The sequence below is a fragment of the Pseudomonas sp. FW305-28 genome, from assembly GCF_017351395.1.
GTDB classification, from domain to species: domain Bacteria; phylum Pseudomonadota; class Gammaproteobacteria; order Pseudomonadales; family Pseudomonadaceae; genus Aquipseudomonas; species Aquipseudomonas fluorescens_AA.
Window position 1 is genome coordinate 1 of record NZ_JACNDD010000008.1, and the last position, 90,072, is coordinate 90,072.

Below are 90,072 nucleotides of genomic sequence, written 5' to 3' on the forward strand. Positions count from 1 at the left end.
GCAGCTCGGCCTTTTTGGAAGAACTGGCGGACCTGACCTCGTTGGTCGTCGACAAGACTGGCACCTTGACCTATGGCGTGTTGCGCCTGCAATCCATCGAACCTGCCCAGGATGCTCAGGCATCGTTGCTGCTGCCGCTGGCTGCCAGCCTCGGGTCGGCCAGCAGTCATCCGGTCAGTCGTGCCTTGGCGGGGCTGGTGGAACAGGACAACTGCCTGGCCCTGACGGACATTCGTGAGCGCCAGGGGTTGGGTGTGGTCGCGATGACGGCTCAGGGCGAAGCGGCCCTCGGTCGGCCGGAGTTGTTTGCACAGTTGGGCATTCAAACCCCAGCGGTTCCTGAGCACGACGGCCCGATTGCCGGTCTGGCGCTGGATGGGCAGTTCCTCGCCTGGTTGCTGTTGGCCGACAGCGTCAAGCCGGAGGCACAGGTGGCCATGGCCGAGTTGCGCGAGTTGGGTCTGGGCCGTCAGTTGCTGTTGACCGGCGACCGCCAGAGCGTGGCCACGACCCTGGCCCGGGATGTCGGCATCGGCGATGTGCAAGCCCAGGCCTTGCCGGAAGACAAACTCAAGCGGGTCATGGCAGAAATCGACCATGGGTTCCGCCCGATGGTGGTGGGCGATGGCATCAACGATTCCCTGGCGCTCAAGGCCGGGGTGGTGGGCGTCGCCATGGGAGCCGGTGGTGCAGACATCGCCCTGGCGTCAGCAGACATCGTGCTGATCGGCAGCGACCTGCGGCGCCTCGGCACCTGCGTACGATTGAGTCGCCAGTGTCGGCGCACGTTGCAGGTCAACGTGATCATTGGCCTGGGCTGGACGCTGGCCATCGTTGCCTTTGCCGCCTTCGGCTGGCTTGGCGCGGCGGGGGCGATGATCGCTGCGCTGCTGCACAATCTCAGTACCCTGCTAGTGTTAGGTAATGCCGGGCGCTTGCTGCGGTTCCAGGAGCCACTGCTCAAGATCCAAGCGAAGGGCACCGTTGGGTAGGGTCAGCGAACTGCGCGTTGTACTTGCAGTCTGCTATTGGAGAGGGCGTGCCAGCGCAGGAGTTACCCGCCACAGGAGTGATTTGGGACAGCGATAGAAAAAGGCTATAAATTCGATAGCCTGCTATTTTTCTAGCATGGTCTACCCTCATTTCAGACGTCTGAAACAAGGGGGATTTTCCATGCTCGCGCAACTTCCACCGGCCTTACAGAATCTGCATTTACCGCTTCGGCTGCGGCTCTGGGATGGCCACGAATTTTCACTGGGGGCCGACCCCAGCGTCACGATTGTGGTCAAGGACCCACAAATGGTCGCGCAATTCACTCACCCCAGCCTGGACGCATTGGGGGCGGCGTTTGTCGAAGGCAAACTGGAACTCGAAGGCCCGATCCACGAAGTCATTCGGGTCTGCGATGAATTGAGCCAGGCCTTGGTCGAGGACGATCCCGACAACCAGCCGGTGCGCTCGGTCCACGACAAGGAAACCGACGCCAAGGCGATCTCCTACCACTACGATCTTTCCAACGCGTTTTATCAGCTATGGCTCGACAGCGACATGGCCTATTCCTGTGCCTATTTCGAGACAGGCAGCGAAACCCTCGAGCAGGCCCAGCAAGCCAAGTTTCGCCACCTGTGTCGCAAGCTGCGATTGCAACCGGGGGACTACCTGCTGGATGTCGGTTGTGGATGGGGTGGCCTGGCGCGTTATGCCGCGCGGGAGTTTGGTGCCAAAGTCTTCGGCATTACCCTGAGCAAGGCGCAGCTGGCGTTGGCCCGGGAACGGGTCAAGGCCGAAGGCCTGGAGGATCAGGTCGAGTTGCAACTGCTGGACTACCGCGACCTGCCCCAGGACGGCCGCTTCGACAAAGTGGTCAGCGTGGGTATGTTCGAGCATGTCGGCCACGCCAACCTCGAGCAGTACTGCAAGACGTTGTTCGGCGCCGTGCGCGAAGGTGGGCTGGTGATGAACCATGGCATCACCGCCAAGCACACCGACGGGCGTCCGGTCGGTCGCGGCGCGGGCGAGTTCATTGAGAAGTACGTATTCCCCAACGGCGAGTTGCCGCACCTGTCGATGATTTCCGCGCAGATCAGTGAAGCGGGGCTGGAGATCGTCGATGTGGAAAGCTTGCGCATGCACTATGCACGCACGCTCGATCACTGGAGTGAACGCCTGGAGGACAATCTCGAGGCAGCGTCGAAGGAAGTGCCGGAGCAGGCATTGCGGATCTGGCGTCTGTACCTGGCCGGGTGCGCCTACGCGTTCGCCAAGGGTTGGATCAACCTGCACCAGATCCTGGCGGTGAAGGCCCATGCCGACGGTAGCCATGAGCTGCCATGGACCCGCGACGACATCTACACCCCTTAGAGAATCGGGGAAATAAGCCGGGCGATCCGCATGCCGACCTTCTGCAGGCGGTGGGTCTCCCGGCTTTCCTGTTTGTCGATTTCCTGGGCTTGGGCGAAGTCCTCTTCAAGCATTTGCTCGACCTCACTGGCGAACGGGATATCCACGGTGAGCAGCATGACTTCGAAGTTCAAGCGGAACGAACGGTTGTCCAGGTTCGCACTGCCAATGGCGCTGATTTCCCGGTCGATCAACACCACTTTCTGATGCAGGAAGCCCGGTCCATAACGGAACATCCGCACACCGGCCCGTACCGCTTCAAACGCGTACAGGCTGGACGCTGCGTAGACGATCTTGTGGTCGGGCCGCGAGGGCAGCAGGATGCGCACATCCACGCCGCGCAGTACCGCCAGGCGCAAAGCTGCGAACACCGCTTCGTCGGGGATGAAGTAGGGTGTGGTGATCCAGACGCGTTCGCTGGCGGCGTGAATGGCCTCGACGAAAAACAGCGAGCAGGTTTCATAGGCGTCGGCCGGGCCGCTGGCCAGCAACTGGCAAAGCACGCCGTCGTCCGGGTAGCTGTCCGGCAGGATCAGCGGGGGCAGGGAACGGGCCGCCCAGAACCAGTCTTCGGCGAACGACTCTTGCATGCTCGCCACCACCGGCCCGCACACTTGCACATGGGTGTCGCGCCAGGGCGCCAAGGGTGGTTTATCGCCCATGTATTCGTCACCGACGTTGTGCCCGCCGACGAACCCTTGCACGCCGTCCACCACCACGATCTTTCGATGGTTGCGAAAGTTGACCTGGAATCGGTTGAGCCAGCCGCTGCGGGTGGCGAACGCTTTTACGTGGACGCCACCGTCGCGCAAGGCTTGCACGTAGCGGTGGGGCAGGGAGTGGCTGCCAATGCGGTCATAGAGCAGGTACACGGCCACGCCTTCGGCGGCTTTCTTCAAGAGCAGCGAGTGCAAGCGTTGACCGAGGCGGTCGTCATGGATGATGAAGAACTGGATCAGCACGGCCTGTCGTGCCTGTTCGATGGCCTGGAAAATCGCCTCGAACGTGGCGTGGCCGTTGACCAGCAAACGCACCTGATTATTGGCCAGGCACGGTGTGCGTCCCAGTTTCGGCATGGCCCGTAACGAGGCATAGGCTTGGGAGGCGCGAGCAGTCAGGGCTTCTTCGACCCAGGGGCGCCAGTTCAACTCGGAGATTGCCTTGCGCATTTCTTCGTTGGCTTGCCGACGCGCCTTGATATAACCATCGAACGTGCTGCGGCCGAACACCAGGTAAGGAATCAACGTCAGGTAGGGAATGAAGGTCAGCGACAGGGCCCAGGCAATCGAGCCTTGGGCGGTGCGCACCGTCAGCACGGCGTGGACGGCGGCAATGGAACCCAGGGTGTGGAGCAGCGCGATCAGGTAACCGAAAACATGCGGGCCGAAATAATCCATGGGGCAGCCTTGCTCCTGAAGTTTCAATGCTTAACAGACCATGTTCCGTGACGAATGTCGCTATTTAATTCACCGGTTCAGGCCCTGAACCGAACCCCGTGGACGGCGTCTAACGGCCACTTGTCCTCTGGAGTTCGTGTAATGAATGTTCGTCTGCTGGGTGTGGCCTTGGCGATGGGTTTGTCGGTTCCGATGGCGGCTCAGGCGCAGATGCTCCAGCCGGGTTTGTGGGAATTGACCACCAGCAATATGAAGGTCGATAACCAGAACCTGCCGGACCTGCAACTGATCCTTGGCCAGTTGCAAACCCAGATGACCCCGGAGCAACGGGCGATGCTGGAAAAGCAGGGGATTACCATGGGGGGTAAAGGCATTCGCGTGTGCCTGACCCCGGCGCAGGTGCAAACCAATGACATTCCGCTGCAAGACCCGCAATCGGGTTGCAAGCAGCAGATCACCGAGCGCACCGGCAATCAGTGGAAGTTCCGCTTCAGTTGCCCGAAAGCCCAGGGTACTGGGGTCGCGACATTCCAGAGTGATCGTGAATTCACCACCAAGGTCAACGGCACGTTCAATGCCACCGGCATCCAGCAGAACGGTAGCCTCGACACTCGCGCGGTCTGGCTGGGGCAGGATTGCGGGACGGTCAAACCGAGGGCTTGAAGCTCATTTGAAGTAATCGCTTGGTGAGCCTGTGGGAGCCAGGCTTGCTCGCGATGCAAACAATTCGGTGAGTCGCCAAGGGCGTCACCGTTCATCGCGGGCAAGCCTTGCTCCCACAAATGCTCTAAGGCCGACTCAGCGCCTCGTACAACGTATTGAGGTTGTATTCGAACAGGCCGGTGAACGTGCTCGCCGGTCCGCTGGCGGCGAGTGCGTCGGAGTACAGCGTGCCGCCGATGTGAGCGCCGCTCTCGTCGGCGATCTGCTTGAGCAGGCGCGCGTCCTTGATGTTTTCCATGAACACCGCTTTGACTTTCGCCTGACGGATCTGGGTAATCAGCGCCGCGACTTCTGCCGCCGACGGTTCACGTTCGGTGGATAACCCCTGGGGCGCCATGAACTCGATGCCATAGGCCTGGCCCAGGTAACCGAATGCATCGTGGGACGTCACGATCTTGCGATTACCGGCAGGCAATGCGCCGAGCTTGGCCTTGGCTTCGGCGAGTAGGGCGTAAATCTTTTTCAGGTATGCCTGGCTGTTACGTTCGTAGTCGGCCTTGTTGGCCGGGTCGGCAGCTTCCAGTGCCTTGGTGATGTTGCTGACATACAGCTCGGCGTTCGCCAGGTTGTGCCACGCGTGCGGGTCGGGGATGGTCTCACCGTCCTCATCCAGTGACCGCGGGATGACGCCACGGCTGGCGCTGATCACCGGGGCACTGGTTTCGGTACTGGTCACCAGTCGGTCCAGCCACGGCTCGAAACCCAAGCCATTCTTGATGATCAGTGTTGCCCTGAGCAACGCCTTGGCGTCGTCTGGGGTGGGTTCGTAGGTGTGTGCATCGGCGTCCGGCCCGACCATGTTGGTGATTTGAATATGCTCACCACCGACCTGTCGGGTCATGTCGGCGAGGATGCTGAAGCTGGTCACCACCTGGAGTTTTTCGGCGGCGGACAGGGACATGGACAGCATCAGACTGATTAGCACGAGCAGTACGCGCATCGGGAAACACCTCATTGGGATGTGAGCAAGGGCGGGCGGCGCAGCAAACCGTGCACCGGCCCGAATACCACCGACAGCAGATACGACACGCCCGCCACCAGAACGATGGACGGTCCGCTGGGCAGTGAGTAATAGAACGACAACAGCAGGCCAAGCCAAACCGAGAGGCAACCGAGCAGCGCGGCGATCAGGATCAGTAGCGGCAGGCGACGGCTCCAGAATCGCGACGCGGCGGCCGGCAGCATCATCAGGCCGACCACCATCAACGCGCCGATGGCCTGGAAACCGATCACCAGGTTCAGCACCACCAAGGTCAGGAACACGCCGTGGGCCAAAGGGCCGAGACGACTGACGGTTTGCAGGAACAGCGGGTCGAGGGTATCGAGCAGCAGCGGTCGATAAATCAACGCCATCGCCACCAGGCTGGCGCCGGAAACCCACAACATGCCGGTGAGTGTGGGGCCGTCCACCGCCAAGGCCGAGCCAAACAGCAGATGCAACAAGTCCAGGCGTTTGCCGGCCATGCCGAGGATCAACACGCCGGCCGCCAGGGAAATGGGATAAATCGCCGCGAGGCTGGCGTCCTCTCGTAGGCCGGTGCGCCGGGTAATCCAGGCGGCAAGCCCGGCCATGCTCAGGCCCGCGCCCAGGCCGCCCAGGGTCAAGGCCGGCAGGCTCAGCCCGGCAAACCAGAAGCCCAGGGCGGCACCTGGCAGGATGCCGTGAGCCACGGCGTCACCGATCAAGCTCATGCGCCGAAGGATCAGGAACACCCCCAACGGTGCCGTGCTGCACGCCAACACCAGGCCACCCAGCAGGGCCCGACGCATGAAGACGAACTCTTGAAAGGGTTGCCAGAAATGCGTGGCCGCGAGCATCAGGCCACCCACGCATGGGGTTGTTGGGCGATCAAATCGACACTGCGGCCCAGCACGCAGCCGGTGTTTTTGATCAGCAGCGTATGGGGGACATGTTGGCGTACCGCTGCCAGGTCATGACACACCACTACGAGGGTTCTGCCTGCTGCGTGCCAGCGATGGATGTGTTTCCACAGTAGCGCCTGGCCTTGTTCGTCGAGGGCGGCGTGGGGTTCGTCGAGCAACAGCAAAGGCGCTTCGGCCAGGCTCAGGCGAGCGAGCAGGGCGCGTTGCAGCTCGCCTCCCGACAGCGCCATTAGCGGACGCTGCTCAAGGCCGTTCAATGCCCAATCGTCCAGTACGGTCTGCAGTAACTGTCTACGCATGGCTGGCGTGTGGCGATTGCCCCAAGAACCGGCCGCCACCAGGTCTTGCAAGTTGATGGGGAATTGCCGATCCAGATGTTGCTGCTGGGGCATGAATGAGACGCCACCACGTCGTGGAACATTCAAGGCGACTTTGCCGGCCAGCGGCTTTTGCAGCCCCGCGAGCACTTTCAACAGGCTGCTTTTGCCCGAGCCGTTGGCGCCGATGATGGCGGTGAGGCTGCCTGCCGGTCGCTCCATGGCGAGGGGCGGTGTGAGGGGTTGTCCGGGTGCACCCCAGCGCAGTGCTTGGCAGTCGATCATGATGGCTCCCGGGTCCAGCGGCTTTGTGCCACGGCGTCATGGGCATGAAGGCTTTCGGCGTGAACGACGCGTACATCCAGGGCGGTGATCTCCGATGAGCGGGCCAGGGCCGTGCTCAATCGCCGCGCGGCGTCTTCGCAGAACATCAGGTTTTGCCCGTTGGCCAAGGCGAAGGCTTGCTCATCGGCGCGTTTCACGGCGGTCTGCACGGCGGTGCCGAGGGCTGCTTCGGCTTGGTTGATGAACCACTGCAGCGGCAATTCGTCGACAGCGGTGTCCAGACGCAGGGTCAAGGTCGCCGTGCTGCGCTGGCTATGAGGGGTGGCGACAATGCCGTTCGATGAGCCCAGCCAGGCGAGAATTTCGGCATGCTCAAGTTTCTTGTTAGCGAAGTCGTCGACAAATTGCTGTTGGATCAACTGCCGGGCAAGGGCTGCCGAACAAGGGCAAGTCGAGGAATAGGGGATCTGAATTTTCAGTTCCACGTGGAACATTGTGTTTTTCAACTGAGCTTCGATACTCACCGGATAACCTTTCCAGCCTGCCAACGGGCTGATTAGCGCCGGACGTTTGAGCAGTAGATTGGTATGCACGCTGAGCGAAGCCGCATGGGATAAGCCTTCATGGCTATCAAGAAATTGCTCCAGGATTCGGCGCAATAGCGCTGGAGAAAGTGGCGTCTCTTCCAGTAACCCCAGCGCCAGATATAAGCGCGACATATGAATGCCGCGTGCCTCGCTGTCATCGAGGCTCACACCGGCGTCGACCGTTGCGCTGAGGCGCTGGCCATCAATCAACACCGGCGTTGCGATACCACACATGCCTACCCAATCAAGGGGCAGGGTTTGATGTGAAACCTGCGCAGCCACATCGGGCAGCGTTAACGCATTCATGGTCAAGGCCCATCGAAGGTTAAAATTAGATGTTATAGTATAACAGTTAATTTCAAGAAACCTTTTCCATGAAAGGAGTTTCATCTCCCCGCATGTTCACGTTCCACGTGAAACATTAACGCGATGAATCCTGGCACCCGTTCATGCGGCCGCATGTAAATGCACCGGTGCTACCGCCCGAGCTGGAAAAACGATTGAGGGTGGTCCAGCCCACACGCCGGCTGTATCCAACCCAACTTTCTCCATCCGACGCCAGTCCGGTAAAGAACGTGAGCTGACCATAACGGCTGTTCGTTTGCGCCCAATAGCGGCGACTGGCGGCTTCAAAGCCGCGTAAGTAAATAGTGTTTCCAGCCGTCGCAACGCTATAGGCATTGCCTTGCATATCCACACACGCCAGCAAATTCGCGCTACGGGTGCAGTTTGCCAAGAGCGGACTCTGGGCCGCAGCGCCTGACGCCCACAGCAACAATGAGCCCGCAAAAACAAATTTCAGAGGATTGCGCATGGATGGATCTCAGACGAATGAGGAGCGGCGGGGCTGGTTGAACTGTGTTGTTATACTATAACATAAAAACAACCAAGCCCTGAAAACGAGCCGTCATCGAAGCGGCCGCCCGATGAGGATATACCTGATGCCCAATCGTCTTCCCGTCACCTTACTGTCCGGATTCCTCGGTGCCGGTAAAAGCACACTGCTCAATCACGTCCTGCGGAATCGCGACAACCTGCGGGTTGCTGTGATCGTCAACGATATGAGCGAGATCAACATCGATGGCAGCGAAGTCCAGCGAGATGTCACCCTGAGTCGTTCCGAAGAGAAACTGGTGGAAATGAGCAACGGCTGCATCTGCTGCACGTTGCGCGAGGACTTGCTCGAAGAAGTCGGGCAACTCGCCAGGGAAGGGCGTTTCGACTACTTGCTGATCGAGTCCACCGGTATTTCCGAACCGCTGCCAGTGGCGGAAACCTTCACGTTTCGCGATGAAGAGGGCCGAAGCCTGGCCGATGTGGCGCGACTCGATACCCTGGTCACGGTGGTCGATGGGGTGAATTTCCTGCTGGATTACCAGGCCGCCGAAAGCCTGGCGTCGCGAGGCGAAACCCTGGGTGAGGAGGATGAGCGCTCGATCACCGATCTGCTGGTCGAACAAATCGAGTTTGCCGACGTGATTCTGATCAGCAAGATCGACCTGATCAGCCAGCATGAGCGGGAAGAGTTGACCGCGATTCTGCAGCGTCTCAACGCCCAGGCGCAGATCATTCCGATGGTCATGGGGCAGGTGCCACTGGGCAGAATCCTCGACACAGGCCTTTTCGACTTCGAACGCGCCGCCCAGGCACCTGGCTGGCTACAGGAACTGCGCGGTGAGCACGTGCCAGAAACCGAGGAATACGGCATCGCCTCGACTGCTTATCGGGCTCGCCGGCCGTTTCATCCCCAGCGGTTCTTCAACTTCATCGACCGGCCGTGGCCCAATGGCAAACTCCTGCGCTCCAAGGGGTTCTTCTGGCTGGCCAGCAAGCCTGAGGAGGCGGGCAGCTGGTCCCAGGCTGGCGGCTTGATGCGACATGGCTTCGCCGGGCGCTGGTGGCGGTTCGTGCCGAAAAACCAATGGCCGCAGGATGAAGAGAGCACCGCGGCGATCATGAAGAACTGGCTGGCTGCCACAGGCGATTGCCGCCAGGAGCTGGTCTTCATTGGCCAGGACATTGATTTTGGCCAACTCGCCGCTGAACTGGATGCTTGCCTGCTCACCGATGTGGAAATGGCCCTCGGGGTCGAAAATTGGCGCTTGTTGCCGGATCCGTTCGGGCCGTGGCATGAAGAGGTTGCAGCGTGATGCTGGCGCCCAGTCTGAAACGAGCGACGCAGGTACGACAGGTCCAAGGTGATACGCCAGGGGTATTCACGCAGATCCTGGACGACGGCACCAACCTGGCGGTCTGGCAGCGTCAGCTTCCCGCCCACATCAGCGATTTTGCGGCCATGGTGCTGGCGATGGACCAGCCGCTGGCTGAATCACGGGTGCTCGATTTGCCAGAGGAAGACACCCAGCCAGCGCTGCACGGTCTGGCCGCGGGTTTCGGTGACCTGCAGGGCTATGAGGGCTTTATCGCCGATGTTTCCTGGCTGGTCTGTGCGTTTGCCTGCCTGTTGGGCGCGCAACGTGTCGGTCTGCGCCTGCGCACGCTGGACAAGGCCATGTGCCCGCGCTTCCACGTTGACCACGTACCGGTGCGGCTGCTGACCACTTATGCGGGCGTCGGCAGCCAGTGGCTCAAGGAAGAGGCGATGGACCGTCGGCACCTGGCACAGCCAGAGGCAGAGCCGGTTGATCCGCGCGTGATCCAGCAGTTTGGTTGCGGTGATGTCGGCTTGCTTAAAGGCGAGAAATGGCGCGGTAATGAGGGGTTCGGCCTGATCCATCGCTCGCCGGCGCCTGCGCCGGGAGAGCGTCGCCTGATTCTCACGCTGGATTGGCTGGCTTAGGGCTTGAGCCAGGTGCCTTGGCTTTGCCCTTCGCAAAATGGCTGCAGGTACGCGGCATCGGTCGCCACGCCGTAATAGTGAATATCCTGGCGGTAAGGCATATTGGCGACCTGGGCGTTGCTGCAAACGCCGAACGCGCCGCCAGGGCATTGATCGACGTATTGCACCTCGACCTTCTGGCCGGCGAGGTTTGGCTGGCAGAAGCCATCGGCAAACAGCTTCTGCGGAATGCTGCGGTTCTGTTGGCAGACTTTCACATCGAGTCGCTCCGCCTGGCTGTGAACCACGCAGGCCTGGGCCAGCGCCTGGTCCGACGTCAGTGCCAGTAACAACCAGCCGATCAATCGCATGTTCACCTCCTTCGAAAGCCGTCGATTATGTTGCAGCACATTCCCACCCATGTCATCGCCGGCCCCTTGGGCGCCGGCAAGACCAGCCTGATCAAGCATCTGCTGGCCCAGCGACCGGCCAATGAACGCTGGGCGGTGCTGATCAACGAGTTCGGCCAGATCGGCCTGGATGCCGCGCTGCTGACCCAGGCTGGCGATGGTATCGCACTGGGCGAAGTGGCCGGCGGCTGTTTGTGCTGCGTCAATGGCGCGCCGTTTCAGATCGGTCTTGGGCGTTTGCTGCGCAAGGCCCGGCCGGATCGGCTGTTTATCGAACCCTCGGGCCTGGGTCATCCGGCACAGTTGATGCGGCAACTGAGTGAAGCGCCCTGGCTCGGCGTGCTCGCGGTACAACCCTGTGTGCTGGTGCTGGATGCCCGGGCGATGGCGGACGGCAAACCCTTGCCCGATGCGCAGCGACAAACCCTGGCGGATGCCGGACTGCTGGTGCTGAACAAATCCGAGAGCCTCACGCAAGCCGATCGCGAACGGGTGACGGCGCAACTGTCAGGGTCTGCGTTGTACTGGACGCAACACGCGGCATTACCGATCAATCGATTGCCAGGCCTCGGGGCTAAGGGCCGCGGGTCTGTGGATAACGTGAACCTGCCCAAGAGTCTGGGGCAGATCCCGGCCATCTGGACCGACCCGACGCAACCCATCTGCCTGTATCAGCAGCAGGACGGAGGCTGGAGTATCGGCTGGCGCTGGCACCCAAGCCAACGATTCGACGCGGCGGCGCTGACGCGATGGCTACAAGACCAGGGCTGGAAACGGGCGAAGATGGTTATCCACAGCCGCGACGGTTGGGTTTCAGCCAATGCGTTGGAGGGGGCGGCGCTGGACTGGCAAGCCAGCGAGTGGCGCCAGGATTCTCGGGTCGAGCTGATTTTCCATCAGCCGCAAGACGTCGATCGCCTGAAAGCCGGTCTGGTGAGTTGTCGATGTTCCTGAATCAGCCTTGTTTCAAGGCTTCCACTTGTTGTGTTCCTGGCGCCACTGGCTCAATTCGATGACTTCAGCCCTGGGCCTGGTCTGGACCGGTTCGATGGGCGCTGGCGGTGTTTCTTCGAAGGGCATCGGGTAGGGCGCCAGCTCTATGTGTGCGCTGTGGGCACCAAATTGGGTGATGGTGCCCGAATGGCGGCTTTCGCCGGTGACGGTGAACTCGAAGTTGTAGATGCGAGCCAGGCGTCGTCGTCCATTGGCGTCCTTCACGAAGCCGATTTTTTTCAGCGCCACATTGCCGTCCAGCAGCTCGATCTTGAGGTTGGCGCAATGCTGCATGACCCTCGCCAACGCCCGTTCGCGCAAGCCATGGTTGTGCCACAGCCAGGCGCCGCCGGTAGCCAGCAGCATCAGCACGAAGATGTTTCCAAGGGTCAGCATGAACGAAGTGCTCCAACAAGTTGCTGTCAGCTTAACTGTCTCGCCGGTCTGTCGTACAGGCTGTGTTTAGTCGCATACTGCGCGGCTTGAATTTCAATCGTTTTACGGAAACTTCCCGCATGAAACGTACGCCTCATCTGCTTGCCATTCAGTCCCACGTGGTGTTCGGTCACGCTGGCAATAGCGCCGCGGTGTTTCCGATGCAGCGGGTCGGCGTGAACGTCTGGCCGCTCAATACCGTGCAGTTTTCCAATCACACCCAGTACGGCCAATGGGCCGGTGAGGTGTTGGCGCCAGAGCAGATACCGGCATTGGTAGATGGCATTGCCGCTATCGGTGAGCTGGGGCATTGCGATGCGGTGTTGTCCGGTTACCTGGGCAGCGCGGCTCAGGGGCGGGCGATTCTGACGGGCGTGGCGCGGATCAAGGCCGCCAACCCCAAGGCGCTGTACCTGTGCGACCCGGTCATGGGGCACCCTGAGAAGGGCTGCATCGTGGCGCCCGAGGTGAGCGAATTTCTCCTGGAAGAAGCCGCTGCCGTGGCGGACCTCATGTGCCCGAACCAACTGGAGCTGGACAGTTTTTCGGGGCGCAAGGCGCAGTCGTTGCTGGACTGCCTGGCCATGGCCCGCGCGTTGCTGGCCCGTGGCCCGAAGGCGGTGCTGATCAAGCACCTGGCCTACCCCGGCAAACCCGATGACAGTTTCGAAATGCTGCTGGTGACCGCCAATGACAGTTGGCACCTGCGTCGTCCACTGCTGGCTTTCCCGCGCCAGCCGGTGGGGGTGGGCGATCTGACGTCGGGCCTGTTCCTGGCGCGGATTCTGCTGGGGGACAGTTTGGTCGCGGCATTCGAATTCACCGCCGCGGCGGTGCACGAAGTGTTGCTGGAGACCCAGGCCTGTACCAGCTACGAGCTGGAACTGGTCCGCGCCCAGGACCGGATCGCCCATCCACGGGTGCGCTTCGAGGCTGTGCCAATCAGCCTCTGATCGCCCGTGGAGATGCTGCAAATCCCTGTGGGAGCAAGCTTGCTCGCGATGAGGCCATCACACTCAACATCGATGCTGGCTGTGACACCGCCATCGCGAGCGAGCGCGCTCCCGGCGGCCGATTAAGGCCCGTCCGCCTTGATCTCCTGGTAGCGCCTCTCCAGTTCCTGGCGGATCTGTCGGCGTTGCTGGGCTTGTTCGTAGCGGCGTTTTTCTTCGCTGTTTTGCGGCTGCAAGGGCGGCACGGTCGCGGGTTTGCGTTGGTCATCCACCGCAACCATGGTGAAGAAGCAACTGTTGGTGTGGCGCACCGAACGCTCGCGAATATTTTCGGTCACGACTTTGATGCCCACTTCCATCGACGTGTTGCCGGTGTAGTTCACCGAGGCCAGGAAGGTCACCAGTTCGCCGACATGAATCGGCTCACGAAAGATGACCTGGTCAACCGACAGGGTCACCACGTAGCGTCCGGCGTAGCGGCTGGCGCAGGCGTAGGCGACTTCGTCGAGGTATTTGAGCAAGGTGCCGCCATGGACATTGCCAGAGAAGTTGGCCATATCGGGGGTCATCAACACCGTCATCGACAGCTGGGCGTTTCCGGGTTCCATAACGTACTCACGGTTCAAGGCAGTCATTCGGGAGGCACCTCTGCGGGTGCTAGGGGTGGCCTGCGAACAGGTCACCAGGTTTTAAAAACCACACGATATCGGGACGCTGCGCCTGTGGTTGCCGTCACGCGCCGATGGATCTGTTTCCATATATTGCACCGTCTTTTTGTCGGAAGTCGCGGTGTTACCCTTCAAAAGCCCGTTGCGAGGGCAATTCCTACAGAGGAAACGGATTTCTCCAGCTCTGCAGTGAGTCATTTTTGAACAGGGAGCCCCGACATGCATGCCATCAGTTTCATCCAGGATTTGGCGATCATCATGATGGCGGCGGGGTTGGTGACCGTACTCTTTCATCGTTTCAAACAACCGGTGGTATTGGGCTACATCGTGGCCGGCTTCATCATTGGTCCGCACACGCCACCGTTCGGCTTTATCCATGACGAAGACACGATCAAGACCCTGGCCGAGCTCGGGGTGATCTTCCTGATGTTTTGCCTGGGCCTTGAATTCAGCCTGCGCAAACTGTTCAAGGTCGGCGCCACGGCCTTCATTGCGGCGTTCCTCGAAATTGTGCTGATGATCTGGATCGGCTACGAAATCGGCCGCTGGTTCGACTGGAGCACCATGGACTCGCTGTTCCTCGGCGCCATCCTGGCCATTTCCTCCACCACGATCATCGTCAAGGCGCTCAATGACCTGAAGATGAAAAACGAGCGCTTCGCCCAGCTGATTTTCGGGGTGTTGATCGTCGAGGACATCCTGGGCATTGGCATCATCGCCTTGCTGTCGAGCATTGCCGTCAGCGGCACCGTGAGCTCCGGCGAAGTGTTTTCCACCGTCGGCAAGTTGTCGCTGTTCATGATCGTCGCGTTGGTCATCGGCATTCTGCTGGTGCCGAGGGTGCTGGCCTACGTGGCGAAGTTCGACAGCAACGAAATGCTGCTGATTACCGTACTGGGCTTGTGTTTCGGCTTCTGCCTGCTGGTGGTGAAACTGGAATACAGCATGGTGCTCGGGGCGTTCCTGATCGGTGCGATCATGGCTGAGTCCCGGCAACTGCTGAAGATCGAGCGCCTGGTGGAGCCGGTGCGTGATCTGTTCAGCGCGATCTTCTTCGTCGCCATCGGGTTGATGCTCGATCCGGCGATACTGCTGCAGTACGCCTGGCCGATTGCGGTGATCACGGGCGCGGTGGTGCTTGGCAAGATGTTGTCCTGCGGCCTTGGTGCCTTTATCGCCGGCAATGACGGACGCACCTCGCTGCGCGTTGGGATGGGGCTTTCCCAAATCGGCGAATTTTCCTTCATCATCGCTTCGCTGGGGATGACCCTGCAGGTCACCAGCAATTTCCTCTATCCGGTCGCGGTCGCCGTCTCGGTGTTGACCACACTGATGACGCCGTACCTGATCCGAGCTGCCGACCCGCTGTCCGTCAAGCTGGCAACGGTCATGCCGCGGCGCCTGACGCGGGTGCTGGGGATGTACGGGGAATGGCTGCGTAGCATCCAACCCCAGGGTGAAGGGGCGATGGTGGCGTCGATGATCCGGCGGATTTTGCTGCAGGTTGGCGTCAATCTGGCGCTGGTGATTGCGATTTTTGTCTCGGGTGGTTTTTTTGCCGAACGGATGTCGGCTTACCTGCAAGCCTGGATCAGCGACCCGAGCTGGCAGAAAGCACTGATCTGGGGTGGGGCGTTGCTGCTGTCGCTACCGTTCCTGATCGCCGCGTACCGCAAACTCAAGGCGCTGTCGATGCTGCTGGCGGAAATGGGCGTGAAGCCGGAGATGGCTGGCCGCCACACCCAGCGTGTGCGTCGGGTGATCGCCGAAGTGATCCCGATTCTCTCGCTACTGGTGATTTTCCTGCTCTTGGCGGCCTTGTCGGCCAGCATTCTGCCGACCAACAAGTTGCTCGTACTGATCGCCGTGGTGGCGACTGCCGTGGCGGCACTGCTCTGGCGCTGGTTCATCCGCCTGCATACGCGAATGCAGGTGGCCCTGCTTGAAACCCTGGACAACCACAAGGAGTCGTCCGGGCATTGACCGGCGACGGGGCTCAGCTTTCCAGCCAGACGTCCCGGGCCCAGTGCCAGACCGATTCCCAGGTTTCCTCGGCGATCAGTTCTTCTTCGGCCTGCCACAGCACCACCGTGCCGTCCTCTTCGACGCAGTAATAATCGTCGCCGTCCTGGCAGATCGGGATCAGGCTGCGGTCGACACCGGCATCCCAGGCGTTGGCGGCCACGTCCGGCAGGTAGGTGTGGGATTGTGGATCGGTGACGGTCACCGGCTCCAGGCTGCCGTAGACGACATCGCTGACGGTCAGCAAAAACTCCCTGAAGACGAATGGGATATCGATGAACAGCTGTTCTTCGATCTCTACCAGCAAATCTTCGTCGGGCAACTCCAGCGGGACCGGTACGGGTTCGTTGGCTTCACGCAATTGTTCGATGATTTCTTCCACGTCCGGGGATCCTCTTTCTCGATGGCGCGGTTTTATATGAAGCGGTTTATACAGTAGCTCGCTATAGATGCAACCGCGAAATAGAAAACCCCGGCCTGGGCCGGGGTTCTTTTATTTCAACATGCAAAACGGGCAAAGGTTCAACCGTTCTGGCGGATACCTGCCACCAGCCAAGGCTGGTCATCGCCCTGGGCGCGTTCCATGTTCCAGCTTTCGCTGAACGCTTCGCCCTTGTCGAAGCGAGAATCCTTCGACACACCGATGAAGGTTAGGGTGGCGATGGTCTTGTCGGCGCGATCGTCGACACCGTCCAGTTGCACCTGCAGGTTATCGATGTAGGTGGACTGGAAGCCATCACCCAGCTCGGCTCGCTCGCGCTTGAGGAACTCCAGCAGTTGCGGGGTCACGAACTCGGCGATCTTGTCCATTTCGTTCGCGTCCCAATGCTGCTGCAGGGCCATGAAGTGGTTGCGCGCGGCTTCGATGAAGCGCTGCTCGTTGAACCAGGCCGGCGCATTGATGACCGGACGAGCGGCCACAGGCGCTGCCGAACCACCGAAGATCGAACCACTGGCAGGCTGCTGGTTGAACACTTCACGCTGCATCGGCGCGTGGCCGGCTGGAGCGAGTTGCTCCTGCTGCTTGCGACGACGAGCGGCAATGAAGCGGAAGACCAGGAAGGCGATGACCGCCATGATCAGGATGTCGAAGATCTGCATGCCCTGGAAGCCGTCGCCCATGAACATGGAGGCGAGCAAGCCACCGGCTGCGATGCCGGCCAGGGGGCCGAGCCAGCGGGAAGCGCCGCTGGCCTTGGTGGCAGCGCCAGCGGCACCGGCCGCGCCTGCGGTGGCAGCGGTGGAGCCGGCGGCAGAAGACGGCGCCATCTGGCTGGTCTGGTGAGTCGGGGCTGCCCCCGAGCTTTTACCACCGCCAAAGCGCTTGGCGGCATTGGCATCGATGGCCATCGTCAGGCCGATGCACAACGCCATGGCGACGCTAAGAAAACGTTTCATATAAAGGCATTCCCATTTGTGGATAGCACGCGGGCCATGTTGCACAGCTGAACTGTTGCTGGCTAGCGGCAGAGTGTTTCTGGCTTTTGCATGACAGGTGAGGTTCAGCTTCAGCTGTGCAAGAGGGCCTGTTCGCTTTGGGCTGTAGGAAAGAGGAACAAGTTCTATCGGAAATGTTTCCCAAAACAACTGTGGGAGCGAACTTGCTCGCGATAGCGGTGTGTCAGTCAGCATCAATAATGACTGATCGACCGCTATCGCGAGCAAGCTCGCTCCCACGGGGGCCTACACAAATCTCTAGATCGCCTCGAGCTTGGCATACCCCAGCATCAGCCACTTGCTGCCTTCGCTGAAGTTCACCTGCACCCGGGCCTGGGCGCCGGCGCCTTCGAAGTTGAGGATGACGCCGTCGCCGAACACCGAGTGCCGCACGGTCTGGCCGAGGCTGAAGCCGGTTTCCGGGATGTCGCTGCCGCCGAACAGGCTGCTGGTGCTTTGTTGCTGGCCGCCGCCGAACGGTCGGCTGACACTGTTGGACAGCCGAACTTCCTGGATCAGGCCCTTCGGCACTTCACGTACGAAGCGCGACACCTTGTTGTAGGTCTCGCTACCATAAAGGCGTCGGGTTTCGGCGTAGGTCAGCACCAGATTCTGCATGGCACGGGTGATACCAACGTAGGCCAGGCGCCGTTCTTCCTCCAGGCGTCCCGGTTCTTCCAGGCTCATCTTGTGGGGGAACAGGCCTTCTTCCATGCCCACGAGGAACACGTAGGGGAATTCCAGGCCCTTGGCGCTGTGCAGGGTCATCAGCTGGATGCTGTCTTCATGTTCGTCGGCCTGGGTGTCGCCGGCCTCCAGGGAGGCGTGACCCAGGAAGGCCGACAGCGGCGACAGGTCTTCGTCTTCTTCGGTGTTCTCGAAGTTGCGCGCGGCGCTGACCAGCTCCTCGAGGTTTTCCACCCGGGCCTGGCCTTTCTCGCCTTTTTCCGCTTCGTGGTAGGCGATCAGGCCGGACTGCTCGATGACGGTCTGGGTCATCAAGTGCAGAGGCATCTCCCCGCACTTGGCGGCCAGGTCTTCGATCAGGTCCATGAAGGCCTTCAGGGCGCCGGCGGCGCGACCGGTCACGCCTTTGTTGGCCACCAGTTGGCGCATGGCTTCCCACATGGACACGTGGCTGTGGCGCGCGTGATCGCGAATCGCTTCGACGGTTTTCTCGCCGATGCCTCGCGTCGGCACGTTGATCACCCGCTCCAGGGCCGCGTCGTTGCCACGACCTTCGAGCAGGCGCAGGTAGGCCATGGCGTTCTTGATTTCAGCACGTTCGAAAAAGCGCTGGCCGCCATAGATGCGGTAGGGGATCCGTTCGCGCAGCAACGCTTCTTCCAGCACCCGCGATTGGGCGTTGGAACGGTACAGGATGGCAATGTCGCTGCGGGCCAGGCCGGTTTTCAGCGCGCTCTCGATGGTTTCCACCACGTAGCGGGCTTCATCGTGTTCGTTGAAGGCGGCGTAGAGGTTGATCGCCTCGCCTTCGCCGCCGTCGGTCCACAGTTCCTTGCCCAGGCGCCCGGTATTGTTGGCGATCAGGGCGTTGGCGGCCTTGAGGATGCCGGCGGTCGAGCGGTAGTTCTGTTCCAGGCGGATGACTTCGGCGTCAGGGAAGTCCGCCGAGTACTGGTGAATGTTCTCGATCTTGGCGCCGCGCCAGCCGTAGATCGACTGATCGTCGTCACCCACCACCATCAGGCTGTCGCCGCCCTTGGCGAGCAGGCGCAACCAGGCGTATTGCACGGCGTTGGTGTCCTGGAATTCGTCCACCAGTACATGCCGGAAGCGCTTCTGATAGTGGGCCAGCAGGCCTGGGTGGTCGCGCCACAGGTCCAGGGCCCGTAGCAGCAGCTCGGAAAAGTCGATCACCCCGGCACGCTGGCACGCCGCCTCGTAGGCTTCGTAGATGCTGCGCATGGTCGCCAGGAACAAGTCGCCGCTGGCCTGGATGTGCTGCGGGCGCAGACCTTCGTCTTTCTGGCCGTTGATGAACCATTGGGCCTGGCGCGCGGGCCAGCGTTGCTCGTCCAGGCCCAGCTCGCGGATCACCCGCTTGACCAGGCGCTGCTGGTCGTCGCTGTCCAGGATCTGGAAGGTCTGGCTCAGCCCGGCTTCCTGCCAATGCGCCCGCAACAAGCGGTGCGCCAGGCCGTGGAAGGTGCCGACCCACATGCCGGCGGGATTGATGCCCATCAGTTGTTCGATGCGATGGCGCATCTCGGCCGCGGCCTTGTTGGTGAACGTCACCGACAGGATCGAATGGGGCGAGGCGTTCTCGACCTGGATCAACCAGGCGATACGGTGCACCAGCACTCGGGTTTTACCGGAGCCGGCACCGGCCAGGACCAACTGACGACCCACGGAGGCAGCTACGGCCTGACGTTGGGCATCGTTGAGGGAGTTCAGCAGAAGGGAGAGATCATCGCGCATCGGGGCATTCTAGGGTGCGGCGTCACCCCGGGCAAACCGAGCTTTGCATCAGCCGATAGAAAGACCGCTTGGTGATGACCGGCGGGTCACAGGCTACAGGCGTTGGCGGGACTCGCTCGGGAGTGGCGCCACCCAATGAAATAGCGACTTTTTTCCTGGTTTTTATGAGCTGGGGCAGTGTGGGATGGCCCATGGCTTGTGTATGCTCGGTGCTCGTTTCGGGTTCTCCACGCTTGACTGAATAAGAACAAGAACAGTGCCAATGACCCTCAATTCCGATCCGGCGGGCCCCTGTGTGGAACCGCGGGTCATCTGCAAGCAGTACGCCACGGAGATGGCGGTCGAGCGAACACGTCTGTTGTATCAAGGCTCACTGCTGCCTACGCTGTTCATGCTGCTCAATGGCCTGGTCTGCGCCGCGCTGTTATGGGAGCCGCGGCGCTATTTCCTGGTCAGCGTCTGGCTCGTCTGGTTGTTGTCGCTGGTGGCGCTGCGGGTGATCCAAGTGGCAGCTTTCGATTCGGCGATGCCAAGCCGCCAGGCGCATCCGATCTGGTTGCGCATGTTTTTGCTGGGCTCGGCGATGACCGGCCTGACGCTGGCCGGGGCGGGCATCGCGCTGGTCCCGGCCGACAGCTTCCAGCAGCAGGCCTGGGTGTTCGGCCTGATTGGCGCGGCGGTGCTGTCGGCCAGTGTGGCCTATGCCGTGAGCCTTCCAGCGTTCCTGTCCTTCACCTTGCCCTGCCTGTTACCGGCCATCGGTTATCTCTTCTGGGGCGGCGATGAGCAGCAACATGGGTGGGGCTGGCTGGGGCTGATCGTGCTGGTTTCCCTGAGCGTAGTGGCCTGGCAAGTCAATCGCTTGATCCAGAGTGGCATGCTGCGCCGCTTCCAGAACCAGGCCCTGATCGAGCATCTGCAGCAAACCCAAACCCGCAGTGCGTTGCTCAACGAGGCACTGGCCCGGGAGGTCGAGCAACGTCGCTCGGCCGAGGAGAAACTGCGGGCGGCCCAGGTTGGCCTGGAGGCGCGGGTCGCGCAACGCAGCCTTGAACTGGAGGTCGCCAGCCAGGCCCTGAGCAAGAGCGAGGCGCGCCTGGCCCTGGCCCTCAAGGCCAGTGAGCTGGGGTTGTGGGACTGGAACCTGCAGACTGACGAAGTCCATCACACCCAGCTCAAGGAGTTGTTCGGCCTGGAGCCCGAATACGTCACGGCGATGCTCAGCCACCTCACCCCGCGCCTGCACCCCCAGGACGTGCCGGCGCTCAAGCGGGCCCTGGTCGAACACCTCAAGGGTCGCAGCGAGGATTACCAGATCGAATACCGTGTGCGTCATGGCGATGGTCACTGGGTCTGGATCGAAGACCGCGGCCGGGCCGTGGAGCGGAGCGCGAGCGGACGGGTGCTGCGCATGGTCGGCACCCGGCGCGACATCAGCGCCAGCAAGGAACTCGAGCAGCAACGCCAGCTGGCGGCCACGGTGTTCGAGGCCGCCAGCGAAGGCATTGTGATTTTCGACCCCAACTACCTGCTGCTCGCCGCCAATCAGGCGTTCACGCGGGTCACCGGTTTCAATATCGAGGACATGCTTGGGCGCAACGTGGTCGACCTGCCGTGCAGCCGCGATGCGCGCCGGCACTACCCCGTCATTCGCCAATCGCTCAAGCAGCACGGCACCTGGCAGGGTGAGTTGGTGGAGGCGCGGGCCAACGGCGAGCTGTATCCGCAGTGGCTGCAACTGAACGTCGTGCGCGATGCTCGGGGAAATGTCAGCCATATCGTGGGCTTCTTCGCCGATCTTTCGGCACGGCGCGAATCCGAAGAGCGGATGCGCTACCTGACCCATTACGACGAATTGACTGGGTTGGCGAATCGTTCGCTGTTTCGCGAACGCCTGAACGAAGCGCATCAGCGGGTGCGCCAGGGTGGACGGCGCAGCCTGGCGTTGCTGCATATCAACCTGGACCGTTTCAAATTGCTCAACGACAGCCTCGGCCATGACATCGCCGACCAGTTGTTGCAGAAAATGGCGCGGCGCCTGATCAATGCACTGCCCGAGGCGGATACCATCGCCCGGTTATCCGGCGATGAGTTTGCGGTGTTGTTCGATGCCTACGGCAACCTTTCAAGCCTGGCGCGGGTGGCGACCCGATTGGCTTCCAAGCTGCGCGTGCCGCTGACCATCGAGGGCCATGAGCTGGTGCTCAGTGCTTCCATCGGCATCAGCTTGTTGCCTGACAACACGCGGGAAATTGCCACGCTGGTCAGCCAGGCGAACATGGCCATGCAGCACGCCAAGCATTTGGGGGGCAACAACTTCCAGTTCTACACCGAGAGCCTCCAGGCCAGCACGCTGGAGCGCCTGCAACTGGAAAACCAACTGCGCAAGGCCTTGGAAGAGCAACAACTGACGGTCTTTTATCAGCCGAAACTGTGCCTGGCGACCGGTCGCCTGAACGCCGCCGAGGCGCTGGTGCGCTGGGATCATCCGGCCATGGGGCGGGTTCCGCCGGGGGATTTCATCGGCCTGGCCGAAGAGACCGGGTTGATCGGGCCGATTGGCGAGTTCGTGTTGCGCCAGGCCTGTTGGCAGGCGTGCGAATGGCAGCGCCAGGGGCTCGAGCCGATCAGGGTGTCGGTCAATCTGTCGGTGCATCAATTGCGCCAGGGCAAGCTGGTCAGCCTGGTGCGACAAGTGCTGGAAGAAACCGGTCTGGCGCCCCAGTACCTGGAGCTGGAGTTGACCGAGAGCCAGTTGCTCGACAGCGTCGAACACATCATCGCCACATTCCAGCAATTGCGTGATCTTGGGGTCAAACTGGCGATCGACGATTTTGGCACCGGCTACTCATCCCTGAGCTACCTCAAACGTATCCCGGTGGACTACGTGAAGATCGACCAGGCATTCATTCGCGGGCTGGGCGAGGGCAGCGTGGATACCGCCATTACCCGGGCAATCATCGCAATGGCCCATGGGCTGTCGCTCAAGGTAGTGGCCGAAGGCGTCGAGCGGCAGGAGCAGCTCGATTTCCTCAGGAACGAGCGTTGCGATGAGGTGCAGGGGTATCTGATCAGTCGGCCAGTGGAAGCTGATGGGCTGGCCGGGTTGTTGCGGATGCAACACTTGACTGAATGAGTCAGATCCTCGATTGGAACTTCCCGCCAGACGCTTTTAGTGTCTGGCGGGAAGTTATTAACATGCGCTTAGTTGGTCACGAGTACGTCATCAATGTGATGCAGCAACTGCCCTTCGAAAAAAATGCTCACGCCGGTGACATGAGACTCGCCGGGTACTTTGTATTCGACGACTTTGTCGGTTATGACCGGCAGCGAAACTTCAGTGGAAGATTCAAGTTTCAATTCCAGTCGCAGATCAAAGGACTTGTCCTGCATTGGGCTTCGTACCAGCGTTGGCGTAATGCCGGTGTGGGGTACGGTTACAGTGCCAAAGGTACGGAACGACGCGGCACCTGGCATGCGATCGATTTGTGCGGTCCAATCTTTAGTTGTGATTTTCATGATAGTAACTCCTGTAGTTAGTTGATTGCGTCCTGCGGGAGCCAATATATCGACTTTGACTTGATAGTGTCTGGGAAATTGCGATTGGGATTGTAAGAAGAAGTTAGTTGTTGAGTGAGTTGTCAGATTTTTCGTGGGTCATATTATCGATGACGGCCGGAGTATGTTGTTGGGGAAGTAGTCAGTGATTGAATAGATGGTTTTCCCCCAGCCAGAGGCTCAGGTCGCGTCTGGGGATCAACCGATCGGCAGCGCAGAGGGTTGGCGCTACGGTCCAGGCTGCTACATCTGGCGATCCTCGGCCAAAACAAAGGGGCGGCGCGGCAATCCAGTTACGTTTTGGACGGGCAAAGCGCCAATTCTTGTAGTATAACTACAAGCTTGCTACATCCCGGCATTTGCCCATAACAAGAGTCCAGCCCCTTGAACCTGTTGCAACACATCGCCCAGTCACGCCACTTGCTGCGCAAGTCGGAGCTGAAAGTCGCCGATCACGTACTGCTTGATCCCGCGGCCGTGATGCATAGCTCCATGGCCGATCTTGCCCACAGCGTCGGCATCAGCGAACCGACCATCGTGCGCTTCTGCCGGGCCATCGGTTGCTCGGGTTTCCAGGACCTGAAACTCAAGCTGGCGCAAAGCCTGGCCGCCGGGGCGAGCTTCGGTCAGTTTGCGATCCATGAAGATGACTCGGTGGCGGACTACAGCCTGAAAATCTTCGACACCACCCTGCATACGCTGATGGAGGTTCGCGAGAAGCTTGACCCGGTGGCGTTGCAAAAAGCCGTCACGGCCATGTCCCAGGCCCAGCGTGTCGAATTCTATGGTTTCGGCGCTTCGGGCGCGGTGGCGGCCGATGCCCAGCACAAGTTCTTCCGGTTGCTGCTCACGGCGGCAGCCTATTCCGACCCGCACATGCAAGCCATGTCGGCGGTGACGTTGAAACCCACCGATGTGGCGATCTGTATTTCCCAGTCGGGGCGTTCCAAGGATCTGCTGATCACCGCGAACCTGGTGCGTGAAAGCGGTGCCTCGCTGATCACCTTGTGCCCGAGCCAGACGCCACTGGCGGAGCTGTCCACGGTGAACCTGGCCATCGACGTGCATGAAGACACCGAGATCTATACGCCGCTGACCTCGCGCATCGCCCACCTGGTGGTGATCGACGTCTTGGCAATGGGCGTCGCCATGGCCCGTGGCCCGAGCCTGGTCAACCACCTCAAGAGCGTGAAGCGCAGCCTTCGCAGCCTGCGGCTGTCGCCCAAGTCGGTGAAGGCGCTGGACGACTGAGCCCCGGTCTTGAAACTTGGGGCTTCTGTGGCGAGGGAGCTTGCTCCCGCTGGGTTGCGAAGCGACCCCCAAACGATTATCCAGACACGCCGCATTGGCAGGTGCGACTGCTGCGCAGCCGAGCGGGAGCAAGCTCCCTCGCCACAGGGTGTCATCCGCCCGAATTCATCGTTCTGTAACCCCCGCGCCGCCAAACGGTCATCGCGCGCCTTCATCGTGAAACTCCCGTATACGTCTTGGGAGTCTCGACATGACCCAGTCCTACGAAGAACGCAGCGCCGTCAAAACCCGTCGTCAGCAGGAAGATCAGCGCCGCATGGCGTTCCGTCGCGCCATCGAAGACCGCTATGAGCAGCGCCAGCTCCTGGCCGAGATCAGCGAATTTCCTGACGCGGCAGAGTTCAATTACTGGCAGGCATCGTCGGCGGTTTCCCGTCGAAACGCTCAACCAGGCCAATGATCTGAGCGCGCTCGCCGCGCACGAACGCCAGGAAGGCGTGGGCCACCGGTGACAGGCGCTTGGCCCTGGCCTGCACCAGGCACCAACTGCGGTACAGCGGCAATTCCTCCACCGGCAGCTCGATGAGTGCGCCGGACGACAGCTCCCGGCTCACGGCGTGGCGCGTCAACAGCGCCACGCCCAGCCCGGCCACCACGCATTCGCGCTGGGCCTCCGCCGACGCCACTTCCAGCGTCTGGGTGAAGTGCACCCGTTTCTCCTTGAAGTATTCCTCGCAGGCCAGTCGTGTGCCGGACCCCGGTTCGCGCAACAGCAGCGTGTAGGGCTCCAGGTCCTGCAAGCGCAGCGGACCCAGGTGGCTCAGCGGATGATCGGGTGGCGCCACGGCGACGATCGGATTGTTGAGGAAGGGCAGGAACTCCAGGCCCATGTCCTGGGGCACCATGGACATGATCACCAGGTCGTCACGGTTGTCCGAGAGGCGGCGGATGACCTGGCCCCGGTTGACCACCGTGAGGTTCAGATTGACCTCCGGATGCTGGCGCTTGAACGCGGCGAACAGATGCGGGACGAAGTACTTGGCGCTGGACTCCACCGCCAGCTTCAATTGGCCTTGCAGCGACCCCTGCATGTCCGAGAGCTGCATATCGAGGTTTTCCAGGCGCCCGAAGATGTCTCGGCTGGCACGTTGCAGGGCTTCGGCGGCTTCGGTCATGTAGAGTTTCTTGCCGACATACTCGAACAGCGGCTGGCCAATCAGCTCTTCCAGGGAGCGAATCTGTAGGCTAACGGCCGGTTGTGTGAGAGACATTTCGTCGGCTGCACGGCTGTAAGACCTCAGGTCGCACACCTCGTTGAAAATCTGCAATTGACGCAATGTCATACGCATCAATGACTTACGCATTTTCTAAGCACTCTGGGGTGGGGCGGGTAACGCAACTATAAGTCTTTGCTTATGCATGACCCAATAATTATTCATTTTTGTTAATCCACAGCCAGGACTAGTGTGGAGCTGCGACCAATTGTTACATCTGGTCACGCGTCGGCCTGGACCTCAGGCCGTGGTATCACCGGCTCAAGGGAACCTCCAATTGATAACAAAGATCCTGATCGCCAACCGTGGTGAGATTGCCGTCCGCATCGTGCGCGCTTGCGCCGAGATGGGCATTCGCTCGGTCGCGGTCTACTCCGACGCGGACCGTCATGCGTTGCATGTCAAGCGTGCGGACGAGGCCCACAGCATCGGCGCCGATCCGCTGGCCGGCTACCTCAACCCGCGCAAACTGGTGAACCTGGCGGTGGAAACCGGCTGCGATGCCTTGCACCCCGGTTACGGTTTCCTTTCGGAAAACGCCGAACTGGCGGACATCTGCGCTGAACGCGGCATCAAATTCATTGGCCCGTCGGCGGAAGTCATTCGCCGCATGGGCGACAAGACCGAAGCGCGCCGCAGCATGATCAAGGCCGGTGTGCCGGTCACGCCAGGCACCGAAGGCAACGTATCGGGCATTGAAGAAGCGCTGACCGAAGGTGATCGGATCGGTTACCCGGTGATGCTCAAGGCCACGTCTGGCGGCGGCGGTCGCGGCATCCGTCGCTGCAACAGTCGGGAAGAACTGGAACAGGCCTTCCCCCGGGTCATCTCCGAAGCCACCAAGGCATTCGGTTCGGCGGAAGTGTTCCTGGAAAAATGCATCGTCAACCCCAAGCACATCGAAGCGCAGATCCTGGGGGACAGTTTCGGCAACGTGGTGCACCTGTTCGAGCGTGATTGCTCGATCCAACGCCGCAACCAGAAGCTGATCGAAATCGCCCCGAGCCCGCAGCTGACCCCCGAGCAGCGCGCCTACATCGGCGACCTGTCGGTGCGCGCGGCCAAGGCCGTGGGCTACGAGAATGCCGGAACCGTGGAGTTCCTGCTCGCCGAAGGCGAGGTGTACTTCATGGAGATGAACACTCGGGTGCAGGTGGAACACACCATCACCGAAGAAATCACCGGTATCGACATCGTTCGCGAACAGATCCGCATCGCTTCCGGGCTGCCACTGTCGGTCAAGCAGGAAGACATCCTGCACCGGGGTTTCGCGTTGCAGTTCCGGATCAACGCCGAGGACCCGAAAAACAATTTCCTGCCCAGCTTCGGCAAGATCACCCGCTACTACGCCCCTGGCGGCCCGGGTGTGCGCACCGACACGGCGATCTACACCGGCTACACCATTCCGCCGTTCTACGATTCGATGTGCCTGAAACTGGTGGTCTGGGCGTTGACCTGGGAAGAAGCGATGGACCGTGGCCTGCGAGCCCTGGATGACATGCGCCTGCAGGGGGTCAAGACCACCGCCGCGTATTACCAGGAGATCCTGCGCAATCCGGAATTCCGCAGCGGCCAGTTCAATACCAGCTTCGTTGAAAGCCACCCTGAACTGACCAACTACTCGATCAAGCGCAAACCCGAAGAGCTGGCCCTGGCCATCGCCGCCGCCATTGCCGCCCACGCAGGCCTGTAAGGAAAGTATGACCATGTCCAAGAAGATCTTTGTTACCGACACAATCCTGCGCGACGCCCACCAATCGCTGCTCGCTACCCGCATGCGCACCGAAGACATGCTGCCGATCTGCGACAAGCTCGACAAAGTCGGCTATTGGTCGCTGGAAGTCTGGGGCGGCGCGACATTCGACGCCTGCGTGCGCTTCCTCAAGGAAGACCCGTGGGAGCGCCTGCGCCAACTGCGCGCGGCGCTGCCCAACACTCGCTTGCAGATGCTCCTGCGCGGCCAGAACCTGCTGGGCTACCGCCATTACAGCGATGATGTGGTCAAGGCGTTCGTGGCCAAGGCCGCTGTCAACGGCATCGACGTGTTCCGTATTTTCGATGCGATGAACGACGTGCGTAACCTGCGGGTCGCCATCGAAGCGGTGAAGGCCGCCGGCAAGCACGCCCAGGGCACCATCGCCTACACCACCAGCCCGGTGCACACCATCGAGGCGTTCGTGGCCCAGGCCAAGCAGATGGAAGCCATGGGTTGCGACTCGGTGGCGATCAAGGACATGGCCGGCCTGCTGACCCCGTATGCCACTGGCGAACTGGTGAAAGCGCTGAAGGCCGAGCAATCGTTGCCGGTGTTCATCCACTCCCACGACACCGCCGGCCTGGCCGCGATGTGCCAGCTCAAGGCCATCGAAAACGGTGCCGATCACATTGACACTGCGATCTCCAGCTTCGCCTGGGGCACCAGCCATCCGGGCACCGAATCGATGGTCGCGGCCCTTAAAGGCAGTGAATTCGACACGGGTCTGGACCTGGAGCTGTTGCAGGAAATCGGCCTGTACTTCTACGCCGTGCGCAAGAAGTACCACCAGTTCGAAAGCGAGTTCACCGCCGTGGACACCCGCGTCCAGGTCAACCAGGTACCAGGCGGGATGATCTCCAACCTCGCCAACCAGTTGAAAGAGCAGGGCGCACTGAACCGGATGAACGAAGTGCTGGCGGAGATCCCGCGGGTGCGCGAAGACCTCGGCTTCCCGCCGCTGGTGACCCCGACCTCGCAGATCGTCGGCACCCAGGCGTTCTTCAACGTGTTGGCCGGTGAGCGCTACAAGACCATCACCAACGAAGTGAAGCTCTATCTGCAGGGCGGCTACGGCAAGGCGCCGGGTTCGGTGAGTGAAAAGCTGCGTCGCCAGGCCATCGGCAGCGAAGAGGTGATCGACGTGCGTCCGGCCGATTTGCTCAAGCCGGAAATGACCAAGCTGCGTGGCGAAATCGGTGCGCTGGCCAAGTCCGAAGAGGACGTGCTGACCTATGCCATGTTCCCGGACATCGGTCGCAAGTTCCTCGAAGAACGCGACGCCGGCACCCTGACCCCGGAAGTGCTGCTGCCGATCCCCGAGGCGGGCAGCGTCAGCTCCGCGGGCGGCGAAGGTGTGCCGACCGAGTTCGTCATCGACGTTCACGGGGAAACCTACCGCGTCGACATCACCGGTGTGGGCGTCAAGGCCGAAGGCAAGCGTCACTTCTACCTGTCCATCGATGGCATGCCGGAAGAGGTCGTGTTCGAACCGCTCAATGAGTTTGTCAGCGGCGGCAGCAGCAAGCGCAAGCAAGCCACTGCGCCGGGCCATGTCAGCACCACCATGCCGGGCAACATCGTCGATGTCCTGGTCAAGGAGGGCGACGTGGTGAAGGCCGGCCAAGCGGTGCTGATCACCGAAGCCATGAAGATGGAAACCGAAGTGCAGGCGGCCATCGCCGGCAAGGTCACCGCCATTCATGTGGCCAAGGGCGACCGGGTCAACCCGGGCGAGATCCTGATCGAGATCGAAGGCTGACTGAACAGCCTCGATACAACGTTTTAACCTCGGGGGGGCATGTGCTCCCCTTTTTTTTTGCCCATTTTCCGCAGTCCTTTGTGGGAGCGAGCCTGTGGGAGCAAGCTTTGCTCCCACAGGGGAGGGTGGTGTCTGCCGAAAATGAGTCAGAACATCATCCGCCATTGCCCCATCAGCGCGCCGTTGCGATTGTCCTGGCCGGTTTCGCCCTGGTAGCTCACCCCCAATGTGTGTCGTGGCGAAACGGCCAGGTCCAGGCCGGCTTCCAGGAGCAAGCTGTCCCGGTCCAGCTCGATGCCCTCGACGGTATAGGCCTTGCCGCCGTCGACCAGGCGTTGCCGAGAACTGCCTCGGACGTCGCCATAGAGGTGTTTCCAGCCGACATTCAGGCGCGGCGTCAACCGCGCTCCCTGGTCAAGAACGAAGGGGCGGGCGAGGTGCAGGCCCAGCTCGCTGGTGTAGTGGTCTTGGGTCTGGCTCTCGAACCGCAGCGCCGCGTCGCCACCTTTCTCCGTGAAGCGATCGCGTTGGTAGCGCTGGTAACCCAACTGGACATAGGGCTCGATATCGAAATGCCCGACGTCCAGGTTGTAGCCGACTTGCCCGAAGACCTGCTGCGTGTTGGCGTCGTAACGACCTTTGAGTCGATCGCTGAAACCGTTGAAAGCCACGTGGCGCTTGGTGCTGCCGTCGTGATCGCCATACACCGCGCCCAGGCGTAGCGCCAGCGGCCCATCCTGGCGCAAGGCATAGGCGCCGACATGCCAACTGTCGAGCCGGCCATCGAATCGATGACCGTCCAGCCGGGTCTCGCTCTTGGCGCCGATGACCCCCAAGCGCCAAGTCGGGTTGATCGCCCAGTCGGTTCCCAGCAGCAAACCGGTTGTCGAATGCTTTAGCGCGTAGTCGTCCAGATGCTTACCAATGCGGCCACTGTTGCCGATGGCCTGGACCCAGACCTGCCCATTGCCATGGGCGCTCTGCGAAGTGTTCTGGCCCATGGCCGCGAGTATCCCGGTGCTGATGGGCGCGACACTGCTCAGGGTAGCGTTGCCCAGGTCAGCTGTGTCGTATCCGCTCAACTGGTCGAGGGCATCGGCGGCGGTGACCCGGTTGCTGCCGAGCAGGGCGTTGATGGCGGCGTTGGGTTTGGGGCCCGGTTGGGTGGTTTGCGCTTGGCTGGCGGGAGTGGGCGTGGCGCGGGCGATTTTTGCGGGCTCCGCGGGCTTGGGTGTGACGTGATGGGGTGGCGGCTCGGTGGCAGGCGGTTGTGGGGCTGTTGCCGTGGCGACGGTTTCTGGGGCTGGCGCCAGGATGCTGGCTGCAAGTGCCTGGCCGCTATCAGTGGTCGCGGTCTGTTCGAGCGGGACATTGTTACGTGTGTAGGTCAGGCCGACCTGTTTTCCTGTGGTGTAGTCCACTGTAGCCGTCATGTACGCAAGGTCATTGACGATCTTCCCGAATTCCCCCTCGACCGTATCCGCGTCGATCACGATGTGTCTGCTCGTGTCGATGTATTCGCCCGGTACGGCTGCGATTTTCAAGATGGCATTGTCCAGGGTGGCGGTGCCGCCGACCTTGATCGTGGCGCTGCCTTTCTTTGCGTCGATGCCATAGACCAGCGTCGCGCCCTTGGAAAACCTGAGGTCGTTGACCACTGAAGGGGCACCCATGTCAGGGCCGACTTCCAGCGAGCCCGCTACGTCCAGCGCGTCGACCGTTCCGCTGCCGCTGAACCTGGCCTTTTTCCCCACGAAGACCGGCCCGGCGACGAAGCCCTGGTTCGCGAACTCACCCAGAACGTGAACCGCACCACCGATACGGCCGGTGTTGATCAATTTGGCGTTCGAATCAATCAGGCTGCGGCTGTCGAAATCCTTGCCGTTCGACCATTCGCCTCGCTTCAAATACACATCCTGGATATTGCGTATCTCGCCTAACTCGCCGCCCTTGGCGATCTCCAGTTGCAAGACATTGGCACCGCCGCCACCGTCGGTGAGCCCGATGAGTTCGCCTTGCCTGCTGACAACCACCAGATCATTGCTGTCGTCCTTGGACAGGGGCGTTTCCCGGGCTTTGATGACTCTATCGATATTTGTATCCGGCTTATCCGCGAACGCCTTGAGACGAGCCTGCATCTCGGCGGTTGTTTCGAAGGGGCGGGTTTCCCCGGTAACTGGCTGAGCTGTCGAAACCTCGGCACAGCCAAGTACCAAGGCTATGGCCAGCGCGAGGTGTTGGGGCAGGAACAGGTGTTGGGTAGGCATCGAATGCGACCTCTCATGAAGGAGGTCGCACTTTAAAAATTTCACCCTGGGCGGCGATGCCAGCCACTTTCTCGCCGTGGGAAAGATTCGGCGGATGAAATCTGTAGGCTGCTTGTGCTGCGATCAGCGTGGCGGTTCGTTGGCTTTCATGGTTCGAAGCTTTGCCTTACAGCCCGTACGGACCTTTCTATTTGACCGGCATTTGACGGAGCAATGCCTCACCACTCGGCACCTCGCCTAGGCTCGGTGTGCATGGTTAGAAATGAACGCGTATCTCCTGTGGGAGCGAGCTTGCTCGCGATGGCGGTGAGGCAGCTTGCGATGATGTTGGCTGTGCCTACGTCATCGCGAGCAAGCTCTCTCCCACAGGTTTTTGTACCGTGCCATGTGAGTGAGTCATACCGGCAACGCTGGCAACGGCTCAGCGGTTATTCAGATACGCCTTCCCATAATGCCGCTCCATCCGCGCCTGGATCAGCTCCAGCGCAATGGACATCAACCAGTAAATGATCGCCGCCGTGGTGAGCATTTCGATGTAGCGATAGCTGGAACGACCATAGGACTGCGCCAGGAACATCACCTCCCAGACCCCCATCACCGAGATCAGCGAAGAATCCTTGAGCATCGAGATGAATTGGTTGGTGGTCGGCGGGATGATGGTGCGCATGGCCTGGGGCAGGGTGACGCGCCAGAAGATCACGGTTTCGCTCAGGCCCAGGGCGAGGGAGGCTTCGCGTTGGCCGTTGGGGACGCCGAGGATGCCGGCGCGGAAGATTTCGCTCAGGTAGGCGCCGTAGTTCAGCGACAGGGCGATGATCCCGGCGGCGATGGCGCCCGGGACTACGCCCAGTTGGGGCAGGCCCAGGTAGATCAGCAGGATCTGGATCAGCAGGGGCGTGCCGCGAAAGAACGACGCGTAGAAACTGGCGATGCCGAACGCCACCGCACTGCTGGACAGCCGCGCCAGGGCGGTGATGAAGCCCAGCAATGACGAGGCGACGATCGAGCACAGGCACAGGAACAACGTCAGCACCGCACCCTGCAAAAAGCCATTGGGCGCCAGGTGCACACCCAACAGGTTCGGCAGTTTGTCGAGGATGATGGAGAACTTCAGGTCGAAGCTCAGGAAGAAGCTCGCGAACAGCACCAGCATGGCCGCCCAGGTCAGGTACAGCCGGGTGCGAAAACCGAAGATTTTTTGCAGGCGTGACTCAGCCACCGATGGCGGTGGCTGAGGGGGTGGAAAAGAAGTCATTGGGTGATGTCGGCGCCGATCCATTTTTGCGAGAGTTTGCTCAAGGTGCCGTCCTGTTTCAACTGGGCGAAGACTTCACGCACCTTGCTGTCCCATTGGGCGTCGCCTTTTTCGATGGCCACCGAGTTCGGTTCTGAATAGAGCGGCTCGCCGGCCAGCTTGAAGCGCTTGTCTTCGGTCAGGCGCGGCTGTGCCGTCACCAGGTTGGTCAGCACTGCGTCCAGGCGCACCCCGGCGCCCAGGCCCAGGTCCTGGAACGCCACGTTGTCGGTGTCGTACGGGGCGATCTGCACGTCCTCGAACGGATAGCTCAGTTGGGTATCCTCGGCGCCTTCGATCACCAGGTTCTTGTTCAGGTAGCTTTCGTAGCTGGAGGCGCTGGTGAGGCCGACTTTCTTGCCACTCAAGTCCTTGGCGCCGTGGATACGGTCGTCCTTGGCGTTGACCACGATCACCGCGGGCGAAGCGTAGTACTGCACCGGGAAGTCGAACACTTCGGCGCGGGCCTTGCTCGGCGTCATGGAGCAGATGCAGATGTCATAGCGCCCGCTCCAGTGACCGGCCGCGATCACGTCCCAGGACGGCGTCTCCAGGCGCAGCTTCACCCCCAGTTTCTGCGCCACGGCCTTGGCCACGTCGACGTCGAACCCGTCGAGCTGGTTCTGATCGTTGAGGAACGAGAAGGGCGGATAGCTTTCCATCAATACGCCGACCAGTTCTTTTTTCTGTTCGATGCGATCCAGCGTGGCACCGGCAAACGCTTGCGAAGAGGCGGCCAGCAGCGTCAGGCCCAGGGCCAGCAATGGTTGTCGTTTCATGTGAAGGCCCTGTTAGAAAAATAAGTTGTAGTTCTCTGAATGGTGCGTATTAAATAGTTATAAGAACAACTCCGGTAGTGAGTATTTTTCATAAGCTTATGAGTGAATCGCATATGGGCGCAGCAACGACAGTCATTCTCGATGGCGGCATGGGCCGCGAACTGCAACGCCGGGGCGCGCCGTTCCGCCAGCCCGAGTGGTCGGCCCTGGCCTTGAGCGAAGCGCCCCAGGCGGTTGAAGCCGTGCACGCGGCCTACATCGCCAGCGGCGCCAACGTGATCACCAGCAACAGCTATGCGGTGGTGCCGTTCCATATTGGCGAAGCGCGTTTCGCCGCCGAAGGCCAGGCCCTGGCCGCATTGGCTGGCGAGTTGGCGCAACGGGCGGTGCAGGCCTCAGGCAAAGCGGTGCGCGTGGCCGGGTCGTTGCCGCCGCTGTTCGGTTCCTATCGGCCGGATCTGTTCGATGCTTCCCGCGCCAGTGAACTGTTGGCGCCCCTGGTAAACGGCTTGGCCCCCCACATCGATTTGTGGCTGGCCGAGACTCAAAGCTCGACCGTTGAAGCGCGGGCGATTCACGCCGGGTTGCCGAAGGACGGCAAGCCGTTCTGGCTGTCGTTCACCCTGAAAGACGAAGACACCGATGAAGTGCCGCGCCTGCGCTCCGGCGAACCGGTGGCAGACGCCGCGGCAGTGGCGGCCGAACTGGGCGTCGAAGTGCTGTTGTTCAACTGCAGCCAACCGGAAGTGATCGGCGCGGCGATTGACGCTGCCCGTGAAACCTTCGAGCGCCTGGGCGTGGCGATCCACATCGGCGCCTACGCCAACGCCTTTCCGCCGCAACCCAAAGAAGCGACCGCCAACGACGGGTTGGACCCGCTGCGCGAAGACCTCGATCCACCGGGTTATCTGCAATGGGCGGCGGACTGGCGCAAGCGCGGGGCCAGCCATTTGGGCGGTTGCTGCGGGATCGGGCCGGAGCATATTGCGGTATTGGCACAGCAACTGGGTTGAGCCGTCTGGCGATGTCGGCAGATGAATGAATCAATCGTCAAAACGATGCAAAGCTTGTGGGAGCAAAGCTTGCTCGCGAGTGGATAAGTCAGTCGACACCGGTACTGGCTCGTGCCCAGCAATCGCGAGCAAGCTTTGCTCCCACGGGGCTGTGGCTTAGCTGAGCGACATCCGCGATTACGTTTTTCGTTGAATGACGTAGCCAAGCCATACATATGTATGCCGTTTCGGGTCGAACGGCGCGATAGGGTCCGGACTCTTCAATCAGAACCGGACCATTCAGATGGCTACTTTCTCCAAAGGCGACCCGGCCAACGCCGTCGTCCCCCAGGGCGAACCGCTCAGCGCCCAGGCAAAGGTGCAACTCAGGCAACTGGAGTTGCTGGACACCAACCAGATTCAACTCACCCGGTTGTTTGCAGGCCTTCCCACGTTCGACGGAGTGCTTGGGAACCTGCTGGTCAGCCTGCTCAAGGCGAAGATTCCCGCCGACAGATTCCGCCCATCGCTGCTCGCGGATATCGATCCGGATAACTGCTACGTGAACCGCTTCACCAAGGACCAGGCCGGTGGCCGCACCCTGACGTCCTCGGAGCGTTTCACCGATGTCCTGCACAACGGTTTGCTCAGCGACACCGCGCCTGACTTCACGAACGGTGGCGTCGGCTTCTTCACCCGTCCGGACTCGCTGGAGGAGGCCGACAGCGTATTCGCCCGGCAACCGGACGCGCAGATGCGACGGGCCTTGGAGTCGGTGTTCCATTTTCCCCGGCCCACCGCGAACGAGCGGGTAATACGTCAGTTCCGTGACGAGCTGGCGCGCTTTCGCCTGGGCAAGAACCGGGGCGACACCAGCGAGACGACCGCACCGTCCACGGCTGAAGCGGTCCTCGCCCAATTGCTTTCCCAACGATTCCAGCACCTGTTCAACTTGTATAAAGCGGATCGGGATCCTGCCGCTCCACTCAGCCAAGCCGCGCGAATCCAGCAGGCCGATGACGATCGCCTGCTGGACCTCATCACCACCCATCCTTCCCAGGCTGACAGGAACCGGCTGCTACGGGCGCCCATTCCCCATGTCTATGCCGTCCTGCTCGACCAGGGCATGGCCTCACCGCAGAAATGGCCCGCGGCAATGGTGATCAAGTTCACCGACAGGCAGTCGCTGTTCCTGTACTCCCTGGAGCACGGGCTGCAGCGATTTCGTTCATTCCAGGATCTGGTCGCTCACGTGCGGCCCAGCGTCCAGGGCCAGGAACGCACGATCCTGGATATCTCCGTGGGGCTGTCCGGGCATGTCTTTGAAGTGGCGTCGGCGGACCTGTTGCAGAGCCAAAGCGCTGCGCTGGACAGGGCCCTGAATGCGCCAGGCAACGAAACCCTCGCCGTGAGCGTGTTCGCTCAACGAGCCGAAGACGCCTTGGGTTTGCCCATGTTGTCCTTGGCCGGGCCACTGGCGACTCGTCAGGAAACCCTGGCGGAGAACCGTCGCCCCGGCTTCTACAAAATGGCGACATTTGCCGAGCAGGCCCGCTATCGCCGTCTGGAAGGGCAGGTATTCCAGGCGGTCTATGCACTGGGCAGCGATGTTCCGACGCTGGTGCAATTCACTCGCCAGAAGATCAGGCAATACCTGCAGCGAACCATCCATCCGCGCCTGGACCTGGATCCTGATCGAACCATGATCCGGTTGTCCTTCGGTGATGCAGCCAACCCGAGACAGTCGCGGGTCAGCAGCCTGACCCAGTTGATGCTCGATAACCTGCGCCCGCCGCAGTACCCCAACGCCATGCGCGAAGTGCTGGCGGTCCAGCTGGTCGATAAACATGGACAACGGGTGCGTCACCCGGCGAGCGGTTTTCTGATCACCTTGACGGGCGGTGAGCTGGCGAGGATGGCGTCGAGCATCGATGCCGGTGGCAACTACGAAATTCTGCTTCGCGAGCAAATGAACCAGCCTCGATACAAGGCTGCTTGGCAGACCGCCTACCGCGCCAGTCTGGAGTTCAAAGGCTACGAGGCGGTGCTCAAGGGCGACGAAGTGTTCAAGGCCACTGTGATCGATGAAGTGTGCGACCCACCCAAATCGAAAAAGCTGGTCGCGCAATGGCTGGAAGCGGTCTTGCAAGCGCCCAGCGCTGCGAAACGTGCGCTGGTAGGTGGGCGCAGGGTGCACGTCCATGGCCTGCTGCTGGGCGGAACCGTCGGTTTGCAACGTGGCACCATCGGCAACGCGGTCACCATTGACGGCGCGCTGATCCTTTCAGACCAGAGCGGGCCGGACATCAAGGGGACCGTGGGCGTTTACTTCCCGGACAGTCCTCATGGCAATGACCTTCACGAATTCGCCGACCTGAGCGATGGCGTCACAGGGTTGCTGCAAGAGCAAGAGTGGCGAGCGTATTTCCGCTCGCGCATTTCGACCCTCGACCAGGAGGAGATCAAGCGTGCGCTGGGCCAGCACCGCGGTCGGCCACTGATCCGTGGCTATCTGTTCAACGGCGATGTATTTGAAGAGCTTCACCGGGCCCACGTCAATTTCCACAGTGCCTACGCGGACCACCGCTCCAACAGCAACCGCGATATCGGCCTGCAAACCGCGGCGCGGATCGTGATGATGGTGGTGGAGATCGTCATGGACCTGGCCGGCCTGCTGCTGATTCCCGGGTTCCAGCTGCTCACGCGTGCCATCCGCACGGGCCTGTTGGTGGTCAAGACCGGCGGGGTTCCGACGGACCTGGCAACGCTGGTATTCGTCCATCGGGTGGCAAACACCCGCACCACGACAGGCTTCGGCGGCGTGAGCGTCAACTTGCGAGGGCAGGCCTCATTCCGGGCAATAACGGCGCAGCAGAGCCAGGCTGAAGCATCGATCGGATTGCCCCTGGAGGAGGCACTTTATCGCCGCTATGCCGTGGCGGATACCACGCTGATCCAGAGCCTGCCAGCCGATGCCCAGGGCTTCTATCGACCGGTGATTACCGATGGCGCCACCGGCAGCGTGACCCGGCCTGTGTTCGTACGCCAACCTGATGGGACGGTGTTCCGGGTCCACGACAACACGCCGATCAGGGCTACCGAGGCCAACATCGTCGACCCTGTCACGGGGGTGAACATTCGCTCCAGTGGCGTGATGCGCAGCACCGTGGCGCGCGCGCCCGATGGTGAGTGGCGTGCCGTAGGGTTTGGCATGGGCGGGGGCAAACGGTCGCAGCCAGGTTCCCCTGAAGCGGGCCCGTCGGCACCCAAGCGACCTGCCACCTCGTTGCTTCGCGCCGTTTCCGACCTGATCCGTACGCCCAACCAATGGGACGTAGAGATCATGGATCTGGTGCCGTCCGTCATCACCCGCCTTCCGAATTGGCCGCAGAACCGCAGTCTGTTGATCATCGATCAAAGGCGCGGGCACCAGGACTGGTCCGTACGCTTTACGCCGGGACAGGATGAAGTCGGCTATCCGATGCGCACCCATCCGCTTAGATCGAGCACCGACGTGGTGCTGCTGCGCACGGGTGAAAACCACTACACGTTGATGCTGGACCAGGATCATGAAGTCTTGTTCCCGGCCGACGGCAATTGCTTCTTCAACGCGGTCGCCCGGGGCCTGAACGAGGGGCCGGTGCAACGAAGATTCACGATGCAGCGACTGCGCAATGACATTGCCGACTACATCGACCAGCATCCGGAGATGGGGAACTACCTGGTGGCGCAGCCCACTGCGATGCAACAGGCACTGGCTTACAACGCCCCGGCGCTGGAAAATTTGTTGGGCGAGTCGGCGGTATTGGACCTGACGCAAATCGTCTTTGGGTCGCCCAATCCCCAGGGTCTGTTTCAACCGGTCTTGAACCGCCTGAATCAGTATGCCCTGGACATGGGGCGCCGCTACTTGAATCAGGCCGAAGGTGCCAACCTGCCACCGGAGATGCTGCGCCTGATCGGCAGCTATCTGTCGCCGCGCACGCCCGTTCGCCTGCCATTGAGCAGCACGCCTTTTTACTCGTTGAAAGATCAAGCACTGCGAACCTTCTTCGAGGACACGTTGTTGGGACCGGTCCTGCACCAGGAGGTCACCGAACTGCTCAACAATGAGTATTTGATGCTGTCCCAGGACGTGCTCCATATCATGCTCGAGTACGGCGTCCGGGCCCGGGAGCTGACCGATCACCACCCCAAGAACCACCTGGGCTATGTTGAGTACGACCAGGCCTTGCATGGTCACCTCAGCTACGAGCAAATGGAGGAGCAGCTCAATGGCGCGCTTCTGGTGGAAAGCGACGATCTGGCAAAAGTGAAGACGCGATACGAGCGCGAGACCGGCGATGTCATGGACGACGCTTCGGACCTGTTGGATCAGTTTATCTATTACGACCGGGCTGAAGACCTGGTCGATCTGTTGACCGTTGTCCTTGGGCGTTACCCGATCTTGCTGCGGCGGGCCAATATCCTGCTGCAGTCTCCGGTGATTGCTTCCAACCTGGGCGGGCTGCTGCCCTTGAATGTCGTTTCGCAATGGATACGCACCCCGGCGTTATCCGATGCGCGCCTGCAGGTGATTGCCGAGTATGCCGGCAGCCGGTATCAGGAAGTGGCGAACCGGGGCCGCATTGATATCGATTGGATGCGGCGGTTCAATGACCGGAACCTGCGTCGCCTGTTCAATCAGCGCTCTGCAGTGTCGAACTTCTTCACCTTTCTTGGCGGTACCCGGTATGTCGAGGACAGTGACATGGCGGCGATCGCCAGGCTGTTCAGCGTTGCCGGTGGGCCCGTTCCCAATAGCCGGATCGCCATCGTGCTCGATACGCCGGATATATGGGGCTCTCTACAGAATATGCCCGGTATCACGCTCCAGAGCGCCAGGGGCATCTGGGAAGACCTGATGGGGCCGCAGTTCACCGATGAAAACATTCGCTTCGCCCTAGGGCGGGCGGGTTCGCTAAGTTCCGAGGCGGCGTTTACCCGAGCCTTGATCGACAGCCTGGTCGAGGAAGAAGCCCTGGCGCACCAGTTGATCATGGACGCGTACGTCGTGACCCAAAGACAGGCCCAGCACTTTCTCCACAACTTTCAATTCACTAACCATCGTGCCGATCACAGCCGGTTGAACCTGGCTCGCTATGTGAATATCAATGGCGAGATACCACAATGGGCATGGCCCTACGCCCGCCCCGGGGTAAGCGACGAAACGCTCGCAGGGTTCCTGGAGCGCAGGAAGCCGTCCAAGCCGAAGTAGCGCGTCCTGATCGATCGCCAGCGCGAAGCGGTTCGCGCTGGCGATCATCCGTCACTTAGCCTATGCGCGGCATTGCGCCAGGCTGCGCACCTGTCCGCCGTCGCGCTGATTGGCCTCGCTCAACCACTGCTCGAACCCGGCGCCAATGGCCGGCCATTCCGAATCCAGCATCGAATACCACGCGGTGTCGCGGTTCTGGCCCTTGACCACCATGTGCTGGCGGAACACACCCTCGAACGTGAACCCCAGCCGTTCGGCGGCGTATTTGGAGCGAGCGTTGCCGTTGTTGCACTTCCACTCCAGCCGGCGGTAACCCAGGGCGAAAGACTCCTTCGCCAGCAGGTAGACCGCCTCGGTGCTTTTCGGCGAGCGCTGCATCGGCGCGCCGAAGGTCACGTGGCCGATCTCGATACGGCCCTGGGCCGGGACGATGGACATGAGGCTGAGAATGCCCTGCACCTCGCCGCTGGCGCGGTCGATCACGCTGAAGAAATACGGGTCGGTGTTGGCGGCGTGGTTGTTCAGCCAGGCATCGAACGCGCCGCGATCCTTGAACGGGCCATAGGGCAAGTAATCCCAGAGTTTCGGGTCGGCCCCGGGCCCTTCGAGGGCTTGCCACAGGCCGTCGGCATGCCGCGCCGGATCGAGTTTTTCCAGGCGGATGAAACGCCCTTCGAGCAACTGCGCAGACGGCGCCGGGACACCTTTCCAATCAGCGAGTGAAGACGACATGGGGGGCTCCTTAAAGGGCTTTGCGAAATTGAATGAAGCCTGGGCGCTCGGCGATGCGCTCGTACAGCTGGATCGCCGTGGCGTTGGTTTCGTGGGTCAACCAGTGCACCTTGCAGCAGCCATCGGCCTTGGCGGTGGTGTAGACGAATTCGATGAGCTGGCGACCCACACCGGTGCCACGGCTCTGTTCTGTCACCAGCAGGTCTTGCAGGTAGCAGGAGTTCTCGATGCTCCAGTTCGAGCGATGGTAGATGAAATGTACCAGGCCGACTGCCGTGTCGCCGTTCCAGGCCAGGGCAGCGTGGGTGGGCTCGCGGTCGTCGAGCAAGCGCTGCCAGGTGCTTTGGCTGACCGCCTCCGGCAGCTCGGTGTTGTAGAAACGCAGGTAGGCCTGCCACAGCGGCAACCACGCGGCGTGATCGTTGGCGCTGACGCGGCGGATTTCAATCTGGCTCATATTCACTCCTTGGACGATGGATCAGGCATCAGCCGCGCGAGCGTCTGGTCCTGCGGGTCGTGGCTGGCGGCAAGGCCGTTGCGTACCCCGGCGACATCCGCGGGGCTGCGGTTCTGGCTGAGCTTGCGCTTGCCTTCCAGGCGCTGGATGGGCAGGGCGAAGCCGACGATGGCCTTGAGCATGCTGTCGATGTACTCGGCCGGTGCATCGTCGATTTTCCACGGCTGCTCGCGAGCGGTTTCGTGGCGGTCGGTGAGGGCGCCGACCAGGTTGCGCAGGCGCTGCGCGTCGCTGAACACCTCCGCGCTGCCGTAGGCGTGTACGGCCACGTAGTTCCAGGTCGGCACGACCTTGCCGTGTTCGGCTTTGCTCGGGTAGAAACCCGGGCTGACGTAGGCCTCGGCACCGGCGAATATCACCAGGGCCTCGGTGCCGGCTTCCAAGTCGCGCCATTGTGGATTGGCCCGGGCCATGTGCCCGTAAAGGGTACCGTTCGGCCCCTGTTGCGTGTCCAGCAACAGCGGCAGATGGCTGGCCTGCAAACCGTGTTCACCGTGGGTGACGAGCACGGCCAGGCGGCAATCGCCCATCATCTGGTGCAATTGGGGCAAGTCTTCGACGGCAAAGGCTTTGGGGGTGTACATGATGATTTTCCTTGGCGAATGCGAGCATCCTAGGCAGGCTATTGGTCTGTTGTAAGAGCCACTTCCGGCCAATTCGATAGGTCCATTCGCGAGGGCTGTCATGCACAACGTCGTGCCGCCACTGTCGTTCAACCCTGCCGGCATCGAGCTGGACCGCCGCCAGGGGCTCAGCCGCCAGCTTTACCAGGCGTTGCGCACCCGGGTGCTGGACGGACGCCTGGCCAGCGGCACGCGCCTGCCGGCCAGCCGTGACCTGGCGGCGGCCTTGTCGATCTCGCGCAACAGCGTGGTGCGGGCCTACGACCAGCTCTACGCCGAGGGCTTCATCGAAGGGCGGGTAGGGGACGGCACCTATGTGGCGAAACTGTCCTCGCCGACCCTGCCGCTGAAAAACATATCCACAAAAGTATCCACAGGGTTTTCAACAGGCTTACCCACAGCCTTATCCACAGATTGGCTGGATTTGCCTGTGGTTCCATCCAGTAAAGTTATCCACAGCGATGCATTGAATCGTGTCGAAAACCACCATTTACCCCAGCCGCCCAGTGGCCCGCCGCGAGCGTTCAGGGTCGGTGTGCCGGCGTTCGATCTGTTCCCTTTCGACGTCTGGGCCAAGCTGAACGCGGCTTTCTGGCGCAAGCCGGATCTGCAACAGTTGTGTTATGGCGACCCCCAAGGGGATGCGCGCTTGCGCGGGCTGATCGCCGCTTACCTGCGCAGCTCCCGGGGGCTGCACTGCACGGCTGAACAAATTGTGATCACCAGTGGCGCACAGCAGGGCATCAGCCTTTGTGCACAGCTGCTGGTGGACCCGGGCGACGTCGTGGCGGTGGAAAATCCCGGGTATCGAGCGGCCGGGCATGCGTTCGCCGTCGCCGGTGCCGACGTCAGAGGCGTGCCGGTCGATGGTGATGGCCTGGATTGCACGGCGCTCGGTGGGTTGAGCCATTGCCGGCTGGCCTACGTCACCCCGTCCCATCAATACCCGACCGGGGTGGTCATGAGCCTGCCACGGCGCCTGGAACTGCTGGCCTGGGCCGAACGCAACGACGGCTGGATCGTCGAGGACGACTACGATGGCGAGTACCGCTACAGCGGCGCGCCCCTGGCGCCCTTGGCGGCATTGGATCGCCAGGGGAGGGTGCTCTACGTCGGTACGTTCGGCAAAGTGGCGTTCCCGGCCCTGCGCCTGGGCTACCTGGTGCTGCCGCCGGGCCTGGTCAACGCCTTCGCCCGGCGTCGCGCCGTGGACGTGCGCCATTCCGAAGTCAGCACCCAGGCGGTAATGGCCGAGTTCATGGCCGCCGGGCATTTCCAGCGCCACATCCGGCGCATGCGTCGGGCCGCGCTGGTCCGACGAGACGCGCTGCTGGCGGGTTGGCCCAAAGACATCCCGGGGGTTGGCACCTTGCCGACCGTCGTGGCCGGGCTGCATGTCACGGTGCCGGTGGACAGCCTCGCCCGGGAACGCGAACTGATCGCCCAGGCGACGGCGGCGGGGGTCGAAGTCAATGGTTTGAGCAGCTACTGGTTGCCCAGCACCACCACGCCTATCCACGGCGGGTTGGTGCTGGGATTCGCCGCGGTCCCGCCCACGGCGATCGCGACCGCGCTGGCGAGCCTGGCCCAAGCCTGGAGGCCCTGACGCCCCGTGTGCATGACCGTAATACGGTTCACTTAAGGCAATCGACAAACCCGTGGCGAGGGAGCTTGCTCTCGCTGGGCGGCGAAGCGGCCCCAAAACCTGCCAAATGCGCAGCATCAGACACACCGCACCCGCCGGTTTACGACTGCTTCGCAGCCGAGCGGGAGCAAGCTCCCTCGCCACAGGTCCATCATTTTTCTTAAATGAACCGCATTGGGTTCATGAGCGGGCTTTTTGAAAGAACACCTCCTTGGCCTGGTCCACGGCAATTTCGCTGCGATAACGGTCGACCAGCTGGCGCTGGCTGAGGGTTTGTGTGGCATCGGCGGCAGTGGCTTCTCGGCTGGCTTGCTCAATGGTTTTCAAGCGCGCCGAAAGGAACGCATAGGCGGGCACCCAGTTCGTCGAATAGCGGAAATCGGCAAACCAGAGGGTCTCACCGCTTTTCACGTCCCTGATCTCATACCGGTCAAGGTAGCCGTAGGGCGGAGTCTTGATGCGCTGCCGGCTCTTTTGTTTGGTAATGGAAATCTGGTTCCGGCTTTTAAGCCACAGGATGCTGCTCATGGTCGGCGGGCGTTGCTTGATGACATTCAACACGGTGTCGAACCCCAGGACATACAACGCGCTCGCTTCCCGCTGAAGCTGCGCGCGCAGGGTCTCGGCCGAGCGCCGCTGTGCTTCTGGCAGCTCGAAGGTTTCATTCGAAGCCACACCTTGCGCCTGGTCGAGGGCCTTTTGGATGGCCGCGCTGATTTTCTCCATCCTGCCGGCATGGGCATTGAGGATCATCCCGATCCCGGCAGGTGTATGGCTGGGCTGTTTGACGGTGGCTTGCATCTGCGCCTTGAACGCCGTCAGGCCGTTGATCAGGTCCTGGCCCTTGGTGACGCTGACGTCCAGGGGTGGGACGGCGGGCGGCGTCGCGTCGGGTTTGACATGAGGGATCCACTCGCCGGTTTCTTTGCGGTGGAACGTAATGATGATCTCCCCGGAAAACGGGTTCTTCACATCGACCCAATCGGTTTCCTCCATCAACCGAGACAGGCGCGGCTCGCCGCTGACCAGGCCCCAGAAGCGCGCCCGGATGAATTTTTTCCTCGGCCGAGGGCGTTGCACGTAAGGGGAGCCGGCGCTGCGCTGGTCCCTGCGTTCTTCGAGGGCCGCCGCCAAGTGCCGCATCGTCGATTGTTCAAGCGTGCCAATCCCCTTGCGCAGGCGGGCGAGCTGGGGCGCACGCACGCTGCCCTTGTACTCGTTGCCCAGGTAGTTGAGATGTTCGTCGATGGCGGCGAACTGTTCGGCCAGGCTGCCGAAGGCGTCGATGCGCTCATCGAGCCGGATCACGCTGCGTTCATCGATCGCGTCGCGCAGGCTCTGGTAGGCGACCGTGGCGTTGTCCACGATCTGGTTGATCGCTTCCCAGCCTTCGGGCATCGACTCGACGCTGTCGAGTGTCAGGCACAAGTGACGGAACATATCGAGCTTGATCAGGCGCAGGTCGGCGCCGGTGTAGAGCGGCATCTTCTTGCGATGCCGTCGGATGAATTCGAAACCTTCGTAGCCAAGGCTCTTCAGTTCGGTGAAGCGCGTCTCCATGTAGTCCAGGCGTTCGGTCATGTCGTCGCCGACGCTGATCATGCTTTCGGCCGCGTCGATGTGCGCTTGCTCCAGCACCTTGATCCCAGAGGTGATCATGCCCTTGGCTTTGTCCATGGCCGGGGCGAACCGATCCTCCAGGGCTTCCATCTCGGCAAAGGTGAAGTTGATCTGCGCATTCAGGTAACCGAGCCGAGTGCGGGGGTAGTCGGGCCTGGACTGGAAGAGCGGCCATTCCAACAGCAGCGCCAGTGCCTGCTCGTAGTTTTCCCGCTGCGTCTTCAGTGCCGCGACATAGGCGTCGCGTTTCACCTCCTTGGCAGCGCCCGAGGCCACGTCCATTTCCACCGCTTGCATGGTCAACAGTTTCTGGTTCTGCGGTTTCTTCGCTTCGAATTGATTGAGCGAGGCAAGCAGATCGATCCGGCGCCGCTGCGCATCGGCGATGACTTTTTGCCGGATGCCCTTGGACCCGCTGCCACGTACGCGCAGGCGCGTGTCGATGTGCCATTTGCCGTGGGTGTCACTCATCAGCGGAGGGCCTTCACGCGCGGGATCCTTTGCGTCGACGATAGAAACCAGCTCGCCTTCGACCTGCACCTTGAACCACTTGCCGGCCATTTTTGCGTGCCAGACGCCGTCCTTTTCGTAGAGCCCCTTGAGGGCCCCCCAGGTTCGGAACTGTCCGGGGTCTTCGGGTTCGGCGATGCTGAAGGTGTCGAGAAACCGGGCGCTTTCTTTCGATTTGCCCATCAAGGCACCGCTGGAGCGAATGGCTTCGTAGTGTTCGGTCGGCAGCGAAGCGCCTGGAAGCGGTGGGAGTCGCTCGATCACCAGCTCATGGGGGGGCTTGGGCAGGCTTTCCAGTTCCCTTACTTCTTGCGAGGCCTGGAGCCGGTGGGGGCTCCTGGCTGACCTGGCGCGATCGATGGCATGGGTGATGATCGCCAGCGCAACGTTCAGCAGCAGGTCGGTGAACGCCTCCCACTTGGCCGGTTTGTCGGCGCCTTCCTTGCCCTGCGTGAGCTTGTCGATGTCGTCCAGGATCTGCCAGAGCCAGCCGGCCGTGCCTACGGCGGTTCCCAGGTACGGCAGGGCGAGGTTGAACAGCAGCCAGCCTGCCCGTTTGAAGGTCTCCCAGCGGTTTTCCCGATTGGACACCGATTGACGATCGGCCAGTTCGACCAAGGCGTTGGCATTGGCCTTGAACAGCTGCGGCAAGAAATTCGCCCCCAGGGTCTTGTCGGTCAAACTGACAGGACCGCTGTTGGCCAAGGAACTCAACGGATCGACCACGAATGCCACGATGCTCCAGGGGGAGGGCAACAGGTCCGGGAAGACAAACCGGCCGTAATCGTCCCGTACCCCATCGGGCAACCAGGCCAATACCGACTGGCGTAACGACGGGGTTTGCCTGATGGCGTACAGCAGGTTGCTGAAGGAGGGGTACTGGCTCAACTGTGGTTCCAGCAGGGGCCGATACAACAGGCAGGGCCCGGCGCTGGAATCCTCGGGGCCGATGATGAACATATTGCCCACCACGTCTTGCGCATCGCCCAGTTGCAGTTCCGGCACGAAGGCCAGTTGGCGCAGGACAATGGTTTTTCCGTCCACCTTGCGATCCGCCTCGGCAGGTTCCATCAGCGCGGCGACGTAGCGGTAACCCGTATCGTCCAGGTGGTCCTCTCTGCGGATCTTGCGTTCCAACGCCAACATCGGCAGCTGGATGCGCAACTGAGAGGTGTACAGCTGTTCGCGACGGCTCGATTCGGTTGGATCGTCGAGCAGCGTGCGCTGGATCAGCTCGGGGTAGACACGACCGATATCGGCTTGGGTGATGAGGTTTTCGATGTACTCGACGGTCATCCATCCGGGCAGTTCCGTGTCGTCCCGAAACTTGACGGTCTTGTCGCCAAGGGGCAGGGCGATCAGGTTCTGCAAGGCCAGTTCGACGAGGCTGAACCGGGTGGTCTCGATCTTGCCGGGCAGCACGAAGCTTCCCCAGACCACGGGGCTGCGCACCTCGATCTCGATGTTCTCCAGATCGAATGTCGAGGCGTCGGCATGGTCCGAGACCATCTGCTGCTTCAGCAGGTTCAAGGTGAACGTCTTGATCGGCACGATCCCGTCCAGGTAGGTCTTGCCGGCATGCTCCTGGTTCAAGATCGAGAGGTTTTTCATGTGCTGGGCAAACAGGATCTGATCGGACGGCGAGGCGTCCAGCAACCAGTGGGGCATCTGCCTCTGGAACCAGGCCACGAGCGCATCTTCGTCGCTTTCTTCACCGCTGGCGGGGGGATCGTAGGTCGCCCATGTCTGCGGGGAAGAACCGATGATCTTGACCTGCTCGGCAATCATCCCGCAGGCCTTGTGATCGAAGAGATTGCCCTCGGGCTCATACAGTCGCCACTGGATCTTGCGGTAGGTGGCCGTACCGAAATGGGTCGTGAGGGATTGACCAAGGGCCTGCTGTGAATCGAATTTCTGGTAGCCGTTGGCGATCGAGTATTTGAGGATGACCTCCTTTTTGTCGATGGTACCGATCAGCACGACGATGGAATTGTCGCCCAGGCGCTTCACCTCGGAACCGTCGACGTTATCGATGTCGATCAGATAACCATGGCTATCGTAGGGGTCGTTCTCCTTGCGGTCCTTGCGGTCGGGGTGGTGGAACAATTGCCTGGCCATGTCGCATTCGGTCGTCGTCCAGCCGCGGACGCGCCCGACGTTCCAGGCTTGACGCAGCGCACTGGAAAGCTGATGCCAGCGGGGCCCGGACTCGCCGAGGGAGGCATTCCAATAGGCCAACTGTTGCTCCTGGCAGGCCGTCAGCATGGCCGGCACCAGCTCGTTGAGCAGATGCCCGATCTGGTCGATGCGCACCGGTAAATGCACATCGGGAGAGGTGAGCGGCAGTCGGGTAAGGAAATGCAGGCCTTCGATCAACAGCATCGAATTGCCTTCCTCGTTCACCAGCCCGGCCAGCATTTCACTGAGGGTTTCGTAGCGGGTGGGCCGTCGCACGATTTCATCGTCGACAATCTCCCAGTCCGGCTCGCCCACCACGGTGTTGTGTGGATCGAGGTTCAGCGTGGGGTAGAGCTTCTTGAGGGCATCGCGCAAGAGAATGGACGCGACCTCCGGATACGTGGGCCCTGCGAGCAACTGATTGAGGATTGCATCTTTGGGATTGGCATTGGCCCTGGGGGCCGTGATAGGGGGCGTGGGTGTCATCTGAGTCTTCCTGTCTCTCGCGACGAATGGAATGGCGAAGCCGAGCGCTTCGGGATAGCCATACTAGTGAGGCGAAAAACAGGGAAGGTGGTAACTATGTATGGGACGGGGATAGCGCCTGTGGGAGCGAGCTTGCTCGCGAAAGCGATGTATCAGGCGCCGGTGATGTTGAATGTGCCGGCGTCTTCGCGAGCAAGCTCGCTCCCACAGGTTTTCTGTTTAGCTTGATGAACTCACTGACCGGATTTGATCCGCGTCCAGGCCCGCGTCCGCGCCCGTTCGGCATCCCGTGGCAACGGTTGCAAGGTGTAGAGCGTGGTCATGGCCGCTTCGGTCGGGTACAGGTTGGGGTTGTTGCGGATCGCCGGGTCGACCATCTCGGTCGCGTCCTTGTTCGGGTTCGGATAGCCGACAAAATCACTGACCGGCGCGATCACCTGCGGTTGCAGCAAATAGTTGATGAAGGTGTAGGCGTCCCCTGGGTTGGCGGCGCCTTTGGGAATGGCGAGCATGTCGAACCAGATCGGCGCGCCTTCCTTGGGCAGGCGCATGTCCACCGTCACGCCGTTCTTGGCCTCCTTGGCGCGGTTGGCCGCCTGGGAAAAGCTGCCGGAGTAACCCACCGCCACGCAAATGTCGCCGTTGGCGATATCGGCCATGTACTTGGACGAGTGGAAATAGGTGATGTGCGGGCGAATCTTCATCATCAGCGCTTCGGCCTTGGCGTAGTCCGCCGGCTTCTTGCTGTTGGGGTCCAGGCCCAGGTGCTGCAAGGCCAGGGGCAGGATCTCCGATGGCGAATCCAGCAGCGCCACGCCGCACTGCTTGAGCTTGCTGATGTTCTCTTCTTTGAAGATCAGGTCCCAGCTGTCCACCGGCGCGTTGTCGCCCAGGGCGGCCTTGATCTTGTCCGGGTTGAAGCCGATCAGGATGGTGCCGTACATGTAGGGCACGGCGAACTTGTTGCCTGGGTCGTTGGCTTCGATCAGCTTCATCAGCTTGGGATCGAGGTGGTTCCAGTTCGGCAGCTTGCTGCGGTCCAGGGGCTGGAACACCCCGGCCTCGATCTGCTTGGCCAGGAACACGTTGGACGGCACCACCACGTCATAGCCGGAATTACCCGTCAGCAGCTTGGCCTCCAGGGCCTCGTTGGTGTCGAAGATGTCGTAGACCAGCTTGACCTGGCTGTTCTGCGCCTTGAAATCCTCCAGGGCTTTGGGCGTGATGTAGTCGAACCAGTTGTAGACGCGCAAGGTGCGCTCCTCGGCCTGGACAGCGCCGCAAAGCAGCGCGGCGCACACGGCTGGAGCCATAAAACGCTTGAGTCTGTTCATGCTGTGATTCCTCATGGGGCGCTTTGGAAACCTTCAAGAACGTTCACGGCATTGATGCCGATTTCTGCCACCGCGTAGCCGCCTTCCATCACGAACAGCGTCGGCTTGCCGAGCGCCGCGATGCGCTTGCCCATCGCCAGGTAATCCGGGCTGTCGAGCTTGAATTGCGAGATGGGGTCGTCCTTGAACGTGTCGACACCCAGGGACACGACGATGACATCGGCGTCGTAACCCCGGATTTGCCCGCAGGCCTGCTCCAGCGCCGCGCTCCAGGTGTCCCAGCCGGAGCCGGCTGGCAAAGGGTAGTTGAGATTGAAGCCCTCGCCGTCGCCCTCGCCATGCTCGTCGGCATACCCCAGGAAAAACGGAAACTCCGCCTCGGGGTGACCGTGGATCGAGGCGAACAACACGTCGCTGCGCTCATAGAAAATCGATTGGGTGCCGTTGCCGTGGTGGTAATCCACATCCAGGATCGCGACCTTCTGATGGCCCTGGTCGAGAAAGGCCTGGGCAGCGATGGCCGCGTTGTTGAGGTAGCAATAACCGCCCATCAAATCACCGGCGGCGTGGTGCCCCGGTGGGCGGCACAACGCAAAGGCGCTGCGCGCGCCGCGCTGGATGTCCGCCTGAGCGGTGAGGGCCACTTGCGCGGCGCTGTAGGCCGCCTGCCAAGTGCCGGCGGTAATCGGCGCGCCGCCGTCGAAACTGTAATAACCCAACTGGCCGTGCAGGCTCGTGGGGATGACCGAGCGCAGCGTTCGCGCCGGCCAGGTGAAGGGCAACAAATCACCCTCGCGGTTGTACTTGGCCCAGCGGTCCCAGGCGCCTTTGAAAAACTCCAGGTACGCCGCACTGTGAATGCGCTGGATCGGCCCCAAGCCAAAATCCTGCGGCGCCTCCACCGGCCCCAGCCCCTGCGCCTTGACCCGCTCCAACACATGATCGGCCCGGGACGGCATCTCGAAGCAGGGCATCAATTGCCCATCCATCAACTCGCAGCGCCCGTGGTGCAGGTGGTGATCGTCTGAGTAGATCGTCAGCATTTTTTTGTTCTCCGCTAGGCTGGTCGGTTTGAACACAGTCTTGCGGCGCGCGGCGTTTCAGAGAACGGCAGGAGAGGCCAAAAGGGGATCGAAATGGCCAAAAGGTTTGACCGTAAATCGCCCCTTGTTGGCGCGGGTGTGCGCGGGGTTGGGGCAGGGGAGCGGTCAGAGCCGGGGGCCAATCAGCTTAGAGATTATGGGCATAGCCGCGTTTTTCCTTGGTTGATTTGGAGTAATAAGCTAGATCGATTTTAAAAAGAGCGCGGACGTGGGCGAGCTGTGCTTTGAGATGAGATCGAGTCATGCGATCAGTATTTTCTGAAAACATAAGGTGGTAAATGGCAGGCCAAGTGACAGCTGCGTCCGAAAAATAGATGTCCTCACGAGGGCCCACGACTGAGATGCACTTTGTAGTAGAGAAAAGTGCAGATAAAAATTTGTCATGGATCATGGAGCAAGCGGATAGGAACAGGCGACGTTTTTTCAGGTGAGGTTCTAGGATTTTTGCAAGATCCGTATAGCCGATCTCATTCTGATTGGTCGTGAACAATCCATCTTCGTTCCCATGAGCAGAGATGTGCAGGTACCGATATCCCGACTTCCCGAACTCTGTAACGGCTTCGATGAACTGGTGTCGTGTCCTGACATAACGGTAGATGGGGTTTTTTTCGTGTAGCCTTAAGACTGAAGAAATAACACCCCCTTCAAAGCGGCCATTGCCCTCATCGTCAGGATTAAGTGTTTCAATAATGAAAACGTCAGGGGTCGAGGCCATTTAGAGGTGCTCAAGTAGTTTTGTTTGTAATGAATAATGCGTTTGATCACGCAAGATTTCGTGATTCAGCTCTGTTGAAAATAGAAAATACCGTTGTTCTTGAATTTGTCGGCGTACCAAGCAACGCCAAGAATATGCTTTATTGCTTCCTTTTCTCCGGAAGGAACATCGTCTCGGTTTTTTAGGAATTCTTCAAATTTTACATTGTGGTTGGGAAATATTTCATTTAGCTCATTTAGTTTTTTTCGTCCATTTTCTACGGTTATGGACTTGCTTTTCTTTGAAAATCTATTGGGGTACAACAGATTGAAAGAGGACGAAAGGCGCCAGTGATTGGATACCCTGAGGTCATTGAAGTAATTGAAATGCCGGTTGTAGATGTTGGTGAGCAGGACAAAATCCACGAGATCGAAGCGTTCATGCCCAATTGGACTGTCTTCGGTAAAAAAACCACCCTCACCAAACAGGTAGCCACGCCATAGTTGCATGTCGATCTCTTTGTGACAGCACACAATCAATATGTTGGTGTCTTCGACTCTGCATTGCTTGACTTTTGCTTGGGTGGATTCCAGAAAATCCTTCATTACGTTATCTAGATTTTTCCCTTCTTTCACTGTCTTGCCTTGTGGCGTTAAGCACTCACGCGCGTCCTTAAGCGCCTGCTCGCGGAGTGCGTTATGGGGCATTCTGTTTGAAAAGGTAAGCGTCACTTCGTCAGGGGAGCATACTTCATCTTTGTAAGAGGCACATTTTACTTCGAGATTATATTTTTCCCCTTTTACAGTTACGCTGAAGTCAACATCTTTAGGCGACGTGACTTTATCTTCGTAGACGAATGCCGCATTGGGGTAGTCGATAAATTCACTCATGGCTGTTAGCTCGCAAGCAGCCTGTATATATTGACTCTCGTTAAAAGCTCCGGCGCGAACTTGCAATTTATCTCGGATGAGACGCTTGACTGGTTTCTCGCCTATCTTAGCTTGAAGCGAGTTGAGGATTTTATTCAGCGCGTGTAGGTACTCGTCGTAATGAATGCTGGTTTTTACAAGGTAGTGCTGGTTGTCAGTAATTTCACTCAGGTGATCGAGGAGCATGCGTCATATTTCCTTGTTCATTTGTTAGCTGAACGAATGCGCGGGTTAACGGGGGAAGCCCCTGGGCATTGGCTATTCAGGTTTGATAGCGGGAAGCGAAAGGGATGAACGTATTGCGTTCAAGGACGCGTAGAAATCCTCAGTGTTGCCGAACGCCCCTCTGTAGATCTTGTGAACGAGAGCCTCATCTTGCTTGGCGATCTCAATGAACACGGCAAACGTCAAAGAGATGCCCCGTGGCAGCCGGAAGTAACCTTTGTCTATAAGTTGCTTGGCACGCAGTTCAAGCAATGGGAGGTTCGCCTTGAACATAGCATCCACCTTATCGATGCTGTCCAGTTTGAGTTCGCCGCTGAGGTAGCGGTCGTATCGAATGGTGTGGTCGCTTTCATACCATTCCGAAAGAATCTCGATGCCGAATTTTTTCGCCAGCTCGGCATCCATCGCCGAAACCAACAGATTCGACCGGGCGTAGGTGGAGATGTAGGCGTAGAACTCCCGCTCCAAGGTCTCCAGGATCAAGGCGTTTTTCGATTTGCCAAGGGTATTGGCGACAGCGGCAATGGTCCTGTCCAGGCTGCTGCTCAAATTACGCAGCGTGTAGGAGACCGTTTCGGCCTTTTCAACATCGTTCATAGGGAATGACTCTGGGAAAGCTCCTCCGAAGTAGAAGAGATGGAACCATGCTCTACCTTAAAAACCATTTAGTCAATTGTGGTTCATAAAAATAAATATGGTTATTTTTGTTTGATGTGAATTTCGGCTGGCTGGAACGTGCCTTATCCCGAGGCGATCACAGAGTGGGCACCCACCACCAATCCCCTGTGGGAGCGAGCTTGCTCGCGATGGCGGCAGCCCATACACATCTAAATCCGCCCCCTCCTCGGTCTGAAGGTGCAGGTGATCCGTGGCCAGAGATTGCTCCCTCGCCACGGGTTGGTGGTGTAGCGGTTAGCGCGGGTCGACGTTATCCAGCACTCGGTTTGCCAGCAATGAACTCATTTCGATCAGTTGCTGGATGCCGAGGGCGATGTGGCGGCGGGGGCCTTCCAGGTCGAAGGCCAGGTTGCTGATCATCGCGTCGGCGGATGCCAGGTTCTCGCTGAGGTTGGCGAGCAGGCATTCGTTGTCGGCGTTTTTTGCGACGGTGAAGAGCTGCCCCGGTTTGGATGCATCTTCGGACTTTTCCGGTTTCGGTAGCAGGTAGTGATCCAAGGCACGTTTGGCGGCTTCGTCGTGCTTTTTGGCTTTGGATTTGGTTTGCGCGGAAGTGTTGTCTGTTTCCGGAGGGTTTGGAGTTACTTTGAACATAAGCTGGAATCCTTGAGTTAGGCCGCGACCCTTTCCCTACTAAAAGAAGGGTGGCGGCTGTACGCAGGTTAGTAGACCGGGGATTCCAGCATTGCCGGCGCGCCGAAGCGCCCTGCGCACAGCCACCATCAAGGACAGGAATTGGAACACCTGCCTGAGTGGAGAGCTCATGCATCTTGCGGAAAACCTCGGGCTACTAAACCCGACCACTGATGGGCAGTGGCAGGGAAACGATAGAACCCGGGGGCAAGGCGCACAAGCGGGCGGATTCTGGCGTAGTTGTAGGCAATGGCGCAAGGATTCGTAGCTTGGTGGAAGCGTTGCGAAGGGAGAATAAACAAGCCTTCGTAATGCCCAGGATTCGGGGCGAAGGAGCTCGTTCCCGCTCGGTGGCGCAGCGGTTTTTCTGTAGGAATGCGCCGGCCTTTTTGGGGCTGCTGCGCAGCCCAGCGGGGATAAATCCCCTCGCCACAAAATGTACGTCCACCGCCACCGCCTTGTGGGAGCGAGCTTGCTCGCGATGGCGGCAGCACAGCGGTCATGCCAGAGTGCAGTCTAAAGGTGTTTGAACAACCCGAAGTCAGGCCATTTGAGCTTCAATTTCTGCGAGCAAGCCTTGAATTAAGCCTGCCGCATAACGCTGTGCGCTAATGAGGTCGTCTTCATCTTCGCCGCCATGAAACCGTGCGTATGCGACTGCCCCCACCTTTTCAAAACCTTCGCTGAAATGATCATCGCCAAAACGCCGGGCCAATGCAGCCAACCCATCGCTTACGGCCTCTCCATGCCTCCCCGTGCGAATTCGCTCGACAAAAAGCCTGGCAACATTTTCAAGTGAGCCTGAGTACCGAACTACATGGATGAGATCCGCTGCATCCTTGTTCTCTTGCCGCTGGTCAAGGGCAAGCGCTTTCAGAATCACGAATGCAGGCACGTCTGCAAAACGTATGATATCGACCGACATTCCTCCACTGTCGAGCAGTTGAGCACCGACCTCTTTTTCTTGATACCAGTCGTGCACGATTCTGGCGTGTTTAATGGTGAGTGCTGAGACCTGCTCACCGCTGACGCTTACGGCCTTTCCAGGTTGCTCGTCACCGGCATCACGCAGTAGCTCTACGACGACCTCAATATGCTCATCAACTTGTCTGCGCCATCTCCAAGACGTTGGTTTCCATTCTCGACCCAACGTACAAATCCTCGCGCCTTCAACTGATCGGCAAGGCTAACGTATTCGTCGCCGGTCGCTAGGACTTCCAGGTTCAGCACAATGTCTACATCAGACGTACCCGCATGCGTTGGCACATCTGGTGGCGCCTCTGGAGTCAGATAGCGAGGCACTAGGCCGCCGACTAAACGCAATGTGCCCTTCAAATTACCAAACGCACTGAGTAGCGTGAGCAAGGTCCTCTCACAGGCGTTCGTCACATCAGCGTCGTACCCCGCAGCCGTGCGGGGTTTCAATTCCTTGCTCATTCAACCTCCAAAAAATTCCTGATGTGCTCTGCCAGCTCTTTGTTTCGCCCTCTACCATCAAGGAGATCAAGATAAAGAATGTATGGGCTTGCAAAATATGCAGGGTATTCAGGGTGCGGCTGCCTGAACAGCAAGCTAGCGCCTTCACGCTCAGTGATGGTTACGTTCGACCCTTTTTTTGCGGGCTTGAGCCCGAGCACATCCGCCATGTCCTGCGTGTACCCCTTAGGAACAATCAGATCGACGGTATCTGTGCTTGTGAGCAAGGGTGCGAATACGTTTCCAGCAGCGGTCCCTGTGAATGCCCATGGATAATCGACCTGCTTTTCGGCAACCGTTTCTGCAACCCGCGCAAGTAGGTGCTTTGAGCTTTCCACAAACGTATACCAAGTGGATGAGTTCTCACGTGCTCGCGCCTGCCATTGCTCGGCCCACGCGTCGAGTAAGGCTCCAGGGTTGACCAACCGTCTCCGGCGGGTTGGCCCTCCACCTACAGACTCGCACCATTCGCGCTGCGTTAGCTCTTGAAGCACCAGTGAGCAGGTGTACTGAGAGGTTTCTGCCAAATTCGATAGCTCGGTTCCCGTCAGCCATTCATAACTGTGCATTAGCAGCGAATGAATGACGTTTTCGCGAGCACCTGTAAAAAGCTGTATCGCTCGCCTTGAGGTGTTGGGTTTTGATGGCCGCTGTATATCAACTAGCCAGTGGCCATGTTTTAGGTAGAGGCTTCCACCTAGCTCAAAAAATGCGATGTCTCTCTCTTTCAGTTCTTTCTTTGCGCCAGGGCTCAGCGATTCCGCTGCAATCATCCGGACACTATCCACATCGCGGAGGCGATTTCGTTCAAAACTGTCCAGGCGCCAGACTGCGTCTCGGATGTCTCGGGGGTAAGCACTGCCAATGACCTCGACGAGGATCTTTAGGTCTTTAGCTGACATGCTCAGCTCAATCACACCGTCGGGGCTTGCGTTTAGGCCTTCATGCCCATGATAAAAATCCAGGCCTGAGTGCACTTTAACGTGTGCCTCGTGACCAAAGGCGTCAGTGAGACTGTGCTCTAAGCTATCCAAGACCTGACCCTCAAGCTTGGAGTCCCAATCATGATGTCGTTCCATATCTTAGCTCCAATCCCATCTTTAGCTGGCCAGCAAAACCTCTGCGAGAAGCAATACCTTAGCTCAAATTAGGTGTTTAGCTGAACAGCTAAATAAGCCTAATAAGCTAATAATAGATCATTTTTTGACCTGTGAGGGTCCTGGGCGCGTTAGGACGGGCTTGTAGCTGGTTGGCGACGGTGCTTGCTCCTCGCTCGGGGGCGGCTACGCCGGTCAAACGATTGAATCGAGATCCAGCGTATACGGTTCACCAATGGCGTACCCGTGAGCACCACGGATCAATTCACCGTCGTCATCCCGGGCCGGTGCCATCGCCAGTTGCTCCACCTCCCTGTTTTCCGGGTGTGCCTGCCAGCGGGCCAGGTTTTGTGCCAGTTGCTCGGGGTGTTCCGACAAGCTCCCATAGACGTCTTTTTCGCTGACCGATGCAGTGCGCAACGTAGCCAGGCGCGCGCGGGTGCTGTGCAGCTTGTCGACCTCGCGGATGAGCGCAATGTTGATATCGCTTTCGCTACGTCCATTGGGTGCGCCCCGTCCCGCCAGGGAGCGCTCTTCATCACGCAGCTGTTGGGTAATGCGTGCGAGCGCATTGTCGATCCATTCATATTCGCGTTTTGTCGCCAGTGGGCTTCCGGTTATGTGCGCTTCCTGCCAGCGCCGCAAGGTCGCCCAGCAAGCGGGGATGTAGCTGGGGAGCATGAAATGGTTGCCGGTCTGGATGAGTTGGGCCAGTAATGCAGGGCGGTCCGGTAGGCCATGTTTATGCTCGAGGGCCACCTCGCAGGCGGCGTGTTGGGTGATGGTGTCGCAACGGGGCATCCACAAGATCGAAGAGCGCTCCTTGCGATCGAACTCCACCGGTAGGAAATGTCGCAAGATCCCGTGGTGTTCATACGGTTCGCCCGTCCAGCGAGTGATGCCCGCGACGAACACGGAAAGGCCGACCGGTACGTTGGCGAATGCAAGGGCCAATCCTGTGCCATAAACGTTTCCCTTGGTATTCATCCAACTGCCGGGCACGCTGGGTATCGGGTCGTTGTGGTTGACCATTCGGTAGTGCACAAGGGGTTCGGCGTTTTTTGTGAAGGTGGCATCGGCGGCGCGAGGTGCACCATAAGTGTAGAGCTGGAGGGTGTAGCCTTCCGGTCGGCGCCGCAGCATTTCTGCCAGCAGCAATGCTACTGCGCCGCCCAGGCTGTGACCGCAGATCAGCAGTTTTTGCCCGGCGTAGAACCGGTCCAGATAACTCGTCACGAAGGCCGCAGTTTTTTTGGCGGCGCCATAGAAGCCTCGATGCACCTGGCCGACACCTTCCTCAAACGGCACTTGGCGTGCATCGGCGTCGCGCAGGAAGTCGGCGAGTTGCTGGGTGCCGCGCACGGCTATCAGGATCAGCTCGTCGTTGTGGGTGATGTAGGCCTGGGTGTCCGTGCTGTCTTCTTCGCCGGTGTCGTCAAGAAAATGGACGTTGGCGGGATGCTCTTGATGTATGCCCAATTCAGGATCGTTGACCGCGTAGAGGGCAGGGTCGAATGGCACGACCTCCAGGCGTCTGGAGTAGGGCACGTCTTCATACAGCGGGTAGTAGGGTTTTCTTTGCCCTGGATAGCACTCCCCGAGTTCCTCGGACTTGGCCAGTGCATCGGCGAACCAGTTACCCACGCTTGGCTGTCGAGTGAAGCTCACCGCTGTTGTGATCGGAGCCTTGTCGGGTTTCTGGCCGAAGGCACAATAGGTCAGTGTCGACATCAGGGCCAACTGGTACAAGTTGAGCGCGCAGAATGCTGAGGCGGTGGACAGCATGGGCCGCAGGGCACGCAACGGCCGTATTTCTAGCACCGTGTGTTTTTGCGGCATCACAGCCACGCCGAGCTTGCCATGTTCGCCCATCAGTCGTGCCGGCCCTGCCGGGTGCGGGTAATGGCGGTACACCTCGGGTGGCAAATGGGCGACGTGCTCGACCAGATGCCGCACTTCCACCTGGAAAAAGTCGTCTGCGCAGGCTTGTGCCGGGTTTTCCCGGGTGCGGGTGGCGTTTGGGTTCAGGTAGCGGGTTTGCTCGGCGCGAACTTGCAGTTCAGTGATCTTGAGGGGGTAGTGAGCTCTGCGTTGAAGCTCGATATAGAGTTTTTCCTCCCCTTGATACGGTTGCTCAAAGGTAAGGGCAATGGGCCCGGCATAGTGGTTGTTGACCTTACCGATACCCCTGGTATCCAGATTGCCCGAATATCTTTGTCCTTCCGAATCGATAGTGACATAGGCCAGCCCCGCATAAGGCTCACCAGAGCCCCATTCATCGACGAGCTGAAAGCTGGTCCATCTACCCCCTACAGGGCAGGTCAGATTGCGGCTGCTCAGCCTTGATTCCAATTCCTTTTGAAACGACGTCATACGTGATCTCCTTATTCCGTACAACCGGGGTAAATAGTGCATTTGCGTCCGTCGGGCATCTGAAAACCGCTGAAGTCTTTGTGATTACCGAAACAAAATGCGTATGGGTCTTCGAAACTATCGCCCATGCAGCGCTTCCAGCCGTTGGGCACCTTTACCCAGGTATCACCCATGTAGGGTCTTTCTTCGCGGGCCAGCTTGATTTTCATCCTCACGGTTTTACCCGGGAGCTGAGCAAGGGTGTACGCCGAGAAAGGACGCCCGCGCCCGAGCTCGCCCTGTGGGTTGGTTTTTTTGCAGTCGAGGATTTTCCTGAGGATTCGAGGCTTGCCTGAGGTGCGGAACAACCATTGGCATTGGCCGTAAAAAGTACTTTCACCCGCTTCGCTGAAAACACCTTTGTAGTGTTCTTCCAGGGCATCGTGAATCAAGACCGTGGCCGAGTCCTGACTGATATCGCTCCAATCCTTGCCGTAGGCGGAGTGGATTTGGAGTTCGATGCGATTGATCACCAACGGGCAGCCCATGCGGGTGCGGCGAATGACGATTTCGGAGTCAGGTTTGTAGGCCTCGCGCCACGCCCTGTTGAACACCGGTGCTTTGTTATATCGGGTCTCGACGGTGCAGGTTTCGCCTGGGGCGGGGACGTAGTACACCGCCGCACGATAGGCAAAGTCAGGCGGCAAATCTGCCGTGAAAATAAACGTGTTCGGTGGTTTGTCGGCACAACCTGTCGCCATCGCCAGGCAGCCATTCAAAGCGGCAATTCGCAGGGCAAGTTTCATAGCGGCGCGTCTCCTTGGCAGAACGCCGTCATCAGGCGCACCCGTTCAAAATGCTCGTCAGGTTTTTCGGCCGGGCGTACTTGCCAGTACGACGCCCGACTATAGGCGGGAGCTTGCAGGCCTTGGGTCAGCAAAAACTCCAACTGCTCAGGCGTCTGCCAGTGCCATGCCCCGGCCTGATCAAGCGTGGCGCGCAACCACATTTCCGGGTCCTGTTGTTCGGCAAGTGTGGCGAAGGCCTGGACATGCTCGGCCAACAGGAAACGGCGGGCATTGAGCAGGCGAGCTTGCGTTGCTTGTTGCGGGGTAGCAGGCATCTGCAACCAAAGAGGTGAATCTGGCACCGGATATGTCCCAGGTGCCGGGTTGCCCGTGCTTGCCCAACCCGTGTCCTGCCAATAGCAAACACTGAGCGCCGGTCCGAGGTAAGCCGGATAGGCTTCAACGGGCAAATGTTTGAGCGCCCGGGCCAGGACTCGATTGTCATGGAAGCGATACAGCACCTGATGAGGACGTTCTCCAATGATCAACCGCTCACGCCAGTGCTCCACCAGTCTTGGCAGGCCCCCTTGGGGAAGGCTGGCAAGCCATCCCCAGTGGTTGTCCGGTCGGTTGAGCATTTCATTGATAGGTTCGTCGCCGGGCCGCTCGACGCTGAACACAAAGGGCCCGGAGTCACCCAGCTCGGCAACCGGGGTTTGGGCGTAGATGCTCAGGTATTGGTCGGGACGACGGCTCTTGAGCAGTGTCTGGCGCACGGAGTGCTCATTTTCTGAGTCCAGGACGACGCACAAGGCATGCCCGAGACGTTGCTGTTCGATCAACCAGCGGTGCGGGAATGAGCGAGTCATGCGGCGGCTTCCGTTGGGCAGAAACCCTCACGGCAAGCCTCGCAGACAGGGCAGAAATCCAGTCCCGCTGCTTTGCTGGCCGCCATCAGGGCTCGTTGGGTGGGGGCGAGCTCCGGCGAGGGATCCGTCGAGCCTGGCGTGAACGACGATGCGGTGATACTGGCCATGGGCGCGCCGCCGAGCTGGATTGCACTGCTGCTGTAGACGCCGCTGTGGTCGATCACGATGTGCTCGCCACCGGCTTTCAAACTGAGGGTCGCACCTGCTTCAAGGACCAGATGGGCGCCCGCCTTGATATGCACGTGTTGCCCGGCCTCGACGACCATTGTCTGATCGACGCGGGTGTGTCGGTTGGTGACGCGCAGGTAATCATTGCCTTTGACCTGGACCGAGCGGTCGGCGGCCGTGGTCCGATGTTCCTCGGCGTGCAGCACGGTGATGCTGTTACCCTTGATGGTTTCCCGCCGTTCGTTGCCAATCTCCAGGCGGCTGTCGTTCTCGATTTTCTGTTCCATGTCGCGCTGGGCCCGCAGATAGATCAGCTCCTGACCTGCGCGATCCTCCAGATGCAACTCGTTGAAGCCTTGGCTGCCCGGCGAGCTGCAAGAACGAAACACCGAGCGGGTCTTGTGCGCCGGCAACGGGTAGGGCGCGGCATTGGCGCTATTGGTCAGGCACCCGCTGATCAAAGGCTTGTCGGGATCGCCTTCCATGAAGGTCACCAGCACCTCCATGCCCACCCTCGGGATCGTGACGCCGCCGTAGCGGTTGCCTGCCCAGTTGGAAGCGACTCGCAACCAACAACTGCTGCCGTCGTCGAAGTGTCCCGCACGATCCCAGAAAAACCGGACCTTGACCCGGCCGTACGGGTCGCAGTGGATATCTTCACCCTTGGGCCCCGTGACGATTGCCGTCTGGCTGCCCGATATACATGGTTTTCGATAAACCCGCTGCGAGCGGAAGATCGCGTTCCAAGGCGTGGCAACAAAGCGATTGCGATAGCCCTGGTTGAAGTGGTCTTCATGTCTACCTGTGTCGCAAGGGGCCATTTCCTCCAGCACCTGCGGCTGCTTGCCCTCGTGATTCACCTGGGTCAGGAGCCATAGGTCATTCCATTCCTGGCGAGGGTGCTCACTCAATGCCAGGAAGTGTCCCGTCGTCAGTGCCGGCTGATTGCTCTTTCCTTCAGCCTGGACGTAGTCGGCGCGATGGCGCTCCAAGGTCCTCTGGCTCAATAACTTGCCGCGTTTTTCCTGGGTAAAGTCACCCGGATATTCATAGGCCTCCACGTCTGGCTGGAGCGCTTCGAGGCTGGGCTGGCAACTGCTCTCCAATAGGTGTGTCGACTTCTTGAAGTCGTAATCACGGCGCGTGACGCGGCTGGTTCGGGGTTCCAGCCGCAGGCCGAACCGATGGATAACCGGTTCGTCGTAAACCATCCCGTTGCCGTGTTTATAAACAGTGCGCTGTTCAAGTCGAGGAAACACGGTCTGGTCATCACCCAATACCAACTGATGGCCCGACTCACTGTGCTGGAAGTGGTAATGCAGGCCTTCTTCGTGACACAGGCGCTCAATGAAGTACAAGTCGGATTCACCATATTGCACGCAGTAATCACGAGGCGGATAACTTGCACTTAACTGGAAATGATGAGCATCCGTGAGAATGCCGTGCTCCTTGAAAATCGTTGTGATGATTTGCGGCACACTGGTTTGTTGAAAAACTCGCTGATTGGTGCGGTGCTCCAAGTAAGCCAGTCGTGGCACTAATCTTACGTTGTAATAATTCAAGCGATTGCAGGTGTCGCCTTGTGCAACGCGATAAATCAGGCCGTGAACACCGCTTCCCTGTTTATCGAATGTTAGAAAGGCTTGCCTGTTTAATAAATTTTCCAGATTCATGTCGCTTTGTTCGCTGACGAGTTCAATGTCGAACGAATAAGGTGCGCTGATGGCTTCGTAACCTTTGAAGGCCACGACTTGGAGATCATGTTTGAGATCCGTAATCGTGAGACGGAAGCTGGGCAAATCAAGGGTATGGAACATGCGAACGTCCTTGGGCTGTGGCTTTGACTCCTGCTCTCAGTGAAGCAGCCTTGCTGGATGCGCGCGCCGGCGCTGGTAAAAAAAGAAAAGGATGTAGGGCTTTTCTCTGGAAGAGAAAGAGGTTGCGAATGAAATAATTTGAAGTGGTTTTCGTTGCCTGGACTGGAGGGTCAAACGTTGTCAACGACCGTTTCGTCTTCGGATGTTTCAGCGAATATCTATTTGGATTTGTTTCTTTGAAAAAAGGAAAGCTCCTACTTTTTTATCCTGAAAACCTTGGCATTCTTCGCGGCGTTCGGCTGGTAAAAAAAGCGGTGTGAGTTCAGGGGAAGTGGTTGGATGATGTTTGACGAAACTTCCTACAAGCGAAGCTGAATATTTACCACTCAATAACCATGTCGTCCAAACAACCCATGCCACAAACCGAATTGTCTTAGCAGGGGCGTGAATGTCGTATTCCGAAAAACTGTCCGTCCATTATCTGGCTCTCGCCAAAACTCCTGTGTCCAAGGAAAGTTTTGCGGGTGCGGATGTGCGTTTTTCAAATGAATACGAAGCCTTGGAGCGCGAGGTGAGCAAAACCCAGTCGATGCACGAAAGTGGCCATGTCGACTGGCTGAAGGTTCTTGAGGTAAGTGAAGCGTTGTTGCGCACCCAGTCGAAGGATCTGCGGGTGGTGGCCTGGCTGGTGTGGGCGCTGTATCAGTGTGAGTCGTTCCAGGGGTTGCTGGCGGGTCTCGGTCTTTTGCAGCACTTATGCAAGCACCATTGGCTGGACATTCATCCGCTCAAAAATCGAACCCGTGCCGCCAGCATCAATTGGTTGATGCCTCGCCTTGAGCAAGCGTTCGGCGATGACATTGCGATCAAGGAGCAATTGCCGATATTCCGTCATCTGGCGGCGCAACTGGAAGGCCTCGACGCTGCTTGCACCGCCCACTTGGGTGATGACGCGCCTCTACTGCTGCCGCTGTGTCGGCGCCTCAACACCATGATCCAGCGGGCCACCGAAAACCTGCCGCAAACGGGTGCCATTGGAACGGTTGTGGCCCAGGTAAAGCACGTTGCCACCCAGCTGTTCACGCCCGGCACTCCGATCGAAAACGAAAAAGAAGCCCACAAGGCCCTGCGCGTCCAGCAGGAAGGTGCGCGGCCGTTATGCACCTGGTGGCTCAAACAAAAAGCGACTGACGCTCGTGCCCTGCGCCTGAATCGCACCATGCTCTGGCTGGCCATCGATGTATTGCCCGAGCGCAACGCCGAGCAGGTCACCCAGTTACGTGGCCTGCCGGCGGACAAACTCAAGGCTTATCAGGACCGACTCCAACAGGGCGATTACGCAGACCTGCTTGTGGATATCGAGGCGAGCCTGGCGACGGCGCCGTTCTGGTTCGATGGCCAGAGGCTTGCCTGGGAATGCCTGCAAGGGCTGAACGCCGAATTGGCCATGTGTGAGGTGGAAATCCACTTCGCGTTATTCATCCAGCGCCTGCCGGGCATTATCGAGTTGCGCTGGCATGACGGTACACCGTTCGCCGACTCGGCCACCCGGGGTTGGATCGCTGCCCAGGTCATGCCTCACCTGCAAAGCCCCGGCGGGGCACCCACAGCCGATGTCGCCGACAACCAGGCGCCTTGGGAACTGGCGCTGGAGGAGGCCGAGGCGATCCTGCGCAAGGACGGTCTCAAACCTGCCGTTCAGTTGCTCAGGCAAGCCATGCAAGGCGCCCATGGGACACGCGAGCGATTCCTCTGGCAGTTCGCGCTGGCTCGCCTGTGCTTTTCAGCCAGGAAATACGAACTCACCAAGGTTCAACTGGAGGTACTCGATCAGACGCTACGAAACGCAGGTCTGAACGCCTGGGAACCCCTCCTGGAGCTGCAGGTGCTGCACCTGTTGCACAGTTGCTGCGAGTTGTTGCCACAGAACCACTCTGTACGTGAGTGCAAGGAAGAGACCCATCGCAGGTTGTGTCACCTCGATCTGGAACGGGTCATTGAATAGGTCTCAGAGTCCCAAACTGTAAGGAGAAAGTCATGGCCAAAGAAGGCTCGGTCGCCCCTAAGGAACGCATCAACGTCACCTTCAAACCCGCCACCGGCGGTGCTCGGGAGGACATTGAACTGCCGTTGAAATTGTTGGCGCTCGGTGATTACACCCACCGCAAGGACGAACGCAAGGTCGAGGATCGCAAGCCGATTGGCATCGACAAAATGACCTTCGACGAAGTGCTGGCCAAGCAAGCGCTGAGCCTGACCCTGAGCGTACCGAATCGTCTCCAGGCACAGGACGGTACTGAGGAATTGGCGGTACAGCTGCGCTTGAACTCGATGAAAGACTTCAACCCGGCGAGCCTGGTCGAGCAAGTACCGGAACTCAGCAAACTGATGGCGTTGCGCGACGCGTTGGTGGCGCTCAAGGGCCCATTGGGCAACGCGCCGGCGTTTCGTAAAGCCATCGAAGGCGTACTCGCCAATGACGATTCCCGCCGTCGCGTCCTGGATGAGCTGGGTCTGGATACCACCGCGAAGAGCGCTTGATTCTTTCAGCCAAGGAAGCCGAAACATGAGTACCCATGCAGTACAGCAGCAGAGCCAGGACAACGCGGATTACAGCATTCTGGAACGCATCATCGCCCAGACCCGCCTGACCCCGGACGATGAGGCCTACGACATTGCCAAGCGCGGTGTATCCGCGTTCATCGAAGAGTTGCTCAAACCGCAAAACAGCGGCGAACCGGTCAAGAAAGCCATGGTTGATCGCATGATCGCCGAAATCGACGCCAAGCTCAGTCGCCAGATGGACGAAATCCTCCACCACCCGCAATTCCAGGCGTTGGAGTCGGCCTGGCGCGGCTTGCAGTTGCTGGTGGACCGCACTGACTTCCGTGAAAACATCAAGATAGAAATGCTCAACGTGTCCAAGGACGATTTGCTGGACGACTTCGAGGACTCGCCGGAAGTCATGCAATCGGGCCTGTACAAGCATATCTACACCGCAGAGTACGGCCAGTTCGGTGGACAGCCGGTGGGTGCGGTTATCGCCAACTACTTCATGTCCCCAAGCTCGCCGGACGTGAAATTGATGCAGTACGTGTCCAGTGTCGCCTGCATGTCCCATGCACCATTCATCGCCGCGGCCGGTCCGAAATTCTTTGGCTTGGAGAGCTTCACCGGACTGCCGGACCTCAAGGACCTGAAAGACCATTTCGAAGGCCCGCAATTCGCCAAGTGGCAGAGCTTCCGTCAATCGGAAGACGCCCGTTATTTCGGCCTCACCGTACCGCGCTTCCTGTTGCGCAACCCATACGACCCCCAAGAGAACCCGGTCAAGTCGTTCATCTACAAGGAAACCGTTGCCAACAGCCACGAGCACTACCTGTGGGGCAACACGGCGTATGCGTTCGGTACGAGGCTGACCGACAGCTTCGCCAAATTCCGCTGGTGCCCGAACATCGTCGGTCCCCAAAGCGGTGGCGCGGTCGAAGACCTGCCGTTGCACCACTTCGAAAGCATGGGCGAAATCGAAACCAAGATCCCGACCGAAGTGCTGGTGTCCGACCGTCGCGAATACGAATTGGCCGAGGAAGGCTTCATCTCCCTGACCATGCGCAAAGGCAGTGACAATGCCGCGTTCTTTTCCGCCAGCTCCGTGCAGAAACCGAAGTTCTTCGGTAACAGTGCCGAGGACAAGCATGCCGAGCTGAACTACAAACTCGGCACCCAGTTGCCGTACATGATGATCGTCAATCGCCTGGCTCATTATCTGAAGGTGCTGCAGCGCGAGCAATTGGGATCCTGGAAAGAGCGTACGGACCTGGAGCGTGAGCTCAACAACTGGATCCGCCAGTACGTGGCCGACCAGGAGAACCCGAGTGCCGAAGTCCGTGGCCGCCGTCCATTGCGTGCGGCGAAGGTCATTGTCAGTGACGTGGACGGTGAGCCGGGCTGGTACCGCGTTGGCCTCAACGTTCGGCCTCACTTCAAGTACATGGGCGCCGATTTCACGCTGTCGTTGGTTGGCAAATTGGACAAGGCGTAAGCACTCATGACTTACGGCAGCCTTTTCGAGCGCCTGGCCGGTGATTCCAAAAAGCGCGCGGGTTTGAGCCGCGAGGTCTGCATCGTCACATCCGTGGCTGCGCATCTGGCCAAGATGCTCAGCACCCGGGCGGGTAGCGTGCAGACGCTCGTGGATTACGGGCTGCCGGACCTCAATGACATGCGCTTGAGCCTGCACGACGCGAGGAGCCAGGCCCGCATGGCGATCGAGACCTTTATCAAGGCCTACGAGCCACGTCTGCGCAATGTCTGTGTCGTTTCAATGCCGAGTAACGCCGATCAGCTTCGCCTGTCCTTGCGCATCGACGCCTTGCTGGATGTGGAGGGGATCAAGCGGCAGGTCAGTTTTTCCGCGTGCCTGGACGGCAGCGGTCAGGTCAAGGTCAAGGATAGCCCCTGATGTCGTTCAATCATTACTACCAGAGCGAGCTGACGGCGCTCCGCCAACTGGGTCGACGTTTCGCCGAGCGTAACCCGGCGTTGGCTCCCTTCCTGGGACAGGCCGGACGGGATCCGGATGTAGAACGGCTGCTGGAGGGGTTTGCATTTCTGACCGGGCGACTGCGCCAGAAGCTCGATGACCAGTTGCCGGAGCTGAGCCATTCGCTGATGCAGCTGTTGTGGCCGAACTACATGCGGCCATTGCCAGCCTTCGGCATTTTACAGTTCGATCCGCTGCAGCGATCCGGCCCGGCGCTGCGGGTCGAGCGCGATACGCCGGTCGAAAGCAAGCCTGTCCAGCAGGTGCGTTGTCGTTTCCTGACGTGTTACCCCACGCAAGTCCTGGCGCTTGATCTGACTCGGTTGAGTTACTCCGTGAAAGGGGAGGGGTCGCTGTTGAGCCTGCATCTGGAGATGTGTTGCGACGGTCATTTAGGCGAGCTGCAACTGAGCCGTTTGCGCCTGCACTTGACCGGCGAGCGTTACATCAGCCAGATGCTCTATCTCAGCCTGTTACGTAATCTCGAGGTTATCGAGCTGATCCCGCTGGACGGCACTGGTGTGGCCCTGCGGGCTGCGGATGGCAGTCCAATGACATTCAGGCTCCCCGCCGACCGTGTTCAGCCGGTAGGGTTTGCCGAAGAGGAAGCGCTGGTCCCGTATCCTCTGAATACCTTTCGCGGCTATCGCTACCTGCAAGAATATTTCGCTTTCCAGGACAAGTTCCTGTTCGTCGACATCGATGGCCTGGACGTGATCAACGCCCTGCCGCACGGCAACATCGAACAGATACGTGGCCTGGAGCTGCGCTTCGATATTGGCAAAAGTGGTATCCAGCGGATGCGCCCGACGCTGGATAACATAAAGCTGTACTGCACGCCGATCGTCAATCTGTTCAAGCATGACGCCCAGCCGATCCGCCTGGACGGCAAACAGGATGAGTACCTGCTGTTGCCGGCCGATTACGACCAGGCGCACTGCGGCGTGTTTTCGGTCGAAAGCGTCACTGGCTGGAGCCCCGGAGGCCTGGGTTATCAGGCTTATGTGCCGTTCGAGTCTTTCGAGCACGATTCAAGCTTCGATGTGCCCCACAGCCGCCCCTACTACAGCGTTCGTCAGCGACCTTCGTTGTTGCACGGCGGTCTGGACACTTGCCTGGGCTTTGGTGTCCGACACACTCACCCGCATGAAACCCTGTCCATCGAGTTGATGTGCACCAACCGGAACCTGCCGCGCCAGCTCAAGCCGGGTGACATCGACCAACCCGACGAAAAAAGCCCCGAGGGGCTGAGTTTCCGCAACATCGGCCCCGTCACGCCAAGCTTCGCGCCGCCACTCAATCACGACTTCCTCTGGAAGCTGATCAGCAACATGTCGCTCAACTACCTGTCACTGGCAGACGTCAATGCGCTCAAGGTGATTCTCGAAAGTTACGATTTTCCGCGTTACCACGACGAGCAGGCAGAGAAAGTCAGCAAGCGTTTGCTGGAGGGGCTCAAGTCGATCCGGCACCAACACGTCGACCGCCTGCACCGGGGCTTGCCGGTGCGTGGCTTGCGCACCGAACTGATCGTCGACCCGCAGGGTTACATCGGCGAGGGCGACCTGTTCGTCTTCGCCTCGGTCCTCAACGAGTTCTTCGCGTTGTATGCCAGCCTCAATTCGTACCACGAGCTACGGGTGAACAGCACACAGGGAGAGGTGTACCAATGGACACCCCGCATGGGCCAACAGCCGCTTCTCTGAGCGTGCTGACACGAGGAATACGCGAGTACTCGTTATTCCAGGCTGTGTTGCTGGTCATTGATCGGCTACGCGAGGCTCACCCTGGCCTGGATGATGACGCGCTGTACGACCAGTTGGAATTCCAGGCCAATCCAAGCCTGGGGTTCCCGGCCAGCGACATTGATCGCGTGGAGTTTTTCGAAGAACACGGCCAGGTGCGGGCGCGTCTGTGCTTGAACCTGATCGGACTGGTGGGGGCGGGGTCGCCGCTGCCGGCGTTCTATGGTGAGCAGGCCCTGGGGGATGAAAAGGACAACCCGACACGGGACTTCCTCGACGTCTTTCACCATCGTCTCCAACGGCTGATGTTGCCGATCTGGCGCAAGTACCGTTACTGCGCAAGTTTTCAGAGCGGTGCCCGAGATCCATTTTCCGAACAGTTGTACGCGTTGATCGGTTTGGGGGGCGAAGAGATTCGCAAGGCCAGCCAACTGAACTGGAAACGTCTGCTGCCATACCTGGGCTTGCTGAGCCTGCGTGCCCATTCGGCGGCGCTGATCGAAGCCGTACTGCGTTATTACTTCAAGCACGCCGAACTGAACCTCGAACAGTGCATCGAGCGGTATGTGGACATCCTTGAGGAACAGCGCAATCGCCTGGGAAGCGCCAATAGCCTGCTCAGCCAGGACCTGGTGCTCGGCGAGCGGGTGCGCGACCGCAGCGGCAAGTTCCGGATCCATGTCTGCGAGCTGGACTGGCAGCGTTTCCACGAATTCTTGCCCATCGGAAGCGGTTACCAGCCGTTGTGCTCGCTGGTGCGATTCACCCTGCGTGATCCCCTTGAATATGACATTCGCCTGGTCCTGCGCCAGCAGGAGATTCGTCAGCTGTGCATCGGTGAACAGAACACCTGCCGCCTGGGATGGACCAGTTGGCTGGGACACGAGCGCGCCGATGGGATGGTGACCCTTGGCAGCAAAATTCATTAGGAATGGATGACATGATCAACGTAGACCTTCAACAATTGATCCAGGCGTTGGACGCCGAAACCAGGCGTGATCTGGAGCGCGCGGCCGAGCAATGCGTGGCCCGTGGCGCAGACAAGGTCCTGGTGGAGGACTTGATGCTGGGCTTGTTGGAGCGTCCGCAGGGGCTGCTCGCGCGTGCCTTGCAGGATGCCCAGGTCAGTGCCGGCGAACTGGGCGCGGCCCTGCAACCGCGGATGGGGCACAGTGCTTCGCGCAACCCGGTATTTGCCCCGGAACTGGTGCAGTGGTTGCAGGATGCGCTGCTGGTGGCCAATCTCGAACTCGGCCGCGGCCAGGTCGGACAAGCCGCGTTGATCCTGGCGTTGCTGCGCAATCCGCTCCGCTACGCCGGGAGTGCTTACCTGGCGCTGCTGACCCGACTGAATGTCGATCGGCTGAAAGCGTTCGCCTTGTCGCAACAGGCTCAACCGGTTGCCGACCAGCCCACCACGCCGGACGACTCCCTGCTGGCGCGCTTTACCCATGACCTGACCCGACAGGCCCGCGAAGGCCAACTCGACCCGGTGCTGTGTCGCGATGACGAAATCAGGCAGATGATCGATATTCTCGTTCGTCGCCGCAAAAACAATCCAATCGTGGTCGGTGAAGCAGGGGTGGGCAAGACCGCCATCGTCGAGGGGTTGGCGTTGCGCATCGTCGCCGGGAACGTACCCCCGGCGCTTGAGGGCGTTGAACTGCTTTCGCTGGATATGGGACTGCTGCAGGCCGGTGCCAGCATCAAAGGGGAATTCGAGCGTCGTCTCAAGGGGGTGGTCGACGAGGTCAAGGCTTCGTCCAAACCCATCATCCTGTTCATCGACGAGGCCCATACCTTGATCGGCGGGGGTAACAACGCCGGGGGCGCCGATGCGGCGAACCTGCTCAAGCCAGCCTTGGCCCGGGGCGAGCTGCGTACGATCGCGGCCACCACCTGGACCGAGTATAAAAAATACTTTGAAAAAGACCCGGCCCTGGCCCGTCGTTTCCAACCGGTGCAATTGCACGAGCCGACCGTCGGTGAAGCGGTGACCATCCTGCGTGGCCTGGCCCGTATCTACGAAAACAGCCACGGCATCTACCTGCGTGATGATGCGGTGGTCGCGGCGGCGCAATTATCGGCCTGCTACCTGGCCGGTCGTCAGTTGCCGGACAAGGCCGTGGACGTGCTCGACACCGCCTGCGCTCGCGTGCGTATCAGCCTGGCCACTGCCCCGCAAAGCCTGGAGCGATTGCGCGGCGAGCTGGCCGAAGGCGAGTGCCAACGCCGGGCGCTGCGGCGTGATGCCGAGGCGGGCCTATCCATTGACCTTCAGGCGCTGGAAACGTTGGAGGCAGGTCTGGCGGCCATCGAAGACGAGTGCCAAACGCTGGAAATCCAATGGACCGAGCAACGTATCCTCGCGGAGCGTTTGCTGTCGCTGCGTCAGCAATTGGCCAGGGCACGGGAAAGCGCAGTGGATCAAGACCTCAGTATTGAAGCCCTGGAAGCGACGGTGGAGCAAACATACGGCACGCTGGTGGCTGCGCAAACCCAGGAGCGCCTGGTCAGTTTCGAAGTTTGCCCGCGACTGATAGCCGAGGTGATCAACGCGTGGACCGGTGTACCGTTGGCGCAATTGGCACGTGAGCACAATCTGAAAGTCGCCAGTTTCGCCACGGACCTGCGTGCGCGCATTCGTGGTCAGGAACCGGCTGTGCAGGCCCTTGATCGTGCGATGCGCGCCGCCGCCGCAGGCTTGAACAAACCCGACGCCCCGGTGGGCGTATTTCTGTTGGTAGGCCCCAGTGGCGTTGGCAAGACCGAAACGGCACATGCCCTCGCCGAGCTGCTCTATGGCGGTGAGCGTTTCATCACCACGATCAACATGGCCGAGTTCCAGGAAAAACACACCGTTTCCCGGCTGATCGGCGCGCCGCCGGGCTACGTCGGTTTTGGCGAAGGTGGGATGCTCACCGAAGCCGTGCGGCAAAAGCCCTATAGCGTGGTGTTGCTCGATGAGGTCGAAAAAGCCGATCCCGATGTGTTGAACCTGTTCTACCAGATCTTCGACAAGGGCCTGGCCAACGATGGGGAAGGGCGGGAGATTGATTTTCGCAACACCCTGATTCTGATGACGTCGAACCTGGGCAGTGAACGTATTGACGCACTGTGCGAAAACGGCGCACAACCGAGTGCCGAGCGCCTCGAAGAATCCATTCGCCCGATCCTCAGCGAGCATTTCAAGCCAGCGCTGCTGGCCCGTATGTGCGTGGTCCCGTATTACCCGGTCAGCGGGCCGGTGTTGCGTGAGCTGGTGGAAATCAAACTCGACCGCCTGGGCGAGCGGTTGCGTCGTCGGCAGTTGGGCTTCAGTTATTGCGGGCATCTGGTGAGCCATCTGGTCGAGCGCTGCAGTCGCAATGACCGTGGTGCGCGGCTGATTGACCAACTGCTCGACCAGCACCTGATGCCGCTGGTGGCCGACCGCTTGCTCGCGGCCATGGCCGGTGGCGAACCGCTACGGCATGTACGCGCGGTGCTCGAGGGTGAAGCCAGCGTCGCGTGCGAGTTCTCCTGAGGTGGGCGCCATGTTCAAGACGCTCTCGCAGCCGCTGGACTATGCCGAAGCACTCTTGGCGCAGTTCTTCAGCCTCTCGCGTTTGGCGGACGGTGCGGTGTTGGTGGGGGATTTCCTTCAGGGCGTGGCGCGGCTCAGCGGCTGTGAGCTGGTGCAGTTGTACGTGCTCGATGCCACCGGTACCCGCCTGGAAATGAACACCGAATGCCTGGAAGGCCAGTTGCAGTTTCGTGACCCGCAAAGCCTGCCTTCCGATTATCGCGCTGAGCAATTGCTGCAGTTTTCCCTGGGCCAGAACCGTGTGGTGTGTCTTGGCGCGTTGGGCGACAGCGTGCACGAAACCCGCTTCCTGCCAGCCCGGGCCACACCCTGGCAGTCACTGCTGTGTGTACCCCTGGTCGACCCGCAGGGTCGTGTCGGAGGCCTACTGCTGTGTGCCAGCGATCAGCATCTCGACCTGCATGGGGTTGCTGAATCCCTAGGACAGCTCGGGGCTTTTGCCCTTGGCCAGATGCATCTGCTGCAGCGCCTGCAGCGTCCTGTCGACGAGCCCGTATCCGTTACCTCAAGCCTGCCGAGTGGCATCAGCTATGGCCTGATCGGCAAGAGTGTGGCGATGCGCAAGACGTGCTCATTGATCAGTAAAGTGCTGCACAGCCCCTATACCGTCTTGCTGCGGGGTGAGACCGGCACCGGCAAGGAGGTGGTGGCCCGGGCCCTCCATGATCATGGCCCGCGTCGATCCAAGGCGTTTATCGTGCAGAACTGTGCGGCGGTTCCCGAGAATCTGCTGGAGAGCGAGCTGTTCGGCTATCGCAAGGGCGCGTTCACCGGTGCCGATCGGGACCGTGCCGGGCTGTTCGACGCAGCCAACGGTGGCACGCTGTTGCTCGATGAAATTGGCGACATGCCGCTGTCCCTGCAAGCCAAGTTGCTACGCGTGTTGCAGGAAGGCGAAATTCGTCCGTTGGGGTCCAACGACACTCATCACGTCGACGTGCGCATCGTTGCCGCCACTCACCGCGACCTTAAGCAGTTGATGGAGGAGGGCAAGTTCCGCGAAGACCTGTATTACCGCCTGGCACAATTTCCGATCCAGTTACCGGCGTTGTGTCAGCGCGATGGCGACATCATTGAACTGGCGCGGCATTTTGCCGAGAAGGCTTGCGCGCTCCTGCAGCGTGATCCTGTGCGTTGGTCAGAGGCAGCGCTCGATCACCTGGCTGCCTACGGTTTCCCGGGCAACGTCCGTGAACTCAAGAGTGTCGTGGAAAGGGCAGTGCTCCTGTGCGAGAGCGGCGAACTGCTCATCGAGCATTTTGCGCTGCACATCGAGCCCCCTTCCGAGCGCGGCCGCATCAATCTGCGTGAGCGAATGGAACAGATCGAACGAGGTTTGTTGATCGATTGCCTGCGCGAGCATTCGGGTAACAAGACCCGCGCCGCCAGCGAACTCGGCCTGCCGCTGCGCACATTGATTTATCGCCTTGCGCGTCTGAACGTCCAGCGCAGTGATTTCAATGATTGACCCTGTCCTCGCCCTATTCGCAGCCGTTCCAGCCCGATCCTTTCATTCCTGGAGACTTTTCGATGCCTGTCTTTTCCTGGCGAGCAGTCCTGTTGATGGTTCTCGTGTCACTCACCCTGGGCGGTTGCAACGCCAATTACACATTCAACGACAGTGGTTATCGCCCTTTGGGTGATCCACAGGCGGTTAATCGCGGCAAGTGATCCCAAGGAGCCTTTGATAGATGGAACTTGTTTTCGAAATGCTGAACGCCAACCAGTTCGTCCCGTCACGGCTGTGCCAAAAGACCTTTGGGCCGGCCGGCGGCGTGATTGGGCGGGGCGAGGGCTGCCACTGGGTCATCCATGACCGCGAGCGCCTGCTGTCCAAGCGTCATGCGCAGGTCAGTTTCCGTGACGGTGTGTTTTTCCTGACCGACACCAGTGGCAACGGTACGACTCATCGCCAAAGCGGCGCGCGTCTGCCCAAGGGTGAGCCGGTACGGATACAGGACGGAGATGCCTACATCATGGGCGATTTCGAGGTCCTCGCACGGCTGGTCTCCAGGCCGGCGGGCCAGCTTGCCGAAGCGAGCCGTTCGATGCCGGTCGACAGCCTCATTCCGGATGACGCCTTTCTGGAACTCGACCCGCTGAAGGCGCTGGATCAGCAGGAGCGGGCCGTGCTGGACGTCGATGAACTGATAAATCCCGCTGTCGTGCCGCCGGATGCCCTTGGGCGGCCGGATTATGCGCGTATCGACATGGAAAACCTGCTCTGGCCGGAGCTGGTCGAAGCCCCCCTTGAACCGGGCCCGTCCGCCGACGTTATTGATCACCCTCTCGAAGGCTTTTGGCAGCGCTTCGGTACTGCCCTGGGCATGGATCTCGACAGCCTGGATGGCGAGGCCCGCGAAGCCCTGGCGATCAACGCCGCGCTGCTGCTCAAACAAAGCATCCAGGCTTTGCAACAGAGGCTGCGTACTCGCTCGGAATTGAACAGCGAATGGCGTCAGGCCCAGACCTATGAAGAACGGGTTCGCTTGATTGCCGGCCTGCAAATCGACCACCACGGATGATGTCCATGCCGCACTGCACGATGCACTTATCCAAGATTTTGCCGGCGTTCGCCACGACCCTGCTGCTGGCCGGTTGCTCCGCGTTGTCGCCCTTTTCGACGATGACCAAGCTCAACCTCACCCTGACGGCCAGTGATCGACTCAACCCCGACCTCAATGGACGACCATCGCCCGTGGTGGTGCGGTTGTTCGAACTCAAGCACCCCGTGGCTTATGAAAACGCAGATTTCTTCAGCCTCTATGAGCGCGCGAGGGAAACACTGGCCCCTGATCTGGTTTCCAGCGAGGAGCTGGAACTGCGCCCAGGCGAAACCGTCGAGCTCAGGCTCGCTATCAGCGGGGATGGCCGTTACGTGGGCGTACTCGTGGCGTACCGTGACCTGCCACACGCTCGCTGGCGCTACACACTGCCGGTGGCGGCAACGCAGTTGACTGAAGCGAACCTGACACTCGACGAAAATGGATCGCCAACACGCTTGAGCGGCTGGCCAAGGTGGATGACCGATGAATCACGATAAGGTCATCTGGCAGGAAGGCATGCTGTTGCGCCCACAACATCTGCAACACAACGATCGCTACTTCGACCACCAGTTGAAGGTTCGCACTCGGTTGCTGGCCAGCTACGCCTGGGGATTCCTGGCGCTGGAGATCGATCTGCAATTCCTCAACATGGGGCAACTGGTGGTCAGCCAGGCCAGTGGGGTCCTGCCGGACGGCAGTCTGTTCGAGTTGGGCGGCAACGCGGAGCCGCTGGCCTTGGAAGTACCATCCAATACCCGCAACACACCGATCTACCTCGCGCTGCCATTGGTGACTGGCAATCACATCGAGTCCCGTCGTCCGGAACAGTCTGATGTATTGGCGCGCTACACCCTCTACGACGCGCAAGTGACCGACTCCAACGCCGGGGATGCCGGTGCAAGCCAGATCAGTTGCGGCCGCCCGGACCTGCGCCTGCTGTTGGGCGAACAGCAGAGTGACCATGCGTTTGTGAAGCTCAAACTCTGCGAGGTGCTCGATACCACGGCCGATGGCGTCATCAGGCTGGATCCGAACTTTGTGCCGACCTTCATCCAGGCCCGCTCCTCCCATTATTTGCTGGCGTGCCTCAAGGAGATCATCGGCATGCTTGCCCATCGGGGCGATAGCCTGGCCGAGCGGGTTCGCTTCAATGGCAAGGCCGGTGGTGCGCAAGTCGGCGATTTCATGATGCTGCAACTGATCAACCGCAGCGAACTGTTGCTGCGTCATTACCTGGACCTGGAGCAGGTACACCCCGAAACACTGTACCGAGCGCTGCTGGCCTTGCTGGGTGACCTGGCAACGTTCTCCAGTGACAGCAAGCGCCCGCCGCTCAACAACCGCTACCGGCACAGTGACCAAGGCGCGTGTTTTCGAGTCCTGATGCAAGCGATCCGCCAGGTTCTATCGATGGTGCTCGAGCAACACGCTATCGAGCTGCAACTGCAGCGGCGCCAATACGGAATCATTGTCTCGCCGGTGCAGGATCTGTCACTGCTGGACACCGCTTCATTCGTACTGGCGGCAAGTGCCCACTGTGACGGCGAAGAACTGCGCCATCGATTGCCTGCGCACCTCAAGGTCGGTTCGGTGGAGCGCATCCGCCAGTTGGTCAACCTGCATCTGCCCGGCATCAAGATCAGGCCTTTGCCCGTGGCCCCTCGGCAGATTGCATTCCATGCCAACAAAACCTATTTCATTCTCGAGCCCAACGCCGAAGACCTGGCGCAACTGAAGCGCTCTGCAGGTTTTGCGTTCCATGTCAGCGGTGATTTCGCCGAGCTTGAACTGAATTTCTGGGCCATCAGGAACTGAACCAAATGGATAAGGAAAGTCCTCAGGACGAAAAAACGGTCCTGCTCGACCACCATGGACAACGCCCTGTTTCAGGGCCCTTGACCGACGCTGTCGCGCCACCGCGTTTCGAACAGTTGCAAGAGCGAATGATCTACGCCGCGCACCTGCCGCAGCCACAGATATTCACGGTCAGCCTCAATCCGCTGGTGGCGGCGGCGTCCGGATTGCTGTCGCACATGGTGCAGCTCAAGCACGGTCGCGAACGCGAGGATCTGCACGCCCTTAAAGGTGAGCTGAAGCGGGGCCTGGAGCAGTTCGAAGCCTGTGCCTTGCAGGGCGGTGTTGAAAACAGTCAGCTGATCGCCGCGCGTTACGTGCTGTGCACGGTGATCGATGAGGCGATTGTCACCACGCCGTGGGGCCACGGAGGTGGTTGGTCACAGATAAGCCTGCTCAGCACCTTCCACAATGAAACCTTCGGCGGCGAGAAAGTCTTTCAATTGCTCGAGCGCTTGTCAAAGAGCCCCATCAAGCACTTGCCGATGCTTGAGTTGCTGTACCTGTGCCTGTCCCTGGGTTTCGAGGGTAAATACCGGATTCAGACCCGCGGGATGCTCGAACTCGAAAGCCTGCGCGACGCCCTGTATCGGCTGATTCTCCAGACCCGCGGCGACACCCCGCGTGAACTGTCGCCTCACTGGGAAGGCTTCGACGGTGGGCGACGTCGTCCGGTGCGCATTGTCCCGACCTGGACGGTGGCGGTGTTCACGCTGGCCTGCCTGGGGGTGATGTATGCGAGTTTCGCCTGGGTATTGGACGAGCAACGCAAAAGCGTATTGCAACCTTATCAACTGTCAGAACCGGTCGCTGCTCAGCCGCTGCCGTAAACAGGGACGTGTCATGAAATTGCTTTTCAGGAAAGCCGGCGCCTGGGTGCGCCAGACCTGGGTTTGGACGCTGCTGCTGGTGCTAGGTGTCACGCTGTTGGTGTGGTTCGCCGGGCCATTCGTGGCCGTCAATGACTACAAGTTCTGGGCGAGTCCGACGGCGCGATTGCTGACCGCCAGCGTGCTGGCGCTGGGCTGGGGCCTGGGCATGGTTTTCGTCAATGAGCGCGCCGCTTCCAACACCAACGCCCAACAAAACGTCCCCGACCAGGCTCGCGCCCTGTACCAAGCCAGGATCGACGATGAGCGGCGCGAAGTGCGCTCGCGCTTCAAGCGAGCCTTGACCAGGTCAAGGTCCTCGAACCTTTATGCCGGTCGCAGCGATTTGCCCTGGTACCTGCTGATAGGCCCGCCTGCCAGCGGCAAGACCCGTCTGCTGGAGTGCTCGGGCCTGGAGTTTCCTCTCAACAGGCTAGATCGCAGCCCTGTCAGCGACGCATCTGGCACTCGGTATTGCGATTGGTATTTTGCCGAGCACGCCGTGCTGGTCGATACCGCCGGGCGCTACCTGACTCAGGCGGACAGTGAGGTCGACGGCCGTGGCTGGGCCGTATTGCTCGAACTGTTGCGCAAGCGTCGCCGCAGTCGTCCGTTGGGCGGTGTACTGGTGACGGTGCCGGCCGAGTTGCTGTTGCGGGGCAGTGAGGACGAAGTGACCACGCTGGCCCGTCAGATTCGTGGTCGCCTGCAGGAGCTGCAACAGCGACTGCACATCGATGTCCCGATTTACCTGGTCTTGAGCAAAGCGGACAGCGTGCCCGGTTTCGATGAGTTCTTTGATTCGCTGACGCGTGAGGAAAACGACCAGGTGCTGGGGGCGAGTTTCAGCCGGGACCCACGCGGCAGTGACATCACCGTGTTACGTGCCGAGTTCGAGGCGCTGCTGCAGCGGCTCAATAGCCAAATGATCATGCGCATGCATCAGGAGCGCGACACGCTACGCCGTAGCCGTATGCTTGATTTCCCTCATCACCTTGGCCAGCTCGGCACCAGCCTGTGCCTGCTGGTCGAACAGGTGTTCGGCGGTAACGTCGGAACGTTGCGTGGTTTCTATTTGACCTGCGCATCGTCGCTGGACCGCACGGCAACCCCGACCGCCGAACCTGGCTACGCGGGGTTGGGAGTCAGCCATACCGCACCTGGCCGGTGCTCGCGGTTCATTCATCACTTGCTCAGCCGGGTGATCTTTCCGGAAGCTGATTTGAGCGACCTCGTTCAACGCGAACGCCGCCGTATCCATTGGAGGCAGCGGGCCCTATACCTTGGAGCGCTGGCAGTCGTTGGTCTGTGCGGGTTGTTGTGGGCGAAGGGTTTTTCAACCAACCACGAGCGCCTGGACAGCTTGCGTACGCTGGCGCAACGCTGGGACCAGCAGCAATCGACCCAGATGAACGCTGATGACTGGAGCGCGCTGCTTGAATCACTGGATACGCGTTTGGAGGCCACTCGGGTTTTCCCACCCTACAGTGCGGTGCCGTTGCATGAGCGTGTCGGCTTGTATCAGGGGGAAGCGATCAAGGCTGCGGTGATCGACGCTTACGAGCGTGAGCTTCAGGCGCAACTGCTACCGAAGATTGCGCAGAGGCTGGAAGAACATGTCCGCAACAGCCGGGCTGACCGCGAGCAACTGCTCAACAGCCTGCGTGCGTACTTGATGCTGGGCCTCAAAGAGCGTCGCGATATCGCCTGGCTCAAGGATCGGGTGGCCAACGACGAATCGCTTCGTTACCCCGGCAACACGGCGCGACAAGAGCGCTTGAATGCCCACTTCGCGCGCCTGTTGGAGCTGCCCTTCATCCATGAGCTCAACGAGCCGCTGGTGGCCCAGGCTCGGGAGGCGCTTCGCCGTGAGTCCTTGGCCGCCGTGGTGTACAGGATGCTGCACGAACAGGCCAATCATCTGCCGCTCTACCGACTCAGCCAACACCTGGGTTCACAAGGTGCGCTGCTGGTTGGCACCGACCGTATGATCCCCGGTTTCTACACCCGCCAGGGTTACGAACGCTACTTTTCGGTCCAGGGCGTGGCCCTGGTCACCGAATTGCTGCGGGACAACTGGGTATTGGGTGAAGGCGATGGCCTCAGCGGCATGGACATGCGGCGCCTGATGGTCGAACTGGAACAGCTGTATTTTCGTGATTATGCCGACCACTGGAGCGAAGCCGTCGGTCAGGTTGGCCTGCAAACCATCAGCCATCCGGGTGAGGGCGCCGAGCAACTCGCGGGCCTGACCTCGGCACATTCGCCGATTCTGCGGCTGCTGGTACAAGTGCGCGAGAACACTCGACTCCAGGGGGGCGCCGAGCAGCTCGACGATCTGGCGCCAGCGGTCGGGAAGGGTGGACAAGCCGTGACAAAGCTCGTCGCCGTAGCTGGGAAAACCGCTGCGTCTCTGACCGAGCATCTGCCGGACACCGCGCAAAAATCCCTGCGACGGCGTTTCGAACCGCTGCATCGTCTTCTGGATAGGGATGGCGGCCCCACGGCTGATCTGCTCCAGGCCTTGCGGGCCCTTGATGAGGTGCAATTGCAACTGGCGAACCTGGCTCGGGCCAGTGCACCGGAACAAGCGGCGTTCGAACTGGCCAGGCACCGCATGGGCGGGCAGCGCGATGCGCTGAGCAGCCTGCGCGACGCCTCTGCTCGGCTTCCGCGTCCGGTCAAGGCATGGTTCAACGTGCTGGCCGAGGATAGCTGGCGCTTGGTGCTCAACGACTCGTACCGCTACCTGAACCAGCGTTATCAAAGCGAGCTGTACAGTTTTTACGGCAAGGCGATCAACAAGCGGTATCCGTTCAGCGCCCACAGTGCCAGCGACGTCGCGCTCAACGACTTCCGGGAGTTTTTCAAGGAGCAGGGCATCGTCGATCGATTCTTCGAACATTACATGCAGCCCTTCGTCAGTGGCCCTGCGGGACACTATCGCTTGCGTAGTATCGACGGCCAGAGCTTGCCGATGTCTCGGGTCTATCTTGATCAGATGGCGACAGCGCATACCATCCGCCGGAGCTTTTTCGCCGAAAACCCGACCGAGCCGCAAGTGCAGTTCAAGCTTGAACCGTACACCCTGGATCCGGCGGTGAGCCGTGCTGAATTCCGCTTTGGCGACCAGACGCTTGAGTACCGCCACGGTCCGATCCTGCCGGTGGCATTTACCTGGCCAACCGACGCGCAGAACGGTCGGACCGCCCTGGTGCTGGATAAAATGATCGGTCGTGGCGTCGGCATTGAGAAGAATACCGGGCCGTGGTCGCTGTTTCGTTTGTTCGACCTGATGCAGAGCGAATACCTGACCGGGCGCGATGTCCGTGTATTGAAGGCGGACCTGGGTGGCCTGCGCGCCAATTACTTACTGACGAGCCAGCGCACGCCGAACCCTTTCGACATGAGCGTGCTGCGCACATTTCGCCTGCCGGTGCAGCTTTGAAACAGGAGCCCGGCCTCTGGCGCAGCGCCGCGCGCACGGACCCTGGCAAGACCCGGGCACGTAACGAGGACGCTTTTCTCGACTGCCCGCGACAGGGAGTGTGGGCGGTCGCCGATGGCATGGGCGGCCATTCGGGCGGCGACATCGCCAGCCAGTTGATCGTTGCCAACCTGACGGCACTGCCCTTGTACCAGGACTTGGATGAACGTTCGAAAGCGGTGCGCCAATGCCTGCGCTGGACCAACCGCCGGTTGAGCCAGGAGCTTACCGTCACCGAAGATCATCCCGGCATTACCGGCAGCACGGTGGTGGCGCTGTTGCTGGAAGGGAACCGTGGGGTCTGCATCTGGGCGGGCGACAGCCGTTGTTACCTGTGGCGCGGTCGTCGGTTGTACCAATTGACCAAGGATCACTCACTGCAACAGCAACTGATCGACACGCAACACATCAGCCGCGATGAAGCCGGTGCCCATCCTGCGGCCAAGGCATTGACGCGCGCGGTGGGCGCCGCAGCAGAACTGACGTTGGAGGTGCTGGAGCTGGATGTTCACCCGGGCGACACATTTTTGCTGTGCAGTGACGGTCTGTACCAAGGCCTTGGTGCGCAAGCCCTTGGCAATGCCTTGGCCCTGGCATCGCCACCTAGGGTGTTGGAGCAGCTGTTCGATGACGTCTTGCGTGGCCCGGCGCGGGATAACCTGACGGCCGTAGTGATCCGACCGTGAATGAAGAGGCTGGTCATCCCACGTATTTCGCCTTCGCCAACGCGGCACCCGTTGTGAAATCCAACCCGCGTAGCGCCAGCGAAGTACCGGACATACTCGCAGGGCGCTATCGCCTCGAACGCTTGCTTGGGGCCGGCGGCATGGGCGTGGTTTACCGTGCGCGGGACCTGTTGCACGAACAATACGCCGATCCCGATCCGTACCTTGCGCTGAAGATGCTCAGTGAGGCATTCGATGAGTCAGCCGATGGGAGTGCGCTGCTCTACAGCGAGTTCGCCCTGACGCGGCGATTGCACCACCCGAATATTTTGCGTCCGTACACCTTCGAGGTGGATGCCGGCCAACGGCGAGCGTTCATCACCATGGAGCTGATGCGCGGCTTGACCCTGGACCAACTGCTTTGCGAACGGCCCCTGGGGCTGCCTTGGCCTGAACTGAAGGCGATCGCCGTGCCGCTGCTCGATGCTTTGGCGTACGCCCACAGCCGTGGCGTGCTGCATGGCGACATGAAGCCGAGCAACGTCATGTTGAGCGAGGAAGGCCTGCGTCTGTTCGATTTTGGCTTGGGCCTGGCCGAGGGAGGCCCCTCGCAGCACCTGCCGAACCTGAACCGTGAGCGCCTCAACGCCTGGACGCCAGGTTACGCGGCACCTGAACTGCTTGAAGGTGCACGCCTGTCAGCGGGTGCCGATGTCTATGGTGTGGCTTGCGTGTTGTATGAGCTGGCGAGCGGCCAACACCCGTTCCGACGGTTACCCGCCACCGAGGCCCGCGATGCCCGGTTGGAGCGCGGGCTCAAGGCACCGCGCCACCTGCCCAGGCGTTGCTGGCCGGCGCTGCGAATGGCGTTGGCGCTTGATCCGGGGCAGCGGCGTATTGGTGCGGCTCAGTTGTGTGATGCCTTGAGTGATGTTTCGTCTTGGTGGTGACATTCCCCTGTGGGAGTGAGCTTGTCTGACCCGGTGATGTTGAAGGTGCCGTCGTCATCGCGAGCAAGCTCGCTCCCACAGTTTTTTCCCAGTTGTTCATAGGCATTGCGTTCACGCAAATCCCCTGTGGGAGCGAGCTTGCTCGCGATGACGGCAGTACATTACACACCTAAGTCCGGCCCTTCTCGATCTGAGGGTGTACGCGATCCGTGGCCAGAGATCGCTCCCGCTGGGTGGCGCAGCCGACGTAAACCGGCTGATGCGGTTTTTCCGGAGAAATGCGTCAGCCTGTTTTGGGGCGGCTTCGCCGCCCAGCGGGAGCAAGCTCCCTCGCCACAGGGTTGGTGGTGTTGCGGCTATCGTGGGTCGGCGTTATCCAGTACTCAGTTTGCCAGCAATGAATTAACTTTTCTGGAACAGCTAAGCGCGATCAATAAAGAAGCGTCGAGACAGTGCTGTCCCGACGCTTCATAGTTTCTTCGTCTACGCCGGTAAATAACGATGGATACGCGGCGTTCTTTAATTGCATTATTTATCAACGGAAGGTCTGGTTACGTTGTATTGCCTTATGCCCTTCCCAGCACCATCAAATGTATCTTGGAGATCGGCAAGTTTATTACTTGCCTTTTCTTTTTCTTTTGGACTGGCTCCGCTTCGCAAAATTGCTTGTTCTTGTTCCATCTGGAGTTTTGCGTTTTTCAGCGAGGCATCCCGGGCTTCAGCCTGGGTTTCCAATATTTTGATGCACCAATCCGAGAATTTTTTCTGGCCCTCATTCGGGTCTGGCAATAAAAGAGCCGACATGCACAATTGCTGTTCATCATCGGCAAGCACAACGTTATTCACAATCCCTTCGACTGTTTTTGCTATTTGTTGTATGTGGGCGTCTGATCGTTGGCTACCCATGCCAGTGGTTTCTATTTTTACCTTTATTTCCCCGTCTGCAATGACGCCTTTTGTATCGGCTATTGCGCTGTCGATAACGGTTCTATCGTCTTTCAGGTTTTTGATTTTTTCCGCCAGGTCCGATGCGGTTTGATCCATTTCCGACGTATCAGCCTTGGCGTCCGCTTTTTTTGCGTCACTGATTTTTTTGTCTACGGCCGTCTTCTCTGTTTCCAGGGCAGAAATTCTATCGCTGACCTTTTCTCTTTCGGCTCTTTGTTCGGAAAGTGATTTTGTCGCTTCGGCCCGCCCACTTGTGGTGAGGGCTATTGGAGGGGCCTTCACCGTTCCTGTCAGTTGCTCGATCGCCAAAAGGGCCACTGTATTTTTTTGGAAGCGCCTCATGAGAAGGTCATATTGAGCGGCGCTTATCGCGCCAGACATGTAGCTCTCACACAAGCGATAGCCGAAATCACGGAGCAACTGGATGCTTTGTGTGCGTATGCCTGTGAATGCGGCCCCATCCTGCATGGCGAAAGCCAATTCACCGCTTGCCTTACCTGGATACCCCCCTTTTGCCGCCAATTCATAAGCAAGGGAGGCCATTGCATCGGGGCTGGGTTCTGCACAGACAAACACCCCGTTCTTTTTGTGCTCCTCCGAAACGAGCTTTCCGGTGGTGTCGTATTTTCTGGTTACGTTCTCATTGGGGGCTACCAGTATGGCTCTCTGTCGAATATCGCTCAGGGAGCTTTCCCCACGAGAAACATCAAAAGTTCGGTAGATGCTGTTCAGGTTGGCGCAGCCGGCGATAGACATAATGATGAAAGCTAATAAGGTCCCCTTCATGGCGCATGGCTCCCTTTGCTTGGCGATGATGGCACTCTGGTATAGCTCATGGAGTCGATGTCCGCGACTGAGCCGAGCAAAAGAATGTTGGGAGGCCAAGCCAAAGCGCATTTTTTTCGGCAAGCGGGGGCGGCTTCGCCGCCCAGCGGGAGCAAGCTCCCTCGCCACGGGGATTTGTGCTTAACCTGCGTGGCTGTACAAGATGTTGTAGAACGAGGTTTGTTCATCGTTGATCAAGGCAAGATCCTGCCCTGTGGGAATTTTTTCGAACAGCGCTTTGTCGACCCCCATCCGACGCCGGATGATCACCTCCAGCAATTGGCCGAACAACGCTTCATCGCGGACGTGTTTCTTCAGTTTTAGAACGTCGCGAGGTTTGTCTTTCAGGATGTGGAAGGCGTAATTCATCACAACCATATTGGAGACGAACAGGTTTGCCGTTGACTGAAGCGGATTGACCGCATCGATCAACGCATCAAATATTTTTTTCGGGTCCTGAGCGTACGTGAGCAGGAATACATCGGGGTACATAAGCTCGCTGTGGCGATCATTGATCACGAAGCGGTAATGAGTCTCGTCGGGCTCGGTGAGTAATCTGACGGTGCTTGTTTGAAAGGTTTTCAGCGTCCTGAGCAGTTCATGCTCTTTCCTGCTGTCGGCCTTGATCGTTTTGTAGACCCGATCAATCACATCCAGAAAAGCCACGGACCCCAGCCCGTCGGTCGCCATCATCAGTTGATCGCCTTCGATGCTGAACCGGCGATAAGCCTCGTCATCAATGCTCAATTCGAAAAGCAGGAACCTGAGCATGTAGTTCCTCAGGTGCGCGTCCGCATCCAGGGCGCTGTTCTTCAAGCTGATCAGCTGGATCAGGTAGAAGAAAATAAAGTACTGCTTGTTGGTTCGTTGACGGTTGTCGATTTCAAGCAGGTAGCCAAAACGCGACAGGACCAGCAGCAGGGCGTAGCAGTCGGGTTCTGTGAAGCCGTTCTTCAACATGGCTTTTTCGAAAGCGCTGACGGAAAACAAATCATGCCAGCGGCTAACGCTGAAGGGCGCGCCATTGCGTTTTCTGGCGACAGCGGTCAGCAGCGCAGGCTCGTCTTCTTCGTAAAAAACAGCACCCAACGCCTTCGGATACGGCCGGACGTTCAGGAAGTTTTCAAGCTTGTATGAGAGCAGATCGAGTACATCCATTGCTTTAAGCCTGCCGTCTCGTATTGCGAGGTAGATATTCGTTGCTGTATTTGGCCTTGTGCTTGTTGCGGTATGTAGGTTGTGCTTCTTTCCAGGTGTATGTCAGAGGGATAGTTTGATGGTTTATGTTATTGCGGTTTATGAAGCCAAGAAGAAAAATCGGATATGTAAATTTCATCCAGCGTTAGCGTCGACGGTATGTTTTCGATGCTGTCCGCTATCTCGTCATAAGGTGTTGGCAAGACGTAGCAGAAGCCGAAATCCTCGTTGAGGATTATGACACCATTAAATATACGCTGGCGTTCAGTCAGCTTTTTTATTTGGTCAAAACGCATCCCTGTAGAAAGTGTGTTTTGATAAAGCCCTGTGTATCGCGCGTTGCAGCCGATTGAAAAAATTGTTCCGTCAGGAAGGGTCGAGAGAGTGAGCGTACTATCGATTACGTACGCTGTTCTTGTTTCGCCGTCAGGTAGCGTGTAGCTCTTTATCTCGACTTTATGATGCTCATAGAGCTCATTCATGTAGGTCGAGATATTGTCTTGCAATAAGATGTTCGCAATTGAATGCTTGGATTTTATGTCGGCTGCAAAATCAATCATTTAAATTCCACCGTTCATTAGCGTGCCGTTTACGTAGACGGGTGAGTCTTTTATAAGGTCATAATTTTTAAAGTCACCATGTCCAATCCTACCGAATACAACATCTTCACCGGATTTATTGACTTTATAGACCTTCCAGTAATCATTGCCATGAATGTTGGGTTGGGTAGGGCTGCCGCCTGGATGGTAGTCAAGCTTGTAGGTGGCCCCGGATTTTGTACTGCGCACATACTGGACGTGCTGAATCGCATCCGGTCTGCCGGCTTGTGGATAGGTTTTGGTCCATCCTCGCGATGTCAGGTAGCCGTCGACGTCAGCAGGTTTTTTCCCGGTTAGTTTTCCAGTCCATCGCTGGGTTATCGTATTTTTTCTGGCAAAGCCTTTGGCCGAGGTACAGCTCAGTCCTAGTGGGTCGGCATACCCTGCGGGATTCGGCGCATAAGCATAGAAATTAATTCCCCCCGCCAACCCAATCGGATCCGGCGTAGTAAACCGCCCGACATCCGGATCATAAAACCTGAACGTATTGAAATGCAGCCCGGTTTCCCGGTCCAGGTACTGCCCCTGGAACCGCAAATTCTGCTCTTCGATGTAATACGGCTCGCGCACCTCTTCCAGCGTGTTGCCCCAAACCCGATACGTGGCCTGCCAAACGTTGTGCCCGTCGGCTTCGGTGAGTTGTTCCGGCAGGCCGTTGAGGTCGTTGTGGTAGTAGCGGATCTTTTGCAGCGGGCCGCTTCCATCGACGCGGGCCAGGGGTTCGTAGCCGTCGTCTTCGTAGAGGTAGAGGCTGGTTTGCTGGTGGCGGTGTTCCTGCAACAGGCGCAGGCCGTCCCAGGTGAAACGGGTTTCGCCCAGCGGGTAACCGTGGTTGTCGTGTTCGGTTTTTTCGATGCGCCGGCCCAGCGGGTCGTAGGCCATGTTGACCACGCTGCCGTCGTCGTTGCGCACCTCGATCAAGCGGCTTTCGGCGTCATAGGTGAAGTGTTGCACGCCGAGTTTGGCGCTGCGTTTTTCGATCATCCGGCCGAAGGCGTCGTAGCGGTAGCGCTTGTCCTGGTAGGTCAGCAGTTTGTTGTGCACCACCAGCCCGGCGCCGGGGGCCGGGCCGTCCAGCAGGTTGGCGGCGGCGTCGTAGGTGAAGGTCTCGCGTTGGCCGTGCAGGCTGTCCTGACTGGCGATGATGCGGCCTGTGGCGTCGTAGTGCAGTAGCTGGCGCTGTTGCGTGGTGGGTTGCTGGTCGAGTTTGCCGATCAGGTTGTTGGCGGGGTCGTACTCGAAGTGTTGTTGCACCGCCGCCGGCAGCAGCGAGGGTTGGCTGCTGTGGCGGCGTTGACGCGTGCGCAGGCGGCCGCTGCGGTCGTATTCGCTGCGGGTGCTGATCTGGCCTTGGGTGCGCAGCACTTCGCGGTGCAGGCGGTCGCGTTCGAAGTCGCTGATGACCTGGCCGTCGAGGTTGATCTGGTGCAGGTGGCCGCTGCCGTAGTACAGGCGGTTGACCCAACGGCCGTCGGGCAGTTGACTCTGGATCCGGTTGCCGAGTTCGTCATAGCGGTGTTGCAGGCTGCCGGCGGCGCTGTTTTCGGCGAGCAACTGGCCGAGGGCGTCGTAGGCGAAGCTCAGGGTCTGGGCGTTGCCCTGCAGGTCGGTGAAGGTGACGGCGGTGAGTTGGTCCAGCGGGTCGTAACTGTATTCAGTGCGGCCATCGTCGGTGACTTTGGCGATCAGTCGGCCCGCGGCGTCGCGTTCCAGGCGATGGACGATGGTCGCCGGCGGTGTTTCGGGAATAATCGCCAGGCCCGTGCCGTAAGGCGCGGGAATCGCCGTCACCGCCGCGACGTTGTCGAGGCGGTCGTAGTCGTAGCGTTTGGCGCTGCCGTCCAGGTCCTGTTGTTCGGCCAACCGATCCCCTGCATCCCAGGCAAACCGGTAGCTCTCACCATTCTCGTTGGTCAGCGCTTGCAGCCGGCCGAAGCTGTCGTAGACAAACTGCACCTGCCGGCCCTGGGCGTCGGTGCGTTGGTGGACCTGGCCGCGGCGGTTGTGTTGGTAGAGCGTGGTGTGCCCGGCCGGGTCGGTGTAGCCGGTGAGCTGGCCGGCGGTGTCGCGTTGGTAACGTTCGGTGCGGCCGTCCGGCAACTGGCTGCCGAGCAAACGCCCCTGGGCGTCGTAGCTGAATTGGGTGCGCTCGCCGAGGGCGTCGGTGATGGTCTGTAAATAACCGCGGGCGTCGTAGCTGAAGCGTGTCGGGTAACCCGAACAATCGACGTGTTCCACCAATTGGCCGAACGGGTTCCAGCGCAGTTTTTTGCTTTTGCCGGTGGCGTCGATGATTTCCACGACCTGGCCGTGGGCGTCGTGGCGGTAGCGGGTGACGTGGCCCAGCGGGTCGGTTTGCGCTGTGCAGTTGCCGCGTTGATCGTAGCGGTATTTCCAGCTGTGGCCGGCGGGGTTGGTGTCCACCAGTGGCAAGGCCCAGTGTTCGAGCCAGAGGGTGGATTCGCTGCGGCCCAACGGGTCGGTTTCGCTGAGCAGGTTGCCGGCTTCGTCGTAGCTGAATGAGTACTGGCCGCCTTGTGGATCGGTGGCGCTGAGCAACTGGCGTTCGTCGTTCCATTCGAACAGCCAGGTCTGGCCGAGGTTGTCGGTGTAGTGGGTGATCTGGTGCTGGCTGTTCCACTGCCGGGTGCTGACGCGTTGCAGGCTGTCGCTGATGCGGGTGGTGCCGGCCTCAAGGTCATAGTCGAACTGGTAGGCGTCGCCTTCGTCGGTCCAGTGCCGGACCACGCGCCATTCCTGGTCGTCGATCAGGGCCCATTCGTAGAAGCAGTGCAGGCCGGTGGGCAACTGGTGCTCGACCATCCGTTGCCCGGCGTCGTAGCGGAAGCGCCGTTGTACCTGGCCGCTGGCGTCGCGCACTTCGGCGAGGGTGTTGGCCGCGTCGTAGGCGTAGCTGACCAGCACCTCCCGCGTTTGGTCGGGGTAGAGGCGCTCGATGTGGGTGATGCGTTCGCCTGCGCGGATCAGCTCGACGTGCATCAAGTCGAAGGTGTCGCGCAGCCGTACCAGGCGTCCGGCGTCGTCGTAGTCGAGGTGGATGCGGTTGTCGTTGCGGTCGCCCAGTTGGTTCAGGCGCAGGTGTGATGGGTTGGCTGGCGAGGGTTCGAACAAACGGTACAGGCCGTCTTCGCTTTCGATCAGCAATTGCCCGTTCACGTGGCGGCGCACGGCCAGGCCTTCGCCGGCGCTGAACACCGCGCCGCCCAACGGGATGGAGCCCATGTCGATGGGCCGGCCCTGTTCGTCGGTGTAGACCAGGGTTTCGCCGCCCTCGGGGTGGGGCTGGATTTCCACCTGCACTTCGTAGGCGACGCTCCAGCCGGCGCCGAACAAACTGTCGCGGCGTTCGTCGCGGCTGTTGTAGACGCGCTGCCAGTCAATCGGCAGGATGCCGGGCAAGACGAAATCCAGGTCCTCGTCAGCGCCCAGCACTTTGGCCCCGGTGGCGGCATGCACCGGGTTCGACGAACCCATGGCCGCATTGGCGGCCGCGTTCGCTGCGCTGCTGGCGGCCATGGACACCGCGCCGCCCACCAGCATGCACGGCAGTTTGCTGAAGAACTTGCCCTTGCCGCCCTTGAGCATCAGCAGCGCGGTGACCGCCAGGCCCACGCCCGGGGTCTTGCCGCTGCGAATCTCGCGCACCACCACCGAGCCGCCGCCAATGGTCACGTCAGGGGAAATCAGCCCGGCCGACACCACCGTCGCATCGCAGGTGCTGCGGTCGCCGCTGCGCACGGCGGGCTGGCCGTTGATGGTGACCTTCTCCGAACCTTCGGCCATG

70 protein-coding genes are annotated in these 90,072 nt (G+C 59.9%); 32 read left to right on the plus strand and 38 right to left on the minus strand.

Going from position 1 to position 90,072, the window contains the following annotated elements; all coding sequences use genetic code 11:
• A partial coding sequence (locus J4E53_RS03450; protein WP_207268104.1) for an HAD-IC family P-type ATPase occupies positions 1–992 on the plus strand: 992 nt, incomplete at its 5' end.
• A 181-nt stretch (positions 993–1,173) separates the two neighbouring features.
• Positions 1,174–2,361, plus strand: a complete 1,188-nt coding sequence (gene cfaB / locus J4E53_RS03455; RefSeq protein ID WP_060739951.1) for a C17 cyclopropane fatty acid synthase CfaB — start codon at positions 1,174–1,176, stop codon at positions 2,359–2,361.
• On the opposite strand, the gene cls is transcribed toward cfaB, so the two are convergent.
• Positions 2,358–3,797, minus strand: coding sequence for a cardiolipin synthase (gene cls, locus J4E53_RS03460; RefSeq protein WP_103307951.1), 1,440 nt, complete (start codon positions 3,795–3,797; stop codon positions 2,358–2,360). The two genes, cfaB and cls, sit on opposite strands and share 4 nt — an antisense overlap.
• Positions 3,798–3,938: 141 nt before the next feature.
• On the opposite strand from cls, the gene J4E53_RS03465 reads away from it, so the two are divergent.
• Positions 3,939–4,460, plus strand: a complete 522-nt coding sequence (locus J4E53_RS03465; RefSeq protein WP_063323704.1) for a DUF3617 domain-containing protein — start codon at positions 3,939–3,941, stop codon at positions 4,458–4,460.
• 124 nt (positions 4,461–4,584) lie between these two features.
• Here J4E53_RS03465 and J4E53_RS03470 read toward each other — a convergent pair whose 3' ends face one another.
• The 5 genes from J4E53_RS03470 to J4E53_RS03490 form a co-directional block, all read right to left on the minus strand.
• A complete protein-coding gene (locus tag J4E53_RS03470; RefSeq protein WP_103307952.1) occupies positions 4,585–5,460 on the minus strand; it encodes a metal ABC transporter substrate-binding protein in 876 nt (291 codons plus the stop codon).
• 11 nt (positions 5,461–5,471) lie between these two features.
• The gene (locus J4E53_RS03475; RefSeq protein ID WP_103307953.1) at positions 5,472–6,338 is read right to left on the minus strand and encodes a metal ABC transporter permease; all 867 of its coding nucleotides are present in this window, start codon (positions 6,336–6,338) and stop codon (positions 5,472–5,474) included.
• Positions 6,338–7,006 (minus strand): metal ABC transporter ATP-binding protein, encoded by a 669-nt coding sequence (locus J4E53_RS03480; RefSeq protein WP_060739956.1) that lies wholly within the window; start codon positions 7,004–7,006, stop codon positions 6,338–6,340. Before J4E53_RS03480 ends, J4E53_RS03475 begins: the two co-directional genes overlap by 1 nt.
• Positions 7,003–7,899 carry a GTP cyclohydrolase FolE2 gene (gene folE2, locus J4E53_RS03485; protein ID WP_103307954.1) on the minus strand — a complete coding sequence of 299 codons (897 nt, stop codon included), beginning with the start codon at positions 7,897–7,899 and terminating at the stop codon, positions 7,003–7,005. Before folE2 ends, J4E53_RS03480 begins: the two co-directional genes overlap by 4 nt.
• A gap of 115 nt (positions 7,900–8,014) precedes the next feature.
• The gene (locus J4E53_RS03490) at positions 8,015–8,407 is read right to left on the minus strand and encodes a glutamine synthetase (RefSeq protein ID WP_081015350.1); all 393 of its coding nucleotides are present in this window, start codon (positions 8,405–8,407) and stop codon (positions 8,015–8,017) included.
• Between the two features lie 127 nt (positions 8,408–8,534).
• Between J4E53_RS03490 and zigA the strand changes: the two genes are divergently transcribed.
• Positions 8,535–9,743: a zinc metallochaperone GTPase ZigA gene (gene zigA / locus J4E53_RS03495; RefSeq protein WP_103307955.1), complete on the plus strand. Its 1,209-nt coding sequence runs from the start codon at positions 8,535–8,537 to the stop codon at positions 9,741–9,743.
• The gene (locus J4E53_RS03500) at positions 9,743–10,393 is read left to right on the plus strand and encodes a DUF1826 domain-containing protein (RefSeq protein ID WP_103307956.1); all 651 of its coding nucleotides are present in this window, start codon (positions 9,743–9,745) and stop codon (positions 10,391–10,393) included. The genes zigA and J4E53_RS03500 overlap by 1 nt, the downstream gene beginning before the upstream one ends.
• Here J4E53_RS03500 and J4E53_RS03505 read toward each other — a convergent pair.
• Complete coding sequence (locus J4E53_RS03505; protein WP_060739960.1) at positions 10,390–10,743, minus strand: hypothetical protein; 354 nt, start codon at positions 10,741–10,743, stop codon at positions 10,390–10,392. The genes J4E53_RS03500 and J4E53_RS03505 overlap by 4 nt on opposite strands.
• Positions 10,744–10,770: 27 nt before the next feature.
• Here J4E53_RS03505 and J4E53_RS03510 point away from each other — a divergent pair, with 27 nt between their 5' ends.
• Positions 10,771–11,736, plus strand: coding sequence for a GTP-binding protein (locus tag J4E53_RS03510; RefSeq protein WP_103307957.1), 966 nt, complete (start codon positions 10,771–10,773; stop codon positions 11,734–11,736).
• A gap of 12 nt (positions 11,737–11,748) precedes the next feature.
• On the opposite strand, the gene J4E53_RS03515 is transcribed toward J4E53_RS03510, so the two are convergent.
• A complete protein-coding gene (locus J4E53_RS03515; protein WP_103307958.1) occupies positions 11,749–12,171 on the minus strand; it encodes a DUF3301 domain-containing protein in 423 nt (140 codons plus the stop codon).
• Between the two features lie 119 nt (positions 12,172–12,290).
• Here J4E53_RS03515 and pdxY point away from each other — a divergent pair, with 119 nt between their 5' ends.
• Positions 12,291–13,163 carry a pyridoxal kinase PdxY gene (gene pdxY, locus J4E53_RS03520; protein ID WP_103307959.1) on the plus strand — a complete coding sequence of 291 codons (873 nt, stop codon included), beginning with the start codon at positions 12,291–12,293 and terminating at the stop codon, positions 13,161–13,163.
• Positions 13,164–13,285: 122 nt separating this feature from the next.
• On the opposite strand, the gene J4E53_RS03525 is transcribed toward pdxY, so the two are convergent.
• Complete coding sequence (locus tag J4E53_RS03525; RefSeq protein ID WP_060739964.1) at positions 13,286–13,771, minus strand: acyl-CoA thioesterase; 486 nt, start codon at positions 13,769–13,771, stop codon at positions 13,286–13,288.
• 279 nt (positions 13,772–14,050) lie between these two features.
• Here J4E53_RS03525 and J4E53_RS03530 point away from each other — a divergent pair, with 279 nt between their 5' ends.
• Positions 14,051–15,814, plus strand: a complete 1,764-nt coding sequence (locus tag J4E53_RS03530) for a cation:proton antiporter (RefSeq protein WP_103307960.1) — start codon at positions 14,051–14,053, stop codon at positions 15,812–15,814.
• Positions 15,815–15,827: 13 nt separating this feature from the next.
• On the opposite strand, the gene J4E53_RS03535 is transcribed toward J4E53_RS03530, so the two are convergent.
• The 3 genes from J4E53_RS03535 to uvrD all read right to left on the minus strand — a co-directional run bounded on the left by J4E53_RS03535 (position 15,828) and on the right by uvrD (position 19,732).
• Positions 15,828–16,235, minus strand: a complete 408-nt coding sequence (locus J4E53_RS03535) for an SMI1/KNR4 family protein (RefSeq protein WP_003187120.1) — start codon at positions 16,233–16,235, stop codon at positions 15,828–15,830.
• A 140-nt stretch (positions 16,236–16,375) separates the two neighbouring features.
• Entirely contained in the window at positions 16,376–17,251 is an 876-nt protein-coding gene (locus J4E53_RS03540; protein ID WP_060739966.1) for a Tim44 domain-containing protein, read from the minus strand.
• Between the two features lie 297 nt (positions 17,252–17,548).
• Positions 17,549–19,732: a DNA helicase II gene (gene uvrD, locus J4E53_RS03545; RefSeq protein ID WP_060739967.1), complete on the minus strand. Its 2,184-nt coding sequence runs from the start codon at positions 19,730–19,732 to the stop codon at positions 17,549–17,551.
• 262 nt (positions 19,733–19,994) lie between these two features.
• Between uvrD and J4E53_RS03550 the strand changes: the two genes are divergently transcribed.
• The gene (locus J4E53_RS03550) at positions 19,995–22,868 is read left to right on the plus strand and encodes a bifunctional diguanylate cyclase/phosphodiesterase (protein WP_060739968.1); all 2,874 of its coding nucleotides are present in this window, start codon (positions 19,995–19,997) and stop codon (positions 22,866–22,868) included.
• A 68-nt stretch (positions 22,869–22,936) separates the two neighbouring features.
• Here the strand turns inward: J4E53_RS03550 and J4E53_RS03555 are convergent, their stop codons facing one another.
• Positions 22,937–23,251, minus strand: coding sequence for a hypothetical protein (locus J4E53_RS03555; RefSeq protein ID WP_060739969.1), 315 nt, complete (start codon positions 23,249–23,251; stop codon positions 22,937–22,939).
• Positions 23,252–23,674: 423 nt separating this feature from the next.
• On the opposite strand from J4E53_RS03555, the gene hexR reads away from it, so the two are divergent.
• Together hexR and J4E53_RS03565 are read left to right on the plus strand one after the other, a co-directional pair.
• Complete coding sequence (hexR, locus tag J4E53_RS03560; RefSeq protein ID WP_003187110.1) at positions 23,675–24,541, plus strand: transcriptional regulator HexR; 867 nt, start codon at positions 23,675–23,677, stop codon at positions 24,539–24,541.
• Between the two features lie 250 nt (positions 24,542–24,791).
• Positions 24,792–25,001: a PA3496 family putative envelope integrity protein gene (locus J4E53_RS03565; RefSeq protein WP_060739970.1), complete on the plus strand. Its 210-nt coding sequence runs from the start codon at positions 24,792–24,794 to the stop codon at positions 24,999–25,001.
• Here J4E53_RS03565 and J4E53_RS03570 read toward each other — a convergent pair.
• Positions 24,943–25,905 (minus strand): LysR family transcriptional regulator, encoded by a 963-nt coding sequence (locus J4E53_RS03570; RefSeq protein ID WP_060739971.1) that lies wholly within the window; start codon positions 25,903–25,905, stop codon positions 24,943–24,945. The two genes, J4E53_RS03565 and J4E53_RS03570, sit on opposite strands and share 59 nt — an antisense overlap.
• 187 nt (positions 25,906–26,092) lie before the next feature.
• On the opposite strand from J4E53_RS03570, the gene J4E53_RS03575 reads away from it, so the two are divergent.
• Both J4E53_RS03575 and oadA read left to right on the plus strand, forming a co-directional pair.
• Positions 26,093–27,508: an acetyl-CoA carboxylase biotin carboxylase subunit gene (locus J4E53_RS03575; protein WP_025216234.1), complete on the plus strand. Its 1,416-nt coding sequence runs from the start codon at positions 26,093–26,095 to the stop codon at positions 27,506–27,508.
• Positions 27,509–27,521: 13 nt separating this feature from the next.
• Complete coding sequence (gene oadA, locus J4E53_RS03580) at positions 27,522–29,330, plus strand: sodium-extruding oxaloacetate decarboxylase subunit alpha (protein ID WP_060739972.1); 1,809 nt, start codon at positions 27,522–27,524, stop codon at positions 29,328–29,330.
• A gap of 146 nt (positions 29,331–29,476) precedes the next feature.
• On the opposite strand, the gene J4E53_RS03585 is transcribed toward oadA, so the two are convergent.
• The 3 genes from J4E53_RS03585 to J4E53_RS03595 form a co-directional block, all read right to left on the minus strand.
• On the minus strand, positions 29,477–31,597 hold the full coding sequence (locus tag J4E53_RS03585; RefSeq protein ID WP_103307963.1) for an autotransporter domain-containing protein: 2,121 nt from the start codon (positions 31,595–31,597) through the stop codon (positions 29,477–29,479).
• A gap of 421 nt (positions 31,598–32,018) precedes the next feature.
• Positions 32,019–32,852, minus strand: a complete 834-nt coding sequence (locus J4E53_RS03590) for an amino acid ABC transporter permease (protein ID WP_060739974.1) — start codon at positions 32,850–32,852, stop codon at positions 32,019–32,021.
• On the minus strand, positions 32,849–33,670 hold the full coding sequence (locus tag J4E53_RS03595) for an ABC transporter substrate-binding protein (protein ID WP_060739975.1): 822 nt from the start codon (positions 33,668–33,670) through the stop codon (positions 32,849–32,851). Before J4E53_RS03595 ends, J4E53_RS03590 begins: the two co-directional genes overlap by 4 nt.
• Before the next feature lie 113 nt (positions 33,671–33,783).
• Here J4E53_RS03595 and J4E53_RS03600 point away from each other — a divergent pair, with 113 nt between their 5' ends.
• Positions 33,784–34,683: a homocysteine S-methyltransferase family protein gene (locus J4E53_RS03600; RefSeq protein WP_060739976.1), complete on the plus strand. Its 900-nt coding sequence runs from the start codon at positions 33,784–33,786 to the stop codon at positions 34,681–34,683.
• Positions 34,684–34,966: 283 nt separating this feature from the next.
• On the plus strand, positions 34,967–39,919 hold the full coding sequence (locus J4E53_RS30685) for an OTU domain-containing protein (RefSeq protein WP_256587132.1): 4,953 nt from the start codon (positions 34,967–34,969) through the stop codon (positions 39,917–39,919).
• A 60-nt stretch (positions 39,920–39,979) separates the two neighbouring features.
• Here J4E53_RS30685 and J4E53_RS03610 read toward each other — a convergent pair whose 3' ends face one another.
• Genes J4E53_RS03610 through J4E53_RS03620 form a run of 3 tightly spaced genes read right to left on the minus strand, consistent with a single transcriptional unit; the run spans position 39,980 to position 41,752 of the window.
• On the minus strand, positions 39,980–40,651 hold the full coding sequence (locus J4E53_RS03610) for a GNAT family N-acetyltransferase (RefSeq protein ID WP_060739977.1): 672 nt from the start codon (positions 40,649–40,651) through the stop codon (positions 39,980–39,982).
• A gap of 10 nt (positions 40,652–40,661) precedes the next feature.
• Positions 40,662–41,108 carry a GNAT family N-acetyltransferase gene (locus J4E53_RS03615; protein ID WP_103307965.1) on the minus strand — a complete coding sequence of 149 codons (447 nt, stop codon included), beginning with the start codon at positions 41,106–41,108 and terminating at the stop codon, positions 40,662–40,664.
• Positions 41,109–41,110: 2 nt separating this feature from the next.
• A complete protein-coding gene (locus J4E53_RS03620) occupies positions 41,111–41,752 on the minus strand; it encodes an FMN-binding negative transcriptional regulator (protein WP_103307966.1) in 642 nt (213 codons plus the stop codon).
• 100 nt (positions 41,753–41,852) lie between these two features.
• On the opposite strand from J4E53_RS03620, the gene J4E53_RS03625 reads away from it, so the two are divergent.
• On the plus strand, positions 41,853–43,397 hold the full coding sequence (locus J4E53_RS03625; RefSeq protein ID WP_103307967.1) for a PLP-dependent aminotransferase family protein: 1,545 nt from the start codon (positions 41,853–41,855) through the stop codon (positions 43,395–43,397).
• A gap of 219 nt (positions 43,398–43,616) precedes the next feature.
• On the opposite strand, the gene J4E53_RS03630 is transcribed toward J4E53_RS03625, so the two are convergent.
• The 14 genes from J4E53_RS03630 to J4E53_RS03695 all read right to left on the minus strand — a co-directional run bounded on the left by J4E53_RS03630 (position 43,617) and on the right by J4E53_RS03695 (position 62,843).
• Positions 43,617–48,230: a dermonecrotic toxin domain-containing protein gene (locus J4E53_RS03630; RefSeq protein ID WP_103307968.1), complete on the minus strand. Its 4,614-nt coding sequence runs from the start codon at positions 48,228–48,230 to the stop codon at positions 43,617–43,619.
• Positions 48,231–48,463: 233 nt separating this feature from the next.
• The gene (locus J4E53_RS03635; protein WP_060739982.1) at positions 48,464–49,564 is read right to left on the minus strand and encodes a polyamine ABC transporter substrate-binding protein; all 1,101 of its coding nucleotides are present in this window, start codon (positions 49,562–49,564) and stop codon (positions 48,464–48,466) included.
• A gap of 11 nt (positions 49,565–49,575) precedes the next feature.
• Complete coding sequence (locus tag J4E53_RS03640; protein ID WP_103307969.1) at positions 49,576–50,607, minus strand: histone deacetylase family protein; 1,032 nt, start codon at positions 50,605–50,607, stop codon at positions 49,576–49,578.
• Positions 50,608–50,794: 187 nt separating this feature from the next.
• A complete protein-coding gene (locus J4E53_RS03645) occupies positions 50,795–51,382 on the minus strand; it encodes a hypothetical protein (RefSeq protein ID WP_207268105.1) in 588 nt (195 codons plus the stop codon).
• Between the two features lie 65 nt (positions 51,383–51,447).
• Positions 51,448–52,476, minus strand: coding sequence for a hypothetical protein (locus J4E53_RS03650; RefSeq protein ID WP_103309053.1), 1,029 nt, complete (start codon positions 52,474–52,476; stop codon positions 51,448–51,450).
• Positions 52,477–52,548: 72 nt separating this feature from the next.
• On the minus strand, positions 52,549–53,112 hold the full coding sequence (locus J4E53_RS03655; protein ID WP_103309055.1) for a hypothetical protein: 564 nt from the start codon (positions 53,110–53,112) through the stop codon (positions 52,549–52,551).
• A 315-nt stretch (positions 53,113–53,427) separates the two neighbouring features.
• Positions 53,428–53,787, minus strand: a complete 360-nt coding sequence (locus J4E53_RS03660) for a DUF6124 family protein (RefSeq protein ID WP_103309057.1) — start codon at positions 53,785–53,787, stop codon at positions 53,428–53,430.
• Positions 53,788–54,367: 580 nt separating this feature from the next.
• On the minus strand, positions 54,368–54,976 hold the full coding sequence (locus J4E53_RS30690) for a hypothetical protein (RefSeq protein ID WP_256587181.1): 609 nt from the start codon (positions 54,974–54,976) through the stop codon (positions 54,368–54,370).
• A 283-nt stretch (positions 54,977–55,259) separates the two neighbouring features.
• On the minus strand, positions 55,260–56,381 hold the full coding sequence (locus J4E53_RS03670; protein ID WP_103309059.1) for a type IV toxin-antitoxin system AbiEi family antitoxin: 1,122 nt from the start codon (positions 56,379–56,381) through the stop codon (positions 55,260–55,262).
• Between the two features lie 213 nt (positions 56,382–56,594).
• Positions 56,595–58,772, minus strand: coding sequence for a lipase family protein (locus tag J4E53_RS03675; RefSeq protein WP_103309060.1), 2,178 nt, complete (start codon positions 58,770–58,772; stop codon positions 56,595–56,597).
• A gap of 11 nt (positions 58,773–58,783) precedes the next feature.
• Positions 58,784–59,557 carry a hypothetical protein gene (locus J4E53_RS03680; RefSeq protein WP_060739988.1) on the minus strand — a complete coding sequence of 258 codons (774 nt, stop codon included), beginning with the start codon at positions 59,555–59,557 and terminating at the stop codon, positions 58,784–58,786.
• The gene (locus tag J4E53_RS03685) at positions 59,554–60,408 is read right to left on the minus strand and encodes a DUF4123 domain-containing protein (RefSeq protein WP_103309061.1); all 855 of its coding nucleotides are present in this window, start codon (positions 60,406–60,408) and stop codon (positions 59,554–59,556) included. The genes J4E53_RS03680 and J4E53_RS03685 overlap by 4 nt, the downstream gene beginning before the upstream one ends.
• Positions 60,405–62,453 carry a type VI secretion system tip protein VgrG gene (locus J4E53_RS03690; RefSeq protein WP_103309063.1) on the minus strand — a complete coding sequence of 683 codons (2,049 nt, stop codon included), beginning with the start codon at positions 62,451–62,453 and terminating at the stop codon, positions 60,405–60,407. Before J4E53_RS03690 ends, J4E53_RS03685 begins: the two co-directional genes overlap by 4 nt.
• Before the next feature lie 207 nt (positions 62,454–62,660).
• Positions 62,661–62,843: a hypothetical protein gene (locus J4E53_RS03695; protein ID WP_146042630.1), complete on the minus strand. Its 183-nt coding sequence runs from the start codon at positions 62,841–62,843 to the stop codon at positions 62,661–62,663.
• 58 nt (positions 62,844–62,901) lie between these two features.
• Here J4E53_RS03695 and tssA point away from each other — a divergent pair, with 58 nt between their 5' ends.
• The 16 genes from tssA to J4E53_RS03770 all read left to right on the plus strand — a co-directional run bounded on the left by tssA (position 62,902) and on the right by J4E53_RS03770 (position 82,698).
• Entirely contained in the window at positions 62,902–64,458 is a 1,557-nt protein-coding gene (gene tssA, locus J4E53_RS03700) for a type VI secretion system protein TssA (RefSeq protein WP_103309065.1), read from the plus strand.
• 32 nt (positions 64,459–64,490) lie between these two features.
• The gene (gene tssB, locus J4E53_RS03705; RefSeq protein ID WP_060739992.1) at positions 64,491–64,994 is read left to right on the plus strand and encodes a type VI secretion system contractile sheath small subunit; all 504 of its coding nucleotides are present in this window, start codon (positions 64,491–64,493) and stop codon (positions 64,992–64,994) included.
• A gap of 25 nt (positions 64,995–65,019) precedes the next feature.
• Positions 65,020–66,495 (plus strand): type VI secretion system contractile sheath large subunit, encoded by a 1,476-nt coding sequence (gene tssC / locus J4E53_RS03710; RefSeq protein WP_060739993.1) that lies wholly within the window; start codon positions 65,020–65,022, stop codon positions 66,493–66,495.
• A 6-nt stretch (positions 66,496–66,501) separates the two neighbouring features.
• On the plus strand, positions 66,502–66,915 hold the full coding sequence (tssE, locus tag J4E53_RS03715; RefSeq protein WP_060739994.1) for a type VI secretion system baseplate subunit TssE: 414 nt from the start codon (positions 66,502–66,504) through the stop codon (positions 66,913–66,915).
• Positions 66,915–68,702, plus strand: coding sequence for a type VI secretion system baseplate subunit TssF (gene tssF, locus J4E53_RS03720; protein ID WP_103309066.1), 1,788 nt, complete (start codon positions 66,915–66,917; stop codon positions 68,700–68,702). The genes tssE and tssF overlap by 1 nt, the downstream gene beginning before the upstream one ends.
• Positions 68,666–69,670 (plus strand): type VI secretion system baseplate subunit TssG, encoded by a 1,005-nt coding sequence (gene tssG, locus J4E53_RS03725; protein WP_103309067.1) that lies wholly within the window; start codon positions 68,666–68,668, stop codon positions 69,668–69,670. The genes tssF and tssG overlap by 37 nt, the downstream gene beginning before the upstream one ends.
• Before the next feature lie 11 nt (positions 69,671–69,681).
• Positions 69,682–72,267 carry a type VI secretion system ATPase TssH gene (tssH, locus tag J4E53_RS03730; protein WP_103309069.1) on the plus strand — a complete coding sequence of 862 codons (2,586 nt, stop codon included), beginning with the start codon at positions 69,682–69,684 and terminating at the stop codon, positions 72,265–72,267.
• A gap of 10 nt (positions 72,268–72,277) precedes the next feature.
• Positions 72,278–73,795: a sigma-54-dependent Fis family transcriptional regulator gene (locus tag J4E53_RS03735; protein WP_103309070.1), complete on the plus strand. Its 1,518-nt coding sequence runs from the start codon at positions 72,278–72,280 to the stop codon at positions 73,793–73,795.
• Between the two features lie 62 nt (positions 73,796–73,857).
• Complete coding sequence (locus J4E53_RS30695; protein WP_060739999.1) at positions 73,858–73,998, plus strand: hypothetical protein; 141 nt, start codon at positions 73,858–73,860, stop codon at positions 73,996–73,998.
• Between the two features lie 20 nt (positions 73,999–74,018).
• Entirely contained in the window at positions 74,019–74,852 is an 834-nt protein-coding gene (gene tagH, locus J4E53_RS03740) for a type VI secretion system-associated FHA domain protein TagH (protein ID WP_103309071.1), read from the plus strand.
• Between the two features lie 5 nt (positions 74,853–74,857).
• A complete protein-coding gene (gene tssJ / locus J4E53_RS03745; protein WP_103309073.1) occupies positions 74,858–75,370 on the plus strand; it encodes a type VI secretion system lipoprotein TssJ in 513 nt (170 codons plus the stop codon).
• Positions 75,357–76,688, plus strand: coding sequence for a type VI secretion system baseplate subunit TssK (gene tssK, locus J4E53_RS03750; protein WP_103309075.1), 1,332 nt, complete (start codon positions 75,357–75,359; stop codon positions 76,686–76,688). Before tssJ ends, tssK begins: the two co-directional genes overlap by 14 nt.
• Before the next feature lie 5 nt (positions 76,689–76,693).
• Positions 76,694–77,557, plus strand: coding sequence for a type IVB secretion system protein IcmH/DotU (gene icmH, locus J4E53_RS03755; protein WP_103309076.1), 864 nt, complete (start codon positions 76,694–76,696; stop codon positions 77,555–77,557).
• 13 nt (positions 77,558–77,570) lie between these two features.
• A complete protein-coding gene (gene tssM, locus J4E53_RS03760) occupies positions 77,571–81,044 on the plus strand; it encodes a type VI secretion system membrane subunit TssM (RefSeq protein ID WP_103309077.1) in 3,474 nt (1,157 codons plus the stop codon).
• Positions 81,041–81,769 carry a PP2C family serine/threonine-protein phosphatase gene (locus J4E53_RS03765; RefSeq protein WP_103309078.1) on the plus strand — a complete coding sequence of 243 codons (729 nt, stop codon included), beginning with the start codon at positions 81,041–81,043 and terminating at the stop codon, positions 81,767–81,769. Before tssM ends, J4E53_RS03765 begins: the two co-directional genes overlap by 4 nt.
• On the plus strand, positions 81,766–82,698 hold the full coding sequence (locus tag J4E53_RS03770; RefSeq protein WP_103309080.1) for a serine/threonine-protein kinase: 933 nt from the start codon (positions 81,766–81,768) through the stop codon (positions 82,696–82,698). The genes J4E53_RS03765 and J4E53_RS03770 overlap by 4 nt, the downstream gene beginning before the upstream one ends.
• A 528-nt stretch (positions 82,699–83,226) precedes the next feature.
• Here the strand turns inward: J4E53_RS03770 and J4E53_RS03775 are convergent.
• From J4E53_RS03775 to J4E53_RS03790, 4 genes are all read right to left on the minus strand, one after another.
• Positions 83,227–84,432 (minus strand): hypothetical protein, encoded by a 1,206-nt coding sequence (locus J4E53_RS03775; RefSeq protein WP_103309083.1) that lies wholly within the window; start codon positions 84,430–84,432, stop codon positions 83,227–83,229.
• A 180-nt stretch (positions 84,433–84,612) separates the two neighbouring features.
• Positions 84,613–85,629, minus strand: coding sequence for a hypothetical protein (locus tag J4E53_RS03780; RefSeq protein ID WP_103309085.1), 1,017 nt, complete (start codon positions 85,627–85,629; stop codon positions 84,613–84,615).
• Positions 85,630–85,757: 128 nt separating this feature from the next.
• On the minus strand, positions 85,758–86,228 hold the full coding sequence (locus J4E53_RS03785; RefSeq protein WP_060740009.1) for a hypothetical protein: 471 nt from the start codon (positions 86,226–86,228) through the stop codon (positions 85,758–85,760).
• On the minus strand, positions 86,229–90,072 hold a 3,844-nt coding region (locus tag J4E53_RS03790), incomplete at its 5' end, for an RHS repeat-associated core domain-containing protein (protein ID WP_259333212.1).

Bases quoted from the DNA above. Each gene is read 5' to 3' on its own strand.
- J4E53_RS03780 (WP_103309085.1), bottom strand. From the start codon at position 85,629: ATGGATGTACTCGATCTGCTCTCATACAAGCTTGAAAACTTCCTGAAC.
- J4E53_RS03615 (WP_103307965.1), bottom strand. From the start codon at position 41,108: ATGAGCCAGATTGAAATCCGCCGCGTCAGCGCCAACGATCACGCCGCG.
- J4E53_RS03680 (WP_060739988.1), bottom strand. From the start codon at position 59,557: ATGAAACTTGCCCTGCGAATTGCCGCTTTGAATGGCTGCCTGGCGATG.
- J4E53_RS03735 (WP_103309070.1), top strand. From the start codon at position 72,278: ATGTTCAAGACGCTCTCGCAGCCGCTGGACTATGCCGAAGCACTCTTG.
- tssE (WP_060739994.1), top strand. From the start codon at position 66,502: ATGACTTACGGCAGCCTTTTCGAGCGCCTGGCCGGTGATTCCAAAAAG.
- tssH (WP_103309069.1), top strand. From the start codon at position 69,682: ATGATCAACGTAGACCTTCAACAATTGATCCAGGCGTTGGACGCCGAA.
- J4E53_RS03625 (WP_103307967.1), top strand. From the start codon at position 41,853: ATGCACAACGTCGTGCCGCCACTGTCGTTCAACCCTGCCGGCATCGAG.
- J4E53_RS03640 (WP_103307969.1), bottom strand. From the start codon at position 50,607: ATGCTGACGATCTACTCAGACGATCACCACCTGCACCACGGGCGCTGC.
- J4E53_RS03490 (WP_081015350.1), bottom strand. From the start codon at position 8,407: ATGCGCAATCCTCTGAAATTTGTTTTTGCGGGCTCATTGTTGCTGTGG.
- J4E53_RS03670 (WP_103309059.1), bottom strand. From the start codon at position 56,381: ATGGAACGACATCATGATTGGGACTCCAAGCTTGAGGGTCAGGTCTTG.
- J4E53_RS03685 (WP_103309061.1), bottom strand. From the start codon at position 60,408: ATGACTCGCTCATTCCCGCACCGCTGGTTGATCGAACAGCAACGTCTC.
- J4E53_RS03650 (WP_103309053.1), bottom strand. From the start codon at position 52,476: ATGCTCCTCGATCACCTGAGTGAAATTACTGACAACCAGCACTACCTT.
- J4E53_RS03785 (WP_060740009.1), bottom strand. From the start codon at position 86,228: ATGATTGATTTTGCAGCCGACATAAAATCCAAGCATTCAATTGCGAAC.
- pdxY (WP_103307959.1), top strand. From the start codon at position 12,291: ATGAAACGTACGCCTCATCTGCTTGCCATTCAGTCCCACGTGGTGTTC.
- tssJ (WP_103309073.1), top strand. From the start codon at position 74,858: ATGCCGCACTGCACGATGCACTTATCCAAGATTTTGCCGGCGTTCGCC.
- tssA (WP_103309065.1), top strand. From the start codon at position 62,902: ATGTCGTATTCCGAAAAACTGTCCGTCCATTATCTGGCTCTCGCCAAA.
- cls (WP_103307951.1), bottom strand. From the start codon at position 3,797: ATGGATTATTTCGGCCCGCATGTTTTCGGTTACCTGATCGCGCTGCTC.
- J4E53_RS03775 (WP_103309083.1), bottom strand. From the start codon at position 84,432: ATGAAGGGGACCTTATTAGCTTTCATCATTATGTCTATCGCCGGCTGC.
- J4E53_RS03470 (WP_103307952.1), bottom strand. From the start codon at position 5,460: ATGCGCGTACTGCTCGTGCTAATCAGTCTGATGCTGTCCATGTCCCTG.
- J4E53_RS03630 (WP_103307968.1), bottom strand. From the start codon at position 48,230: ATGACACCCACGCCCCCTATCACGGCCCCCAGGGCCAATGCCAATCCC.
- tagH (WP_103309071.1), top strand. From the start codon at position 74,019: ATGGAACTTGTTTTCGAAATGCTGAACGCCAACCAGTTCGTCCCGTCA.
- J4E53_RS03610 (WP_060739977.1), bottom strand. From the start codon at position 40,651: ATGTCGTCTTCACTCGCTGATTGGAAAGGTGTCCCGGCGCCGTCTGCG.
- J4E53_RS03645 (WP_207268105.1), bottom strand. From the start codon at position 51,382: ATGGCCTCGACCCCTGACGTTTTCATTATTGAAACACTTAATCCTGAC.
- J4E53_RS03530 (WP_103307960.1), top strand. From the start codon at position 14,051: ATGCATGCCATCAGTTTCATCCAGGATTTGGCGATCATCATGATGGCG.
- J4E53_RS03480 (WP_060739956.1), bottom strand. From the start codon at position 7,006: ATGATCGACTGCCAAGCACTGCGCTGGGGTGCACCCGGACAACCCCTC.
- J4E53_RS03505 (WP_060739960.1), bottom strand. From the start codon at position 10,743: ATGCGATTGATCGGCTGGTTGTTACTGGCACTGACGTCGGACCAGGCG.
- J4E53_RS03585 (WP_103307963.1), bottom strand. From the start codon at position 31,597: ATGCCTACCCAACACCTGTTCCTGCCCCAACACCTCGCGCTGGCCATA.
- J4E53_RS03475 (WP_103307953.1), bottom strand. From the start codon at position 6,338: ATGCTCGCGGCCACGCATTTCTGGCAACCCTTTCAAGAGTTCGTCTTC.
- J4E53_RS03570 (WP_060739971.1), bottom strand. From the start codon at position 25,905: ATGCGTAAGTCATTGATGCGTATGACATTGCGTCAATTGCAGATTTTC.
- J4E53_RS03510 (WP_103307957.1), top strand. From the start codon at position 10,771: ATGTTGCAGCACATTCCCACCCATGTCATCGCCGGCCCCTTGGGCGCC.
- J4E53_RS03675 (WP_103309060.1), bottom strand. From the start codon at position 58,772: ATGACGTCGTTTCAAAAGGAATTGGAATCAAGGCTGAGCAGCCGCAAT.
- J4E53_RS03590 (WP_060739974.1), bottom strand. From the start codon at position 32,852: ATGACTTCTTTTCCACCCCCTCAGCCACCGCCATCGGTGGCTGAGTCA.
- J4E53_RS03515 (WP_103307958.1), bottom strand. From the start codon at position 12,171: ATGCTGACCCTTGGAAACATCTTCGTGCTGATGCTGCTGGCTACCGGC.
- zigA (WP_103307955.1), top strand. From the start codon at position 8,535: ATGCCCAATCGTCTTCCCGTCACCTTACTGTCCGGATTCCTCGGTGCC.
- tssB (WP_060739992.1), top strand. From the start codon at position 64,491: ATGGCCAAAGAAGGCTCGGTCGCCCCTAAGGAACGCATCAACGTCACC.
- J4E53_RS03540 (WP_060739966.1), bottom strand. From the start codon at position 17,251: ATGAAACGTTTTCTTAGCGTCGCCATGGCGTTGTGCATCGGCCTGACG.
- J4E53_RS30695 (WP_060739999.1), top strand. From the start codon at position 73,858: ATGCCTGTCTTTTCCTGGCGAGCAGTCCTGTTGATGGTTCTCGTGTCA.
- J4E53_RS03565 (WP_060739970.1), top strand. From the start codon at position 24,792: ATGACCCAGTCCTACGAAGAACGCAGCGCCGTCAAAACCCGTCGTCAG.
- tssM (WP_103309077.1), top strand. From the start codon at position 77,571: ATGAAATTGCTTTTCAGGAAAGCCGGCGCCTGGGTGCGCCAGACCTGG.
- J4E53_RS03500 (WP_103307956.1), top strand. From the start codon at position 9,743: ATGCTGGCGCCCAGTCTGAAACGAGCGACGCAGGTACGACAGGTCCAA.
- tssF (WP_103309066.1), top strand. From the start codon at position 66,915: ATGTCGTTCAATCATTACTACCAGAGCGAGCTGACGGCGCTCCGCCAA.
- uvrD (WP_060739967.1), bottom strand. From the start codon at position 19,732: ATGCGCGATGATCTCTCCCTTCTGCTGAACTCCCTCAACGATGCCCAA.
- J4E53_RS03555 (WP_060739969.1), bottom strand. From the start codon at position 23,251: ATGAAAATCACAACTAAAGATTGGACCGCACAAATCGATCGCATGCCA.
- J4E53_RS03620 (WP_103307966.1), bottom strand. From the start codon at position 41,752: ATGTACACCCCCAAAGCCTTTGCCGTCGAAGACTTGCCCCAATTGCAC.
- J4E53_RS03525 (WP_060739964.1), bottom strand. From the start codon at position 13,771: ATGGAACCCGGAAACGCCCAGCTGTCGATGACGGTGTTGATGACCCCC.
- J4E53_RS03655 (WP_103309055.1), bottom strand. From the start codon at position 53,112: ATGAACGATGTTGAAAAGGCCGAAACGGTCTCCTACACGCTGCGTAAT.
- J4E53_RS03690 (WP_103309063.1), bottom strand. From the start codon at position 62,453: ATGTTCCATACCCTTGATTTGCCCAGCTTCCGTCTCACGATTACGGAT.
- J4E53_RS03600 (WP_060739976.1), top strand. From the start codon at position 33,784: ATGGGCGCAGCAACGACAGTCATTCTCGATGGCGGCATGGGCCGCGAA.
- cfaB (WP_060739951.1), top strand. From the start codon at position 1,174: ATGCTCGCGCAACTTCCACCGGCCTTACAGAATCTGCATTTACCGCTT.
- J4E53_RS30685 (WP_256587132.1), top strand. From the start codon at position 34,967: ATGGCTACTTTCTCCAAAGGCGACCCGGCCAACGCCGTCGTCCCCCAG.
- oadA (WP_060739972.1), top strand. From the start codon at position 27,522: ATGTCCAAGAAGATCTTTGTTACCGACACAATCCTGCGCGACGCCCAC.
- J4E53_RS03550 (WP_060739968.1), top strand. From the start codon at position 19,995: ATGACCCTCAATTCCGATCCGGCGGGCCCCTGTGTGGAACCGCGGGTC.
- tssG (WP_103309067.1), top strand. From the start codon at position 68,666: ATGGACACCCCGCATGGGCCAACAGCCGCTTCTCTGAGCGTGCTGACA.
- folE2 (WP_103307954.1), bottom strand. From the start codon at position 7,899: ATGAATGCGTTAACGCTGCCCGATGTGGCTGCGCAGGTTTCACATCAA.
- icmH (WP_103309076.1), top strand. From the start codon at position 76,694: ATGGATAAGGAAAGTCCTCAGGACGAAAAAACGGTCCTGCTCGACCAC.
- tssK (WP_103309075.1), top strand. From the start codon at position 75,357: ATGAATCACGATAAGGTCATCTGGCAGGAAGGCATGCTGTTGCGCCCA.
- J4E53_RS03465 (WP_063323704.1), top strand. From the start codon at position 3,939: ATGAATGTTCGTCTGCTGGGTGTGGCCTTGGCGATGGGTTTGTCGGTT.
- J4E53_RS03660 (WP_103309057.1), bottom strand. From the start codon at position 53,787: ATGTTCAAAGTAACTCCAAACCCTCCGGAAACAGACAACACTTCCGCG.
- J4E53_RS03595 (WP_060739975.1), bottom strand. From the start codon at position 33,670: ATGAAACGACAACCATTGCTGGCCCTGGGCCTGACGCTGCTGGCCGCC.
- J4E53_RS03635 (WP_060739982.1), bottom strand. From the start codon at position 49,564: ATGAACAGACTCAAGCGTTTTATGGCTCCAGCCGTGTGCGCCGCGCTG.
- tssC (WP_060739993.1), top strand. From the start codon at position 65,020: ATGAGTACCCATGCAGTACAGCAGCAGAGCCAGGACAACGCGGATTAC.